Below are 110,390 nucleotides of genomic sequence, written 5' to 3'. Positions count from 1 at the left end.
GATCAGATCAGTTCGAGCGCTCCACGGGAACAGCCTGGCCGTCGGTGCCGGGCGTGCCGGCCGTGGGTTTGGGCTTGGCGTCGATGCCGGCCTCGAGCCGCTGCTGCGCCGTGATCGGGGTCGGCGCCGTGGTCAGCGGGTCGTAACCGCCGCGGGTCTTGGGGAACGCGATGACCTCGCGGATGGACTCGTTGCCGCTGAGCAGCATGCAGGTGCGGTCCCAGCCGAGCGCGATGCCGGCGTGCGGCGGGGGGCCGTACTTGAACGCCTCGAGCAGGAAGCCGAACTTGTCCTGCGCCTCTTCCGGCGTGATGCCGAGCAGGTCGAAGACCCGGCTCTGCACGTCGGCCCGGTGGATACGGACGCTGCCGCCGCCGATCTCGTTGCCGTTGACGACGATGTCGTACGCGTAGGCCAGCGCCTGGTCGGGCGCCTCCTCGAAGCGGTCGAGCCACTCGTCGTTGGGCGAGGTGAACGGGTGGTGGACCGCCGTCCAGCCGCCCTCGTCGGTCTTCTCGAACATCGGGGCGTCGACGACCCAGCAGAACGCCCAGGCCGACTCGTCGATCAGGCCGGACCGCTTGGCGATCTCGATGCGGGCCGCGCCCAGCAGTTCCTGCGCCTCGCGGCGCTCGTTGGCGGCGGCGAAGAAGATCGCGTCGCCCGGCTTGGCCCCGACCGCGTCGGCCAGGCCGGCCAGGTGGGCCTCGGAGAGGTTCTTGGCGACCGGGCCGCGGGCCTCGCCGGTCTCGGCGTCGAGCACCACGTAGGCGAGACCGCGCGCGCCGCGGGCCTTGGCCCAGTCCTGCCAGCCGTCGAGCTCCTTGCGGGTCTGCGCCGCGCCGCCGGGCATGACGACCGCGCCGACGTAGCCGCCGGCCGCGATGGCGCCCGCGAAGACGCGGAACTCGGTGCCCTGGAGGTACGAGGTGAGCTCGGTCAGCTCGACGCCGTAGCGCAGGTCGGGCTTGTCGGAGCCGTAGCGGTTCATCGCGTCGGTCCAGGTGATCCGCGGGATCGGCAGCTGCACCTGGTAGCCGGCGAGTTCGCTCCACAGCCGCGAGACGATCTCTTCGCCGAGGGCGATGATGTCGTCCTGGGTGACGAACGACATCTCGATGTCGAGCTGGGTGAACTCGGGCTGCCGGTCGGCGCGGAAGTCCTCGTCGCGGTAGCAGCGGGCGATCTGGTAGTACCGCTCCATGCCGGCCACCATGAGCAGCTGCTTGAACAGCTGGGGCGACTGCGGCAGGGCGTACCAGGTGCCGGGCTGCAGGCGCACGGGCACCAGGAAGTCGCGGGCGCCCTCGGGCGTCGACCGGGTCAGGGTCGGCGTCTCGATCTCGTTGAAGTCGCGGGCGTGCAGCACCTCGCGGGCGATCTGGTTGGCCCGCGAGCGCAGGCGCAGCGCGTTGGCCGGGCCGGAGCGGCGCAGGTCGAGATAGCGGTACTTGAGCCGCAGGTCGTCCGACGCGGTGATCGTGTCGTCGACCGGCAGCGGCAGCGGGGCGGCCTCGGAGAGGACGGTGAGCTGCGACGCCGCCACCTCGATCTCGCCGGTCGCCAGCTCGGGGTTGGCGTTGCCCTCGGGCCGCGCCGACACCTCGCCCACCACGAGCACGCAGAACTCGTTGCGCAGCGCGTGCGCGTCCTCCTCGCGGAAGACGACCTGGACCACGCCCGAGGCGTCACGGAGGTCGACGAAGATGACACCGCCGTGGTCGCGCCGGCGGGCGACCCACCCGGCGAGCGTCACCGTCGTGCCGGCGTCGCTTGCGCGCAGGGTGCCGGCGTCATGGGTACGAATCACGGGAAGGACTCCTCACAAACGGTCTGGGGCGCACCCGACATTCTGTCAGGGGCGCCCGCGGCGACCGCCGTCAGCCCGCGACTTTCCACGAGGTGGCCCGCATCCCGGCCGTACCGGTCGCGCCCACATCCACGATCTCGACCAGCACCATGCGGGCCGGGGTGGCCGCGGTCAGCACACAGAGAACGGTCCCCTTGCGTACGGGAACACTGGCCCCCGGCCCGATCGGGCTGGTCCGGATGGCGCGGGCGCACCCGGCCGCGTCGAGGTCCCGGCTGCGGACCTGACTGCCGCCGGCCGCGCCCGGCCCGAGCACGAGGCTCGGTGGCTGGTCCCCGCAGCGGCTGTCGTACCGCAGGTCGCCGGCCTTCTCGGCGGCGTTGGAGCGCGGCTCGTCCAGGTCGAGGAAGAGCACCGCCGAGCACCCCACCTGCACCCGCAGCGGTTCCTGGGCGTACGAGACATCGAAGCTCTCCGGCCCCGGCGGCGCCTCCGCCACCGGCGCGGGCTGTTCCATCGCGACCCGGGCCAGGTTCGACGCCCGCCACGAGACGAAGATCGCCACCCCGGCCACGTTCAGCGCGAACAGCGCCACCAGCGTGGCCACGAAGGCCGCCCCGCACCGCCGGCCGGACCGCCCGCCGATCCGTTCGGTCGGCCCGTCCGGGATCGGCGCCCCGGGATCGTCCGGGCGCGGTTTGGCCGGGTTCAGCGGGTAGGGGTCGCGGGCCTTGGGCGGCGTGTTGCTGGTGGCGCGAAATGTCGACATCGGCGGCTCCGAACGCTCGGCAAACCGGATGAAGCGACCCTAAGCCGCCTAAACGCCATCCCTCTATCCCCTGGCCAGGCGACTGACCGAGGCCAGCACGGCCACCGCCCGGGGTATGGCGGCGTCGCTGATGTTGCCGTAACCGAGAACCAGCCCCGGCGGGCCGGGCGCCGTGCGGTAGTCGGCCAGCGTCATCACGCCGGCGCCGGCGGAACGGGCCGCGGCGGCCACCTCGGTCTCGTCCAGACCGGGCCACGAGCAGACCACGTGCAGCCCGGCCGAGACGCCCTGCGTCGTCGCACCCGGCAGGTGACCCGACAGCTCGGCGATCAACAGGTCGCGACGGGCGCGGTAGCGCTGACGAGCCCGGTGCAGGTGCCGGTCGTAGCGGCCGGCGGCCACGAACGAGGCGAACGCGGCCTGGTCGATCACCGACGGTCCCGGGCCGGTCTCCACGGCCGTACGCCAGGCCGGCGGAACCACCGCCCAGCCGACACCGACCGCCGGGGCCAGGGTCTTGTGGGCCGAGCCGACCAGCGCCACCCGATCCGGGTCGAGGCCCTGCAGGCAGCCCACCGGCTTACGGTCGTAGCGGAACTCGCTGTCGTACTCGTCCTCCACGATCAGCCCGTCGACGACGCGGGCCCAGTCGATCAGCGCGGCGCGGCGGGCCGGCGACAGCACCGCGCCGGTCGGGAACTGGTGGGCGGGCGAGAGCAACACCGCCCGTACGCCGGAAGGAAGCTCAGCCACCCGCAGGCCGTCGCCGTCCACCGGAACCGGCCGAGGCCGCAGGCCGGCCGCCGTCACCGCCGAGCGCAGCGCGCCCCACCCCGGGTCCTCCACCGCGATCTCGCGATGCCCGGCCGCCGCCAGCCCCCGGCACAGGCGGCCGACGGCATCCCGGATGCCCGCGCAGATCATCACCGCGGAAGCCGTCGTGACCGCGCCCCGCGAGCGAGCCAGATATTCGGCCAGCACGGCCCGCAGCCCGGGCAGACCACCCGGCGGCGGATGGCCGAGGTCGGCGTCGGCGGCCGCCCGGGCCAGCGCGTCCGCCCACTGGCGACGCGGGAAGGCCCGCAGATCGGGCAGCCCCGGGGCGAGGTCGAACCGCGGCCGGACCGCCGTCGCCGCCACCACCGGCGGCGACGGTTCGGGGCCCGCGGACCAGCGCACCCGGGTGGCCGAACCGGTCCGGCCGCTCACGTAGCCCTCGGTCGCCAACTGCGCGTACGCCTGCGTGACGACCCAGCGCGAGCAGCCCAGCGCCGGCGCGAGCAGACGGCTCGGCGGCAGCGCGGCGCCGGTCGGCAGCTGTCCGGCGCGGATCGCCGCCCGCAGCGCCGTGGCCAGCGCGACGTGCCGCGGGCCCTGGGCGGGCAGGTCGAGCAGCGTCTCCCAGGCCGAATTGGTACGGGATTCCGGCATGACAACGGATCGTACGACCGGACCGATACGGCCCTAGGCTCGGCCGCATGCGCTATCGATTTCTGGGACGCACGTCGCTGGCCGTGAGCGAGCTCTGCCTGGGGGCCATGACCTTCGGGCGGGAGAGCGACGAAGAGACCAGCCACCGCATGATGGACCGGTTCGCCGAGGCCGGCGGCACGTTCCTCGACACGGCCGACGCGTACGGGGCCGGCCGCTCCGAGGAGATCGTCGGCCGGTGGCTCAAGCAGCACGACCGCGACGACTGGGTGATCTCGACCAAGGTGCGCTGGGGCCCGGGCGGCAACCGCGAGGGTCTGGGCCGCAAACACGTGATGACCGCCGCCGAGGGCAGCCTGCGCCGCCTGGGCACCGACCACATCGACCTCTACCACGTGCACGGCTGGGACCCCGCCGCACCGGTGGACGAGGTCGTGCGCACCCTCGACCTGCTGGTGACCAGCGGCAAGGTGCGCCACCTGGCGGTCAGCAACTGGGCGGCATGGCAGATCCAGAAGGCGCTGGGCGTCGCCGACAAGCGCGGGTGGGAGCCGTTCGCCGCGATCCAGCCCCGCTACAACCTGCTCGACCGCGAGTTCGAGTGGGAGCAGGGGCCGCTGGCCGCCGACGCGGGCCTGGGCGTGCTGCCGTGGAGCCCGTTGCGCGGAGGCTGGCTGACCGGGCGCTACCAGCGGGGCGGGTCGGCGCCGGCCGGGAGCCGCGTCGGCATGGCCGAGAGCGAGAACTGGGGCGAGCGGTGGGCGGTGTACGACAACGACCGCACGTGGCGGGTGCTCGACGAGTTGGCCGCGGTGGCGCGGGAGGCGGGCCGGGAGCAGGCACAGGTGGCCCTCAACTGGCTGCTCGGCCGCCCGGCTGTCACCGCGCCGATCATCGGGGCGCGCAGCATGCAGCAGCTCGAGTCCAATCTGGGCGCGACCGGCTGGGATCTTGACGCGGCGCTGGTGGAGCGGCTCGACGCGGTGACCACGGTCGACCCGCTGCCGTTCCCGTACGACACGCTGGCCTTCAGCACCCACAGTCCCGCACGCGGGTGACCGTCACGCGGGCACGAACCAGCCGTCGCGCAAAACGGGCACCACCCGGCCCGCGCCGACGGCCGCGGCCACCGTGACGTCGCCCGCGAAGCCGTTGACCCGCAGCTCGCGACCGCTCACCGACTCCGGCAGGGCGGTCGCGAGCCGGTCGGCCACGCCGCGGTAGGCCGCGACCGCGGTCAGCGCCTCGGGCGAGAACCCGGCCCCGCCGTCCGCCTCGGCCAGCGCGGCGAGGAACGCGCCGGCGCCCCACAGGTCCTCGACGGCCGGCCGCAACGACCCGTCGGGCCACCGCTCGCCCGCCGCTACCACGGCCACCGGCCGGCCCGCGGCCCGCTCGGCCACCCACTCGGCCGCGACCGCTGCGTTGCGCAGGCACACCCCGACGACCGTGGCGCCGGCGTCGGCCAGCCGCGCCGAGATCGCCGATCCGTTGGGCGAGGGCAGCACCAGGCGGTCGATCTTCGCGGCCTCCAGGTCGGTGTTGAGGATGCTCTCGGGCGACAGCGTGATCTGCCCCGGCCCGGCCTGCGATCGCAGCACGGCCAGCATCGCCCCGTGCAGCCGGGCCACCGCCACCGCCGAGTCGTCGCGCCAGCGGTACGGCAGGACGCTGATGCCCTGCTCGATCGCCACCGTCAGCGTGGTCGTGAACGACAGCACGTCCACCACGGCTACGTAGGCCGCACCCGGCGCGACCGCGTCCGCGCCGACCGGCCCCCAATCGAACCGGACCCGGAAGACACCCTGCCCATCAGCGACAGCCATCGATCCTCCTTGCTCGCAGTCCGCCGGCGGAGACGAGATCAGAAACAGGTGGCCAGCACGTCCACCACGCGGCGGTCCGCGTCGACCACCGGGATGTGCCGCCACTTGTCGAACGCCGTGCACGGATGCGAGATTCCGAACCGCACCAGGTCGCCCGGTTCGAGCCGGGCGTCCCCGATGGACAGGTACGTGTGGTGGTCGTTGAGCTTGGTCACCTCGAGACCGGTGGCCGGCGCCGACGTGCCGTCCGGCCGCCTGATCTCCATCGGCACCGGCAGTCCCTCGTCGAACGGCGCGTCCCGCTTGCCCATCCCGGCCAGGGCCAGCCCCGGCTCCGGCGTCGAGATCACCTGCGCCCACAGGTCGAGCGCCGCCGCCAGCGGCCCCTCGCCGGGCACCCGCAGGAACGGCGTCCGCTCCCGGTAGAACCCGTCGTCGTGGGTGACCGACGCCCCGCTGCGCAGCAGGAGCAGGGCGTCGACGTCGATGCGGGCGACGACCCGGTCGAACCACGCGCTGCCACCGGCCGACAGGATCGGCCGCTCCGGCAGCAGCCCCGCGTCCCGCAGCCGGACGAACCCGGCGACGACCTGGTCCAGGAAGTCGTCGACCTCGCGCTCGCTGCGCAGCTGACCTTCGTACGCGGTGAGACCGGCCAGTTCGAGGCCGGGCGCCGCCGCCACGGCCCGGGCCACCTCTTCGAGCTCGCCCAGCGTCCGGACCCCCGTACGCCCGTGGTCGTGCCCCAGCTCGACGAGAACCCGCAACCGGCCCCCGGCCCGGGCTGCGGCGGCCACCCCGGCGACCGAGTCGACCTGGAACCAGATCTCGTCCGGCCCGGCCAGCCAGCGCAGGGCCGTCGGGTCGAGCACCTCGTTGGCGATCAGCACCCGCGGCACGCCCAGCTTGCGCAGCACGAGCGCCTGGTTCGGGGTGGCCACGGTCAGGCCCCACGCCCCGGCGTCCAGCTGCCGGGCGAGCAGTCCGGGCGCCATGGTCGTCTTGGCGTGCGGGGCGAACTCCCACCCGTGCCGCCGGGCGTACGCGGCCATGGTCGCGATGTTGGCCTCGGCCGCGTCCCGCCGCAGCACCAGCAGCGGCCAGGTGAACAGCCCGCCGAACAGGCTCGGCTTCGCATCCAGCGGGAACGTGCCCTCGGGCAACCAGAATCCCTTGCTCCGCCAGTCGGGGATCACCTCAGGAACGTCCATCCACAACCTCGATCCCCAGGTCGCCGAGCGGTTCCAGGGCGTTGAGCACGCCGGTCAGCCGCTTCTCCTCACCGATGAAATGCGTCTCCAGCACCGCGCTGAGCCCGTCCAGCTCCTCGTGCGTGGTCGCCGACTCCAGCCGGTGCACCATCCCCCCGATGATCTCGTGGTCGCGTCGCAGGTCACCCAGAAAATCAGCCAGTTCCGGATGCCGCTCGGCCAGCAGCGGGAACACTGTCGCGTCCTCGGCTGTGTGGTGTCTGGTCACTGCCGTGCACAGAGTCAGGCAGTGCAGCCGCAGGTCGCGACCCTCGTCGAGCGCGTCGTAGAGGTCGTCGACCATCTCGCGCAGGCGCAGGTGCGCGCCGATCAGTTGGTTCCCGTAGGCGCGGAACCGAGTCCGCTCATCGTCGTAACCCATGCTGACGCCAGCTCATCAGACCGGTTTTGGTGAGTCAACGCCCTTCGTCATCTCGGCCGGGTCGAGGCGCTTTGTCATCTCGGCCAGCTCGGCCAGGCGGTCGGGCAGCTCGCGGGGGTTGCCCGGCGCGTCCGGGCGCGCGTCCCACGGGCGCGGCCCGCTCGGTGGGCGGTAGTTGACCCCGAGCGCGTCCAGCCGCTCCAGATGCGCGGGCAGCCGGGTCTCGAACGACTCGTACGACCGCCCCGGCGGGTCCCACACCGCCTCGGCGAACGCGCTCAACCGCGGGTACGTCATGTAGTCGACCTGGCGGGCCGTCTCCATGTGCTCGGTCCACACGTTCGCCTGCCCGCCCAGCACCAGTTCCCGTTCGGCCGGCGACAACCCTTCCGGTACGGCCGAGAACGCGTACACGTCGGCCAGGGTCAGCCGGGTGCCGACCGGGGTGGGCTCGCCCGGGTCGTCCGACTGGCGGTAGTCGAGGTACGCCGCGATGTCCGGGCAGGCCACGACCTGGTGCCCACGCCGGGCCGCGACCGTGGTCGGGCTCTTCCCGCGCCAGGCGGCCACCACCGCGCCGGCCGGAGCGCCACCCTCGAGGATCTCGTCCCACCCGTAGATCCGCCGGCCCCGCGCTGCCAGGTGCGCGGCCATCAGCGCGGTGAACGCCGGCTGCCGGTCCTCGCCCGCCCATTCGTCGCGCGGGCACTCGTCGCCGCCGATGCCGATCAGCTCCGACGGGAAGAGCTCGCACAGCTGATCGAGCACGGCCCGGCAGAATTCCAGCGACCGCTCCCCCAGGTTCAGCACGTGCGACGAGATGCCCCAACCGGTCCGCACGCCGCCGGCGAAACCGTTGCCGAGCTCCGGGTACGCCGCCACGGCGGCCTGCATGTGGCCGGGCATGTCCACCTCGGGCACGACCCGGACGTGCCGCTCCCCGGCGTACGCCACGATCTCGCGCAGGTCGTCGGCCGTGTAGAAGCCGCCATGCGGCCGCCCGTCGTAGCGGGCGTGCTGCCGGGCGCCCAGCATCGACTCGGCCCGCCACGCGCCGACGTCGGTCAGCCGTGGCCACCCGGGCACCTCGAGGCGCCAGCCCTGGTCGTCCGTGAGGTGCAGGTGCAGCACGTTGAGCTTGTGGAAGGCGGCCAGATCGACGAAGCGCAGCACGTCCGGCACGGGCATGAAGTGCCGGGCCACGTCGAGCATCACGCCCCGCCAGCCGAACCGCGGCCGGTCGGTGACGGTGCCGGCCGGGACCAGCCAGCCGGTCGGACCGGCCCGGCGCAGCGCCGCCGGTGGCAGCAGCTGACGGAGCGTCTGACCGCCGTAGAAGACGCCGGCCGCTGACCCGCCGGTGATCCTCAGCCTTCCCGAGGCGCAGCTCAGCTCGTACGCCTCGGGAACTAGAGCCCGATCGACCCGCAGGCTCACGCCGCCCCCGCCCGGCGGAAGCGGGCAGCGCAGCGTGGTGCGAAGCCAGGAGGCGACACCGCCCAGTTCCGCCGGAGCGTCCAGCGGCGTCTCCGCCCCCAGGGCGAAAGCACCCTCGGCGGGACGGACCGAGACCGGCTGCGGGATCATGATCAGCAGCCTAGATTCGAGTAGGGTCGGCCGGGGAGGTGGCGTGACCTACGACCTGCTGCTGGCCGGCGCAGAGCCGTTCGACGTGGCGGTCACCGGCGGGGTGATCGCGGCGGTCGGCCCGTCCCTGCCGCGCGACGCCCGGGTCGTGGCCGACGTGACCGGCCGGCTCGTGACACCCGGGCTCATCGACCTGCACACCCACGTCGGCCCCGGCTACTGGGGCATCGACCCCGACCCGATCGCCTGGCGCACCGGCGTCACCACCTGGGTCGACGCCGGCTCCACCGGGGCCTACACGCTCGACCTGCTGCGCCGCACGTTCCGCGAGGTGCGGGTGCCGGCGCTGCTCAACATCTCGGCGATCGGGCTGACCGGGCGCACCGGCGAGAGCCGCGACCTCACCAACTGCGACGTGCCGCTGGCCATCGACACCGTGCAGCAGCACCGGTCGCTCGTCCGCGGCATCAAGGTGCGCGTCGACCGCGAGACCGTCGGCGGCAACGGCGTCGAGCCGCTGCGCCGCGGCCTGGCCGTCGGCGACGCCTGCGGGGTGCCGGTGATGGTCCACATCGGGACGACGCCACCCGCCCTCGACGAGGTGCTCGACCTGCTGCGACCCGGCGACCTCATGACGCACTGCGCCAGCGGCCTGGCCTCCCCGCTCGGCCCGGCCGTGCGCGCCGCCGTCGACCGGGGCGTGCTGCTCGACCTTGGGCACGGCTCGGGCGCGTTCGCTTTCGACGTGCTCGAAAGGCAGTTGGACCTCGGACTGGCGCCGCACACTGTCTCGACCGACCTGCACTGCCGGTCGCTGCCCGGCCCGGTCTTCGACCTGCCGACCACGATGGCCAAGCTGCTCGCCATCGGGATGCCCCTCACCGACGTACTGGAAAAGGTGACCGCGGCCCCGGCCCGCGCGCTCGGTCTGCCGGGCGGCTCCTTGACCGTGGGCGCTCCGGCCGACCTGGCCGTCTTCGACGTCCGCGCCGAGGAACACGAGGTCGTCGACTCCCACTTGCAGGTGCGCCTTTCCCCGGTACGGCTGGTGAACGTCGCCACCTACGTTGGCGGACGCCTGCTGCCCCCGTCCTGGCCGCAGGACCCACCGCCGTGGGTGGCACTCACGCCCACCCAGCACGAGGCTCTCGCCCGGCGCACACGGCAGTTGCGTGAGCTGCTGAACGACCCGCTCGTCGACGCTTCCGGACTGGCCGAACAGTTCCCACGCAAACCTTAGGAGACACCCCATGCCCAAGCGCGCCCTCAAGGCCACCACGGCGGCCCCGGCCGGCGGCCCGTACTCCCACGCCGTCATCGCCGGCGATTTCATCTACCTGGCCGGCGCCGTGCCCGCCCTGGCCGACGGCACCATGGTCACCGGCAGCTTCGCCGAGCAGGCGCACGCCGCGTTCCGCAACCTGGCCGCCGTGGCCGAGGAGGCCGGCTCCAGTCTCGACCAGGCCGTCCGCCTCGGCGTCTACCTGCGCGACTTCGACGACTTCGCCGAGCTGAACGAGATCTACGCCCAGTACATCAAGGGCGACAACCTGCCCGTACGCACCACCCTGCCGGTCCCCCTGGTCGGCTTCGACATCGAGATCGACGCGGTCCTCTACACCGGAGCCTGAGTTTCGCCCCTGGATGGCGCTCCGGCCTGCTTTGATCGACATGGTGCGTCCCGCACCCGATGGGTAACACGTCGGAAACGTCGAGCTGCGAGCATCGCGGAGCGCTACCCAGGGGAGGCCCGGTTGTTCCTCAGTCAGCACGAGCAGGAACGGCTGCTCATCCATGTCGCGGCCGACGTGGCCCGCCGCCGGCAGGAGCGCGGCCTCAAACTCAACCATCCCGAGGCGACCGCCATCATCGTGGCGTTCCTGCTCGAGGGCGCCCGCGACGGCCGCACGGTGGCCGACCTGATGGACGCCGGCCGCCGGGTTCTCTCGCGCGAGGACGTCATGCCCGGCGTCCCCGAGATGCTGCCCGAAGTGCAGGTCGAGGCCACTTTCCCGGACGGCACCAAGCTGGTGACCGTCCACGGCCCGATCTCATGACCACGCTGTTCGATCTTGCGATTCGACCGGTTGCGCTTGCGATTCGACCGGTCGCGCCATCCCTAACCCCCTCCCGCCTCGGGGAATGGGTGGGAACGTTACGCGGTGTCAAGCCGGAACAGCCGAGTTATCCACAGGGGGCGGCATGACAATTCCTGGTGAGATCCTGTTCGGCGACGGCGAGATCGAGATCAACCCCGGGCGCGAGACACTGGCCATGACCGTGCGCAACACCGGCGACCGCCCGGTGCAGGTCGGCTCCCACTTCCACTTCGCCGAGTCCAACGAGGCTCTCGACTTCGACCGCGGCGCCGCCTGGGGCCACCGCCTGGCCGTTCCCGCGGGCACGTCGGTGCGCTTCGAACCCGGAATCCCCCGCGACATCTCGCTGGTGGCGCTCGGGGGCGCCCGCATCGTGCCCGGCCTGCGCGGGCTGGCCGGCGGGCCGCTCGACAACGGCGGCCCCGCTCCCGCCATCGAAAAGGAAGCAGCGCCCGAGAACCCCGAGAACGGGAGCCCGCGATGACCACCCTCGACCGCGGGCGCTATGCCGCTCTGTACGGCCCCACCAAGGGCGACCGCATCCGGCTGGCCGACACCAACCTGCTCATCGAGATCGAGGAGGACCGCAGCGCCGGCCCCCGCCCGGGCGACGAGGTCGTCTTCGGCGGCGGCAAGGTGATCCGGGAGTCGATGGGACAGTCGCGGGCCACCCGCGCCGAGGGCAGCCCGGACACGGTCATCACCGGCGCCGTCGTGCTCGACCACTGGGGGATCGTCAAGGCCGACATCGGCGTCCGGGACGGCCGGATCACCGCGATCGGCAAGGCCGGCAACCCCGACACCATGGACGGCGTCCATCCCGACCTGGTCATCGGGCCCGGGACCGAGATCATCGCGGGCAACGGCAAGATCCTCACGGCGGGCGCGATCGACAGCCACGTGCACCTGATCAGCCCGACGATCCTGGACACGGCGCTGGCCACCGGCATCACGACGATCATCGGGGGCGGCACCGGGCCGGCCGAGGGCACCAAGGCCACCACCGTCACTCCCAACGCCTGGTATCTGGCCCGCATGCTCGAGGCCATCGACGTGTACCCGATCAATGTGCTGCTGCTCGGCAAGGGCAACACCATGTCGGAGGAGTCGATGTGGGAGCAGCTGCGCGGCGGGGCCGGCGGCTTCAAGCTGCACGAGGACTGGGGCACGACCCCGGCCGTGATCGACGCCGCCCTGCGGGTGGCCGACGCCTCCGGGGTGCAGGTGGCGATCCACACCGACACCCTGAACGAGGCCGGCTTCGTCGAGGAGACGCTGCGGGCCATCGCCGGCCGGTCGATCCACGCGTATCACACCGAGGGCGCCGGCGGCGGGCACGCGCCGGACATCATCACGGTGGCCGCCCACCCGAACGTGCTGCCGTCGTCGACCAACCCGACCCGGCCGTACACCCGCAACACCCTCAGCGAGCACCTCGACATGCTGATGGTCTGCCACCACCTGAACTCGGCCGTGCCGGAGGATCTGGCGTTCGCCGAGAGCCGGATCCGCCCGTCCACGATGGCCGCCGAGGACCTGCTGCACGACCTGGGCGCGATCTCGATGATCGGCTCGGACTCGCAGGCCATGGGCCGGGTCGGCGAGGTGGTCCTGCGGACGTGGCAGACCGCCCACGTCATGAAGGCCCGCCGCGGCAGCCTCCCCGGCGACTCCGCCGCCGACAACAACCGGGCCAAGCGGTACATCGCCAAGTACACGATCTGCCCGGCCGTGGCACACGGCATGTCGTCGCACATCGGCTCGGTCGAGCCGGGCAAGCTGGCCGACCTGGTGCTGTGGGATCCGGCGTTCTTCGGTGTGCGCCCGGCCCTGGTCATCAAGGGCGGCATGATCGCGTACGCGCAGATGGGTGACGCGAACGCGTCGATCCCCACCCCGCAGCCGATGTTGCCGCGCCCGATGTTCGGCGCCCACGGCGTCGTGCCGGCCCAGACGTCGCTGGCCTTCGTGGCCGAGGCCGCCATCGACGCGCTGCTGACCGACCGCGTCGGCGTCAAGCGCGCCTTCGCCCCGGTCGAGAACACCCGCCGGGTCACCAAGGCCGACATGCCGCTGAACGACGCGCTGCCCGACATCCGGGTCGACGCGGACACGTTCGAGGTGCGTGTCGACGGCGAGGTCGTCGAGCCCGACCCGGTCACCGAACTGCCCATGGCCCAGCGCTACTTCCTGTTCTGATGAGCCTCGCCACGCTCCTCGTGCTGGCTGACGGGCGGTTGCCCGCGGGCGGTCACGCGCACTCGGGCGGTCTCGAGGCGCAGGTCTCGGCCGGACGCGTGCGCGATGTCGACGACGTCGCCGGGTTCCTGCGCGGCAAACTCGCCACCTCCGGGCTCGTCGCCGCAGCCTTCGCCGCTGCCGCCTGCGACCGGCCGGCCCGCTCCCCGGATCTCGACGCGGGCTTCGATTCCCGTACGCCGTCGCCCGCGCTCCGCAAGGCCTCGCGCGCACAGGGCCGGGCGCTGCTGCGGACCGCGCGAGCCATGTGGAGCCTGCCGCCGGTCGGCCGCGAGCCGCACCAGCCCGTGGCGCTGGGCGTGGTCGCCTCCGCGGCCGGGCTCACGCCGGTCGAAGCGGCCGTTGCGGCGGCCCACGGCATGGTCAGCGGGACGGCCAGCGCCGCCGTACGGCTGCTGGGCCTCGACCCCTATGCGGTGCACGGGCTGCTGGCCCGGCTCGCCCCCGAATGCGACCGGATCGCGGCCACCGTCGCGGCCCGGGCCGGCAACCCGGTCGACGACCTGCCGGCCGCCGGAGCGCCCCTGCTCGACATCGGCGCCGAACTCCACGCCACCTGGGAGGTGCGTCTCTTTGCATCCTGAACCGCAGCATCCTGAACCGCAGCATCCTGAACACTCCGTCGCCGGCGGGGCCCTGCCCCACCCCTCGGACGGTTACCCGCACGAGCACGAGCACGACGAGGTCCCCCACACCCACCCCGACCCCGGCGTGGACCCGCACGCACCGCTGTCCCCCGGGCCACGCGCCCTGCGGGTCGGCATCGGCGGCCCGGTCGGCTCGGGCAAGACCGCCCTGGTCGCGGCGCTGTGCCGGGCCCTCGGCGACGAGTTGCGGCTGGCCGTGGTCACCAACGACATCTACACCACCGAGGACGCCGACTTCCTGCTGCGCAACGGCGTGCTGCCGGCGGAGCGGGTGCGCGCGGTCGAGACCGGCTGCTGCCCGCACACGGCGATCCGCGACGACATCTCGGCCAACCTGGACGCGGTGGAAGACCTGGAGGCGGCGCTCGGCCCGCTCGACCTGGTGCTCGTGGAGAGCGGCGGCGACAACCTGACCGCCACGTTCAGCAAGGGCCTGATCGACCACCAGATCTTCGTGGTCGACGTGGCCGGCGGCGACAAGGTGCCCCGCAAGGGCGGCCCCGGCGTGACCACAGCCGACCTGCTGGTCATCAACAAGACCGACCTGGCCCCCATGGTGGGCGCCGACCTGGCCGTGATGGACCACGACGCCCGGGCCCGCCGCGGCGACCTGCCCACGGTCTTCCTCTCCCTGGTCGAGGACCGCCAGGCGTCCCCGGTCGCGGACTGGATCCGCGGCCTGGTCGCCGCCCGGGTGCCCGCCGCATGACGAGCCGGTCGCCCACGTGAAGGCCTTCTCCCGGGTCGTCGCCGAGCCCGACGGGCTCGGCGGCACCCGGCTGGCCGTCCTGCGCAGCGAGTCCCCGCTCCTGCTGCGCCGCACCGGTCCGGCCACGGTTCACCTGGTCGGCGGCGGCGCCGGCCCACTGCGCGGTGACGACCTGCGGCTCGAGATCGAAGTGGGCCCCGGCGCGACCCTGGAGATCCGCAGCGTCGCCGCCCAGCTGGCCCTGCCCGGCCGCGCCCACCTGCCGCAGTCCCGCCTCGAGATCCACGCGACGGTGGCCGGCGCCCTGCGCTGGCTGCCCGAGCCGCTCATCGCCGCGGCCGGCTGCCACCACCTGACCGTCACCCGCGTCGAGGTGGCGACGGGCGGTTCCCTGCTCTGGCGCGACGACCTGGTCTGCGGCCGCCACGGCGAAAGCGCCGGCGACTTCCGGGCCGACACCACGATCCGGTACGCCGGCAGCACGCTGTACCGCCACGAGCTGTCGATCGGCCCGTCCGCCCCCGGCTGGTCGGGCGCGGCAGTCCTCGGCGGCGGCCGCGCCCTGGGCACAGTCGTCGCCGTCCCCGCCGCGCTGCTGCCCCCGCCGTCGTCCGGCCCCGGCGATGTCGCGATCATGCCGCTGGCCGGCCCCGGCACCCTGGCCACTGCCGTCGGCGCCGACATCCGCCCCGTACGCGCCGCCCTGGACCCGCTCACCGAGCCCGCCCTCATCCACAGCTGAACGCGTCGCCCCCGCACGGCCCTGTGGACAACGCAGCCCGGTCCCCGCGCGAATCGCCTACCGTCCCCGCCATGCCCTTGGGTGGGCGGGGGAGGCGGTGGCTCACCGGATGATCGTTTTGGTCGTGAACGGCACGAGGGCGGCCCGCTCGGGCCGCCCTCGCTCTATTGATCGATCAAGCTGCGAGCGCGATCGGTACGCCGTTGGCATCGGTCAGGGCCAGGCGGGTGTGCAGGTTGCCCTGCTGGGCCACCTGGGCGAAATACTCCGACCGGCGGCGCTGCAGGCACCCCTTGCGCGTACGAGGTCCGCCCGCTGCCACCGTGAGCAGCTCCGGCGCCAGCGAGCTGTTCAGGCCCTCGCGGAGCAGTTGCAGCGCCTCGGTGCGCAGCTGGGAGATGCGCGACTCGGTCACGCCGAGCCGGGCCGCCACGTCGCTGAGGGGCTGCTCCTGCAGGAACGATTCGGTGACGACCAGGCGCAGCCGCTCGGGGAGCGCCTGGATCGCCTGGTGCAGGTAGCCGAGGCGTTCCCGCTTGAGCAGCAGGTCCTCCGGCCCCTCCGAGGTCTCCGGCACCATCTCCTCGGCCGCCCCGGTGGGGAAGCCCTGCAGGCTGAGCAGCGCCGCCTTCTGCACGTCGTCCTCGACCGTGGCCAGTTCGGCGACGCCGATGCCGAGCAGTTCGGCCACCTCGGCGTCGGTCGGCGTGCGGCCGAGGGCAGCGGTGAGCTCCTGGCGGGCGGCCGCGCTCTTGCGAGCCCGGGCGCGCACCGAGCGGCTCGCCCAGTCCTGTCCGCGCAGCTCGTCGAGCAGCGCGCCGCGGATACGGACCGCGGCGAAGCGGTGGAACGGGATTCCGCGGCTCACGTCGAAGGACCTGGCCGCGCCCAGCAGCGCGGCGAACCCGGCCGAGGACAGGTCGTCCGCATGGACGTGGCCCGGTACCCGGTTCAGAAGTTCCCGGACCAGATGGCCAACCATCGGCATGTGTTCGCGGACCAGGTCCTCGATGTCGCGCGCGGAGGGCGCGTCGTGGGTCGTGCCGATGGTGGCGGGGAGTTGGGTCGCGTCGGTCACGTAGGCCTCCTCGCTCATACGACCGGTTGGGTGAAAACCGGCTGACGAGGAAGACTTTTGCCGTCGAAAGGTGCGAAGGCGGCCGAACTCGGTTGCTTTTCAGGTGCTTTTCGTGAAAACGACTCAGGTTTTGCCGTGGGCCCGGCGGGGCCGCTCTCAGTGCAGAACGACGTCCCGGCGAGGCTCGAGAACCTCGGTCAATTCGGCGTGGACCCAGTGCATGCGGCGGACCGCCGTGTCCGGGTGGTCGCCGAACTCCAGGGCCACGCTCGCCGCACAGCCGTCGCTGCCGTACTGCAGGATCATCGTGGTCACCGCGCGCTCCACCGCCTCATGGCTGGGGCACTGCGAGGGCTGCAGGTCGGAGACGAACAGTGCCTCCGCCGCCAGATCCCGGACGATGCTGATCATGTCGAACTCCCCGATGGAAGACCTTCTGTGCGCAGCAGGTAATGCCCGTTTTCGGGGCACTCAGACCGGTGCAAACGCTCAGTTCTGCTATCTCATCTTTGCCCAGGCACCGCCCCCGCCCGGCCGCCACGCCGGGCGACTCGGAGGAAAGTGTCCTGATCATCACCTTCACCTTAACTCCGTGACCGGGGCTCTGACGTCAGGTTTTTCTCCGCGGCTCAGTTCAGATCCCGACACCTCGCCGGACACAGGGAGAAGGACCGGCTCGAGTGAGCCGGTCCTTCCTCGTCAAGGCACTGTCAGCAGTCGTCGCCGGTGCCTTCTTCGCACCCCTCGCCGACGTCGTCGCCGGGGTTGCCCGGCGGGAGTTCGACGTCAGCGATAGCCGTCGTGGGCGGCGGCGTCGGCGGCAGAGTCGTCTCCGGCGGCGGGCTCGTCGTCGGCGGCGGAGTCGGCGGCACCGTTTCGGTCGTCGTCGTCGGCGGCGTGGTGATGATGACGGGGGGCTCAGTGGTCGTCCCCGGATCGGTGCTGGGCGGAGGGCCCTTCACGGGGTCACCGCCACCACCTGGCTTCGTCGTGGTTGGCGGGCCGGTGGTCGGTGTCACCGTGATGATGCCGCCGGGGCCCACCGAGATGCCCGGGATGGGCGACGTCGTCGGGCCCAGCTTGGCCTGACCGTTGGCGAGGTGCTGCACGTAGCGCGAAGGCTCACCCGGCTTGGCCGACACGAACGTCTCGCACTGCGCGCCGTTCAGCGAGAACGCCATGGGCGGGGTGTTGCTGTCTTTGTAGCGGCCACTGATCGGCAGCGACACCGTCTTCAATGGCTCGATCGCCGACTCGGACCCGACCGTGATGCTGCCGCCCTTGGGCGCCGACTGAGTCAGGCTGGTGTCGCCGTCACCCGAGACGATCTGGTCGCCCGGCATGATGAACCAGAGCTGCCAGTCCTTGACCGGCGTCTCGTTGCGGTTGGCCACGGTGACCTGGGCCTTGAAGCGACCCTTGGTGTCGGACCAGACCGCGTAGCTGACCACGCACCGAGCCTCGGGCGGCAGCGTCGCGGGCGCGGGCGTCGCGCCCTTGGCCTCGTCGGTCGGGCCGCCGGTGAGGCTCCACCCGTACGTTCCGATGCCGAGCAGCAGCACCCCGAGCGCCACCACGAGGATGCGGCGGGTCTTGGTGTGCGACCCGCCGGCCCAGGACGGCGCGGACGACTTGGCCGCCTTGTCGGGCGGGGGCGGCGGCTGGTTGCCGACCGCCGGCCGCAGACCGCCGTCGGAGGCGGCCGGAGCGGCGTTGTAGACCGGACCCGACGGCAGCTCACCGAAGCGGCTGTTGCGGGCCGGAGCGGCCTCAGCAGCCTCGGCTGCCGATTCCGGCGCCGCGGGCGAGACCGGCGCGGCCGAAGCGGGCGCGGCCGCGGGCGACACCTGGGCCGCTGCCGCGAGCGCGAGGATCTCGGCGTACGACTGCGGCGACGGCAGGATGGTCGTGTCCTCGCCGGCGCCGGCCCAGTCGGGCACGTAGCCGCGGGCCACCGAGGGTGCCCCGGCCGAGATGGCGGCCAGGATGTGCGCCAGTTCGGCGCTGGACGGCCGGTCGGCCGGGCGCTTCTCGAGGCAGCGGCCGACCAGGGCGTCCACCTCGGGCGGCAGGTCCTCGACCGGCGGCAGCGGCTCGGGCTCGGTGTACTGGTGAGCTCGCAGCAGCGCCGTCGTGGTGCCGACGTCCCACGGCAGCTGACCGATCAGCGTGCGGTAGATGAGCAGGCCGACCGCGTAGACGTCGGTCGCCGGGCTGACCTGGCCGCCCTCGAGCCGCTCGGGCGCCAGGTAGGCCGGCGTGCCGAGCAGGCTGCCGTCGGGGTCGATGTCGTTCTCGCCGATCAGGGCCGAGATGCCGAAGTCGACGACCTTGGCCCCGGTGGCCGTGAGCATGACGTTGGCCGGGGTCACGTCACGGTGGACGATGCCCCGCGAGTGTGCGGCGGCCAGCGCCGCCGCGACCTCGGCGGTTATCCGCACGGCGTGCTGCCAGGGCAGCTTGCGCACGCGGGCGAGCACGGCGGCGAGCGATTCGCCGTCGATCAGCTCCATGACGACGTAGGGAACCGGCTCACCGTCGACGGTGGTCGCTTCGCCGTAGTCGTAGACATTGGTGATGTTCGGGTGGCTGAGCCGGGCTGCCGCCTGAGCTTCCGCGCGCAGCCGGCGCCGGAACGCCGGGTCCGCGCTGGTCGACGGTGGCAGTACCTTGACCGCGACCTGGCGCCCGAGGACCTCGTCGAACCCTCGCCACACCACTGACATCCCGCCGGCGCCGAGCCGCTCGACCAGTCGATAACGACCGGCCAGCAAACTCGAACCGGGCAGGTCCGTCGTGCTCATGTGCCCCCACATGCGCGCCTGGAAAGAAACACCGAGTTGCACCGCCATGCTTCTCGGCGTCGGGGTGCCCGGCGGGGTGCCGGGTTTTCCCCATCGACGGAAGGGATGCTAGCCGATGATCGGCCCCCTCACGATCCTGCGCACATACGGTCTTACCTGCGGATCGTCACAGTCCGTTCCGGGACCGATCGCACCCGCGACGGGTGTCCGTCCAGTACCCGAAAGTCGGATCCCTGACTGTTTCCTGGGAACATCAACCCGAGTTAAAGGCAAATGCCCGCTTCATCGGAAGTTTCTCCCAGCACGACTTTGCCGCCATCCAGGGTGGCGGGTTCAACAAACCGTCGCCGTGCTGTCACCCACAGCAGGCGCCTCGCATAGTCGACAAATATTCGCCCTGGAGCAATTGTTGAAGGATCTACCTGTGCAACCCCGCCTGAACGGTCAGCCGCATCCTCTGATCAACCTATTTGATGTGCCAACCTGCGAAAGTCACTCTCAGCCGCGGTATCCGGGGATGGGAACGCGTCCGTTCCCCATTAAGGATCTTGCCGGCGACACGGTGGACCGCGGAGCGCGGCCCGGGAGCGCCGGCACGGCCGCGCCGGCCGGCACAGCGCCGAGGTCGGCCAGCAACCCGAGCACCGGCGCGAGCTTCTCGTAGAGCACCAGGACCACGTCACCCGGCACGGCCAGACCCAGCGCCTCCGCGATGGCGTCGCGCCCGTCGGGCGCCGGCACGGCGGTGAGCTTCGGCCGTCGGACCCGCATCTCGCGTTCCACCAACGCGGACACCTCCCCCGGCAGACGCCCGCGCGGGTCCTCGTCCTCGTAGAGAACGACCCGGGAGACGCCGTCGGCGATCACCTGCGCGCACGCCGCGAGCAGGTCGTCGCGCCGGTCGCCGGGCAGGGTCACCGCCGCGACACAGCGATCCGGGCCCCAGAGCCGGTGCAGCGTACGCACCGTCGCCGCCAGCGCCGCCGGGTTGTGTGCATAGTCGACGAACACCGACACGTCCCCGAGGCGAAGCAGGGTGCCCCGGCCCGCGTTGTCGACCACCGGGTCGAACTCGGCCAGTCGCCGGCACACCGCCTCCGGCCCCGCACCCAGGGCCCGGGCGGCCGCGATCGCCGCCAGGGCGTTGGCCACCATGTGCGGCGCCGCTCCCCCGTACGCCCCGGGAATCTCCGCCGCCCGCATCAGCGGGGTCCGCCGCGCCCCGGTCTGCTGCACCACCCAGCCGTCGTCCAGCAGATACGCGGTCGCGCCCCGGGCCAGGTGCTCGTGCAGCACGGGCTGGCCCGGGTCGAGCGAGAACCAGACGATCCGCTTGCGGTCGGCGCGCACCCGCGGCCGGTCGACGAGACTGCGCACCCACGGGTCGTCGGCGTTGAGCACCAGCGTGCCGCCGTCGCGCACCCGCTCGGCCACCAGCGCCTTGACGTGGGCCAGGTCCTCGACCGTGTCCAGCCCGTCCTGCCCCAGGTGGTCGGCGGTGATGTTGGTCAGCACCCCCACGTCCGACCAGTCGTAGCCCAGCCCGCGCCGCAGCAGCCCACCCCGGGCCGTCTCGAGCACCGCGGCTTGCACGCCCGGGTCGCCGAGCACCATCTGCGCCGACAACGGCCCGGTGGCGTCGGCGCGGTAGACCACCCGGCCGTCGATCCGGACGTCGTCCGTGGTCGCCAGGCCCACCCGCAGGCCGTCGTCGGCCAGCAGGTGCCCGGCCATCCGGGTCACCGTCGTCTTGCCGTTCGTGCCGGTCACCGCGACCGTCGGGATCCGCCCGTCGGACCCGGCCGGGAACATCGCCCGGACGATGGCGTCGCCCACGTCCCGCGAGCGCCCGCGCACCGGGGCCAGGTGCATCCGCAGGCCCGGTACGGCGTTGACCTCGATCACCCCGGCCGTGACCTCGTCACCGGCGGCCGCCGGGGGCAGTGGCTCGGCGATGCCGGGCAGCCGCAGGTCGATGCCGGCGATGTCGAGACCGAGCAGCGCGGTGACCCGCAGGCACAGCCGGGCCACGTCGGCGTGCATCTGGTCGGTCACGTCGCTGCTGGTGGCGCCGGTCGACAGGTTGGCGGTGGCGGCCAGCCGCACCACGGCGCCCGCGGCCGGAACGCTGTCGCCGGTCAGGCCCTGGCGCTCCAGCGTCCGGGGGTCGGCCGTGATCCGGGTCAGCACGCGCGAGTGCCCCACCCCGCGCCGCGGATCGGCGTTGACCTTCCCGACCAGCGCGTCGACCGTACTGGAGCCGTCGCCCACCACCTGGGCGGCGATGCGTTCGGCGGCGGCCACGACCTCGCCCGCCACCACCAGAACGCGATAGTCGCGGCCGTCCAGCTGCCGCTCGACGATCACGTCCCCGCCGGCCTCGGCGAAGGCCCGCTCGACCTCCGCCGTCGTACGCAGATGGAGCGCGACGTGCTCGCCCTGCCGGCCGCAGCGGGGTTTGACGACGACCGGGCCGCCCAGCCGGTCGAGCCAGCGCAGCGCTTCGCCGGCCGTGCGCGCCGCCCCGCCCGCGGGCATGGGCACGCCGGCCTCGTCGAGCAGCCGGCGCGTCACTTGCTTGTCGCCGGCGATGTCGATGCCCACCCCACTGGTCCGGTCGGTCATCGCCGCCCAGGCCATCCGGCGGCGGGTGCCCCAGCCCAGCCGCAGCAGGCTCAGGTCGTCGTAGCGCTCGACCGGGATGCCCCTGCGGCGGGCCGCGGCGATGATCGACCGGGTGCTCGGTCCGGCCGCCTCCCGTTCGGCCCGCGCCGCGAGGCCGGCCAGATCGGGCGTCCCCGTCCCGCCCTGTTCGACCGCCAGCACCAGCTCGACAGCGGCATCGAGCAGGTCGCGGGGCACGTCGGAGCCGGGTGACTCGTCGACCGGGCACTCGAGGATCAGGTGGTAGCAGCCGGGCTCGCCGGCCGACACTGTGCGGCCGAAGCTGACGTCGCGGCCGATCATCTGGGACAGCTCCAGGCAGACGTGCTCGGTGACGTGCCCGAAGTAGGTGCCGCCGCGCAGCCGGCTGACGAACCCGCCGGGCGCACCGGCCGCGCAGTGGTGCTCGGCCAGTCCGGGCAGGGCGCGCAGCAGCCGCTCCGCGAAGCCGGTGACGTCGGAGGTCTCGACGCCGGTCAGCCGGCCCAGGCGCAGCCGCGCGACCACGGCCGGCCGGGAGAGATAGACGTTCGGTCCGCGCAGGCGGCGCAGGCTCTCGATCTTCATGGGCGGGGCTCCCGGCCGGTGATCTGGATGGCGTGCCCGGCGGCAGCACGGGCGGGTGGCACCCGGCCGGAGCGGCCACCCCTGAGATTAATCGGAACAAAACCGAAACATCCGCCTAATCGTCTTTGTCGGTGGGAAGCAGGTGGGTCACCTCGGCCGGGCCCTCGGCCAGCGCCACGGCCCGCTGCTCCACCTCCTCGTCGCTGCCGGTCAGCCGGCCCTCGTGCTGACGCAGGTGGTCCTCCCAGGTGGGCACCTGATAGACCTCGAAGTAGCGGACCGGGTCCGCACCGTCACGGAACAGACCCCACCGCGTCGCCCCGGTGCGCAACCGGGTGAGCCGCACGGCGTCCATCGCCGCCACGAACTCGGCCGCCCGGTCGTCCCGTACCCGATAGACCGCGGTGACCAGGACGGGGCCCTCCTCGGCGTGGGGCTCGAGCATGATGTGCGGCTCAGCCCAGTAGACGGCCGGGCTGCGGTCGGCGTCGTCATGTTCGTGCACCGGCAGCCACCACACGGTCGCCGTGCCCATCAGCATCAGCACGGCGGCCGCGACGAACGTGACGGGCAGGCCGGCCCGCTCGGCGACCTGACCCCATACGAGCGCGCCCACCGCCTGGGCGCCCGCGAAGACGACCTGGTAAATGCCGAAACCCCGGGCGCGTACCCAGTTCGGCAGCAGCAGTTGCAGGGTCGCGTTCATCCGCGAGACCAGCGTCATCCAGGCCGCGCCGGCCAGCACGAGCACCGCGCCGACCGCGGCTTCGTGCGGCGCCAGCGCGACGACGACCAGAGCGCCGCCGTAGCTCAGGCCGGCCACGACGATCAGACGGTTGGCGCTCATGACGCGGCGGATCCGGGGCATGAGCAGCGCGCCGGCGATCGCCCCGACGCCCAGGGCGGCCAGCAGCACGCCGTAGCCGCTCGCGCCCAGGTGCAACTCCTGGTGCGCGACCACGGGCAGCAGACCCCAGACCACGCTGCCCGGCAGGACGAACAGGATCACCCGGATCAACAGACGGCGTACGGCCGGCGCGTACCGCACGAAGCGGCCGCCCGCCCGCACTGCGGGGCCGAAACGCTCCGGGTGGCTGGGCCCCTTCTTCGGCGGGCGACGCCAGAAGACCAGGGCGAGCGCGAACACGGCGTACGAGATCGCGTTGAGCGCGAAGACGGCAGCCGGCCCGATGTGGGCCACCAGCAGGCCCGCGACCGCCGGACCGGCCGAGCGGGCCAGGTTGGTGTTGACAGCGCCGAGCGCGGACGCGGCCGGCAGTTCGGCGCGGGACACGATCTCGGGGATGACAGCCTGCCAGGTGGGCAGGGTCAGCGCCTGCCCGACGCCGAGCAGGAACGTGAAGAGGAGCAGCAGTGGCGGCGGCATCCGGCCCAGCGCTGTGAGCACGGTCAGCAGCGCCCCGACCAGGAACAACGCGGTCTGTACGGCCATCAGCAACCGCCGCCGGTCGAGCACATCGGCGATCGCGCCGGCCGGCAGGGCGAGCAGCAGCACCGGCAGCATGGTCACGGTCTGCACCAGGCTGGTCCAGGTGGCCGCGTCCGGCTCCTCGACGACCAGCCACTGCGCGCCGACCGTCTGCATCCAGGTGCCGACGTTGCCGGCCAGCACCGCGATCCAGAGCATCCGGAACACGCGCCCCCGCAGCGGCGCCCAGGGTGAATCCACGCCGAGAATCTATCGGCGGCGGGCCCCCGGGCTTGGGCGGCACCTGGCCGAATGAGCGGTCAGCGCTGCAGACGCTGCCGCCGGGCCTCCCGCTTCTCCTCGAACCGGGCGGCCTGGGCCTCCAGCTCGTCCATGTGAGCGGCGAGCTCCTCGCGGGCCTTCTCCCCGTCCCCGTCCAGGTCGGTACGCCCGAAGACGTCCCACTGGCGCAGCACGGGCTGCAGCACCTCGTCGCGGTGCTGGCGCAGGTCGTAGATCCCGGCCAGCGCGATCGACAGCGCCTTGCGGCCGAAGCCCTCGATGTTGGCGCCGGGCATCTCGAAGGCGGCGACCACGTCGGTGACGGCGCGCATCGCGTGGTTGGGGTCGAGGTCGAACGCCGCCGCCAGCAGGTTCCGGTAGAAGACCATGTGCAGGTTCTCGTCGGCGGCCACCCGCGCCAGCAGCTGCTCGGCCATCGGGTCGCCCGTGGCCTTGCCGGTGTTGCGGTGCGAGATGCGGGTCGCGAGCTCCTGGAAGGCGACGTACGCGATCGAGTGCAGGATCTCGTCGGGGTGGCCGTTGGAGTAACCGGCCTCCATGTGCGTCATGCGGGCCCGCTCCAGCTCGACCGGGTCGACGGCCCGGGTCACCGTCAGGTAGTCGCGCAGCGCGATCCCGTGCCGGCCCTCCTCGGCGGTCCAGCGGTGCACCCACGTGCCCCAGGCCCCGTCGCGGCCGAAGAGCGTCGCGATCTCGTGGTGGTACGAGGGCAGGTTGTCCTCGGTGAGCAGGTTGACGATCAGCGCCGTACGCGCGACATCGGGCAGCTGCGAGTCGGTCGGCCGGTAGGGCTCGCCGCCCAGCAGGCCGTCGAACGTGCGGCCCTCGCTCCACGGCACGTACTCGTGGGGGAACCACTCCTTGGCCAGCGACAGATGCCGGTCGAGGTTGGTCGCCACGACGGGCTCCAGTTCGAGGAGCAACGAGGTCTGGTCCAGCGGCATGACGATCACTCCCTACGGCGCCGTAACTTACGGCACCGTAGGTAAGTGTATGCGCTGCCGCCTGCGCGGCGTCCCGGCGTCCCGCAGGATGAGGCGACGGGACGCCGGGCGCCGCGCTAGCCGGCGATGACCGGGTGCAGGTCTTCGGCGGGCGGCTGCCAGGTGGTGGAGTCGGCCTCGACCTGGTCGCCGGAGCGGATGTCCTTCACGGTGTCGGGCTCGCCAGGGAACCACACGTAGGGAATCCCGCGGCGGTCCGCGTACTGGATCTGCTTGCCGAACTTCGCCGCCGAGGGCGCGACCTCGGTCGGGATCCCCCGGCGGCGGAGGGCGGCGGCGATGCGTACGCAGGACGGCCGTTGATCTTCGTTGGGCAGGGCGACCAGCACGCAGGTCGGCACCGACCGCGACACGCTCAGGGCGTTCTGCCCGAAGAGCACGCCGAGCATCCGGGACACGCCGATCGAGTAGCCGACGCCGGGGAACCGCTCGTTGCCGGCCGAGGCCAGGTTGTCGTAGCGGCCGCCCGAGCTGATCGAGCCGAACCGCTCGTAGCCCTGCAACTGCGTCTCGTAGACGGTGCCGGTGTAGTAGTCGAGCCCGCGCGCGATCTTCAGCTCGGCCACGACCAGGCCGGGCGCGTTCTCGCGGGCCGTCTCGACCACCTGCAGCAGCTCGTTCAGGCCCTCGTCGAGCAGCGGGTCGTTCACCCCGAGCTTGCGGACGGCGTCCACGAAGGAACCGTCGTCAGCCGAGATGGCAGCCAGTTCGAGGCACGCCTCGGCCTGGGCCCGGGTCGCGCCGGCGGTCTCGATCAGCGCCTCGGCCACGCGGGCCGGGCCGATCTTGTCGAGCTTGTCGACCGTACGCAGAACCTGCGCCGTGTCCGCGAGGCCGAGCCCCCGATAGAAGCCCTCGCACACCTTGCGGTTGTTGACCTGGATGCGGATGCGCGGGATCGGCAGGCCGCCGAGCGCGTCCCCGATCACCAGCGGCATCTCGGTGTCGTAGTGGAAGGGCAGCTCGCCGCGGTTGACCACGTCGATGTCGGCCTGCAGGAACTCGCGGTAGCGGCCCTCCTGCGGGCGCTCGCCGCGCCACACCTTCTGAATCTGGTAGCGCCGGAACGGGAACTGCAGTTTGCCCGCGTTCTCGACGACGAATCGGGCGAACGGCACGGTCAGGTCGAAGTGCAGGCCGAGCTGGTCGTCGTCCTTGGCGTTCTCGTCGGCCTGCAGGCGGCGCAGCAGGTAGACCTCCTTGGACGTCTCCCCCTTGCTCACCAGGGTCTCGAGCGGCTCGACGGAACGGGTCTCGAGCGGGGAGAAGCCGTACAGCTCGAAGGTGGAGCGGATCCGGTCGAGGACCCGCTGCTCGATCATGCGCTGCGGCGGCATCCATTCGGGAAAGCCGGAAATGGGCATTGCTCTTCAGTCTCCTCAGAAGACGCTCAAAGTCCGCGGCCGGGCGCTGCGACGAGTTCCCGCAGGTACGGGTTCGTCGCGCGCTCGCGGCCGATGGTGGTGGCCGGTCCATGGCCGGGCAGGACGACGGTGTCGTCGGCCAGCGGGAGGATCTTGTCCCGCAGGCTGGTCATCATCGTCGGCGTGCTGCCGCCCGGCAGGTCGGTGCGTCCGATCGAGCCGGCGAAGAGAACATCCCCGGAGAGGCAGACTTGGTCCGCGTCGAAGGAGGAGCCCGCGCCGGGCAGCCGGAACAGCACCGACCCGCCGGTATGGCCGGGCGCATGGTCGACGGTCACCTCGAGGCCGGCCAGCACCATCGTCTCGCCGTCGGTGAGCAGGGCGACGTCGTCGGGCTCCGAATAGGTCAGCCGGCCCCCGAAGAGCTGGTCGAGACCCATGCCGAGACCCTTGGCCGGGTCGGCCAGCATCTCGGTGTCGGCCGGGTGCACGTACGCCGGGATGCCGCGCGCGCCGCAGACCGGGGCGACCGAGAAGCTGTGGTCGAGGTGGCCGTGCGTCAGCAGCACCGCGGCCGGGAAGAGCCGGTGCTCGGCGATCACCTCGTCGAGCCGGTCGAGCACGCCGATGCCGGGGTCGACGATCAGGCACTGCTCGCCCGGAGCGGTGGCCACCACATAGCAATTGGTGCCGAAGGCCTGGGCCTCGAAGCCGGTGACGAGCACGCCGGGCCCTCCTCACGCAGACAGGTACGAATCGTAACGATCCTAGTCGGGCGGGCGCACACCACTTTCTCAGGAGGTACCCGTACACTCTTGCGGGCGTGTGACACGGTCGTTCGAGAGGACAGCGTTCGGTGGCATCCAGCAGGGACCGGCAGCGCAAGCTGGCGCGGGCGAAGCTCGATCGGCAGATGGTGCGACGGGCCGCGAAACAGAATCGCCGACGGCGAATGCTCGCGGGCATCGGTTCCGGGGTGGCGGTCCTGCTCATCGTGGCCGGCGTCGCGTGGATCGGCGGCGCGTTCGACTCCGACGAGACAACCGAGGCGGCCGACCAGGACATCTGTCTCTGGACCCCGCAGAACGCGTCCACGAACTCGAACCTGAAGGACGTGGGCACGCCACCGACCAAGGACATCCCGACGCTCGGCACCCAGACGATGACGATCACCACCAATCAGGGTGAGCCGGTCGTCGTGGGCCTCGACAGCGAGTTCTCGCCGTGCGGCACGGCCGACATCACGTACCTGGCGAGCAAGAAGTTCTACGACAACACCGACTGCCACGAGATCACGGCGTACGGGGCGGTGCGCTGCGGCGACCCGTCCGGCACGGGTCTCGGCGGCCCGACGTACAGCGTCTACAACGAGAACGTGCCGACCACCCCTGAGCCGAGCGCGTCGGCCGCTCCCGGTTCGAGCACGCCGCTCTACCCGAAGGGCACCGTCGCCCTGATCGGCAACCCGCCGGGCACCAACGGCAGTCAGTTCCTGATCTTCACCAAGGACTACTCCCCCGCTACGCCGGAGTTCTCGATCGTCGGCAAGGTGACGGGCGGGCAGGCGACGGTGGACAAGCTGGCCAAGATCCCCACGACGGCCAACGCCACCGGCGACAAGGTCAAGCCGACCAAGAAGATCACCATCAAGACCCTGACCGTCGGCGACGCCCCGGCGTCCGTAGCCCCTTCGGCCAGCACCCAGTCCTGAGCCCCAGGCCGACATATCAGCAGCAGGAGGAACACCGTGTCGTCGATCAAGGACCGGCAACGCGCGGCGGCGAGGGCCCGTCTCGAGAAGGAGATGGCCGAGCGTTCCGCGGCCGCCCGCAAGCGCCGGCAGCGGCAGGCCATCATCGGCTCGGCGATCGCGGTCGTGCTGATCGCGGGCGCCGCCGTGTGGATCGTCACCTCGATCGGCGGTGACGACAACAAGGCCGACTCCCCCACCGCGGCCGGTAACGTCCCGGCCGGCCAGGTCGCCTGCACCTGGACGCCCGACGCGGGCGGCGGCGGCAAGGTCAAGGACGTCGGCACCCCGCCGGCGACCGCGCCCAACACCGGCAGCGACGTGCTGACCATGGACACCAACCTGGGCGTCATCAAGGCGACCGTCGACAAGTCCAAGGTGCCCTGCACCGCGGCCAGCTTCGAGTTCCTCGCGAGCAAGAAGTTCTGGGACAACTCGAAGTGCCACCGTCTGGTCAACGAGGCGACCTTCAAGGTGCTCCAGTGCGGCGACCCGTTCGCCTCGGGCAAGGGCTGGCGCGAGACCGACGGCCAGGGCGGCCCGAGCTACACCATGGCCGAAGAGAACCTGCCGACCGACACCAAGAAGCCGTACCCGGCGGGCTCGATCGCGATGGCCAACACCGGCCAGCCCGGCAGCACCGGCAGCCAGTTCTTCATCTGCTCGGAAGACACTCAGCTCCCGGCGAACTACACACTCCTCGGCACGATCACCGAGGGCCTGGACATCGTCAAGGGCGTGGTCAAGGCCGGCGACGACGGCGCGTTCGCGCAGTCCGCGGGAGGTGGCCACCCGAAGAAAGAGGTGACCATCAAGTCGCTGACGATGGCCGCCGCCTGATCGGTTCATGAGAAAGGGCCCCCGCTTCGGCGGGGGCCCTTTTCTCGTTGCTCGATTCGCTACGCGCCGGACGTGACGCGGTAGGCGTCGAAGACGCCGTCGACCTTGCGCACGGCGGCCACCAGGTGGCCCAGATGCTTCGGGTCGGCCATCTCGAACGTGAACCGGCTGACGGCCACGCGGTCCCGGGTCGTGGTGACCGTCGCCGAGAGGATGTTGACCCGCTCCTCCGAGAGCACCCGGGTGACGTCGGCCAGCAGCTTGTGCCGGTCGAGCGCCTCGACCTGGATGGCCACCAGGAAGGTGGACGCGCTGGTCGGCTTCCAGGTCACCTCGACGACGCGTTCCTGCTGGTCGCGCAGGTCTTCGGCGTTGGCGCAGTCTTCCCGGTGGACGCTGACGCCGCCCGAGCGGGTGACGAAGCCGAACACCGCGTCGCCCGGCACCGGGGTGCAGCAGCGGGCCAGCTTGACCCATACGTCGCTGACACCCTTGACCACGACGCCGGGATCCTGCGCGGTGCTGCGGTTGCGCGGCGGGCGGGTCGCGACGGCGGTCTCGGCGATGTCCTCGACCGCGCCCTCCTCGCCGCCGAAGCCGGCGACCAGCTTCTGCACGACCGACTGGGCCGACACCGTGCTCTCGCCGATCGCCGCGTAGAGCGAGGCGACGTCGGCCAGGTGCAGATCGCGGGCGATCGTCGTGAGGTTCTCGTTCGTCAGCATGCGCTGCAGGGGCAGGCCCTGCTTGCGCATCGCCTTGACGATGGCCTCCTTGCCGTCCTCGATCGCCTCCTCGCGGCGCTCCTTGTTGAAGTACTGCCGGATCTTCGTCCGCGCCCGCGGGCTCTTGACGAAGCCGAGCCAGTCCTGCGTGGGGCCGGCGTTGGCCGACTTCGAGGTGAAGATCTCGATGACGTCGCCGTTGGACAGCGTCGACTCGAGCGGCACCAGCTTGCCGTTGACCCGGGCGCCGATGCACTTGTGCCCGACCTCGGTGTGCACGGCGTAGGCGAAGTCGACCGGGGTCGACCCCGTCGGCAGCGGGATCACGTCGCCCTTGGGCGTGAAGACGTACACCTCTTGACTCGACAGGTCGAAGCGCAACGCGTCGAGGAACTCGGACGGGTCGCTCGCCTCGCGCTGCCAGTCGAGCAGCTGACGCAGCCAGGTCATCTCGTCGATGTGGGCCGGCGGGCCGACGATCGTCGCGCCCTTCTGCTCCTTGTACTTCCAGTGGGCGGCGATGCCGAACTCGGCCGTGCGGTGCATCGCGAACGTGCGGATCTGCATCTCGACCGGCTTGCCGGTCGGGCCGATGACCGTCGTGTGCAACGACTGGTACATGTTGAACTTCGGCATCGCGATGTAGTCCTTGAACCGGCCCGGCACGGGCTGCCAGTTCGCGTGGATGACGCCCAGCGCGGCGTAGCAGTCGCGGACCGTGTCGACCAGGATGCGCACGCCGACCAGGTCGTAGATGTCGTTGAAGTCGCGGCCCCGCACGATCATCTTTTGATAGATCGAGTAGAGGTGCTTGGGGCGGCCGGTGGTCTCGGCCTTGATCTTCGCGGACTTGAGGTCGAGGCTGACCCGGTTGGTCACCTGGCGCAGCAGCGCCTCACGCTGCGGCTGGTGCTCGCCGATGAGCCGGTTGATCTCTTCGAACCGCTTGGGGAACAGGGTGCCGAAGGCGAGATCCTCGAGCTCCCACTTGATCGTGTTCATGCCGAGGCGGTGGGCCAGCGGGGCCAGGATCTCGAGCGTCTCCTTGGCCTTCTGCTCCTGTTTCGGGCGGGGCAGGAAGGTCAGGGTGCGCATGTTGTGCAGCCGGTCGGCCAGCTTGATGACCAGCACCCGCGGGTCCTTCGCCATCGCCACGACCATCTTGCGGATGGTCTCGGCCTTGGCCGCGTCGCCCAGCTTGACCCGGTCGAGCTTGGTGACGCCGTCGACCAGCAGCGCGACCTCGCCGCCGAAGTCGCTGCGCATCTGCTCGAGCGAGTAGTCGGTGTCCTCGATCGTGTCGTGCAGCAGGGCCGCGACCAGGGTGGTCGTGTCCATGCCGAGGTTGGCCAGGATCGTCGCCACGGCCAGCGGGTGGGTGATGTAGGGGTCGCCGGACTTGCGGTACTGGCCCGAGTGCCAGCGGGCGGCCACGTCGAAGGCGCGCTGCAGCATGCGGCCGTCGGCCTTGGGGTGGCTGGCCCGGTGGGTGGCGATCAGGGGTTCGAGAACCTCGCTGACCTGGGTGCTCTGCCAGGGCGCGTTGAAGCGCGCCAGCCGGGCCCGCACGCGGCGGCCGGTGGGCGCGCCGGCCAGGGTGCCGAAGCCCGCGGCCGGCGCCTCGGCCGGAGGCATCGGCTGAGTCGCGTCGGAGTCGGGTACCTCGACCGGCCTCGGCTCGTCAGGGGGCACCGGAGCGCCCGCACCGTTTTGTGAGTCCTCGGTCGGCTGCACCGTGCCCTCCGCCGGAGGGACGACGTCGCTGGACACCGGCCTCCTCACACCATCGCTCGGGACCCGGCCGGTCGTCGCCGGCCGGAGAAGTCCACCAATGCCAGGGTTGGTCACCTGGTTAGGAACGCCATCCTACCCGCACAGTCTTCCCCGATGGCGCGGCCGAACCTCCGAAAGAGCTGTCCGGAGAGCGGCAAAGCTCCATCAAACGGTCAACAGGGCGTGGACAGTGCGCGGTTTCAAGCGCCCGCGGCCCTTCAGGAAGGCCAGCTCCATCAGCACGGTGAAGCCCACGACCGTGCCGCCGGCCCGCTCGACCAGTTCGAGAGCCGCGCCGGCCGTGCCCCCGGTGGCGAGCACGTCGTCGACCACCAGGACGCGCTGTCCGGCGATGAACGCGTCCTCGTGCACCTCGAGGGTGGCCTCGCCGTATTCCAGCTCGTACGAGGCCGCCAGGGCCTGGCGCGGCAGCTTGCCCGCCTTGCGCACCGGCACGACGCCAACCCCCGTCGCGTAAGCGATGGCCGCCGCCACCACGAAGCCGCGCGCCTCGACGCCGGCCACGACGTCGAACGAGTCGGCGCCGTAGTGGGCGATGATCCCGTCGATCACCTCGTGGAAGGCCCGCCCGTCGGCGAACAGCGGCATCAGGTCCTTGAAGGCGATGCCCGGCTTGGGGAAGTCGGGCACGTCGATCGTGCTGCCGGCGACCACTGCGGCCAGATCGGGGCCGCTGTCTCCGGTGGCGCGGGTCTTCTCATCGGTCACGTGCGACAGCCTAACGAACGACGCAGGGGCAGCCGGATCACCGGCTGCCCCTGCGTCGTCGTGGTGCGTCAGCGACGCTTGCTGCCCCCGGCGGGGCGGTTGCCGGCGCCGCCGGGCCGTCCGCCGCGGTTGGTGTTGCGCTTGGCCGTCGGGCGGCTGCCCGGCCGCGGCGCGGCCGAGGCCAGCGCCGGAGCCGTCTCGTCCGAGCCGGCGACGTTGGCGTCGCGGCCGGTGCGCTCGCCGCGCGGGGCGACGTCGCCCGAGCGGGCGCCGGCCCGCCGGGCCAGCACGCGGGCGGTGTGCGCCTTGATCCTCGGCTCGCGCTCCTTCAGCACAGCGAGCATCGGCGCCGCGAAGAGGATCGAGCAGATGACACCGAGGCCCATGCCGACGAACAGCACCAGGCCCAGGTCCTTCAGCGTGCCCGCGCCGAGCAGGCCGGCGCCGATGAAGAGCAGGCCGCCGACCGGCAGCAGCGCCACCAGACTGGTGTTGATCGACCGCATCAGAGTCTGGTTGACGGCCAGGTTGGTCGCCTCGCTGTAGGTGCGCACGCTGCTCGCCGTGATGCCGCGCGTGTTCTCCTGCACCTTGTCGAAGACCACTACGACGTCGTACAACGAGTAGCCGAGGATCGTGAGGAAGCCGATCACCGTGGACGGCGTGACCTCGAATCCGACGACGGAGTAGATGCCCGCGGTCAGAATCAGGTCGAGCACGAGCGAGGAGACCGCCGCGACCGCCATCCGCCACTCGAACCGGACGATCAGATAGATCATCACCAGGACGAGGAAGACGAGGAGGCCCACCAGCGCCTGCCTCGTCACCTGGCCACCCCAGGCCGCTGACACCTGGTCGTCGCTCACGTCCTCAGGCGCGACGCCGAGATCCTGCACCAGGGCCGTCTTGGCCTGCTCGGCCTGCTGAGCGCTGAGCGCCGACGCCCTGACGTTGTAGCTGGCGCCCTCGCCGGTACCGACGCGCTGCGCGGCGCCGACCTCGGCGCCCGGGTCCACCGACTGGATCGCCCGCTCCACCGCGTCGGACACCTCGGCCTGAGAGAGCTCCTTGCCTCCCACACTGGCCGGGACGCTGAACGACGTGCCACCCGCGAACTCGATACCGAGGTGGAACTTGTTGATCGCGAAGCTGCCGATCGACAGCAGGACGAGCACCGCCGCAATCGAGAACCACAGCTTGCGCCGGCCGATGACGTTGATGTTCGCCTCGCCCGTGTAGAGCCGGGTGGCGAAACCCTGACGGGCCATGTCAGGCCTCCTTGACATCGGTCGGAACTTGCCGGAGGACACGACCGAGGCCGCTCACCCGCGGCGACAGGAAGGCCTTGGTCCGTGCGAACATCGTCATGATCGGGTGCCGGAAGAGGAACACGACGACCAGGTCGAGGACGGTTGCCACGCCCAGCGCGAAGGCGAAGCCCTGCACCGCGCCGACCGAGACGATGTACAGCACCACGGCGGCCATGATCGTGATGGTGTTCGCCGAGATGATGGTGCGCCGGGCCCGAACCCAGGCTCGAGGCACCGCGCTCCGCGGACTTCGACCCTCGTGGATCTCGTCTTTGAGACGTTCGAAATAGATCACGAACGAGTCCGCCGCGACACCCAGCGACACGATGAAGCCCGCGATACCCGCCAAGGTCAGGGTGAAGCCCACGGTACGACCGAGGAACACCAGCGCGCCGAACGTCAGCAGACCGGACAGGATGAGGCTCAGGATGATGACGGTACCGAGCAGGCGGTAGTAGAAGAACGAGTAGATCGCCACCAGCACCATGCCGATGCCCGCGGCGAGCAGACCGGCTTTGAGCTGCTGGATGCCCAGGGTCGCCGACACGGTCTGGGCCGGGCCCGAGGTGAAGGTGACCGGCAGCGCGCCGAAGTTGAGCTGGTCGGCCAGCTGACGCGACGAGGCCGAGTTGAACTGGCCGGTGATCTGCGACGTGCCGGTCAGCACGCCCTGGATCTGCGGCGCCGAGATGACGTTCTTGTCGAGCACCACGGCGACGGCACAGTGGTCGACCTGGCCGTACAGCGACTGGGCGGCGACGAAGCAGGGGTCGGTCTGGGTGGCCTCGAACGCCTGCCGGGTCAGCGCGGCCCACTTGGCCGAGCCGGCGCTGGTGAAGTCGAGCGAGACGACCCACTGGCCGGTCTGCTGGTCGAGCTGCGGGCTCGCCTTGGAGATGTCCTCACCGACGACCGGCGCCTTGTCGAGCAGGACCTTGCCGCCCTGGTAGCAGGCGACGGCCTGGGAGTTGACGGCGTCGATGGCGCCGTTCGGCCGGTCCTCGAGCTGCTGGCAGCTGACCGTCGGCACGTTGAACTGCATCTGCGGGGTCAGCACGTTGACCTCTTCGCCGGTCAGCTTGGCGAAGTTCGCGAACGGCAGGCCGGCCTTGGGGTCGGCCTGCAGGTCGACCGGAGCGGTCAGCTTCTCGGCCGCGGACCACGCCGCGGCGCCGACCTTCTTCTCGACAGCTTCGCGCTGCTGCTGCGTGTCGGCGCTCACCGGCGCGTCCCCGGTCGCGCTGGGCGACGGCGCGGGGGCGCTCGGCGTGGCGCTGGGGGCGGGCGCGCCGCCACCCTGGCCACCGGAGGACGGGCTGTCCCCGACCTGCGGCGCGTTGGCGCCGCCGCTCGCGGGCGCGTTGGCCGGGGCACTCGCCGGGGCGCTGCCCGGCGCGGAGGCGGGGGCGCTCGGCTGCGCCGACGGCGGGTTCAGCGCGACCGCGGCGGCGTCACCCGTCGCGCCGATGACCATGCGGAAACGCATCTGCGCGGCCTGCGACAGGTCCTTGAGCTGGTCGTCGGCCTTCCCGGCGAGCGAGACCACGATGTTGCGGTCGCCCTGGATGACCACCTCGGCCTCGGAGACGCCGAGGGCGTTCACCCGCTCCTCGATGATGTCGCGGGCCTGCTCCATGTTCGCCTTCGGCGGCACCTGGCCGCCCTCGACCGACGCAATGTAGGTGGCCTGCGTGCCACCCACCAGGTCGAGGCCGAGCTTGGGCTGCAGACGGTCGGTGAAGGAGCCACTCGCCCCGCCCGCGAAGAAGACGAGCAGGTAAAGGACAACGAAGAGCGCGCCGAGCACGGCAAGCTGCCGTCCGGGATGCATCTGTCCCTGTGGTGGTCGTGCCACGGCTTTCGATCTCCCTGTGTTTACGGCGTCTTGGTGTGGTTGAGGCGGTCGTGGAGTCTAACGTCCGCTTCGCGCTCTCGGCTGCGGCCTCGCGCGGGCCCGACGAACCGGCCCGGCAGCTTGACGCCGCGCGGGCCGGCCCGAGGGGTACTACGTCTGAGTTGTCAGTCTTTCTTACGCGTGTCGGTGACCGGGTTGACGATCGGCTCCTCCACGGCGGGTTCGGCGATCTCTTCCTCGGCCGGAACCTCGGCCGCGGCGGCCGTCTGGCTCACGACGCGGGCGATGGCCGGGCGCGCGAAGTCGACGTGCACGCCCTCGGCGATCTCCAGCGTGACGACGTCGTCGGCAACGGCGACGACGGTGCCGTGCAGGCCACCGATGGTGACGATGCGGTCACCGGGGCCGAGCGCGTTCTGCATCTGCGCGGCCTCGCGACGACGCTTCTGCTGCGGCCGGATCATCAAGAAATACATCACGGCGAAGAGCAGAACGATGAGGAGCAGCGGCGTGAAGCTGCCACCCCCGGATGCCTCGGCTGCGTATGGCACGAAAAAAGCCTTCCGTTGGCCACCGGTGACGCGGAACACCACGCACCGGGGCGATAAACACATCCCGGTTGAACGGCGGCGAGTCTAATCGGTCAACCTGGGAGTTCCGAATGCGGCACACATCACGTTCGCATTACGAGGGATTTCACGCATCGCGCGCGAACAGATCTCCTTGCATCGTGCCCGAGGGCGGCGTCTTTCCCAGATGGGCCCAGCCCGCCTCGGTCGCAACCCGGCCCCTCGGCGTACGGGCCAGCAACCCGGCCCGTACGAGGAAGGGCTCGCACACCTCCTCGACGGTGTCGGACTGCTCCCCCACGGCCACTGCCAGCGTGGACAGACCGACCGGCCCGCCCCGGAACGACTCGATCAGCGCCCGCAGCACGGCCCGGTCGAGCCGGTCGAGCCCCAGGGCGTCCACGTCGTACACCTTGAGGGCGGCCCGCGCCGTAGCCTCGGTCACCACCCCGTCCGCGCGCACCTCGGCGTAGTCGCGAACCCGCCGCAGCAGGCGGTTCGCGATACGCGGCGTCCCCCGCGACCGCCCCGCGATCTCGGCCGCGCCGTCGTCGGTGATCGGCACCCCGAGAATGCGGGCCGACCGGTGCAGCAACGAGTCGAGGTCGGCCGCCGAATAGAAGTCGAGATGGGCCACGAAGCCGAACCGGTCGCGCATCGGCCCCGACAGCAACCCGGCCCGCGTGGTCGCCCCGACCAGCGTGAACGGCTCCACATCGAGCGGAATGGCAGTGGCCCCCGGCCCCTTGCCCACCACGACGTCGACCCGGAAGTCCTCCATCGCGCTGTACAGCAGCTCCTCGGCCGGCTTGGCGATCCGGTGGATCTCGTCGATGAACAGCACGTCCCCCGGCGCGAGCCCGGTCAGGATCGCCGCCAGGTCGCCCGACCGCTCGATGACCGGCCCACTCGTGGTCCGGATCCCCGTCCCCAACTCCGCCGCCACGATGTTGGCCAGCGTCGTCTTCCCGAGGCCAGGAGGCCCCGAGAGCAGGATGTGGTCGGGTGGGGTGCCGCGGCCCATCGCGCCCTTGAGCAGGAGGTCGAGCTGGTCGCGGACGCGGTGCTGGGCGATGAACTCGGCCAGGCGGCGAGGGCGGACGCTCGCCTCGGCGTCGAGCTCGTCGTCGCCGGCGGTGGCGGAGACCAGGTCGTCGCTCATCGGGCCTTGCCCAGCAGGCGGATCGCCTGGCGGAGAAGGACGGGAACCGGGGGGACCTCGCCTTCGATGGATTCGGCGACGGCGACCACAGCCTGGTCGGCCTGGGCGGCGGACCAGCCCAGCGCGAGCACGCCCTGACGTACCTGCTCCTGCCAGGCGCCGTTGAGCACGCCGGCCGAGCCGCCGTCGCCGATCGGCAGCGGGCCGATCCGGTCGCGCAGCTCGAGCACGAGGCGTTCCGCGCCCTTCTTGCCGATGCCGGGCACGCGGGTCAGGGTGGCCAGGTCGCCGCCGGCGATGGCGCGGCGCACCGTCTCGGGCTGGTGCACGGCCAGCACCGCCTGGGCCAGCCGGGGGCCCACGCCGCTGGCCGTCTGAAGCAGCTCGAAGAGGTGCTTCTCTTCGTCGTCGGCGAAGCCGTAGAGGGTCAGCGAGTCTTCCCGGACGACCATGCTGGTGGCCAGCCGAGCCTCGGCCCCCGGCTTCAGCCCCGCGAGAGTGCCCGGCGCGCACTGCACCTGCAGGCCGACGCCGCCGACCTCGATGACGGCGCTGTCCGGCGCGATCGCCGCCACCACCCCGCGCACGCTTGCGATCATCGGCGGACTCTCCCCTGGTGAGCTTTGCGGGCGGCGGCGAGGGCCGCGGCCTGGATCCGGGCGCGGGTGCCGCCGCGCCAGATGTGGCAGATGGCGAGGGCGAGGGCGTCGGCGGCGTCGGCCGGCTTGGGCGGCGCGTCGAGCTGGAGGAGCCGGGTGACCATCGCCGTGACCTGTGCCTTGCCGGCCGTACCGGAACCGGTGACGGCCGCCTTGACCTCGCTCGGCGTGTACGTCTGCACGGGCAGTCCGGCCCGCGCGCCGGCCAGCACGGCGACCGCGCTGGCCTGGGCGGTGCCCATCACCGTACGGACGTTGTGCTGGGCGAACACCCGCTCGACGGCCACGCTCTCGGGCTGGTGCTCGGCGACCAGCGCGGCCAGCGCCCGGTCGAGTTGCAGCAGGCGGTGCGCGATGTCGTCGTCGGACTCGGTGCGTACGACGTGATAGGCGATCATCGTGCCGGGCCGCCCCGGCACGCCCTCGACGACACCGACTCCGCACCGGGTGAGACCCGGGTCGATGCCGAGCACGCGCACCAAGACCTCCCCTGACTCACGTACGTGTGTTCGACACCCTAATACGCTGCCCTCTTGCGCCCGGCAGCGACACGCCTCGACGATGGAGGCCGGGGGTGTGACCCATGTATCTCGTGCCACCCATGGACGACGAGCCGCCACCGGCGTACGTCGACTTCGTCTCGTGCCACCTCGATGACCTGCGCCGTGAGACGAGCCGGCTGGTCGGCGGCGACCCCGAGGCCGAGCACCTCTACATGGACGTGCTGGCCGACGTGGCGTCCCACTGGCGGCGCCTGTCGTGGCGTCGCCGCCTGCTGGGCCGGCCCCACGCCGCGTACGAATATCTGCGCCACCGCCTGGAGGTGCGCACGAAGCAGTGGCGCGACGACCAGATCTACGAGGTCGACGTGCGGGTGCTGCACCGCCCGGCGTACGCCCCCGCCCTGTACCGCCGCGGCGGCAGCATCGCCCTGCTCAAGGCCGCGGTGCTGCCCGACACGCACCGATCCGGCCGGGTGAGCGCCGCCGCCGACGCGGGCATCGCCTGGTGTCAGGCCTACCGGCGCCAGCAGTGGCACGCCGTGGGACGCCGCATAGCCTTCGGCATCCTCCTCATAGCCATCTTGATCCAGACCATGTCCAAGATCGCGGTCGACTACTGAGAATCACTTCATCCATCGACTGTCGACATTGCCTTCTCGGTCGGTGGCCCGTGGCGCAGACGATACTGCTTCAATTCCGGCACGAAGCGGGCGACCGTTTCGAAGTCGCTGTCCTCGTGAAGCACCGTCAGTCTCAGCCGGATCGCGATCGCCACGATCACCAGATCCGCCCCCGACAAACTTTGATGGGCACCGTAGGACGCCAACTCACGCCGGATGACCGCGACCGAGTCCCACCTCCGAGACTGGTAGTCGACCGACCAGTTGTCACGAGTCAGTATCAGGATATTCGCGTTCCAGCTCGGACAGGAGGACATTGCGTTCGCGGCCGTAGATGGGCTCGCCGCCGGCCAGCAGGAGGCGGTGGACGAAGACGAAGGCGTCGTCGTCGGCGCGGTCGGGGGCCTGGTCGACGATCCAGTACTCGGGGATGCCGTGCTCGGCGTACCAGGCCGCCTTATCGGTGTATTCGCCGTTCGCCGCGCCCTCGGAGACGACCTCGACGACGAGGTTGAACGACGACGCCGGCAGATGCGAATAGGTGGCCAGGCCGAGTGGCAGCCGGCTGGCCACGCCCAGGTCGGGCACGCGGCAGTCGCGGGGGCGGTCACCGCGTACGCCGGGATCCTGGAAGACGTTGAGGCCGGCCTTGTGCAACATGACCAGCACCCGGCCCGCCATGACCTTGTGCCAGAAGCTGGAGGGCGCCGCGATGACCAGATTGCCGTCGCGCAGCTCGTAGCGGTAGTGCCGCGGCAGGGCGGCGAGGTCGTCGAGTTCGAGATCCTCGATGGGCGGAAGGAAGAGGCCGGTCATGGGCGGGTCGCACCTCCACGCCGAGATGGCTCTGTCCCGCCACCTTACTGGTCACGCGACCAGTCGTCAGGCCTCAGCTTTCGCGCGGAACTCCGCCTCGAGCTCTGACAACCGCACCGAGCGCTCGCGGACATACGACGGCTCGCCGCCGCCGAGCGTCAAACGATGAAGGTGAACCAGCGCGTCGCCGTGGGAGCGCTGAGGATCCCGGTCGACGATCCAGTATTCCGGGATACCTCGCTCGGCGTACCACCGCGCCTTTTCGGTGTACTCGCCGTTCAGAGAGTTCTCCGAGACGATCTCGATAACCAGACCGAACGCGGACCCGGGCAGGTTCGAGTAGTCAGCCAGCTCGGGCGGCAGACTGATGACCACCCCGAGGTCGGGAAGGCGCAGATCACGCGGCCGGTCGCCACGGATCCCCGCGTCCTGGAGAACCATGTGACCGGCCGCATGCAGCATGATCAACAAGCGTTGCGCCATCACTTTGTGCCAGTAGGTCGATGGCGTCATGATGACGAGGTTTCCCTCGTGCAGTTCGTAACGGTGTTCCTTGGGCAAGGAGGCGAGGTCGTCAACGTCGAGGTCCTCGATCGGCGGCAGATTGATGCCGGTCATAACGGCAAGCACCCCCTCACCCTACTGGTCTTGCGACCAGGTGTCACGCGTCAATAGCGGCCAGCACGTCGTCGCTGATGTCGGCGTTCGTGTAGACCTCTTGGACATCGTCGCAGTCGTCGAGCGCGTCGACCAGCTTGAGGACCTTGCGCGCGGCCTCCTCGTCGACCTCGACGTTCATCGTCGGCAGGAGCGACGAGTCGGCCGAGTCGTACTCGATGTTGGCCTCTTGCAGCGCCGTGCGCACGGCGACCAGGTCGGTCGGCTCGCTGACGATCTCGAACGACTCGCCGAGGTTGTTGATCTCTTCGGCGCCGGCGTCGAGGACGGCCATCATCAGGTCGTCCTCGCTGATGCCCTCGGCCGGGACGATGATGACGCCCTTGCGGTTGAACAGGTACGAAACCGAGCCGGCGTCGGCGAACGTGCCGCCGTTGCGGGTCAGCGCCGTGCGGACCTCGGTGGCGGCGCGGTTGCGGTTGTCGGTGAGGCACTCGATCAGCAGAGCGACGCCGTTCGGGCCGTAGCCCTCATACATGATCGTCTGCCAGTCGGCGCCGCCGGCCTCGAGACCGGAGCCGCGCTTGACCGCGTTGTCGATGTTGTTGTTGGGGACGGAGCTCTTCTTCGCCTTCTGGATGGCGTCGTACAGCGTCGGGTTGCCCGCCGGGTCACCGCCGCCGGTGCGGGCCGCGACCTCGATGTTCTTGATGAGCTTGGCGAACATCTTGCCGCGCTTGGCGTCGATGACGGCCTTCTTGTGCTTGGTCGTCGCCCACTTGGAGTGGCCGGACATGCGAGAACCTCCGTTGTGTCAGGCGGCCTGGCGGACCATCTCGACGAAGTACCGGTGGACGCGGAGGTCGCCGGTGAGCTCCGGGTGGAAAGCCGTGGCGAGCAGGTTCCCCTGCCGAACGGCCACAATCCTACCGGCGGCCTGCCCGTCGCTGACGCGGCCCAACACCCGTACGTCGTCGCCGACCTCTTCGACCCATGGCGCGCGGATGAAGACAGCGTGAAAATCGCCGCCGGCGATGTCGTCGATCGCGACGTCACCCTCGAACGAGTCGACCTGCCGGCCGAACGCGTTGCGCCGCACGGTCATCTCGATGCCCTGGAAGCTCTCCTGATCGGGACGCCCGTCGAGCACCGTGGTGGCCAGCATGATCATGCCCGCGCAGGAGCCGTAAACCGGCATCCCGTCGGCGATCCGCTTGCGGATCGGGTCGAGCAGGCCGAACGAGACGGCCAGCTTGCTGATCGTGGTCGACTCGCCGCCGGGGATGACCAGGGCTTCGACGTCGGCGAGTTCCTCGGGACGGCGGATCGGCCGGGCCAGGACGTCGCTCTCGGCCAGCGCGGCGAGATGTTCGCGCACGTCGCCCTGCAGAGCCAGCACTCCGATGTTCACGGTGTCGAGCTTAGGCTGACCTCGTGTTCGCCTTGCGCAGGGTGCGCGACCACATCGACCGCAACAGCGCGGCGCCCCTCACACTGAGCGGCCTGGCCGCGCTGGGCGGCATGTCGAGGTTCCATCTGGTACGCGCGTTTCGCGCCGCCTACGGCGAGACCCCCATGCGGTACGTCTCCCGGCGGCGCATCGCCCGGGCGCAGGACCTGCTGCGGCACGCGAATCTGACCGTCACCGAGGTGTGCATGGCGGTCGGCTTCTCGTCGCTCGGCTCGTTCTCGTCCCGCTTCACCGAACTGGTCGGCGAGAGCCCCACGGCGTACCAGAAGCGCTGGGCCACCTCGGCGCCGCACATCCCCGGCTGCTGGCTCTTCATGCACGGAGTGATCGCAATTTCGGAGAAGCCCCCGGGCGCCGGGCCTCCTACGGTCGAGACATGATTCTCAACATCTCGCTGATGACCGTGTACTGCCTCGACCAGGACGCCACCCGCGACTTCTACGTCAAGCACCTCGGCTTCGAGCCCCGCGTGGACGCCCGGATGGGCCCGCTGCGCTGGGTGACGATCGTCCACCCCAACCAGCCCGAACTGGAGGTGACGCTGATGACGCCCGGCCCGCCGCTGTCGCCGGAGGCGGCCGCCTTCATCCGCGGGCAGCTGGAGTCGGGCCAGATGGGCGGTTTCGGCCTGCGCGTCGACGACTGCCACCGGACGTACGCCGAGCTGTCGGCGGCCGGCGTCGAGTTTCTGCAGGAGCCGTCCGACCGCCCCTACGGCATCGAGGCCGTCATGCGCGACAACACCGGCAACTGGCTGGTCCTCGTCGAGAAGAACTGATCAACGTCGAGTCGTAGCGCGGCGCTTTCCCGATCAACCGCCAGGAGGCCGATGGTGGATACGGACCGCTGCTCCGGCCAAGGGCATGCTTTCGGCTGTCAACTGCCAGGTCAAAGGCTGGCTGTCGTAGCGGGGTGGGGGTCCGGACCGCTGCTCCCGCCGAGGGCGCGGGCGGGCCGAGCTGGGCGCTGGCGCGCCCAGAGCGCTCGGCCCGCCCGCGCGACGTGAGTGAGCGGTTGCGCTCAAAAGCCATAAACCGCCTGCCGGTGGTCGGCACCCGGTGGCAACTACGTTCTTCGCCACGCACCGCCGTACCGGTGGTCCGCGCACGGTGAGCAACCGCGTCCAAAAGTCAAAGACCGCCCTGCCGACGGTGAGCGGGCACTGAGCGGCGCGCCCAAAAGCGACGAATCACCCCGAGCGGTTGGCGCACCAGGAGTTACACCAGGTTGTTCAGCGCCTTGAGGACGGCGATCGTACCGTCCTCCTGAGAGAGGATCGCGGCGATCTCTGCGGCCCGCTGCCGATATGCGGGCTCCGCTATTGCCTCATGGATCGCCGCGCCCAGGCGCGTGGCGGTCAGGCGGCGGAACGGGACCGCGGCCGGGGCGACTCCCAGCCGCACGAGGCGTTGTGACCAGAAGGGCTGGTCGACCATCACCGGCACCGGAACGGCGGGCACACCGGCGCGCAGGCCGGCGGCGGTGGTCCCGGCGCCCGCGTGATGGACGACGGCGGCCAACCGGGGGAACAGCCACTCGTGCGGCACCTCGGAGATCGTGAGCACGTCGTCGCCGGATGCGTCGAGGCCGGCCCAGCCCGCGCTCAGCACGATTCGGACGCCGGCGGCGCGCGCGGCGTCCCGGACCAGGGACGACAGCGCCCGGGCGTCCCGGGTGGGCATGCTGCCGAAGCCGACGTACACGGGAGGCGGGCCGGCTTCGAGGAAGGCGGCGAGTTCCGGCGGCGCTGTGAAGTCCGGCGAGAGGGCGGGCCACCAGTAGCCGGCTGTGGTGCACGACGATGGCCAGTCCGCAGGTGGCGGGACCACGTGCGGGCTGTAGCCGTAGCAGATGGGCCACCGGGCGGCGTCGAGGTCGCGCAGCCACTGGCGGTGCCCGATGGGCGGCAATCCGAGCTCTGCCCGCAGGGCGCGCACGCCGTTCTTGTAGGGCTGCTGCCCCCATTCGAGCACGGCCCGAGCGGCCGCGCGGTTGCCCCACGCGCCCAGCGAACGCGTTGTGACCGTGGACGGCGGGAATTCGCGCGTCGGCGTCATGGGCTGCAGGTAGGCGCCCAGGCTGGGCAGGCCAAGGCCCTCTGCCACGTGGCCGCCGATCCACCCGGCCGGGGTCAGCAGCAGCGCGTCGGCCCCGCGCGCGGCCTCGGCCATGGCCCGGCCCAGCGGCAACGCCTGCGCGCCCACCGACCGGTTGACCGCGAGGATGCCGGTCAGGGACCCGCTACCGGCCCTGGCCATCAGCTCCTCGCGGGTGTCGAGCGGCAGAGCGGCGAACCCGAGGCCGGCCCCGGCCACCATCGTCTCGAAGAACGCATGCGTGGCGATGGTGACCTGATGTCCCGCCTCCGAGAGCCGCACGCCCAGCCCCACGTAGGGCGCGACATCGCCCCGGCTGCCCACGGCCAGCGTCACGATCCGCATGGACAGATCCTGACGCAGGCCTCCTGTCGAAGCGCTGAGAGGCCACCGGAACAGCCAGCGCCCGACTCCGCAGCCGGCTTTGCCTGGTGGATCGAGGCGAGCGCAACCGCTCACTCACGTCGCGCGGGCGGGCCGAGCGCTCTGGGCGCGCCAGCGCCCAGCTCGGCCCGCCCGCGCCCTCGGCGGGAGCAGCGGTCCGGACCCCCACCCCGCTACGACAGCCGGCCTTTGACCTGGCAGTTGAAAGCCGACAGCATGCCCTCGGCGGCAGCGGTCCGTACCCATCCCGCTACGACAGTCAGCCCTTGACCTGGCAGTTGAAAGCCGGAAGGTGTCACTGATGCCCGTGCGCCGGCCGTACCGGCAAACCAGGCCACCTGGGGTTCGATTGGCCATCGGACGGCGACCTTCCCCTGCCTACGCTGCTCGTATGTCTGAGAACAAAGGCACCGCCCGGGTCAAGCGCGGCATGGCTGAGATGCTCAAGGGTGGCGTGATCATGGATGTCGTCACGCCGGAGCAGGCGAAGATCGCCGAGGACGCGGGGGCCGTGGCGGTCATGGCGCTGGAACGGGTGCCGGCCGACATTCGCGCGCAGGGTGGCGTGTCCCGCATGTCCGACCCCGACATGATCGACGGGATCATCAACGCCGTCTCGATTCCGGTCATGGCCAAGGCCCGCATCGGCCACTTCGTCGAGGCGCAGGTGTTGCAGTCGCTCGGTGTCGACTACATCGACGAGTCCGAGGTGCTGACGCCGGCCGACTACGCCCACCACATCGACAAGTGGAACTTCACGGTGCCGTTCGTCTGCGGCGCCACCAACCTGGGTGAGGCGCTGCGCCGGCTCACCGAGGGCGCCGCCATGATCCGGTCGAAGGGTGAGGCCGGCACGGGTGACGTGTCCAACGCGACGACCCACATGCGCAAGATCCGGGCCGAGATCCGCCGGCTGCAGACGCTGCCCGAGGACGAGCTCTTCGTCGCCGCCAAGGAGCTGCAGGCGCCCTACGAGCTGGTGAAAGAGGTGGCCGAGCTGGGCAAGCTGCCGGTCACGCTGTTCACGGCGGGCGGCATCGCGACCCCGGCCGACGCCGCGATGATGATGCAACTGGGCGCCGAGGGCGTGTTCGTCGGCTCCGGCATCTTCAAGTCGGGCAACCCGGCCCAGCGCGCCGCCGCGATCGTCAAGGCGACCACGTTCCACGACGACCCCGATGTGATCGCCAAGGTCTCCCGCGGCCTGGGTGAGGCCATGGTCGGCATCAACGTCGAAGAGGTGCCGGAGCCGCACCGGCTGGCCGAGCGCGGCTGGTAACAGCTGCTCAGACCGGTTCCAGCGGTGTCGCCGGCACCGCTGGGGCCGGCGCCGGAACGGGCACGGCCGCCGGCATCGGGGGCTCTTCGATGTCGAAATACTGGGGGCGCGGGTATTGCCGCGCCATGCGCAGGGCCCGCACCAGCGGGCGGCGCCGGGCGGTCAGGGCATCGCGGACGAGATCGGTGTGCACCTGGCGGGCGAGCACGACACGGCGGCTGGTGGCCAGGAGCGTACGGGTGGCCGGGTCGGGACCCGAGAAGGCGACGACCTGCAACTGGCGGGTCAGGTCGTTCTCGGCCGATTCCCGCTCGCCGGGGTCGGCGTCGAGGGCGAGCCGCGCCGCCGCGTAGAGCTCGATGATGTCGGACTGCTCGGCCACCACCGCGGCCGCCGCGGCCCGGCGCATCAGATGGGCGTCGAGGGCGCGCTCGGCCGACTGGGCCCGCACGTGCACCCGCTCGACCCGATGCGCCGTCCAGCCCAGGTAGGCCGCGAGCAGCACCACCGCCGCGACGACACCCAGGACCCACCACATGGCGGGAATCGTAGTGCCCCGCCGCCTCGCGGTGTTACGACGAGGAGCGTGGTTCGGACCACTCCTCGTCCATGACCCGCCCGTCGGTGGCCTCGATCGCCGTCGCGTAGACCTCGAGCACACGCAGAGCGACGCTCGGCCAGTCGAACGCGGTCACCGCGGCCGACGCCGCCGACGAGAGCGCCGAGCGCCGAGCGGGGTCGGACAGCAGGCTGTCGAGCAGTCCGCACAGCGCCTGGGGGTCGCCGGTCGGGAACAACGCCCCGGCCTGACCCCCGTCGAGCACCCTTCGGAAGGCGTCGAGGTCGCTGGCCGCGATGGCCGTGCCCGCCGCCATGGCCTCGGTGAGGATCATGCCGAAGCTCTCCCCGCCCGTGTTCGGTGCCACATAGACGTCGACGCTGCGCAACATGCGAGCTTTGTCGGCTTCGGAGACCAAGCCGAGAAATGTCACCCGCTCGCGCAGGTCAACCGGGAAATACTCGTACAGGTCGTCGGGGTCGCCCGGCCCGGCTACCAGCAACCGCAGTCCGGGCCGCTGACGAGCCAGCGGCACGAACGCGTCCCGCAGGATGTCGAAGCCCTTGCGCGGCTCGGTGAAACGTCCGAGGAAACCGATGGCGCCGCCGTCACCGGGCCACCCGTCCAGGGGCGCGGCTGAGGCGAACTTCGCGACCGCCACCCCGTTCGGGATCTCGACCGCTCCCCCGCCCAGATGCTCGACCTGCACCTTCCGGGCCAGCTCACTGACCGCTATGCGCGCGGTGATCTTCTCGACCACCAGCTGGAGCATGCCCTGCGCGGCCGACAGCGCCCGCGACCGGGTCATCGCCGTGTGGAAGGTCGCCACCACCGGTCCCCGGGCCGACAGCACGGCCAGCAGCGACAGGCTCAAGGTCATCGGCTCGTGCACGTGCAGCACGTCGAACTGCCCGGCCTTCAGCCACCGCCGCACCCGGGCCGTCGACATCGGCCCGAACGCGATGCGCGCCACCGACCCGTTGTAGGGCAGCGGCACGGCCCGGCCGGCCGAGACCACGTACGGAGGGAGGGTCGCATCCTCGTCGGCCGGGGCCAGCACGCTGACCTCGTGACCGAGCCCGATCAGGGCCTCGGCCAGGTCCATGATGTGGTTCTGCACGCCGCCGGGCACGTCGAAGGAGTAGGGCGAGACGATCCCGATCCGCATGGCGTCCCCCTAGAGCCACAGTTTCTGCAGCATGTGCCAGTCCTGCGGGTGGTCCGCGATGCCGGCCGCGTAGGCGTCGGCGAGCAGCTGGGTGGTCGCCTTGACCCGCACGTCGAGGGCACCGTCGGTGGGCGGCGTGATCCGGCGCAGCACGGCGTACGTCTGGGTCGGCGTGAACGACAGGTCGACCGCGAACAGCGGCGCGCCGGTGCGGATGGCCAGGATCGCGGGCCCGGCCGGCATCCGGGTGCGCCCGCCGAAGAATTCGACCTCGACCCCGTTGCGGGACAGGTCGCGGTCGCCGAGCAGCGCCACCGCGTACCCCTGCTGCAGCTTCTCGGCCAGCACGTCGAGCGGGGCCCGCCGGCCGCCGGTGAGCGGCAGCACCTCCAGGCCGAGCTTCTCGCGGTACGCCACGAACTGCTCGAAGACCGCCTCGGGCTTGAGCCGCTCGGCTACGGTGATCATGGGCCAATCGTTGGAGACGGCCCACGCGGCGGCCGCGTCCCAGTTGCCGACGTGCGGCAGCGCGAGCACCAGGCCCTTGCCGTCGGCCACCGCAGTCTTGAGCCAGTCGTAGTGCTCGGGCGAGATGCCGAAGCCGTCGAGGAACTGCTGCCGGGTCTGCGAGGGCAGCCGGAACGCCTCGAGCCAGTACCGGGCGTAGGAGCGCAGCCCGTCGCGCACCAGCTCGTCGGACATACCGGGCCGCACCTGCTGCAGGTTGCGCCGCAGCCGCTGGACGCCGGGACCGTTCTTCGCGTACGCCCGGTCGGCCCCCGCCATGAAAAGGCGGCGCGCCACCGGCAACGGCAGCGCTCGGACCACCCGCCACCCGGCGGCGTAGCCGAACTCGATCAACCGGTCCTTCACGCAGGCAGGTCCTTGGCCTCAGGGGTTTCGTCGGGCACGGCGCGTGCCTCCGCCTGGGCCTCGCGGACGTCGGCCGGCAGCGGCTCGGTGCGCCCGGCGTGGATCAGCCGCTGGAAGACGGTGACCAGCGAGAGCGCGGCCAGCACCCACAGCGCGGCCGGCAGGCCCCAGTCGAGCCCGAACCCGCCGAGCAGACCGCCGGCGCCCACGATGAGCAGGCGCTCGAGGCGCTCGGCGATGCCGACGTCGGCGTCCAGCCCGAGGCTCTGCGCCCGGGCCTTGACGTAGGAGACGACCTGGCCGGCGGACAGGCTGATCAGGGCCGCGACCATGCCACCGTACGGGTTGCCCTCGGTCGACATGTAGTAGACGACGGCGCCGAAGACGGCCGCGTCGGCCAGCCTGTCCATCGACGAGTCGAGCAGGGCCCCGAACTTGCTGGAGCCGCCCCGCATCCGGGCCATCGTGCCGTCGAGCGCGTCGGTCAGCGCGAAGGCCGTCACGATGACGGTGCCCCAGATGAGCTCGCCCCTCGCACCGAAGTAGGAGCCGAACAGCACGCCGACGGTGCCGGCGACGGTGACGGCGTTGGGGGTGACGCCGATCCGCAACAGGAAACGGGCGAGCGGGTTCACGCCGTAAGCGATGACGGCGCGCGCGGGTACTTGGACGATCTTTGCCATGGCCGTCCCACCTTATCGGCGTGAGCCTGCTCAGCGCGCCCCGGCCGGGCCGTAACGTGGCCGACTACATAGGGTTGCGGGGTGGACGGCGCCGGGTGTGGGATTTACCAACGGCGTCGTAACAGTCTCGAAACGGCAGGAGCGACCGGTACCCGGGTGGCCTGCCCCAGAAGACCTCGAAATGGCAGGAGCGACCGGCATGGCTCAGAAAGTCTCGGAGAAGGGGCTCAACGGCGCAGCCGCGCCGGTGGTGACTGAGCCCGGCAGAGTACGCAACGTGGTGCTGGTGGGACACTCCGGCGCGGGCAAGACCACGCTGGTGGAAGCCCTGCTGGCAGCCACCGGAACCATTTCCCGGGCCGGTTCGGTGACCGACGGCACCACGGTGTCGGACCATGATCCGGCCGCCGTCCGGCAGCAGCGCTCGGTCGCGCTGGCCTGCGCGCCGCTGGTGCATCAGGACGTCAAGATCAACCTGCTCGACACCCCGGGCTTCGCCGACTTCGTCGGTGAGCTGCGCGCCGGCCTGCGGGCCGCGGACGCCGCGCTCTTCGTCGTCTCGGCCGTCGACGGCGTCGACGACGCCACCGTCGCGCTCTGGGACGAGTGCGCCGCGGTCGGCATGCCCCGGGCGGTGGCGATCACCCGGCTCGACCACCCGCGGGCCGACTACGAGGAGACCCTGGCCACCATCCAGGAGGCCTTCGGCGAGAACGTCATGCCGATCTATCAGCCCATGCTGGGCGACGACGGCCAGTCCGTGGACGGCCTGATCGGCCTGGTCACGCTGCGGGTGCTCGACTACTCCGAGGGGTACCCGCCGCGGGTCGGCGAGGCCGAGCCCGAGCACCTGAACCCGATCGCCGACGACCGGAACGCGCTCATCGAGGGGATCATCGCCGAGAGCGAGGACGAATCCCTGATGGACCGCTACCTGGGCGGCGAGCTGATCAGCACCGACACGCTGCTGCCGGACCTCGAGAAGGCGGTCGCCCGGGGCAACTTCTATCCGGTGATCCCGGTCTGCTCGGGCACCGGCGTCGGGCTCGACGCGCTGCTCGACGGCCTGGTCAGCGGCGCGCCCTCGCCGCTCGAGCACGACCTGCCGGTGGTCACCGGGGTCGACGGCTCACCGCGGCCGCCGCTGCGCTGCGACCCCGAGGGGCCGCTGGTGGCCGAGGTCGTCAAGACCACGATCGACCGGCATGTGGGCCGGGTCTCGCTGGTCCGGGTGTTCAGCGGCACCCTGCGCCCGGAACAGACGCTGCACGTGTCGGGGCACGGCCTGGCCGAGCGCGGGCACCCCGACCACGACGCCGACGAGCGCGTCGCGCACGTCTACTCCCCGCTCGGCGCCCAGCTGCGCGAGGTGTCGTCGTGCATCGCCGGCGACATCTGCGCGATCACCAAGTCGGGCACCGCCGAGACCGGCGACACGCTCAGCAGCAAGGACCAGCCGCTGCTGATGGAGCCGTGGTCGATGCCCGAGCCGCTGCTGCCGATCGCCGTGGTCGCCAAGACCCGCTCGGACGAGGACGCGCTGGCCAAGAACCTGGCCCGGCTCGTGGCCGGCGACCCGACCATGCGGCTGGAACGCAACGCCGACACCCACCAGCTGGTGCTGTGGACGATGGGCGAGTCGCACGCCGACGTCGTGCTCGAGCGGCTGCGCTCGGGCGGGGTCGAGCTCGACACCGAGCCGGTCAAGGTGCCGCTGCGCGAGACGTTCGGCTCGGCCGCCAAGGGTCACGGGCGGCACGTGAAGCAGTCCGGCGGCCACGGCCAGTACGCGGTCTGCGACATCCACGTCGAGCCGCTGCCGCGCGGGTCAGGTTTCGAGTTCGTCGACAAGGTGGTTGGCGGCGCGGTGCCGCACAACTACATCCCCTCGGTCGAGAAGGGGGTGCGGGCCCAGCTCGAGCGCGGGCTGGCCACCGGATATCCGGTGGTCGACGTGCGGGTGACGCTGTTCGACGGCAAGGCCCACAGCGTCGACTCGTCGGACGCCGCGTTCCAGACGGCCGGCGCGCTGGCCCTGCGCGAGGCGGCCGCGGCCGGGCAGGTCACCCTGCTCGAGCCGATCGACGAGATCGTCGTCCGGGTGCCCGAGACGTATGTCGGGGCGGTGATGAGCGACCTCTCGGGGCGCCGGGGCCGGCCGCTCGGCACCGAGAACGAGGACTCCGGCTCATACAGCCTGGTGCGGGCCGAGGTGCCCGCGACCGAGCTGATCCGGTACGCCGTGGAGCTGCGCGCGCTGTCGTCGGGCGCGGGCACCTTCACCCGCACCTACGCCCGCCACGAGCCGATGCCACCCCACCTGGCCGAGAGCGCGAAGAAGGAGTCCACCGCACGGTGAGGCGGGAGCTAGGCCGGCCACGCCTTGAGCAGTAGCCGCCGGGTGTCGTCGAGCAGCTGAGGCAGCACCTTGGTGCGGCTCACCACCGACATGAAGTTCGCGTCGCCGCCCCACCGGGGCACCACGTGCTGGTGCAGGTGGGCGGCGATGCCCGCGCCGGCCACGGCGCCCTGGTTCATGCCCAGGTTGAAGCCGTGCGGGGTACTGACCGTGCGGATCACGCGCATCGCCGTGCGGGTGAAGGCGGCCAGCTCGACGGTCTCGTCGTCGGTGAGGTCGGTGTAGTCGGCGACGTGCCGGTAGGGGCAGACCATGAGGTGCCCCGGGTTGTACGGATAGAGGTTGAGCACGGCGAACACGAGCTCACCACGGGCGACGACAAGCGTGTCGGCGGCCGGCGCCTGACAGAACGGGCAGCCGGACGGCTTCTCGTAGCCGCCGTCGGGTCGCTCCTCGCCGGTGACGTAGCCCAGCCGGTGCGGAGTCCACAGCCGCTCCAGGCCGTCGGGCTCCCCGGTTTCGACGTGCTCGGCTTCGTCACTCACACACCCGAGCTTAGAGGCTTGCGCGGCAGGCGAAAGCGGCTGCGCGGCAGGCGAAAGCGGCTGCGCGGCTCGCTACAACGGCTGCGCGGCGGGCGAAAGCGGCTGCGCGGCGGGCGCTCCGTGCAACAGGAAGCCGCCGCCCCGGCGCTTGGCCTCGTGCATCGCGGCGTCGGCCAGGCGAAGCAGGTCGTCCGGGCCGCTCAGGCCGGCGTGCGACAGCGCCACCCCGACGCTGGCCGGCGTCCGCAGCCGGCGGGCCCCCGCCGGGATTGTCTCGTCGAGCGCCGCCACGATTCGCCCGGCCACGGTGAGCGCGTCCCGAGCCGAGGTCAGATCCTCGGTGATCACCACGAACTCGTCAGCGCCGAGCCGCCCGACAGTGTCCTGTTCGCGCACGGACCCGCGAAGTCGCTCGGCGACCGCCTGCAACAGCCGGTCGCCCACGTTGTGCCCGTGCAGATCGTTGACCTGCTTGAACCCGTTGAGGTCGAGCAGCAGCGCGCCGACCGGGCGGCCGGTGCGCTTCGACCGGGCCAGGGCCTCGCCGATCCGCTCGCGCAGCATCGCCCGGTTGCCGAGCCCGGTCAGCGGGTCGCGCAGGGCCCGATCGGTCAGTTCGGCGGTCAGCGCGATACCGGCCAGAGCGAGGGCCACCAGGCCGCGCAGCGCCTGCAACGACGGCAGAACCTCGGCCGGCAACTCACCCTCGGCGCGCACGGCGAGCACGCCGGAGAACCGGTCACCGCCGGTCAGCGGCAGCAGCGTGAACAGGCAGTCGGCCGCCGGCTCGAGGCCGGCGCAGCCCAGCTCGTCGGGGTTGCGGACGACCACCACCGCACCTGCGAGCAACCGGTCGATCAGCTCCGAGTTCGCTCCGGCGGCCGGCGCCGTGCGCCCGCGCAGAGCGTCGGAGCGCACCCTAGCAGCCGGCAACCTACGCCCGCGCGGAGCGTCGGCGTGCGCCCCGGCGGCCTCGGTCACCGTGAACGCGTCCTCGCCGATCTCAAGGATGGTCGCCCGCGCACCGGGACACTCGGCGAGCAGCGTGCCGGCGGCCCCGACCGCGAGGCGGCGCACCTCGGCCGGGTCGGTGGTGTGGATCAGGGCCGTGCCCAGCTCGCTGAGCACCTGCTCGCGGGCCGCGCTGCGGCGCAGCGCACGCCGGTCCGCGTCCCGCTCCGCGCGCAGGCGCAGCACCGCGAGGAGCAGCGCGAGGATGGTCACGGCCCGGGCGATGTCGATCCAGGTGTGCTCGAACAACAACAACGCCGCGGCGACGACGAGACCGCTGCCGACGACGAGGTTCCTGACCCGGGGCATGAAGGCCGATTCGGCTCGGCGCCGCCCCACCTGAGGAAGGTGCCGGGAGCGAACGGGATTGTTTTCGCCGAGCGGCGACGACGGGTTACTCGCCGGTCGCGGTGGCGGCAGCCAGCCAGGTGGGCAGCGGCTCGCGCGCGGCGCGCCAGCCGGGTGGGATGCCGTCGGGACCGGTGTGGGCGGCCACGATGCCGCCGGCGATCGCGCACGTGGTGTCCACGTCGCCGCCGGCGCGCAGGCAGGCCGCGATCGCCGCCGGATAGTCGTCGAGGAACCGGTCGGCCGCCCACACGGCGAACGGCACGGTGTCGCGCGCCATCGCCCGGGCGCCGTTGCCCAGCTCGTACGCCGCCTCGAGCGGGTCACGGAACCGGCCCGCCGCCAGCAGACCGTCGCGGACGAGTCCGTCGGGCGTGTGCGCGGCCACCGCCCCCAGCAGGCCCGGGCGGTGGCCGTCGAGCCGGCCCGCTGCCGCGACCGCGGCCGCCACGGCGACCGCCACTCCCCCGGCGATGCCCTCGGGGTGGGCGTGGGTGACCTCGGCCGCCCGGGCGCCCTGCGCGGCCGCGTGGGCAAGCGAGTCGGCGTGCCAGGCGCCGAGCGGGGCGGCCCGCATGGCGGCGCCGTTGCCGGCCGAGCCCTGCCCGTCGAAGGCGGCCGCCGCCGCGATCGGCCACGGCAGCCCGTTGCGGATCTCGCGCAGCATCACGACCGCGCCCGGACCGTAACCCCGGCCGGGATCGTGGTGGCGGCCCAGCAGGTCGGCGAACGCGTCGCGGTCGAAGTCGCCCTCGGCGAGCACGGCGACGAGACAGCACGCCTGCTCGGTGTCGTCGGTCCACGGCCAGGGCGCCGCCGGTGGCCGGGCCGGGTCGACCGGGGTGACGAAATGCTGGGCGCCCAGCGCGTCGCCGACGCTCAGGCCGGCCAGGCTCTCGAGCGCCAGCGCGAGGCGCGTACCGGGAAAAAGAGTGAACGACATCGGCACAACAGACGATATCTGGTCACGCTCAGTGATCGAAGGGTGTCCCTGCATCACCGGTTAGGAGCTGGTTGCCCGGGGCAGTACCTTCTTCGCATGGCCACGGTGTTGCTCGTCGAAGACGATCACGTCGTGCGCGGCGCCATGCTCCGGTCGCTCGCCGACCGGGGGCATGCCGTGCACGCCGTCGGCACGGCGCTCGACGCGCTCCGGCGGGTCGCCGCCGAGACGCCCGACCTGGTCGTGCTCGACCTCGGGCTGCCCGACCTCGACGGCTCCGACGCCCTGCGCATGCTCCGCGGCATAACCGACGTGCCGATCATCATCGCTACCGCGCGTGACGACGAGCAGACCGTCGTGCGGCTGCTCCGGGCCGGCGCCGACGACTACATGGTCAAGCCGTTCACCGGCGCCCACCTCGACGCCCGCATCGCCACCGTGCTGCGGCGCGTGGGCCGCGCCAGCCGCACCGCCCAGCCGGCCGTGCACGAGGTCGGCGAGCTGCGGGTCGACGTCGGCGAGCGCAGCGCCACCCTGGCCGAGCAGACGCTCGCGCTGACCCGCAAAGAGTTCGACCTGCTCGCGTATCTCGCCGCCCGGCCGGGCCGGGTGGTGTCGCGACGCGAGCTGTTGGAGGAGGTATGGCGACAGCCATCGGTCGGCGAGGACCAGACGATCGACGTACACCTGTACTGGCTACGCCGGAAACTGGGCGAGTCCGCGGCGAAGCCTCGCTACCTGCGCACCGTGCGGGGGGTCGGATTCCGGTTGGTGGCGCCGGACTGAGAGGCCGCCTGGCCTACATCACCGCCGCCACGACCACCGTCGCCGCCCTCGCCTTTCTCGTCCCGCTCGGCTTCGAGCTGCGCCACAACCACCGTGAGCAGGTGCTCGCGGCGGCCGAGCGGCAGAGCTCCCGGATAGTCGGGGCGCTGTCGGCCGGCGCCGGTCCCAAGGGGCTGGCTGCCGCCCTGGCCGGCGTGAGCGACCAGGTGAAGGTGCACCGGCCGGGTGAGACAGCCGGCGGCCGCGCCCCCGGCGACGAGGTGCGGCACGCCGCGAACAGCGGCTCGACCGTCACCGAGACCGTCGACGGCGGGCTGGTCCGGCTCGAGCCGATCACGGTCGCCGGTCGTACGTCCGTGGTCGAGGTCTTCGTGCCCGACAGCGACCTCGACGGCGGCGAGGGCGCCTGGTGGCTGCTGCTCGGCATCGCGGCCGTGCTGGTCGCGGCGAGCGTCATCGTGGTCGACCGGCTGGCCCGCGGCGCCGTGACCTCGGCCCGCAACCTGGTGCAGGCGGCGATGGCCGTCGGCGGGGGCGACCTCGGCGTCCGCATCCAGCCCTCCGGCCCGCGCGAGCTGGCCGAAGCCGGTTACGCGTTCAACCGGATGGCCGACCGCCTGGTCACCTCGCGCACCAGCGAGCGCGAGATGGTCGCCGACCTGTCGCACCGGCTGCGCACGCCACTGACCGCGCTGCGGCTCGACGCCGAGGCCCTCGACCCCGACGACACCCAGATCATCAGCCTGAGCCCCGACGAGATCGACCGCCGCCGCGGCATCCGGCGCATCCGGCAGGCCATCGTCACGCTCGAGGGCGAGGTCAACGAGCTCATCAACACCACCCGCCAGGCCGTCGCGGCCCAGGTCGCGGCCGCGCCCGAGACCGGCGTGTGCGACGTCAGCGAGGTCGTGCGGGAGCGGATGACCTTCTGGTCGGCGCTGGCCGGCGACCAGAACCGCAACTACCGCGTGGTCGGCGCGCAGCTGCGCATCCCGGTCCCGGTGGCCCGGGCGGAACTGGCCGCCGCTCTCGACGCGATTCTGGGTAATGTGTTCCGCTACACCCCCCAGGGCACGGCGTTCGAGGTGGGCATCTCACGGCGCGACGGCTGGGTCGCTGTCCGTGTTGACGACGCCGGGCCCGGCATCGGAGATCCGGAGAAGGCAATGCAGCGTGGCCAGAGCAATCAGGGTTCCACCGGCCTCGGGCTCGACATTGCCCGCCGGGCGGCCCAGTCCACCGGCGGCTCGGTCAGCCTCGACCGGGCGGCCATGGGCGGCGCCAGCGTCGTGATGCTCTTCGCCGACGCCGAGGCGACCCCGAAGCAGGCCAGCCGTTTCGGCCTCGTGGGGCGCCTGGCCCGCGAACGCGCGAGCCGCCCCGCCCGATCCGAGTGAAGCGGACCGAGTTCTTGCTTAGATCTGTATTAAAGGCGTTCCGCTCCCGCGGCCGGGCTGGCAGGGTTCCCACCGATCCCATCCGGCTTCCCGGTTCCGCGCCCGCAACCCCGAACCGGCGAAGCTCCCGCGCGGTGAGAGGTGGTACCCCCATAACCACCTCCCACCGCGCCCCCGCCAGTCAAGGAGAGGTCGTGTCCGCGCACCGCCGGCTGGTCCCGCGTGGCCACCGCCGGGCCGTCTCCCGGCAGCCGCACCGGCTGCTGCCGGTCGCCCTCGGCCTGGCGCTGCTGGGCGTCGGCGGAGTCGTGGGCCCGAGCGTGGTCGAGACCGTGACCGACAGCTCCGGCTCGCGCAGCCTCTCGCTCACCTCCCTGCCCGCCGACCAGCCCGCCGAGGGCCTGGTCTACGAGGGGCTGAAGCCGGCCAAGGCGGGCTCGCTGTGCGCCGGCTCCTACGAGCTCGACCAGCAGACCTGCACGCACGGCCCCGACGAGGCGCCGGCCGGGCTCGAGGTGCGCCGCGACGTCACCCCGGTGACCGCGAAGGCGCCCGAGCCGAAGCAGCCGGCCCGCGAGAGCGCCGCCGTCACCCCGTCCGACGCCGAGATCGCCCGCGACGAGGGCGGCAGCGCGCTCACCGCCGACGCGCCGGCCCTGGTGCCCGACGCCGCGCCCGGCGAGGCCGACTTCATCATGGGCGCGCACGACGTGGCCTGCGAGGGCGACGGGCGCAGCGGCAAGCGCGTCCAGGTTCTCTACCTGCACGAGTTCGGCACCCCGAGCCGCTACGGCGACTTCCTCGGCTCGATCCGCACCTGGTCGGTCGGCGTCGACCAGATCTTCGACGCGAGCGCGGCCGAGACCGGCGGCTCCCGCCACGTGCGCTTCGTGACCACGCCGCAGTGCCGCGTCGACGTCTCCGAGGTCGAGTTGCCGGCGGGCGGCCTGGCCTCCTTCACCCGCAACATCGACGAGCTGCGCAAGCTCGGCTACAACCGCACCGACCGCAAGTACCTGGTCTTCGCGGACGCCAAGGTCTACTGCGGGATCGCCACCTACATCGCCGACCGGCGGCCCGGGCTGGGCAACCGCAACAACGGCGGTCCCTCCTACAGCCGGGTCGACGCCGGCTGCTGGAGCTCGGCCATGGCCGCCCACGAGCTCACCTACTCGCTGGGCGCGACCCTGATCGGCTCGCCCAACTCGAGCGGCGCCGGCGGCTGCCTGGACGAGTACGACCTGCTGTGCGGGCCCGACCGGTCGGGCAAGAAGGTGCGCACCGTCTGCCCGAAGAAGAACGAGATCCGGCTCGACTGCGGCAACGACGACTACTTCAGCACCAACCCGAAGCCGGACAGCTACCTCGACGAGAACTGGAACGTCGCGCGCAGCGAGTTCCTGCTGCGCAGCGACGGCGGCGACGACATCCCGGACGCCGAGGGCGGCCCGCAGCCGACCACCGCGCCCAGCTCCGCCCCGGCCGAGCCCGCCCCCAGCGTGAGCCCCGAGCCCACACCGAGCCGCACCGAACCCGCGGTCGGCGACGTCTTGCCATCGCCCTCGGTCACCCCCAGCGGGCCGGCGACCACCGGCGAGCCGACCGCGCCGGTCGAGACGCCCAGCGCCGAGGTGCCGGAATTGCCGGTGGCGGCGACCACCACGCCCCCGACCGAGCCCGCCAACGGCGTCGCCGCCGAACCGGTGGAGGCAGTCCTCGAGGTGCGCGACGCGACCAGCGGTTCGGTCCGGCTCACCTGGAGCGCCGCCTCGGCCCGGGCGACCTACCAGGTCTCGGTCGACGGCCAGCCGGTCGCGACGACCAAGGCCACCCGTGCCCGGCTGATCGGCCTCAAGCCCGACGCGAAGTACCGGGTGACCGTCAAGTCCGGAGCCCGGTACACCGCGAAGGCCACGGCCGAGACCGCGCCCGCCGCCCGCCCCGCGCAGAACTCGTGGTTCACGCTGACCAACGCGCTCACCGGCGGTGGAGCCGACCTCTACGGCGCCCGCACGGCGCTGGGCACCCCGCTGACCCTCGGCAGCAACGACGACGACGCCCAGCAGCAGTGGAAGCTGGTGCCGGCCGGCCGGAAGACCTACACGATGGTCTCGCGGGCCACCGGCAGGTGCGTGGGCCCGCTCGGCGGCAACGCGGCCACCGGCGTCCCGCTGGTGCAGTCGGCCTGCGACGACACGGCTGCCCGCTGGGTGCTGCAGGCTTCCGCATACGGCTTCACCCTGCGCACCATCGAGGGCGACCTCGTGGCCGGCGTGGGCGATCAGCGTTTCGGCGCGCACCGCGTGCTGGTCCTGCAGACAGGCAACGGCCAGCGCTATCAGAGTTGGACGGCGGTACCCGACTAGGCGGGAGGTAAGGCTGTGCGCGACACACTGGATCGGCCCCTGACCGAGCCCGAGGAGGACCCGGCCAGGTTCACCAGGCGGCGGCTCGTGCGCTGGGTCGCCGTGCTCACCATCGGCATCGTGGTGGTGCTGGCGATCTGGCAGGAGCCGCTCTACGCGCTCCGCACCGTGTAGGCGTCGATCTCGGCCAGCAGCCGGGCCTGGCCCGACGAGTCGAGGAAGCTCTGCTTCACGGCCGCGCGGGCCAGGTCGGCCACGCCCGCGTCGTCGAGGCCGAGCAGCCGCGAGGCCACGGCGTACTCCTGTTCGAGCGTCGTGCCGAACATCGGCGGGTCGTCCGAGTTGATGCTGACCGGCACGCCCGCGGCGACCAGCCGGGCCAGCGGGTGCTCGTCGAGCGACGGTACGGCCCGGGTGCGCAGGTTCGAGGTCGGGCTGATCTCGAGCGGGATCTGGTGCTCGGCCAGGTACGCCGTGAGCTCCGGGTCCTGCGCGGCCGAGATGCCGTGCCCGATGCGCTCGGCGCCCAGCTCGCGGATCGCGTCCCAGACGGTCTCGGGGCCGGTGGTCTCGCCGGCGTGCGGGACACTGTGCAATCCGGCCGCACGAGCCTGATCGAAGTACGGCTTGAACTGCGGCCGCGGCACGCCGACCTCGGGCCCACCCAGCCCGAAACTGATCAGACCGTCGGGCCGCTCCTCGAGCGCGATGGCCAGCGTCTGCTCGGCGGCGGCCAGGCCGGCCTCGCCCGGGATGTCGAAGCACCAGCGCAGGTCGACGCCGAACTCGGTGGCGGCGCCGCGGCGGGCGTCCTCGATCGCCTCGCAGAACGCCTTGGCCGGGATGCCGCGCTTGACGCTCGAGTACGGCGTGACGGTCAGCTCGGCGTACCGGACCTGCTGGCGCGACAGTTCGCGGGCGATCTCGAACGTCAGCACGCGCACGTCCTCGTCGTCGCGGATCAGGTCGACGACGGTCAGGTACACGTCGATGAAGTGCGCGAAGTCGCGGAACGCGAAGTATTCGGCGAGCGCCTCGGGGTCGGCCGGCACCGGCGAGGCGCCCTCGTGCCGGGCGGCCAGCTCGGCCACGATCCGCGGCGACGCCGAGCCGACGTGGTGCACGTGCAGCTCGGCCTTGGGCAGGCCGGCGATGAACGATGTCACCGTTCGTTCCCTCCTGATGAAGCTGTCCGGGCCACCACGAAGACGCGGCGGAACGGGAATGCGACGTAGCTTCCGGTCGCCGGGTAGGCGCCGGTCAGCTCCCGCGCGAGGTCGGCGCGGAACGACTGCCAAGCATTGTCGTCCAGGGCCGCCTTGACGGGACGCAACGCCGTGCCTTCCATCCAGCGGAGCACCGGGTGCTCGTCCTGAACCGGCAGCAGGTGCAGGTAGGTGGTCTCCCACGCGTCGACCTCGGCGCCGTCGAGCAACGCCGCGTACTCGGCGGGATCGCCGACCGGCGCCTCCCGCAGCACGTCGCTGACGCCGTAACGCTTCCCGACCTCCCGCAGCAGCACGTGGGAGGGCGCGCCGAAGTTGCCCGGCACCTGCATCGCGAGCCAGGCCCCGGCCGGCAGCTCGCGGGCCCAGCGGGCGAGCAGCTCGCGGTGCTCGGGCACCCATTGCAGCGTGGCATTGGTGACGAGCACGTCGGTGTCGGGCCCGGGACGCCAGTCGCGCACGTCGCCGGTGCGGAACTCGGCCGGACCACCGTGGGCCGCCGCCTTGCCGATCATCTCGGGCGAGGAGTCGATGCCGGTGAGCCGCGCGCCCGGCCAGCGCTCGGCCAGGCTCAGCGTGAGCTCACCGGGCCCGCAGCCCAGATCGACGACCGCGCGCGGCTGCCCGGCGCCGATCCGGGCGACCAGGTCGAAGAACGGACGCGAGCGCTCGGCGCCGAAGCGCCGGTAGACGGCCGGATCCCACATCGTCAACCTCCCAAGCCGTACGTACGTCTTGCTGCCACCGTACCGTGCGACGAGTAGGGTCACTACACGTGGAGAAACGCACTTTCGGCAGGATGGAACGGACGGTCGGCGTGGTCGGCCTCGGCGCGTGGCAGCTCGGCGCCGACTGGGGCGACGTGAGCGAGGCCGACGCTCACGAGACCCTGCAGGCCGCGGTCGACGCCGGTGTCACGTTCATCGACACCGCCGACGTCTACGGCGACGGCCGCAGCGAACAGATCATCGGCTCCTTCATCAAGGACAAACCGCAGCTGACCGTGGCCACCAAGATGGGCCGGCGGATGGCGCAGGAGCCCGGCAACTACACCCTCGACAACTTCCGGGCGTGGACCGACCGGTCCCGGGCCAACCTCGGCGTCGAGACGCTCGACCTGGTGCAGCTGCACTGCCCGCCGACGCCGGTGTTCTCGTCCGGCGAGGTCTACGACGCCCTCGACACGCTCGTGGCCGAGAAGCGCGTCAAGGCGTACGGCGTGAGCGTCGAGAAGGTCGACGAGGCGCTGGCCGCGATCGCCCGCCCGGGCACCGCCAGCGTCCAGATCATCCTCAACGCGTTCCGGCTCAAGCCGCTCGAGCGGGTGCTGCCGGCCGCCGCCGAGGCCGGGGTGGGCATCATCGCCCGCGTGCCGCTGGCCAGTGGGCTGCTTTCCGGCCGCTACGACGAGCACACCACGTTCGCCGCCGACGACCACCGGAACTACAACCGGCACGGCGAGGCGTTCGACGTCGGCGAGACGTTCTCCGGCGTCGACTTCGCGACCGGGCTCGAGGCGGTCAAGCGGCTGCGCCCGCTGGTGCCCGAGGGCTTCACCATGGCTCAGTTCGCGCTGCGCTGGGTGCTCGACCAGGCCGGCGTCACCGTGGTCATCCCCGGCGCCCGCAATCCCGGGCAGGCTCAGGGCAACGCGGCTGTGGCCGGGCTGCCGCCGCTGAGCGACGAGGTGAAGGCCGCCGTCCGCGAGGTCTACGACCAGCTGGTCCGCCCGCAGGTGCACGACAAATGGTGAATGAGCCGGCTCTCAAGAAGCTTCACGGGTGGCTCCCGATGGCACTCGGGGTGCTGGCCGTCGTCGTCGGTGCTCTGTGGACGCTGCAAGGGCTCGACATTGTCACCGACAGCCGAATGAGCGGGACCGGAATCTGGGCCGTGATCGGTCCGGCAGTGGCCATCGCAGGACTGATTTTGATCATTCTGGGGGAACGGTCGCGATCGCGCGCGAAACGTGCCGAAGCCCTTGCCATCATTCACCAGTCGCCGCTCGGCGATCCCGGCAAAATGTAAGACAATTGAACAGCCACTAGTGAGCGTGACAAAGCCCCCGCATCCAGCCGGATGCGGGGGCTTTCGCGTCGTAGCCGAACTCCGCCAGGCGATCGGCAGCCGGCCCAGGACCGGCGTGGTCACTCAGAGGGGGCGAACCTGCTCCGCCTGCGGGCCCTTCTGGCCCTGGGCGATCTCGAATTCGACCCGCTGGTTCTCCTCCAGCGTGCGGTAACCGCTCGTCTGGATGGCCGAGAAGTGGACGAACACGTCAGCACCCCCGCCGTCGACGGTGATGAAGCCGAAGCCCTTGTCTGCGTTGAACCACTTCACGGTTCCTTGCGCCATGCTGAACTCTCCTTCTGAAAATGCCGACCCCTGCTACCCCTGGGCCGATGACCGTTTTCGAGCAGCGGCGCCGTGAGGCGGCCTTTCAGAGGACGTCCCATCCGCCTGGTCTCACGACCCCGGCCGGTAGGCCGGTTTCCCTTGATCGGGCGAAGCAGCGAACCACATACGCAAAAACTGGGCACACTGTACCTGAAAAACCGGTCGCAAAGCTGCCCCCGGAGCGAATCGAATAACTGTCCACAGATACGGAAAAGGCCCCCCACTTCGCTCTCGCGAGGTGCGGGACCAGCGACTGTAAACCTAACTTCAGTTAGGCCATTGACCAGTCAGTTTCCGTACGCCAACTGCGCCACCGCGATCGACGGCCGCCTTCACGAGAGAGAAGATAGCGCCTTGCAGAGCGGCCGCCACGAGGATCTCGGTCCAGCCTCGATCCTCGTCGGTCGCGTTGGGTGCGTCGTCGTCGTTGCCGGCCAGCTTCCAGACCTCCTTGAACACGAAGCCCGCCACCGTGCCGGCGCCGATGCCGAGCAGCAACCCGACCGGCTTGTAGGCCAGCTTCGAAACCTTGCCGCTCACCGGCGCCTCCCTCGAATGATCAGAATGATCCCGACCAGTGCCGCCACTCCGGCCACGACCAGAGGAAGCGGAACCGGGCTGTTCCGCACTTTCTCGCGGACGTCGAACTCGTCGGCCTTGGCCACGGTCAGCTCGGCCGCGCCGTGCGCCTTCTCGGACGTCCGGTCGGCCGCCTCGTGCACCTCGCCGCTGACCGCGCCCGCGGCCGCCACGGCCGCGCCGCGTACCCGCTCGGTTGCCTCGACGGCCTGGGCCTTGACCTTCTGCTTGGTCTGCTCGACCTGTTCCTTGGCGCGGGCCTTGACGTCGGCCTTGGCCGCGAGCGCCTGCACCGTCTCGCCGAGCTCGGCCCGCGTCTGCTTGATCTCGGCGCGCAGCTCGTCGATCGACGGCTTCGGCTCCGGCGAACCGTTCTTCTCGCTCATGCCCGTCCTCGTTCCACGGCGTGCTTGACCTCGTCGACGTCGGCCTTGACGCTCTGCATGGCGGCCGAGGGCTCGGGGGGCACGGCCTTCGACACCTGGCTCTTGCCGATCAGGGCAAGAACACCGGCGAGCGCGAAGAGCGCGACCGTGATGATCAGGGCGGCCAGCCAGAGCGGCAGGAACAGATCGAAGACGATGATCAGGGTGGCCACGAGGGCGCCGACGCCGTACATGGCGAGAACCCCGCCGCCACCGAACAGGCCGATGCCGATACCGGCATGCTTGCCCTTCTCGGCCAGCTCGGCCTTGGCCAGCGCGATCTCGTCCCGGACGAGACGACTGATCTGTTCGCTCGCGCGCTGCACCAACTCGGATGTGGACTGATCGGCGCCTGTGCTGGGCTGGCGGCCGTTCAGAACATCGGCCATGGAGTCCTCCTTTCCCCTGTCAACGGTTTATGCCCTGATCACCGGCGCGTCAATCCTGCTGCGGGAAACCCGCCAGAACGAATCAGCGGTTGGCCGGAACGGGCACCGGCTCGTCCGGCCCGGCGAAGGTCGCGTGGCGTTCCTCGCCGTCCTCGCCGCTGTAGAAACGGCTGTCGTCCGAGTCGCTTTGCGGCGCCGTGCGGGGCGGGGTCGCGATCGGCCGCGTGCCGCTGGCCAGGTCGGCCCGGTAGCGCGGCAGAGCGTCGCGCTGGTGGGCCCAGATGAAGGTCACCAGCCGCTCCCGCACCAGGCAGCGCAGGTCCCACAGCGAGGGCGCGTCGCTCGCGCTGACCAGGGCCCGCAGCCGCACCGTGCCGCCGGTCGCCTGGGTCACCTGCAGCACGCAGACCCGACCGTCCCACAGCTCGGAGCCTTCGCAAGTGGCTCGCAACTCGGCGCGCAGCGGTTCGATCTCGGTCGACCAGTCGACGTCGACCTCAGCGGTGCCCAGCACGGCCGAGGACGAGCGGGTCCAGTTCTGGAACGGCTTGGTGGTGAAGTAGGACGTCGGCAGGACCAGCCGCCGGTCGTCCCAGATCTGCACCGCGACGTAGGTGAGCGTGAGCTCCTCGATGCGGCCCCACTCCCCCTCGACGACCACCACGTCGTCGACCCGGACGGCGTCGCTGAACGCCAGTTGCAGGCCGGCGAAGACGTTGCCGAGAGTGCTCTGGGCCGCCAGCGCCGCGATCACGCTGACCACGCCGGCCGAGGCCAGCACGCTCGCGCCCAGCGCCCGGACGCCGGGGAAGGTCATCAGCACGACGCCCAGGGTGAGCACGACGATCGTGGCCACGGTGAGGCGGCGGATCATCACCACCTGGGTCTTGAAGCGGCGGCGCTTGAGGTTGTCGGGCACGTCGGTGCGCCAGCGGGACAGCGCCGCGTCCTCCAGCACGAGCACGAACGCGGCCACCAGCCACGCGAAGGCGGCTATGAAACAGATGACGAGCGAGTGCAGCACGCCGCCGCGACCGGGGAACTCCCCCGCGGCGGCGCGCAGCGCCTGCTGGATCGCGAACAGCGTCATGGTCACCAGGAACGGCTTGTGCGCGGTGCGGGCCAGATCGGCCGCCAGGTCCGATTTGCGGCCGAGGCGCACCAGCACCCAATGCACGACCAGGACCAGCGCGATCGCCAGCCCCGCCGCCACCACCACGGCGAGCAGGGCCTTCACAGTGCTGGGCACGTGTCTCTCCTTCGCACGAAAATGCGGGCACCAGCGACCCAGCTTGCCTTGGTCACCGGCACCCGCAACCCTCCCGCACGAAGGTCAGAGGTTGTTCACACTTTCCGGTACTTGGCCTGTGCGATGCAGTAGACGCCGAAGGCCGCGATACCCAGGGCGATCAACCCGAGCAGCCACACGCCCCACGAGTTGCCGGCGAGCGTCTTCAGCGCCGCGTCGAGACCACGGGCCTTCTCGGGGTCGTAGTTGACCGCGGCCATGATCACCAGGATGCCCGCGATGGCGTACGCCGTGCCCTTGGCCGTGTAGCCGGCCATGCCCAGGCGGATGATCGGCTTACGGGTGCCGGGCGTCATCTCGCCGGTCTTGAGGTGCTTGGTGAACTTCTTCTTGTAGCCGTAGATGAACATCCCGACGCCGACGCCGACCACCACCAGGCCGACCAGGCCGACCAGCCAGCGCCCGCCCGTGTTGTCCATGATGCTCGAGGTCTTGCTCTGCGAGTTGTCGCCCATCGAGGCGTTCGAGCCCTGGATGACCTTGATGGCGATCCAGGCCAGGTAGAGGTAGAGGATGGCGCGCGCGCCGGAGAGGACCCGCTCGGCCATCGCGGTGCGGTCCTGCTTGCCGCTCTCGCCGATGGCAGCCTCGAAGGCCTGCCAGATCGCCATCGCGACCATGCCGATCGCGATCGCGACGAGAAGCGTCTTGCCGACGCCGCTGCCGGCCAGCGACTGCAGCGCACCGGACTGGTCGCTCTCTTGCGACGAGCCTTGGAAGGCCACCTGGAAAGCGATCCAGGCGAAGAGGAGGTGGATGATGCCGTAGCCGATGAAGCCGCCCCGGGCGAGGTATTCGAGCGGCTTGCTGTCGGCGGCCCGCGAGGCGGAGCTCTTGACGTTCGAGGCGGCGGATGTCATGCCGGGGAAATGACCCGTCCCGGGTTTTCTCAAACCCGGGACGCGCCGGAGGGACCTCTGTTATCCGCGCGAGACCTGCAGGCCGATCTTGTCGCTGGTCACGCTGTCCAGGGAAACCTGCAGCCCGGCGACCTCGACCGCCTGCTGGCCCTTGGTCAGGCTGATCTGCTCGCCGGCCACGTCGAGCGTCACGGTGTCGGCGTCGGCACTGACGAACTTGGCCTCCACACCCAGGAAACTCGCGCTCGCGTTGGTTTCGCGGTCGATCGAGACGGTGCACTGGTCGAGGCCGCAGCTCACGTTGTCACTGCTGCAGCCGGCGAGGAGCGTGCCGAGCAGGGTGGCCGAGCTGAGGACGACGGCTAGGCGTTGCGTGGGTTTGAACACCCTTCCAGCGTACGGGGCCCGCGCGACCCTAAGCTGAGCCGATGAGCGACGTCGATGTGCGCGACAACCCCGCCCAGCAGCGCTACGAGCTGAGGATCGGCGACGACGTGGCCGGCTTCGCCGCCTACCGGGTGCGCGACGGCGTCACGGTCGTGACCCACAGCGAGATCAACCGGCGCTTCCGTGGCCAGGGCCTGGGCAACGTGCTGGCCGAGCGCACGCTCGACGCGCTGCGCGCCCAGGGCGCCCGCGTCCATCCCGCGTGCCCGTTCTTCGCCAAGTACGTCGCCGAGCACCCCGGGTACGACGACATCATCGAAGACTAGGGCACATCTGGTGGATCACGCGGGGCTGCGGCGTGGCCCCGCCCGCGCCTGACGACCTGGACCTCGCCTCGCTCCCACGTGATCCATCTGATGTGCCCTGGAACCGATCGCCGGCGGCCGAGCCCCCCGCCCTGACCGCCGGCGACCGGAGTCTCATGCCGCCAGGGGCTGCGGCGCCGGCGCGGGCACCCGGGTGCCCGCGATCAGTTCGGCGGCGGCCTGCCCGCAGGCACGGGTGGCGCCGTAGGTCGCGATGTGCACCGCACCCAGCACCGTCTCGGGCACGCCCATCTCGACCACGATCGCGTCGGGCCGCCGGACCAGCACGGCGCCGAGCACGTCGGCCAGCCAGGCGTGCCGGTGCACGTCCCGCACCACCAGCACCAGCGGGCGCCCGGCGGAGCCGTCGAGCACGGTCGCCACCGGGTCGGCGCCGAGGTCGTCCTCGGTCAGCCGCACCGAGGTGGTTCCGGGCAGCAGGTCGTCGAGCGGCGCGCCCAGGCCCCACGGGGTCTCGGCGCCGATGGCGATGTTGCGCGGCGGGGCGAACTCCACGACATGGGCCGGGCCGTCGACCGGCAGCTGGCCGGCGCCATCGGCGGTGGCAGTGACCCGGACGGCGCGGCGGGCCGCGTCGAAGCCGACACTCGCGGTGTGACCCAGCACGCTGACCTCGGGGGTTGAGTCGGCGACGGCCCGCGCCCCGGTGGCGGTCTGGGTGGCGGTGGTCCACTCGCCGAGGCTGCGCACCCGGGCCGCAGCCGAGCGCAGGCGCTCCTCGGGCAGATCGCCCGACCGCACCGCGGCCACGATGGCGTCGCGCAGCAGCGCGGCGGTCTGCTCGTCGGCGTGGTCGCCGCCCACGCAGATGGCGTCCACTCCGGCCGCGAGGGCCCGGACGGTCGCGCCGGCCAGCCCGTAACGGCGGCGCACGGCCTGCATCTCGATGCCGTCGGTGACGATCAGCCCGTCGAAGCCGAGCTCCTCGCGCAGCAGTCCGGTGAGGATGGGACGGCTCAGCGTGGCCGGCAGCTCCGCGTCGTACGCGGGAACGAGCAGGTGCCCGGTCATCACGACCCGCACGCCGGCCGCGATGGCAGCCCGGAACGGCACCAGCTCGCACTCCTCGAGCTGCGCGCGGTCGCGGTCGATCAGCGGGACGTCGTGGTGCGAGTCGACGCTGGTGTCGCCGTGGCCCGGGAAGTGCTTGGCACAGGCGGCGACGCCGGCCGACTGGAGGCCGCGCACGAACGCGGCGGAGTGGCGCGCCACCAGCTGGGCCTCGGCACCGAAGGCACGGACGCCGATGACCGGGTTGGCGGCGTTGCTGTTGACGTCGGTGTCGGGCGCGTAGTCGAGCGTGATGCCGGCGTTGGCCAGGTCGCAGCCCAGGTCGTGGGCGACCTCCTCGGTCAGCCGGACGTCGTCGATCGCCCCCAGGGCGAGGTTGCCGGGCCGGGAGCTACCCAGCCGCGACTCGAACCGCGTGACGTCGCCGGCCTCCTCGTCGATCGCCACGAGCACGTCCGGCCGCTCGGCCCGCAGCTGCGCGGTCAGCGCCGCGACCTGAGCCGGCGACTCGACATTGCGCGCGAACAGCGCGACGCCGCCGAGACCTTCGCCGAGCCACCGCCGGACCCAGTCGGGCGCCGTGGCGCCGGCGAATCCCGGCTGAAGCACCGTCGCGGCGAGTTCCGGCAATTCGCCATGGTTCGGCATGGGCCCCCGTACCTCCGGTGACGTTTCAGCGCGCTGCTGGAGAGCGCGTCCCCCGTTGTGCGGATCCCATGGTCACACCCCCGGCCTGTTTCAGTCAACAAACCTTTCTATTAGCTCTGGGTTAAGCCTGCTCGATAGCATGCGGGAGTGACCCCCACCGTGCTCGCTGCCGCCGAGGTCGACTGGTCCGAGGTGCACGCCGTCCGCCTGCTCGGCGTCGCCCTGGCGTTTCTGCTGCTCATCTGGGCCATCCGCCGCATGTTCGGGGGTAAGAAATAGGGGTAATTCCCGGCGCATGCATATCGGATACTTCCTGTCCTGCGAGGAATACACCCCGGCCGAGTTGCTCGAGCAGGCCCGCGGCGCCGAGCGCGCCGGCTTCACCGGTCTGTGGATCTCGGACCACTACCACCCGTGGGTCGACGCCCAGGGCCAGAGCGCGTTCGTCTGGTCGATGATCGGCGCGCTCAGCGAGGCGACCAGCCTGCCGATCACCACCGCGGTCACCTGCCCCACCGTCCGCATCCACCCGGCGGTCATCGCGCAGGCCGCGGCCACCAGCGCGGTGCTCACCCAGGGCCGGTTCCGGCTCGGGATCGGCACCGGCGAGGCCCTCAACGAGCACATCTTCGGGGACGCCTGGCCCGAGGCCGACGTACGGCTGGAGATGCTCGAGGAGGCCGTCGAGATCATGCGTGGCCTGTGGCGGGGCGAGAACTACTCGTACCGCGGAAAGCACTACACGGTCGAGAACGCGAACGACCTGCTGCTCCCCTTCCTGACGGATCACTGCGCATCTACACGCTGCCGGACACGCCGCCCGACATCTACGTCTCCGGCTTCGGGCCCAAGGCGGTGGAGGTCGCGGCCCGCATCGGCGACGGCTACGTGAGCACGATGCCCGACGGCGAACTGGTGTCGAAGTTCCGCGCGGGCGGTGGCGGGTCGAAGATCGCGCAGGCCGGCTTCAAGGCCGCGTTCGCGTCCACCGAGGACGAAGGGGCCCGGATCGCGTACGAGAAGTGGCCCAACGCCGGCGTGCCGGGCGAACTCTCGCAGGTGCTGCCCACGCCCAAGCACTTCGAGCAGGCGTCCCAGCTCGTCACCCAGGACATGGTCAAGGAGTCCTTCGTGTGCGGCAACGACCCGCAGAAACACGTCGAGATGCTCGACAAGTACCGGCAGGCCGGCTTCGACGAGGTCTACGTGGCCAACACCGGGCCGAACTACCAGGGCCTCTTCGACCTGTACCAGAACGAGATCCTGCCGAAGCAGTCGTGAGCGTTTGCCCACAGCGGCGGCCGGGGAATTTGGCCGCTCGATGAAGATTCCCGTGTACGGACCACGCCTGCGCAAGGTCGCCCGGCGCCACTTCGGGTGGCCTTCGCTGCGCCCGGGCCAGTTCAAGCCGATGCGCGCCGTGCTGCGGCGCCGCGACGCCCTCGTCGTGCTGCCCACCGGCGCCGGCAAGTCGGCGATCTATCAGATCCCGGCCGTCCTGCTGCCCGGCCCGACCGTGGTGATCTCACCGCTGCTGGCCCTGCAACAGGACCAGATCGCCGCCCTCAACGAGCGCGACGACCCGAAGATCCGCGCGGTGCGGGTCAGTTCGGCCGAGACGCCGGCGCAGCAGCGCGAGGCGATCGAGGAGATCCGCGCCGGTCGCGCCGAGTTCCTGTTCATCACGCCCGAACAGCTCAGCGACCCCGAGCGGATGGCCGAGGTCAAGTCGCTCCGCCCCGGCCTGGTCGCCGTGGACGAGGCGCACTGCATCTCGGCCTGGGGCCACGACTTCCGCCCCGAGTTCCTGGCGCTGGGCGACCTCATCAAGGGCATCGGCCGGCCGCCGGTGCTCGCGCTGACCGCGACCGCCTCGCCACCGGTGCGCGACGACATCATCGAGCGCCTGCACCTGGACAAACCCGAGATCCACGTCTCCGGCCTCGACCGCAGGAACCTCTTCCTCGAGGTGGCGTACTGCCCCGACGAGAACTACCGCTGGCGCAAGCTGACGGCCCTGCTCGACTCGGCGCCGCGCCCCGGCATCATCTACGTCGCCACCCGGCGGGCGGCCGAGGAACTGGCCGAGCGCCTGACCGACGCCGGCTACCCGGCCGACTTCTACCACGGCGGCATGGCCGCGGGCGCCCGCGAACAGAAGCACGAGGCCTTCACCGCCGACAAGGTCGACATCATGGTGGCGACGTCGGCGTTCGGCATGGGCATCGACAAGGCGAACATCCGCTGGGTCGCCCACATGGCCCTGCCCGACTCCCCCGACAGCTACTTCCAGGAGATCGGCCGTTCCGGCCGCGACGACGACCCCGCGCAGGCGCTGCTGCTGTGGCGTTCCGAGGACGAGGCGATCCAGCGCTTCTTCACCGGCGGCTCCCCCGACGAGGTCGAGCTGCGCGAGCTGGCGGCGGCGGTGCGCTCGGGCCCGAAGACCAAGACCGAGTTGAAGGAGGCCACCGGGCTCGGCCCGCGCAAACTCGGCTCGTACCTCAACCTGCTCGAACAGGTCGGCGCGGTGACCACCGGCCGTGGCAGCAAGCTCACGGTGCCGATCTTCGCTCCCCTGCCCGCGGCCGCGGCCACCGCCGCGGTCAAGGAACACGAGCGTCAGCAGGTCGTTTCCCGCTCCCGCACCGACATGATGCGGGGCTTCGCCGAGACCCGGGCCTGCCGTACGCAGACCCTGCTGGCCTACTTCGGCGAAGACCTGTCCCAGCCGTGCGGCCACTGCGACAACTGCGCCGAGGGCACCGCCGCCGAGACGGTCGAGGCCACCACCGACGAGCCGTTCCCCGTACACGCCAAGGTCCGCCACGGCGAATGGGGGCCGGGCACGGTGATGGGCTACGAGGAGGAGCGGATGACCGTCCTGTTCGACAGTGTCGGTTACAAGACTTTGTCCGTACCTGTCGTCGTCCAGCAGGAGCTTCTCGACCGAGCGTAGCCCACTCGAATTTCCCGGCGCCGATGCGGCGCCGCGGATCAACTGTATCGACGGCAACTCACCCCCAGTGTTCCTCCTGGTAGCGGAGAAGGTCGTCGCCGTGGAGCTGTTTGGTGGCGTTGCCGACCCGGACCCAGAAGTCGGTGGCGTCGTTGCCGCCCTTGCTGGGCTGTGCGAACACCGGCTTGCCCGCGGCAGCGACGCTGATCTGGCAGACGATCCGCCCGGCGATCTCCGGGAAGCGGATGCGGACGGTGGTCGCGGTCGGCGCGGACAGGCTGCCGTCGAGTAGTTGGCGCACGAAGAGTTCGTAGCCGTCAACGTTCGCCTGCGATCCCAGAGTGGTGAGGTCGTTCTCAACGCCGAGGATCGTCGCGTCGTCGGCGACGCCGATGAACAGGTTGCCGCCCTCGCCGTTGAGGAAGCCGCAGACGGCCTTGACGATGTTGTGCCGTAGCGACTTGTCGGGCTGCTGGGTGTGCACGTTCCAACGGGCGCTGGCCTTGAATTCGGTGCTCTGGGACTCGCCGGCGGCGATCATGTCGGCCGGGGTGGTCGGCACGTAGGCGGGACGTTCTCCGGTCAATGTCTCGAACGCTTCACGGACGACCCGGGCGATCAGCTGGCGCCGGCGCTCCAGGAAGGTCGGATAGTCCAGCTGTTCCCAGCCGACCGGCAGGGCGTGCCATCGCACCTGCCGTTCGAGCACCCTCGGGTCCATCGCGTTGGTGATTCTCGGCCAGTAGTCGTACGGCGCGTCGGTGTTGGACTTTCCGTGCGCCGGCCACGTCAAGTAGGCCATATTGGCGATGGCGTTGACCTGGCGCCGGTCGGTGATGCCCAGCCCGGCGAGCGTCTTGCGGTGGAACAGGTTGTCACGATCGACGCCCTTGGCGGGCTTTACCGAGGGATCGAGCAGGTCACGGATCCGCTGGTCACCGAAGAGCATCTCGGCGTCGAGGATGTTCAGTGCTGCCTGGTAGGCGAACAGCACCGGGGACCGCGACGACGAGGTGTCCAGCCGGTTCGGCAGGGAGATGTCCCAGTAGTCGCCGGTGAAGTTCGCCGCGATGATCCGGTCCAGCTCCGCGGCGAAGGCGCGTTGAGGCGCTATCGACTGTCGCGGCGGGCCTGGCGACGGGCGCCGGTGGCCCGGGTGGAGGCGCGCTGCTTGGGCAGGCCCGGGTGGTCGGGCTGCCGGTCGGTGCGCTGGGCGGCGCGGGTCTCGTTGCGCGGGCGCGGCGGGCCCGGCGGGTCGACGTTGCCGGGCTGCCGTGCCTCGGCCAGCCGCTCCGCCCGGAGCGCCTCGACGCTGGTCCGGGCGGCCGCCGCGACCGCCTCGCTGACCCGGGCCAGCGCGTCCTCGAAGACCTCGGCCTTGGCCCGGCTGCGTGTGTTCTTCGGGTACGCCCGGCCCCGCGCGCCGACCTCGCCGACCCGGGCGGCGGCCTGCCGGCGGTACACCTTCTGGTGCTTGTCGCGGGCCCGCCGGATGCGGTTGTGCACTTCGAGCAGGCCGTCCTTGTCGAGCCCGGCCAGATTCCCCGGCTCGGCCTCGCGGAAGAGCAGCAGCTCCGTCTCGGTCAGCGAGTTGACCATGCCCGGCAGATCGTCCATGGGCCGAGCATCCCCGCTCGCGACCGCGACCGCCTCACCCGTTTCGGAGGAGGCGGTCGCGGACGGCCCTTTGAAATCACACGGCCGCGAGCCGTGAGTCCCACGTCCGTGAGCCTCCTTGAGTCCCACGTCCGTAAGCCGTGAGTCACCGTCCGTTCGCGAGCCTTGAGTCACACGTCCGTAAGCCGTGAGTCACCGTCCGTTCGCGAGCGTTGAGTCGCACGTTCGCGAGCGTTGGGTCACACGTCCGCGAGCCGCCCGGCGTGACCGGCCTCGGCGGCCCGCCGGTACAGGACGTCCGCCTGCTCGGTGTCGCCGGCCTCGGTGCGCAGCAGGCCGAGCCCGTACCAGCCGAGACCGTGGCCACCCTCGGCGGCACGCTGGAAGGCGGTCTCCGCGTACGCGCTGTCGCCCATGCTGCGCAGGATGAAGCCGAGCTCCGCGTACGCCTCGGCCGAACCGCGCAGGGCGGCCCGCTGATAGAGCCCGGCCGCTCCGGCCAGATCGCCCGCATCTCGTGCGCGGTCGGCGAACCGGAGCAGCTCATCGTCGTTCCGGGAAGTCGCTGCCATGCCTCTCTGTCGGCCGTGCTCCCGCCGAGCTGAGAAGGACTCGGCTGGGCTCTCGCCGAGCTGAGAAGGACTCGGCCTCAGCTCTGGCGGAGCTGAGGCCCGGCTCTGGCGGAGCTGAGAATGATTCGCCCGGAATCCCGCGGAGCTGAGCGGGGATAGGGTCGGGCGATGTTTCCCAGTCCGCGGTGGCGGCAGTTGATCGATGAGCGGACCCGGGAAGCGGTGACTGTGCTCGGGCGGATTCCCGGGGTGCACGGGTTCGTGGTGGGCGGCAGCGTCGGGCGCGGGGAGCCGCGGCCGATGTCGGACATCGATCTGCTGCCGATCTACGACGACCCGGGGGCGGCAGCCGCGACGGCGGCCGGGCAGGCCGCGATGGTGGACTGGTGGGCCGGGTCGGGGCGGGCGCAGACGCTCGATCTCGCGTGGATCGCCTTCACCGTCGACGAGATCCGTGCGGTGATGGCGGCGGGGGCCGAGGCGCTGGCCGGGCGAATCGCGGCGGACCGCCGGTGGTTCCACGGGATCGACAAGGCGTACGGCGGCCGGGCCGGCGATCCGGGCGACGAGCTGACCGGCGGGTTCGTGGCGTGGCTGACCGAGCTGCGGTTTCACCCGGCTGTGGTGACCGCGCGCCTCGCGCAGTGGCGGCAACAGGCGCTGGCGGCGGCGGAGCTCGCGGGCGACCCGGACGAGGCGACCGCGACGAACAACCTCCGGGAGTCGGCGCGCGCGGTGCGCATGCTCGTGTTGGAGGGCTGGGGTGAGCGCCTGGGGTCGATGGGGCGGGAGTGGACCCGGTTCGAGCGGCTGGCCGACCGGCACGGTCAGCGCGGGCTGGCCGATCGGATCGCCGTGCTGGCCGGGGCCGACGTGCCGACGGCGGCCGCGCGGGCCGAGGTCGCGCCGCTGTGGCTGCGGGAGCGGATCGAGCTGTGCTGGGCGGCCCGGCGGGCCGTCGGCGAACAGGTCACCGAGGGTGAGAACGCCCGGGATCAACACTCCGCGTACGCCCTGCACGTGGCCCGGAAGCGGCCCGATCTGGACGGGCCGTGGACCGGCACGCCCGAGCCTCACCTCGACCCGTACCGGTCAGATCTTCGGCGTGTGATCGAGCTGACGGCCGGTGGGGTATAAGACAGCCAGCAAAGACTGCCAACCGAAGGATTCACCGTGAGCGACGAACCGCTGTACTCGATGCTGGGTTTCAACGACTCGGAGTGGGGGCTGCTCGTGGGCCTGCCGCAGTCGGTGCTCACCGCGGCCAGTGCCGCCACCCCCGACAGCACCCGCAAGACCCGCGCCGAGACGGCGGCCGGGATCGACGTGATCTCGGACGCCCGGGCATCGGCCAGTCCGCTGGTCGCGGCGGTGGCCGGGGCCATCGTGTCCCGGTCGGGCGACCCCGAGCTGGGTGAGGAGCCTCCGGTCATCGAGCCCAGCGACCCCATCGCGTACGCCGAGGACGTGCTCGGCCGGGCCGCCGAGGCCAACGCACTGCTGGTCGCCAAGGCCGAGCAGGCCGACGCCGAGACGTACAAGCACTGGCTCGTCGAGATCGCCGAGAGCGTCGTCGGCGCCGCCTCGACCGGCGGTGTCCTCGGACTCGGCGGCGAGACGGTCACCGACAGCGAACGCGCCTTCCGGGACGACCTGGCCAAGGTCTTCTCCGACTGATCCGGCGGCGCACCCGGCGTGCCGTACCCCGGCACGACGGGTGCGCCGCGCCGGGCCGCCCGGACGTAGGGTCGGATGATGGTCGTCGACGAGTACGTGCAGGCCCGGCCGGCCGCTGCGCTGGGGGCCTACGTCGAGTCGTACTCGGGATATCGCCAGCGCGGCGTCGCGCCGATGCGTCACCTCGGGCTGCCCTCGCCGTACCTGACGATGATTCTGACCCTGGACGAGCCGCTGGTCATGGCCGCCCATCCCGACCCGGGGCAGCGGCCGGGAAGTTACGACGCGCTGGTCGGGGGGCTGCATCTGACGCCCGCGGTGATCGTGCACGACGGGCGGCAGTCCGGGGTGCAGGTGGCGTTGCGGCCGCTGGGCTGCCGGGCGCTGCTGGGTGTGCCGGCCGCCGAACTGGCCGGCCTGGACGTGGACGCGGCGGCGGTGCTGGGCGAGGCCGCGGTGGCCGGGATCCGCGAACGACTCTGCTCCGCGCCGGACTGGCCGAGCCGGTTCGCGCTGCTGGACGACGCCTTCCGGGCCAGGCTGGCGGAGAACCCGGTCCGGCCCGAGATCACGTACGCCTACCAGCGCATCGTCCGGGGCACACCGGTGCGGAACGTGGCCGCGGAGGTCGGCTGGAGCGATCGGCACCTGACCAACCGTTTCCGGGCCGAGGTCGGGCTGCGCCCGAAGGAGACAGCCCGGGTGGCCCGCTTCGACCGGGCCCGTCGTGCCCTGCACCCCGGGGCGCTCATCGCCGAGGTCGCGGCCGCACACGGCTACGCCGACCAGTCCCACCTGGTACGCGAGTTCCGCGCGCTGGCCGGCTGCACCCCGTCCGAGTGGATCGCCGACCAGTTCGATTTCATCCAAGCCGTACGGCTCCAGCCCGCGCACGATGGGGCACATGACTGATGCGAAGACACCGCCACCGCAGGTGTGGCCGACCCTGCGGGCCGCCGACGCCCGCGCCCTGATCCGTTTCCTCGTCGACGCGTTCGGCTTCGAAGAGGTGGCCGTGCACGGAAGTGGCGACCGCGTCGAGCACGCCGAGCTGGCCTGGCCGCTCGGCGGCGGCATCATGCTCGGGTCCGATCGCGGCGGACCGGACGACGCGTGGCCGCTCAAGCCGGGCACGTTCGGCTGCTACGTGGTGGCCGACGACATCGACGCCCTGCACGAGCGGGCAGCCAAGGCCGGCGCCGAGATCCTCGAGGCCCCGTACGACACCGACTACGGCTCCCGCGACTTCCGGGCCCGCGACCCGGAGGGCAACCTGTGGTCGTTCGGCACCTACCGGGGTGAGCCCCGCCGCTGAACGGTCGCGGTGCTCTGTTGCGTCGCAGCCCACGTGGCCAGCAGTTCCAAGCCGTCGCCGGACGGGGTTCCCGGCTCGGCGGAGTAGGTCACCACCGTCAGCGCTCGGTCGCCGGTCAGGGCGAGCGCCTCGAAGTCCAGGTCCAGCTCACCGATGGCCGGGTGCCGGAACCGTTTGCTGCCGTGCCGGTGCACGTAGACGTCCTGAGCCGCCCACCAGCCGCGGAACGGCTCGCTGCGCATGGACAGCTCGCCGATCAGGTTCATCAGGTGCTGGTCGTCCGGGTGCTGGGCGGCGGCCATGCGCAGCGCGGCGACGGCGGAGCGGGCGATCTGCGCCCAGTCCGGGTAGAACGCCTGGGCATGCGGGTTGAGAAAGGTGAACCGCATCGAGTTGACCGGCAGCGCCGCCGGGTTCGCGGCGAACACGGGCGCGTACAGAGCCCTCCCGAGCGGGTTCACGGCGAGGATGTCGAAGCGGTGGTTACGCAGGAACGCGGGCGCCGTCATGGAATCGAGCATGCGGCGGACGGACGGCCGGATCTCCGGGGCGCTGTCGCGGCGTACCCGGGCGCGGGCCGGCGTGGGACCGGCTGCGCGCGCCAGGTGGTACAGGTGCTCGGTCTCGGTCTCGTCGAGCCGGAGCGCGCGGGCCACAGCGTTCAGGACGCTGTCGGAGACGCCGGCCAGATTGCCGCGCTCCAGCCGCGTGTAGTACTCGACGCTGACCCCGGCGAGGGCAGCGACCTCACCGCGGCGCAGCCCGGCGACCCGGCGGCTGCCGTACGCGGGGATGCCGGCCTGCTCCGGGGTCACCTTCGCCCGGCGGGAGGTCAGGAACGCCCGTACCTCGCTGTTGTTCATGAATCCAGGCTAGGCACGCATCTCGGCCGGAGGGGGTCCCTGCCGTTACCCCCTCCGGTAGAAACTCCCTGGAGGCGCCGGAGCGGTGTTTGCTGGGGTCAGGCCGGGTACCGCTTGGGGAAGGGCGGGACCTTCGCCGAAGCCGAAAGGAAACGCTCCATGACCATCGTTCCGAACCTGACGTCGAACAACGGCGTCGAGATGCCCGCGATCGGCCTCGGCGTGTTCCAGACGCCGCCGGACGAGACCCGCGACGCCGTCCTGGCCGCGCTGTCGACCGGCTACCGGCACATCGACACCGCGGCCGCCTACGGCAACGAGCGCGAGGTCGCCGCGATCGACGCTCTCGACACCGGCCGGCGCGGCGGCCCGGAGCCCGAGGCCGTCACCCTCGAGACGTTCGGCCGGCCGATCCCCGAAGCGTGAACCACCCGGCCCCCGGCGGGTCCTGACACACGACTACACGGAGGACACATCATGCGTACCGCGAAGCTCGGCGCACTCGAAGTCGGCCGGATCGGCCTGGGTGCGATGGGGATGTCGCACGGCTACAGCGGCGCCGGGAGCGACGACGCCGAATCCATCCGGACCGTTCACCGGGCGATCGACCTCGGCGTCACCCTGATCGACACGGCCGAGGTCTACGGCCCGTACGTCAACGAGGAGCTGGTCGGCAGGGCGCTGCGGGGCCGCCGCGACCGGGTGGTGCTGGCGACCAAGTTCGGCCTGATCTCGCACACCGGACGGGGCGCCGGCGGGGCGGACAGCAGCCCGGACAGCATCCGTACGGCGGTGGAGGGCTCGCTGAAGCGGCTGGGCACCGACCACATCGACCTGTACTACCAGCACCGCGTCGACCCGGACACGCCGATCGAGGACACCATGGGGGCCCTCGCCCAGCTCGTGACCGAAGGCAAGATCCGGTACGTCGGTCTGTCCGAGGCCTGGGCCGGCACCATCCGCCGGGCGCACGCCGTGCACCCGGTCACGGCGCTGCAGTCGGAGTACTCGCTGTGGACCCGCGACCAGGAGGAGATCCTGCCGCTGCTGCGCGAGCTCGGCATCGGCCTGGTCGCCTACTCGCCGCTGAGCCGGGGCTTCCTCACCGGCGCACTGCGCACCCCGGCCGACGTCGAGAAGCTGGACGACAACGACTTCCGCAAGAACCACCCGCGCTTCACCGGCGAGAACTTCCAGCGCAACGTGCGCCTCGCCGACCAGGTGCGGGCGGTGGCCGACCAGGTGGGCGCAACCTCGGCCCAGGTGGCGCTGGCCTGGCTGCTGGCCCAGGGCGGCGACATCGTGCCCATCCCCGGCACCAAGCGGGTCAGCCGGGTGGAGGAGAACGCGTCCGCCGACGCCGTCACGCTGACGCCCGACCAGATCGCGACCCTCACCGCGCTGCCCGTGGCCGAGGGCGGCCACCACACCGAGGAACAGATGCGAATGATCGAGCGCTGAGTCGCACCTCGGCAGCCTGGCTGTAACCATGGTTACATCGAGGCCGTGGCGGGTCCCGGGCAGTGGGTGCTGTTGGTCTACCCTCTGCCGCGCGAGCCGTCGCGGCCTCGGATCGCGGTGTGGCGCAAGCTGGAACGGCTCGGCGTCGTGCGGCCGGCGACGGCACCCTGTTCGTCCTGCCGGGCGCCGTGGCCCTGCTCGGCGTGATCGCCGGTCTGCCGGGCGCGTGACCACCGCCCAGCAGCACAATCGCGATGCGTCAGTGCACGAACGTGCGAGCAGCTCCATGCGCCGCCAGCGTGGCTACCCCGCCGCAGCGCCGGTTACAGCAGGCCGCGTTCAAAGGCGACGGCCACGGCGGCGGCGCGGTCGCGGACGCCGAGTTTCGCGTACGCGTGCAGCAGGTGGGTCTTCACGGTGGCCTCGCTGATGAACAGGCGTGACGCGGCCTCCTTGTTGGAGTTGCCCCGCGCGATCAGGCCCAGCACCTCGAGCTCGCGCTGGCTCAGCGGCTCCTGGGCCGGGGAACGCAGGCTGCCCATCAACCGCCCGGCGACCGCCGGCGAGAGCACCGACTCGCCCCGGTGGGCCGCCTCGACGGCCCGGAAGAGTTCGTCGCGGGACGCGTCCTTGAGCAGGTAGCCGGTGGCGCCCGCCTTGATCGCCGGCAGCACGTCGGCGTCGGTGTCGTACGTCGTCAGCACGAGGACGCGCGCCCGGGACCCGCGCGAGACCAGCGCCTTGATGGCCGTCACGCCGTCCATGCCGGGCATGCGCAGGTCCATGAGCACGACGTCGGGGTCGACGGAGCCGGTCACCGCCAGCGCCTCGCGCCCGTCGCCGGCCTCGCCCAGCACCTCGAAGCGGCTGTCGCCGGTGAACATGCCGCGCAGCCCGTCCCGGACCACGGGATGGTCGTCGACGATGACCAGGCCGATCACGCGGCGGCGCCGATCACGATGGCCGGCACGCAGGCCGAGAGGGCGGTGCCGCTGCCGGGCTCGGACTCGATCTCGAGGCTGCCTGCGATGCGGGCCAGCCGCTCACGCATCGCGGCCAGGCCGTACCCGCCCTGCGCGTTCAGCACCGGCGGCAGGGCGGGGTCGAAGCCGTCGCCGTCGTCGCGCACGTCCAGGGTCACCACGTCCTCCATGTAGGACAGCGTCAGGCCGACCCGGCCCGCCGCTGCGTGCCGGGCCACGTTGGCCAGGGCTTCCTGCGCCGTACGGAGCAGCGCCGCCTCGATCTCGGGCAGCAGCGCCCGGCGGGTGCCGGTGGTGATCAGCTCGGCGTTCACCTCGTGGACCCGGGTCCATTCCCGGACGACCTCGTCGATCGCCTCGGGCAGGCCGGAGCCCTCCAGGTTCTGCGGTCGCAGCGCCTGCACCGACCGCCGCGCCTCGGTGAGGCTGTCACGGGCGAGCCGCTTGGCGTTGTCGAGGTGCCGCCCCTGGTCGTCGGGCCGGGCCGTCGCCGCCTCGGCCGCCTCGAGCTGGGTGACGATGCCGGTGAGACCCTGGGCGAGCACGTCGTGGATCTCGCCGGCCATCCGCTGCCGCTCGTCGAGCACGCCGGCCTCGCGGGCCTGGGCCAGCAGCTGGGCGTGCAGGCCGGCGTTCTCCTTGAGCGCCGACGCGAGTTTGGCGTTCGCCACGCCGAGCTCGTCGATCATGCGGGCCCGTTTCTCGGTCTGTTCCAGGGTCCACATGGTCACCCAGATCATGACGTTGGCGACCCCGATGTTGATCGCCAGCAGGACGAGGAAGACGGGCAGGATGCCCGGTTCGCCGAGGCTGGGGAAGCCGCCGATCTGCGAGACGGCGCCGGCCCCGGCGACCAGCGTGCCGGCCGCCAGCCGCCGCCAGCTCTTCAAGCCGTACGTGGTGAGGATGTAACCGCTCCAGGCGAAGAACCCGAAGAGCGGACTGGTCCAGACGAGCAGATAGATCAGGGCGGCCAGGCCCAGGAAGAAGACGATCATCTTGCGTTCGTCCTGCTCCCACTCGGGGTGCAGGGCGACCCACCAGACCAGCCAGCCGGCGGTGGCGAGGACGGAGAGGCCGACGAACAGCCAGGACTTGTGCGGAACGCCGACCGAGGAGCCGGCCACCACCAGCACGATCGAGGCCGCCAGCGCGACGTACGGCAGCCGGCCCATGATCCGTTCCACCCGGGCTGACGTCGACCCTTCCGTCACTTCACCGCACCTCCGTCACGACGCGGACCGCTCACGACCAGCGGAACGTACGGACCGCGAGAACCCCGAACACGGCCACGTACCCCACCAGAACCGTAGCGGAGAGCAGGTTGGGCCAGCTGCCCGTCATCGCGTCGCCGAGCGCCCGCTGGCCCGCGCCGAGCGGGGTGAAGTCGGCGATCCGCTGCAGCACGCCGGGCATGACCTCGCGCGGCGTCCACAGCCCGGCGAAGAACATCAGCGGGAAGAACAGGATCGTGCCGACCGAGCTGCCCGCCTTGCCGGTGGGCACCACCGCCGCCACGAACAGGCCGATCGCGAGAGTGCCCGCCGTGGTGAGCAGGAACGCCAGCACGAAGCCGCCGAACTGCGAGGCCAGCGCCACGTCGAAGGCCAGGCGCCCGACGGCCAGCACCAGCGCGGTCGACACGATCGCGGTGATCCCGAACATCGCCAGCTGCGCGCCCAGCAGCTTCAGCGGCGACACCGGGGTGGTCGCCAGCCGGCGCAGCACACCCCGTTCCCGATACGTGGCCAGCACCGCCGGGGCGACCTGGATGGCGACCATGGCCAGAGTGAGCACCACGGCGATGCTGACGTAGAGGTCGATGACCCGGCGCCCGCCGATGTCGGCGCTCGGCTCGCGGAACGACGGGATGCTGCCCAGAATCACCACCAGCACCGTCGGGAAGAGCAGGACGAAGAAGGCGGAGACCGGCTCACGCAGGAACAGCTTGAGTTCGGTCAGGGTCAGCTTGGCGAAGACGCGCATCGGGACTACTCCTTCACGGACCGGCCGGTCAGCTGGACGAACGCGTCGTCCAGGCTGGCCTGCTCGATCCGCAGGTCGGCGGCGATGATCTCGTTGACGGCGAGCACGGACGTGACGGCGTGCAGCAGGTTGCCGGCGCCGACGACCTCGATCTGGCTGCCGTGCCGGCGCACCGTGCGCACCTCGGGCCGGGCGAGCAGCAACGCGTCGTCGAACGGGGCGGACGGGCGAAAGCGGATCCGCTGCTCGGTGTCCATCCCGGCGATCAGCCCGGCCGGGGTGTCCAGCGCCACGACCTCGCCGCGGTCGATCACGGCGAGCCGGTCGCAGAGGCGCTCGGCCTCCTCCATGAAGTGGGTGACCAGCACGATCGTGACGCCGGCGGCCCGTACGCCCTCGATCAGATCCCACGTGTCGCGGCGGGCCTGCGGGTCGAGCCCGGTCGTCAGCTCGTCGAGGATCGCGATCTTCGGGTTCCCGATCAGCGCCAGCGCGATCGAGAGGCGCTGCTTCTGACCCCCCGAGAGCTTCGCGTACGACGTCCTCAGCTTCTCACCGAGGCCGAGTTCCCGGGTCAGCGCCCGCCAGTCGCCCGGCTCCGGATAGAAGGAGGCGTACAGCTCGAGCGCCTCCCGGACGGTGAGCTTGTCCGGCAGGGCGCTCTCCTGGAGCTGGACGCCGACATCGTTGCGCAGCGAACGGTCGCCCGGGTCGCGGCCGAGCACCCGGATCGAGCCCCCGTCGGGCTCGCGCAGTCCCGCGATGCTCTCGACGGTGGTGGTCTTGCCGGCGCCGTTGGGACCGAGAATGCCGAAGATCTCGCCGGCTTCCACCGTGAGCGAGACGTCCCGCACCGCAACCGTGTCCCCGTACGCCTTGCGCAGGTTACGGACCTCGATGACTGTCATGCGTCGAGCGTCCCAAGAGGACCGGGGTCACGAATCGACCAGCTCGCTCCACCGCTCATCCACCAGTTGGTGGATGACGGCCTACGCCATGGCTTCCTCGGCGCTGCTCGGGTTGTTGCTCTTGCGCAGGCCGGTGACCGCCGAGTAGACGGAGCCGACCTGGGCCGCGACGCGCTTCCACGAGTACGCCTGCCGGGCCCGGTCGAGCGCGGCCGTGGCGTACGCGAATCGCCGCACCTTGTCGTTGACCAGCCGGCGCAGCGCGCCGCCGAGCGCCCGCGGGTCGCGCGCCGGCACCAGGTCGCCGGTCAGGCCGTCGACCACCGTCTCGGTGAGCCCGCCCACCGCCGTCCCGATCACCGGCACGCCGCAGGCCATCGCCTCGAGCGCGGACGCCTCGAACTGCTCTTCCCACGGCGCCGCGACAAGCACGTCGGCCGAGCGGTACCAGCTCGGCATGTCGCCCGCGGGCACCCCGCCGATGAGCCGGAAACGGTCGGACACCTGGAGCTTCTCGGCCAGCGCGCGCAGCTTGCGGGCGCCCGGGTCGGCGGTCAACTGGTCGGCCGGCGGGCCGCCGACAACCACCACCTCGGCGTTGGGCACGTAGCGCATCGCCTGGAGCACGTCGCCGAAGCCCTTGCGCTCGACGAGCCGGCCCACCGACAGGATGCGGGGACGCTCGGGGTCGCGGTCGGCGGCCGGGCCGTCGGGGGTGAACCGGGCGCTGTCGACGCCGGCCGGCACGACGGTCAGCCGGGCGCGGGGCACGCCGATGCGGACCAGGCCCTGCACCTCGTCCTGGCTCTGGGCGACCACGCGGTCGACCGCCCGGCCCAGGGCGCGCTCGTAGCCCGTACGCGTGGGCTGCCCGTTGCCGGCCTGGATCTGGCCGAGCTCGTGGAACGATTGCACGACGGGGATGCCGAAGTGGCGGGCCGCGGTGACGGCGGCGAGACCGCTGGTCCAGAAGTGGGCGTGCACGACCTCGGGCAGCCACTCGCCGATGCGCCAGCTCTGCTCGAGCGACCGCGCGAACTCGCCCATGTGCGGCAGCAGCAGGTCGGGCGGCAGGAAGTGGGGCGGGCCGGCGGTCACGTGAACGACGCGCAGGCCGCCCGGGGTGGTGACCACCTCGGGCGTCGCCGGGTCGTCGCGCCGGGTGTAGACGCACACCTCGTGACCGAGCTCAGCCAGGGCCGCGGACAGGCCGGCGACATGAGTGTGCTGGCCGCCGTCACCCAGAGGGCTGGCGTGCTCGGAAATCATGGCGATGCGCACGAGGTCCCCTCCGTAGTGCAGTGGTTGCGGGAGGCTGATGCCCGGCTGCCGGATCCGTAAACCTGGGCCCCTCTGTTACGGCGTCGTCCCGCAGGGTATGTCCACGCCGTGGCCATCGTTCAGCGTACTGTTCAAGCTCCGCCGGACCGGGTGTTCGCCGTCCTCGCCGACGGCTGGACCTACAGCGACTGGGTCGTCGGCACCGTGCACATCCGCGACGTCGACCCGAACTGGCCCGAGGTGGGTTCGCGGTTGCACCACAAGGCCGGCCCGTGGCCGCTCTCGCTGCACGACAAGTCCGAGGTGCTGGCGATGGAGCCGGGCCGCCGGCTGCGCCTCAACGCCGGGCTGTGGCCGCTGGGCGAGGCCGTGGTCGACATCCACCTGGAACCCGCCGGCGAGGGCGCGACCAAGGTGATCATGCACGAGGACTTCGAGCGGGGCCCGCTGCTGGCGGTGCGGAACAAGCTCAACGACCTCGTCCTGCACCGCCGCAACATCGAGTCGCTGCGCCGGCTGGCCGACGTCGCCGAGCGCAGCCGCACCGTCCGCAGTCAGTAGAGCTGCTTGAGGTAGTGGCGGCGGTAGCTCTCCAAAATGGGACGGATCTCGCCCGTCGCACTGTGGTCCAGCTCGTCGAAGGCGTGCCGGTAGAGCGTCACGTCCTGCGACCCGCTCGTGATGATCGAGGTGTTCAGGACGTCGATCACCACCCGTCCGTCGTCAATCACCTCGAACCCGTGCAGGTGAAGGATCGACCAGGATCCGGCGGTCGGGATGATCTTCAGCTCGACGTTGGGCCGGTCCGCCAACTGCTGGAGCCTCTTGATCTGCGCCAGCATGAACTCGGGCGCGACGATCGCATTGCTGAGGACCGACTCGGTCATGACAAAGAAGAACCGGCAATCCGGGTTGTTCAGGACCTCCTGCCGTCGCACCCGGGCCGACACAGCTTCGGCCACGACGATCTCGCCGAGATCCGGAAAGGCAGCTCTGCGAGCGTCATGGACCCCCAGGAGCACCGCTCGCGCGTATTCCGCGGTTTGCGCGAGACCGACCACAACTACGGGCTGGAACACTCTGAACTCACGACCGCCGCTCTCGGTGCTGGCGACCGAGCGGCCGGACACGATGATCGATCCAGTCGCCGATCGCATGTCGGTGAGCCGATTCTGGCTCAGTTCTGCTTGCTCGGTAACCCATGCGATCGTCTCTGGCGACGCCCCCAGCGCCCGGGCCAGCCGACCTGCGTCGCGGGGCGAGACCGTCACCGCTCCCGTCTCGATGCGAGAGATCTTGGACTGACTCATTCTGACCATCTGGCCGAGTTGCTGTCCGGTGATACCGGCTTCGGTACGAAGACGATGAAGGACCACGCCGACAGGTGCCGACGTCGAGCCGCCATTGGCGGAGAGCGGTTCGCTGCTCAATCGAAGACTCCTCTGGCGTGGCCCCTCGTGCGGTCACCGGCCGGTCAGCCCTCCGCACGCACCGCCGCGGCAAGGAGATCAGCCGGCACCTCGACGAGCAACTCGCCCGGCGGCAGGTCGATGCCGGCCTGACTGCTCGTGACGGCGTAGCCCTGGACCAGCACGGTGCCCCGGTCGGTGCGATAGACCGTCGGGCAGCTGCCACCCGTACAGGACGCGGCGATCTCCTTCAAGATCATCTTGGTGGCGCCAGCCGCTTCGTTGAGCTCAGTCATCAGGTTCTTCAGTCCGTTCTGATCTTATTTATGCACGGTCCAGAATGCGATGCCTGAACAACGAATGCCAACCAGCTAGGTGGCGCTCAGTTACGTGTCACCCTGCCATGTGGCCATTAAAGGAGGCAATGTCCTTTATTCGCGTCACCTGCATATGCCCTGGCGCGGCAAGCCCTCTGACTTCACCCTGAAGCAAAGGACACGCTGTGTGATCTACCTCATCGATCCACTCAGGACAAGGAGGCAGGCATGAACCTCGCGACACAGATCAGTAACAGTGCCCTCTCGATAACGGGCACGGCCTACCTCCTCATCGCCGCGCTGTGTCTCTTCTTAGCACTCCACCAGGTGAAACAGCTCGTGATTCCGATCGGTCCCCTGATTCGAGCGGTCGCCGCGGTTTGCACGGTGATCCTTTGCCTGAGTGCCGCTCTGGTCCTCCTGACAGCGGCTGCGGTGGGAGCGCACTGACATGGACGTTCCACTCATCGTAATCGTCGCCATCGCTCTCGTGGTGGTTCTATGCGTCACCGCCGAATTGCTGAGCGCCGTGGTTCCCCTGCTGCTGGTCATAGCGTTCGTAGCTCCCGAGGACCGTCCTGCGCTGGCTGCGGTGCTCGCAGCCGCGGACAGCTCGCACCGGTTACGCTTCTGGCCGGCTCTCCAGGCCGCTGTCGCGGCGCGGCGACTCAGGCGTAGACCGCACGGTGGCTGGCGTTGATCACTCCGCGATAGGCGTCGCCCAGCAGGGCCCGGTCGCGGGCCAGGGCGGCGCGTGCCGCGTTGCTGCCGGGAGCGCCGTGCACGCCACCGCCCGGATGGGCCGACGAACTGGCCATGAACAGGCGGTCGACCGGGGTGTCGGCGCGGCCCAGGCCCGGGACGGGGCGCAGGAAAAGCTGCTGGAACGCGGCCGCCGTGCCACCGCCGAGCGCGCCGCCGACCAGCGACGGGTTCTCGTTCTGCATGTCGGCCGGCGAGAAGACGTTGCGGCCCACCACCTCGGCCCGGAAGCCGGGGGCGTGCTCCTCGACCACCGCCTCCATGCGGTCGACGTGGGCGGCGATCTCGTCGGGATCCCAGTGTGCGCGGTGCGGCAGGTGCGTGTACGACCAGAGCGACTCGGTGCCCTCGGGCGAGTGCCCGGGATCGGCCGTGGTCATCTGACCCAGCAACAGGAACGGGCGTTTCGGCACCTCGTCGGTGGCCAGTTCGGCGGCGTACCGGGTCAGGCCGTTGAGGTCGGCGCCCAGATGCACGGTTCCGGCGCCGGCGGCGGCCGGGCTCTTCCAGGGCATCTTCCGGCGTACGGCCCAGTCGACCTTGACCGTCGCGCCGTCCCACCGGAAGTGGGCCAGGTCCTCGACCAGCCGCGGCGGCAGCCAACGCTCCCCCACCAGGTCGAGGTAGAGGGCGGGCGCGGGCACGTCGGCGATCACCGCCCGGTAGGCCCGGTAGGGCTCGCCGGCCGACAGCACGCCCATCGCCCGGCCGCGGGCGATCAGCACCCGCTCGACCGGCGCGTCGTAGACAATCCGGCCGCCGCGCTGCTCGAGCCGGGCCACCAGGGCGTCGGTGATCCGCTGGGCGCCGCCGGCGGGCACCGGCCAGCCGTACTGCTGGCCCAGCATCGCGAGGAGCCAGCCGTACACGCCGCCCCCGGCCTCCTCGGGCGACAGGTCGGTGTGCAGCGCGCACCCGGCCATCAGCAGCGTGCCGCCGTCACCGGCGAACATCTCGGAGCCCATTTCCCGTACGGAGAGGAGCAGACGCCGGGCCATCCGGAGCGAACCGCCCACCCGGAGCCGCCGGACCACGTCGACACCGTGCCGCACCGGCGGGAACGGGGTGAGGATCGTGTTGAGCATCGCGTCGGAGACCGACAGCCACTCGTCGTACGCGTTCTTCCACTTCTGGCCGTCGCCGGGAGCGAAGGTCTCGAGCGACTCCATCGTGCGGGTCAGGTCGCGGTTGATCGTGGCCGCCCGGCCGTCCGGGAAGAGATGGGTCAGCACGTCCGGGGCGTGCGTCCACCGCAGACCGTGGTCGCCCAGATCGAGACCGTTCAGCACCGGCGAGGCGAACCCGAGCGGATAGAACGAGCTGAAAAGATCACTGAGATAGCCCGGTGCGGTCACGTAGCCCGACCGCACCGCGCCGCCCGGATGCGGCGTCGCCTCCAGCACCAGCACCGACCACCCGGCGTCGGCCAGCAGGTTGGCGGCGACCAATCCGTTGTGTCCCGCTCCGACCACGATCGCATCCGCGCTCTGCATGTCCACTCCCTGCGTTTGCCGCCCTCCGTGCCCGGGTAGCTGCCGTCAAAACCTGTCAGGAGCCGGCATGGACACCGAGCCCACCGTCGACCGGGAGTCCGAGGCGGCCGCCGACGACGTTACGCCGCATCCCCTGCCCCTCAAGCTCCGCCAGCTCCGGTGGCGCGGCTGGCGCTCGGTGATGTGGCGGAGCGTGGCCGGCTACATCGAGGACGACTGCTCCGACTACGCCGCGGCGATGACCTATCAGACGGTCACCGCGCTGATCCCGTCGCTGGTCGTGATCGTGGCCCTGATCAATCTGGTCACCGACGGGTCGGCGGCGCTCAACGCCACCGTCGGCATCCTGCGCGACATCGGCATCGGCTCGGTGGTCGACAACGACGGCCTGCTCCCGGTCGTGCAGGCGCTGCTGGTGCAGCAGAGCTCGGCCCGGGTGCTGTTCGGCTTCGGCCTGCTGCTCGCGCTCTGGTCGGCCTCCGGTTACGTCTCCACGTTCTCGCGGGCGTCCAACCGCATCTACGGCGTCCGCGAGGGCCGCTCCTGGTGGAAGCTGCAACTGCTGGAGATCCTGCTGGCCGCCGTGGCGCTGGTGCTGCTGGCCTCGATCGGCGCCGGGCTGATCATCAGCGGTCCGCTGGTGGACGCGGTGGGCGACGCGCTCGGCGCGGGCTCGACGGCCCGGCAGTTCTGGTCGGTCGGGCGCTGGCCGGTGCTGGTCGCCATCGCCACGATCGTGCTGTCGCTGCTGTTCTGGATCGCCCCGAACGTGCGGCAACCGCGGTTCCGCTGGCTCACCGTGGGCGGGGCGGTCTCGCTGCTCGTGTGGAGCGTCGCGTCGTTCGCCTTCGGCCTCTACGTGGCGAACTTCGGCTCGTACAACCGCACCTACGGCAGTCTCGGCGCGATCATGGCCTTCCTCGTCTGGATCTATCTGTCGAACATCGCGGTGCTCCTCGGTGTGCAGGTCAACGCGGAGGTGCAGCGGGCCCGGCTGCGCCAGGCGGGCGACGACGATCCGAAAACCCCGCTCGCCCCTCGTTTAGCCCCGGCCGACCCGGGCACCAGTTAGTGCGTAAGGCGGGGTAACACAACCAGGAGGAGTTCACACCGTGAGCACCGTGACCGAGTCCGTTGACGTCGAAGTTCCTGTGCGCACCGCATACAACCAGTGGACCCAGTTCGAGGAGTTCCCCCGGTTCATGGAGGGCGTGCAGGAGATCCGTCAGCTCGACGCGACCCACACGCACTGGAAGACCGAGATCGCCGGGGTCAAGCGGGAATTCGACGCCGAGATCACCGAGCAGCTGCCCGACGAGCGGGTGGCCTGGAAGTCGACCGAGGGCGAGAAGCAGGCCGGCGTGGTCACCTTCCACCGGCTCGACGACACCCACACCCGGGTGACCGTGCAGATGGACTTCGACCCGCAGGGCTTCGTCGAGAACGCCGGCGACAAGCTCGGCATCGTCGACCGCCGGGTCAAGGGTGACCTCAAGCGTTTCAAGGAGTTCATCGAGCAGCGCGGCGGCGTCGAGACCGGCGCCTGGCGCGGCGACGTAGATCGCCCCGGCCTGTAGAGCAGGGGTTCCTCCCAAGGGAAAAGCGGCCGCCCGGTCACCGGGCGGCCGTTTCCGTGCGCGTCCAGCGGGTACCCGGCCGCCTCGCTCCCACCCCGACTACGAAACAGAACCTAAGCGGGGGCACGACGCAGCGACAACAGGCCGACCGGCGATCGGGCCCGCAGCCAGTAGCGGTCGCGGGCGGTGGGCCAGATCGCCGGGGTCAGGGTCGTCGCCGGGGGCAGCCCCTCGTCGGCGGTCCAGGGCGTCAGCGCCGAGGCTGCGCCACCGGCCAGGTACAGGCGCAGAGGCGTGGCCGGCGGTGTCGAGACGGTCAGCGTGCCTACGCCGCCGGTCAGGGTGAGCGGCACGGTCCCCCAGGGCGCGGGCAGGCGCAGCTCGATCAGGCCGGTGGCGCCGGCGACGAGCCGGGTGATGCGGCCCCGGCTCAGATCCAGCCGCTGCTCGCCCGCCCCGGCCGGAAGGCGCAGATCCCACCGTACGGCCCGGTTGAGCACGATCCGGACCTCGTTCCGCCCGTCCTCACCGGTCGGCAGCAGGGCAACCCGCACCAGCCCCCCGCGGCGCGTCACCCGCGGCCGCAAACCGGACCCGGCCGGCGTGGTGACGCGGTACAGCAACCCCGGAATGTTGGCGAGCATCACCTGCACGCGAGAGGCCGCGTCGGGCACGACCAGCCGAGCCGCGATCGTCCGGCTCTGCAGTGGCCCCGTCACGGTGTGCTCCCGAGCCTCAGGCGCCGCTACCGTCGCAGCCTTCTCACAACCGGTGATCGCCAGCGCCGCGACCAGCAGCAATGCGATTATTGAGCGGTGGCGACGCAAGCCTGAGGGCACTATCGGACAACGGAGAATCGGCCGAACGGGTGACGGCGATCCACCCGATGCGAGCCACACTGTCCGAATGCGTTCTGCCGGTTTCCTCACCGATCGTCAGCGTCGCCTCGCCTGGATGGGCTTTCTGCTCGCCGCTTTCCAGGCCCCGCTGGCCGCCAATCTGATCGACGACGCCTCCTGGCTCTTCGCCGTCGTGGTGGCCATGGTCGTCGCCACCGTCATCCTGGCCGACGACGCCCAGCGCCGCCGGCCCGCGCAGGCCGAGGCGGAATAGGCCGCCTCAGCGCGCCTCGTGCCCCGGCTTGCCGTGGGTGCGCCGCCGCTCCTTGAGCGCACTCTCGTACAGGTGCCGCCGCCCGTCGGCCAGCTCGTCGCGGGCGGCGCTCTCGACCGTACGGAAGAAGCTCCAGTACGTGTCGTCGTACTCCTCGAGGATCTGGAACGTCCAGTGCCCCGGGATGACGTTGCGGCCGATCAGATCCTGCTGGATCCGGTCGGCTGTCGCGTCGTGGCCGGCCTTGCGGAACAGCGCCACCGCCTCGTCCAGCTCGAAGTCGGCCTTGCCGGTGAGCTGATGGAACGAGTGCAGGTGGCCCCGGGCCCGCTCGGTCGTCTCCAGGGCCGAGCTGAGTTTGCCCAGCGCCTCCACGGTCGTGTCGTCCATGCCGCTCTCCTTTCCCCGCCGGAAAAGCTTCAACCGAGCTGCACCTGTGCGAAGAACCGTTGGCTACCCGTGGCTCCTTAACGTCTCTTCTCATGAATGGCCTGTTCAGCGGCGCTGCCGCCCGTGCTGCCCACCGTTCCGCCCACGCCAGCCTGACCGAGCTGCACGACACCGTCGGCGCCGGCCTCGTCCAGGCTGACGCCAACCCCGGCCTGATGGCCCTCGTCGACCAGCACGCCGCGGGCATCCGCGACAGCCTGTCGTCGGACGTCCGCCCGCTCACCGCGGTGCTGCTCGCCGCGTACGCGGAGGGTGTGCGCGACGCCGCCTTCACGCACGGCTGGCGCCCGCCGGCCGGCGAGATCGACTGGATCGCCAACGACTGGGTGCTGCGCCGCCTGCTGGCCGTGTGTGCCCTCGCCCGCGCCCTGCCCCAGCCCGCCTGACCCGGACTCCCACCCGCTGATCGACCCTTCATTGAGGGCCGGTGCCACCCGGCGCCGGCCTTCCTCATTTCCCTTCCTCATTTCCCTTCCTCGCCGAACCATCGGCTGAGCTGCTCCGCCAGCGCGCCGGGATCGTCGCCGGTCCAGGCGATGTGGCCGTCGGGGCGAAGCAGGACGTTGCTCGCCCCGGCCACCCGGTCCACGCGATCGCCCCACCCCGGCGCGTCCACCCGGCCGACGAGCACGCCGCGCCCGCTGCGCATGTGCTCATAGAGGCGGCCCCGCGTCACGGGCACGTCCCGCTGCCGCCGGCCGACCCGGTCGTCCGCCGAACCGAAGTCGTACCGGACGCCGAGCCCGGTGATCTTCTCGATCAGGTGGCGGTTCACGTCCTCGAAGTCCATCAGCTCCGACAGCAACCGCCGCACGGCCTGCGGACCGGGCGCGGTGTTCATCAGCTCCATCTGCGCCCGCGTGTTGGTGAGGACGTCATCGGCCACCGGCCGGCGTTCGGCCTCGTACGTGTCGAGCAGTCCGAGCGGCGCCCAGCCCCTGATCTCGGCGGCGAGCTTCCACCCGAGGTTGAAGGCGTCCTGCAGACCGAGGTTGAGCCCCTGACCGCCGGTGGGCGGATGCACGTGGGCGGCGTCCCCGGCCAGAAACACGCGGCCGGCGCGGTAGCGGTCGGCCAACCGGCTGGCGTCCCCGAACCGGGACAGCCACCGCGGCGAATGCACCCCGAAATCGGTGCCGGCCACCGCCCGCAACTGCTCCCGGAAGTCGTCGATGGTCGGCGGCACGGCCCTGTCCTCGGCCACTCCGGCGGCCGGGACCACCACACGATGGACGCCGTCGCCCATCGGCCCGACACCGAACCGCTTCTCGGTCAGCCGGACCCGCGCCGTTGTGGCAGCCACCTCCTCGGCCGAAGCGGTCACCTCCATCTCGCCGAGCAGCGTCTCGACCCGGGCCGGCTCCCCCGGAAAGCCGACACCAGCCAGCCGGCGAACCGCGCTGCGGCCGCCGTCGCAGCCGACCAGGAAGTGGGCGCGCTCCTCGCCGCCACTCGTCCCGACGGTCACGCCGTAGTCGTCCTGCGTGAGTGCCAGCACTTCACACCCGCGCCGGATCTCGGCCCCGGCCTCGGCGGCGTGCTCGGCCAGCAGCCGGTCGGTGACTGTCTGCGGGATGCCCAGGACGTAGGCGTGCGCGGAGTCGAGCGCCGGGGCGGGCTTCTCGATGCCGGCGAAGAAGCCGCCCACCGGATGCCGTCGCCCGTGCGCGAGGAACCGCTCGAGCAGACCCCGCTGGTCCATGATCTCAATGCTGCGAGCGTGTAGCCCCAAAGACCGCACAAACGGCGGCGGCGCCGCGTCCTTCTCCACCACCAGCACGCGTACGTCGTGCAGCCGCAACTCGGCCGCCAGCATCATCCCCGTGGGCCCGCCGCCGGCAATGATCACGTCAAACATGAGTCCCCTGATCCCCTTCGCTTCGCCGCCGCTCCGGCCCGCAACCGTCCCTTGTCGATCTTCGGTCGGCGAATTTACCCAGCTCACGGCGTTGACCGAGCCATCCTGCGCCCCGCCCCCGGTCTTGCCGCAAGCCCTGTGTCGCGCTATAAGTTGGAGTAGGCAGGGAGCGCGGTCAGTCCGATGTGGGGTCTGTCCTGCGCGAGCGGGCAGCGGATGGGATCACCTGGGTGCTCTCGGTGTCGTCGATGCCGCTGCCGTCCTCGGTTCTGCTGCCGTCCTCGGTTCCGCTGCCGATGAGGATGGTGTCGTTCGGGCCCGGGTTGACGATCGTGGTTCCGACGGCCGTCGTGGTGATGACGGCGACCGTGTCGTCCGCGCCGGGCTCATGGCGCGGCGGCGGAATCACCTGGGTCTCATCGGCGTGGACGCCGGCGGATGCGGTGTGCTGGTTCCCGAAACCCGTGTGGGCGGACTCGGAGGCGGCGTGGATGTCGAGCCGGGTGGCGTCGGTCCCGGTCCAGCCGGCCAGGTGATCGCGCCGCTCGGCAGACTCCGCGTCGGTCCTGGGGCGGGCAGCCAGGTGATCACGCAGCTGGGCGGACTCGGTCGCGGCCAAGGTCAGCCAGGACTCCCAGCGGGACTGCATCGGACGGACCAGGCCGCCGCCCACGCCGACGATCAGCACGCCGGCCACCGTGGCCAGGACGGCGATCAGCACCGGCCTGGTGATCGCGGTGGCGACGCGCACCTGGTCGAGGGCGGCGATCACGCCCAGCGTGACGATGACGAGCGAGGTCGCGCGGGCCACGAACCGGCCGTACGGCAGGCCGCCCAGCGCACCCACGACGAGATCCTCGGCGGCGCGGGCGACGGCGGCCGCCACGACCACCAGCACGATCGCCACCAGCAGCCGCGGCAGCCAGCCGATCAGGTCGGTGAGCAGCGAGCTGACCGGGTTGGGCCCCCACACCCCGAAGGCCAGCTGCGCCGCGAACAGCAGCGCGGCGGCGAAGGCCAACTTGCCGCACAGCTCGCTCGGCGTTGTGCCACCGGGGGCGAAGAGACGCCCGGCCGCTCCCCGGGCCACGGCGCGGTCCAGGCCGGCCCGGTGCAGGCCGCGGCAAACGGCCACCCGCAGCAGGCGGGCCACCAGCCACCCGATCAGCAGGATGGCCGCGAAGGCCAGCACGGCCGGCACGATCAGCACCACCGACCGCCACATGTCGCTGAGGCCCCGGCCCAGCCCGTCCCCGGTCATCGTGCGCTCCCTGCGTCGGATCCGGGCCGGCCAGCTGCCGGCCCGAGTGAGGGAACGACCGGAACCACCTGATTGTCACGATGCCGAGACCCGCGGCCGGAGAACGCGTGCCCGCAGAAGGCACAAAAGGCGGAACTACCGCCCGCTGCGACGCCGTCCGGCACCTGACTCCTGCGGACAGCGCCGGAAGGGGGCTACCGGTCGCCGCGATGGCGGATCGGGTCCGCGGCGGCGGCCGGCACGTCCGGCCGTACGGAAGCCTGCTCGGTTGCCGACGGCGGCGCGGGTGTGGCGGGGCCGGAGGATGGCGCGAAAGACGGCAGAACGGGACGCAACGCGGTGTAGCCGGCCGCACCGGCGAGGAAGACGGCTGCGGCGACGATCGCGAGGCGACCGCGGGTCACCGGCGGCCGGGCGACCGGCCGGGGCGTCACCGACAGATCGATCAATGGACCACGTTGTGCCGGGATGTGCGGGCGGCGTACGGGCGACAGCAGGCGATCCTCGGACACGAACAACACCGTAAGTGACGACAATGCCCTGACGCCAGGTCAAGTCGGGTCACAAACGCTACTGACCGTCATTTCGCGCGGAGTATCCACGAGTGGGATCAGGGGGTCGTACCGTCAAGAATCGGACGGTTGGCCGGTGCGGCATCGTCCGAACGGCCGAGCCGGGCTACTCTTTGGTCATGGCCGGGACGGGTGGGGTGAGCCCCTCAGTGATACCCGCTCTGCCTGCCCAGGCAGCGGCGGGCTCGACCGGCCGGCAGAATTGCGCCGAGCTGGTGCGCGGCCGCGACTGGAGCGACACGGAGTTCGGCCCGCGCGACCATTGGGACCCGGCCGTATCGGCGACCGTCGAGCTGGTGCTCTCGTCGCCGATGCCGATGGCCTACACCCATGGTGACGGCTTCCTGATGATCTACAACGACGCGTACGCGGACCTGATCGGCACTCTGCACCCGGCCGCGCTGGGCCGGCCCGCGGCCGAGGTCTTCGGCGACCTGTGGGACTCGCGCGGCTTCGGCGGCGCGGTCGACGAGGTCTACCGCAGCGGCCGGTCCCGGCTCGAGCCCGAGACCCAGCTGACCGTCGTCCGGAACTCGAACGGCCGGCCGGAACAGGCCTTCTTCACGCGCGCCCATTCGGTGGTGCACGACCGGCGCGACCAGGTGGCCGGGGTGCTGACCGTCGCCGCCGAGACCACCCAGGTGACCCGTCGCCTGCAGAACCTGGGCGACCTCACCTCGCGGCTGGCCGGGGCGCTGACCGTCGACGACGTGGCCCGGGTCGTGCTGGGCTACGCGATGAGCTCGTTCGACGTCGACCACTGCGCGTTCGCCGTCGACGACGGCGGCGCCTACCGCTATGTGCGGCGCATCCGCGGCGAGATGCTCGACGAGGCCGACGAGCGCCTGCCCCCGGTGTGGAAGCGGCTGCCCAACGACCCGCGCGCCCCGATCGTGGCCGCCGCCCAGACCGGCCAGGCATCGTTCGAGGCCGACGGCGAGCCGCTGCGGGCGGTGGCCGCCGACCGGCACGAACGGCGCATCCGGGCCCTGGCCACGATGCCGTTGCGCACGCCGCTGCTGAGCGGCGCGCTGACGATCGGCTACCGCGAGCCGCACCGCTGGCTGCCGGCCGAGCGGGCACTGCTCGACGCGGCCGCCCTGTTGGTGGCGCAGGCGGCCGAGCGGGCCCGCCGGTTCGAGGCCCAGCACGGCACGGCCCAGTTGCTTCAGCGCAGCATGCTGCCCGAACACCTGCCCGAGCTGGAAACGTTCCGTATCGCCGCCCGCTACGACGTGGGGGTCGACGGCAACGCGGCCGGCGGCGACTTCTACGACGCGTTCCGGCTGGTCGACGGCCGGCTGGCGATGGTGCTGGGCGACGTGGCCGGGCACGACGTGCGGGCGGCGGCCGTCATGGGCCAGGTGCGGGCCGCGCTGCGGGCGATGGCGCTGACCGATCCGGCGCCGCCGAGCGTGCTGGCCGGCCTCGACCGGCTGGTCGGTTCGCTGGGCGCCGAGTCGCGCAACGAAGAGATCTTCGTGACGGTCGTCTACGGGGTGCTCGACCCGTCGGACGGCACGATCACCATGGCCAGCGCGGGTCACCCGCCGCCGGTGCTGCGCCGGGCCGGGCAGGGTGGCGGGCCGCCGACGGCCGAGCTGGTGAAGGTGCCGCCGGGGGCCCCGCTGGGGCTGGGCGGGCGCTGGCAGACCGGTCAGGTGCGGCTCGAGCCGGGCGACACGATCCTGATGTTCAGCGACGGCGTGGTCGAACGCCGGGGCCACGCGCTCACCGAGGGGCTGGACGCCCTGGTGGCGGCGGCCGCGGGGGCGGTCAGCGGCGACCCGCGCAACCTGTGCTCGCTGGCCACGTCGGCTGTGGCGGGTTCGACCGACGACGACGTGGCGGTGCTCGCGGTCGAGCACGCGGTGGCGATGAGCCGGTCCGGCACCATGCTGGTGCCGGCCGAGCCGACGGGCCCGAGCCGCGTACGCCAATGGATGACCACGCGCCTGCGCGAGTGGTCGGTGCCCGAGCCGGTGATCGGCGCGGCCATCCTGTGCACGAGCGAGCTCACGACGAACGCGCTGCTGCACGCGGGCACCCCAGCCCGGGTCCACATCGACCTGAACGCCGAGCGGCTGCTGGTCTCGGTGGCCGACGAGGGCACCCGGGGCACCGTGATCCGGGCGCACGCCGACACGATGAGCAGCCGCGGCCGCGGGCTGGGTCTGATCGAGGAACTGAGCGACTCGTGGGGCACCGATCCGACCGTGCGCGGCACCACGGTGTGGTTCGAAATGCTCATCCCGCGCACCCTCACCGATTGACCACGGTGATTGGTCGCGCTCCCACCACCGGCAAATGGTTGAACCGTTAACTCTGGCGTGACACCTGACCTACAGGCAGTCACTTTAGGTAGCGGAAAGCCTCTCCAAAGCGGACATTGAACCCCTGGGTAGTGACGGCGCGTATAGATTGCCGTAGAGTCATCGCCATTCGGGGACGTCCACGTTGGAGTGGTATATGCGGATCAGGGGCTTTGCGCCGTCGACTCCCTGCTGGGTGGAGCTGACGACTTCGGACCGGGACGACACGGCGGGTTTCTACGCCGGGCTCTTCGGCTGGCAGGTCGAGGGTGATCGATTCCTGCTCGACGGACAGGCCGTGGCCGGCATCAGCCGCACGCGACCGGAGACGCCGCCGGGCTGGCTGACCTACCTGGCCGCGCCGGACCTGGCGCGGACCGCCGAGCGGGTCACGCAGGCCGGTGGCCGGCAGCTGACCTGGCCCGAGGAGCGGCACGGCGCCTGCACCGCCATCGTGTCCGACCCGGCCGGCGCGGTCTTCGGCCTCTGGCAGGCGGCCGGGTTCTCCGGCGCCCAGGTGCGGGGCGAGCCGGGCACGATGGAGTGGTCGGACCTGCTGACCGACGACATCGCGGCCGCCACCCGCTTCTACGGCTCGGTCTTCGGCTGGACGCTGACCGACGAGTTCGGCAGCCGCGAGTGGCTGAGCGAGGCGCACGACTCGGTGGCCGGCCTGATCACCGGCCGCTACGACGTCCGCTGGCAGCCGTCGTTCCAGGTGGCCGACACGACCGAGACGATCGACCGCTGCGCCGGGCTGGGTGGCCGGGTCGTCGCCGGGCCGGTCGAGATGGGCCTGGGCAGCTACGTCGAGATGCTCGACCCGCTGGGCGCGCCGTTCGCCGTGACCGCGCCGGTGCATCGCCCGGTCGAGTTGAGTGTCGCTTACAACGACATCATCGGCATGGAGTTGACGTACGGCGGGTAAGGGAACAGGCGTTCGAACGAGAGGATGCCGTGATGACTGACCTGTCGAACGCCGAGAAGGACCCGTCGGACTGGACCACCGGCGACGAGCCGGCGACCGGCGCCCAGGAGAGCTACCTGCACACCCTGGCCGGCGAGGCGCACGAGGACGTGCCGGACGGCCTGACCAAGGCCGAGGCGTCGCAGAAGATCGACGAGTTGCAGGAAAAGACCGGCCGCGGCCGATAAAGAGGGGCCGACCTTCGGGTCGGCCTTCTTTTTGCCCTTCGTGTCAACCGGGGTTGACGTGGCGGTCAACGTCAACGTAAGTTGACACCATGACCGAAGCAACCGACCTCGCCGCGGCGGCCGGCAGCGCCGACCCGCGGGTCGGCCTGCGTGCGGTGGTGGCGCTGCGCCGCCTGCTGGAGGGTCTCGAGCACCTCCAGGTGGCCAACGCCCGCCGCCGGGGCTGGCCCTGGCAAGAGATCGCCGACGCGCTCGAGGTGACCCGCCAGGGCGTCCACAAGAAGCACGCACGCCTGATGCCGGCGCCGGACCCACGGGAGGACTGAAGGATGTTCGAGCGATTCACCACCGAGGCGCGCACCGTCGTGACCACGGCGCAGCAGGAAGCCCGCCGCCTGCACCACGATCACATCGGCACCGAGCACGTGCTGCTCGCGCTGCTGGCCGACCCCGCCGGTCCGGTGGCCCGGTCGACCGGTCTCGAGGCCGAGGCCGTACGGGCCGACGTCCTTCAGCGCATCGGCGGCCACAACCAGGACGGCCCGGTGCTCAGCGACGCCGACGCCGAGGACGCGGCCGCCCTGAAGGCCATCGGGATCGACCTGGCCGCCGTACGGGAAGCAATCGAGGCCAACTTCGGCGAGGGTTCGCTGCGGCTGCCGCGCCCGGCCGAGAAGAAGCGCGGCCTGTTCGGAAAGATCCATGCGGGCAGCGGGCACATCCCGTTCACCAAACGCAACAAGAAGGTGCTCGAGCTGTCGCTGCGCGAGGCCATCCGGCTCCGGCAGAAGTTCATCGCGCCCGAACACATCATGCTCGGCCTGCTGCGCGAGGGGCAGGGCCTGGCCATGCTGATCATGGCCGACCGCGGCATCGACGTCGACCGCGTCCGCACCGACATGGAACGCTCGGTCAGCGCGACTACCGGCTAACCGCGGTAATAGACCCGGAGCTGGTGACCGTCGGCGGTGTGATGCCAGCCGACGTCGCCCAGAACGGTGATGTCCGGTCGTCGCTCGAGCCAGGCGGCGGCCATCGCGAACGCCTCGGCCGGCGTCTGCCCGACGAAGACGACCCGGCGTTCCCACTCCTCCCAGACGGCCGGCGACGGGCCCGAGACCACCGCGGTCGGCCCGATCCGCCGGCCGTTGCGCACGCCGCGCACGTACCAGTCGTTGAGTTCCTCGTCGTGCTCGACCGACCAGCCGTCGATGCGGCCGAGGTCGTTGACGATCGCGTTGCGCGCGCAATCGAGCGCCGCGTCCAGCACCGTGAACTCGACGACTTCGCCCTCGTACTCCACCCGGTACGCCATGCATGTGCCCCCACCGGCCGACCCAGGGGCACGATCTTAGGCGACTTTCCGAGTAAGTTTCAGATCATGCCTGCTCACGTCCTCGTCACCGGGGCGGCCGGCCTCATCGGCGCCGCTGTTCTCGACCTCCTGACCGCCGACGGCGTCACCACCACCGCCCTCGTTCTCGAACCCTCCGACACCCGCGCCGGTCGCACCCTGGTCGGCGACGCCCGCGACGTCGCGCTGGTCGACGACGCCCTCGACGACTGCGACGCGGTGATCCACCTGGCCGCGATCCCGCAGCCCGGCCACCACCCCGACGAGGTGGTCTTCGGTCACAACACGCTGGCCACCTTCACCGTCCTCGACCGGGCCGGGCGGCGCGGCATCCGCAACGCCGTGATCGCCAGCAGCTACGCGATCGGCGGCCTGCCGTTCGCGCGGCGGCCGCTGCACATGCCGTACCTGCCGGTCGACGCGGCGCTGCCGTTGCAGATCACCGACCCGTACGCCCTCTCGAAGCGCACCGACGAGGCGACGGCCGACATGATCCATCGCCAGTACGGCACCACCGTGGTGGCGCTGCGCCTGCCGTTCGTGGGCGCGGCCGACGACCGCCTGGGCCCGATGGCCGAGCTCTTCGCCCAGGACCCCGGCCGGGGCGCGGCCGACGTGTGGAGCTACCTGGACGTCCGCGATGCCGCTCGCGCCCTGGTCATGGCGTCGCAGCCGGCGTTGCCGGGCAACCACGTGCTCTACGTCGCCGCCCCGGACACACTCGCCCCGCAGCCCACCGAGTGGCTGCTCGACAAGTTCCACCCCGGCGTGCCCCGCCCCGCCTTCCCCGGGCGCGCGGTGCCGATCGACCTGCGGCCGGCCCGCGAGCTGCTGGGCTTCACCGCCGCGTACGAGTTCCCGGTCGCATGAGCGCGCCGACGATCACCGGTCTGCGGGTGATCGTGACCGCCCCCGAGGGGGTGAACCTCGTCGTCGTGCGCATCGACACGTCCGAGCCCGGCCTGTACGGGTTGGGCTGCGCGACCTTCCACCAGCGTTTCGCCGCGGTGGTCGCCGCCCTCGAGACCCACATCGCCCCGCTGCTGTCCGGGCGGGACGTCTCGCAGATCTCCGACATCGGCCGGTCGCTGCACTACTCGTCGTACTGGCGGGGCGGACCGGTGCTCAACAGCGCGCTCTCGGGCGTGGACATGGCGTTGTGGGACATCGCCGGCAAGCGGGCCGGGCTGCCCGTCTACGACCTGCTCGGCGGCCCGCTGCGCGGCGCTGTGCCGGTCTACCTGCACGCCTCCGGGGCCACCGTCGAGCAGACGCTGGACGAGGCGGAGGCGCTGGTCGACGCCGGCTACCGGCATGTGCGGCTGCAGACCGGGCAGCCCGGCCTGGGCACGTACGGGGCTCCCGGCGCCCCGAACGGCTACCCCGGCACGCCGTACCCCGACGGCTGGAACGTCCACCACTACCTGGCCCGCACCCCGCGCTTGTTCGAGGCGGCCCGCGACCGCCTCGGCGACGACGTGGAACTGCTGCACGACGTGCACAGCCGGCTCACCCCGAAGCAGGCTGTCGTGCTGGCCCGGGCGCTCGAGCCGTACCGCCTGTTCTTCCTGGAGGACGTGGTGGCGCCCGAGCACTACGACCGCCTGCCCGAGGTGCGCGCGGCCGCACCCGTGCCGCTGGCCGTGGGTGAGCTGACCGCCTCGGTGCCCGACGCCGCCCGCCTGGTCACCGCGGGCGGCGTCGACCTGTTGCGCTGCCACATCTCGGCGATCGGCGGTGTGACGCCCGGCCACAAGCTGTCGGTGTTGTGCGAGCTGCACGGCGTGCAGACGGCCTGGCACGCCCCCGCCGACGTCTCCCCCGTGGGCGCGGCAGCCAACCTGGCGCTCGACCTGACGAGTCCGGCCTTCGGCATCCAGGAGGGCCACGTCTACCCCGAGGTCGTGCACGAGATCTTTCCCGGCATGCCGGTGATCGCAGCCGGCTACGCCCGGCCCTCCACGGCCCCGGGCTGGGGCATCGAGCTGGACGAGGCCGCCGCAGCCAAGCATCCCCCGGTGCTGCACGCCCACGAACGCTGGGCCGCGACGGTCCGCCGCCCGGACGGCTCGATCGAGGCTCCCTGACCGGGCTTCAGCCGCGGCCGCGCAGCAGGTCCAGGGCCTTGGTGGCCGCCGCCGAGTCGGGCAGGCGGATCTCGCGGCCAGCCTCCGCGCTCGCCGAGACCGCGACGGCGACCTCACCGACCTGGCCGGCCGAGATCCAACCGGGAGGGGCGTCGCCCGCCGACCGGGTGTGCACGGGCCCGAGAACCAGGGCGAAGACGCGCTGCCGGTCCTCGACCTCGGCCTCGAGCACGCTGCGCATCATCAGCAGGGCGCTCTGCTGCATGCTGAGCAGGCCGGCCCCCGCCACCGGCCGGAGCCCGGACTCCCCGGCGACGATCTGATAGGCGCCGGTGCGGCTGAGCCGGGGCAGAACCGCTCGCATCACCGCGATGTGCGCTGTCGCCAGGTCGACGAAGGCGCTCTGCCAGTCCGCCGCGTCGATCGCCTGGAGCGGGCGCCCGCCCCAGTACCCGCCGATCGGGGCGACGACGTCGTCGAGCGGCTCGCCCAACCCGGCCACCAGCCACTCGGCTCCCTCCAAAGTCGTGTAGTCGTGCACGACGACCTGAAGCCGGTCGCTCGCGGCATCGCCGAGGACCCGCCGGAACTCCGCCGCCCGTTGCTCGCTCCGGGTGGGCACGACAACCTGGGCGCCGGCGGCCAGATAGGCGCGGACGACGCCCTCACCGACTCCTCCGGTGCCGCCCGGGATCAGAACTCGCCGTCCAGTCGACATGGCACTCCTCCGTCGCATTTCGTTGGTAAACCCAACGTTGGTTATGCCAACGTAGCGCCCACTGTTAGTTTGGCCAACGGCTAGGATGACGGGATGCCCGAGACGGACGACACACCGCAGCCACCGGCCCGGCTGCGCGCGCTGGCCAGCTGGCAGGCGAACAAGGTGTCGACCCTCGGCGCGCGGCTGTTCGCCCGGCGGATGAAGCTGAGCGCCCGCGCCGACTTCGCCGTCCTGGCCGCGCTCGAGGAATGCGGGCCAATGAGCCAGGCCGACATCGGCCGGCGCCTCGGCCTCGACCGCAACGACGTCAACGGCATCCTCAACCGGCTCGAGGAGGGCCGTCGTGTCGGCCGGGAACCCGACCCAGCCGACCGCCGCCGCAACGTCGTCACCCTCACCGACGACGGCCGCCTCTACCTGGACGAACTCCAGAAGCACACCGACGTCGTGCAGGACGAGCTGCTGACCGCCCTCAGCGCCGCCGAGCGCCGCCAGCTCGAGGCCCTGCTGGCCAAGCTGCTCGGCGGCCACCGCCCGGAACCGGCGTGACCAGCGGCACTTGTTGTTTCAGATTTGAAAGAGTTATTGTGCTCCCATGGCCGACCCGCTGACCGAGAGCCAACAGCTCGCCTGGCGCAGCTTCGTCGAAAGCTCATGGGCGCTGCACACCCACCTCGAAGACGACCTCCGCGCGCAGACCGGCCTCAGCATGAACGACTACCACGTGATGGTCACCCTCTCCGAGGCCCCGGAACACCGCCTGCGCATGGGCGAGCTGGCCAGCCGGCTGGTCTTCTCCCCAAGCCGCATCACCTACCAGATCAGCTCGATGGTCAAGCGCGGCCTGGTCCGCAAGCAGCCCTGCCCCGAGGACGGCCGCGGCCAGGAGGCCGTGCTGACCGACGAGGGCATGGCCGCCCTCGAGGCCGCCGCCCCCATGCACCTGATCACCGTCCGGGACAGCTTCATCGACCGCCTCGAGCCCGACGAGCTGGCCGTGATCCACCGAGTCTTCGACAAGATCCGCAAGGCCTGACATCGGCCCGGCGCGGACGAGGTTCGCCTCGCCCTGGTATTTCAGTTTTGAAAGAGTTACGGTGTAACCAGTCCCAGCCTGGAGGCCTGTCATGCCCGCCATTACCGTCGACGACGTTCTGGTCCTGCCGCGGGTTCCGCAGCTCGACCCGAGCACGAGTTTCCGGCCCGTCCGCCGCCTGACCACCGCTCCGAGCGGTTACGAGGGCGAGGGTTTCCCGGTGCGCCGCGCCTTCGCCGGGGTGCCGTTGACCGAGCTCGACCCGTTCATCCACCTCGACCAGATGGGTGAGGTGGACTATGCGCCCGGAGAGCCGAAGGGAACCCCCTGGCACCCGCACCGCGGGTTCGAGACGGTTACGTACATGATCGACGGGATCATGGACCACCAGGACTCGCTGGGTAGCGGGGGCACCATCGCCAACGGGGACACCCAGTGGATGACCGCGGGGCAGGGCATTCTGCACATCGAGGCGCCGCCGGAGCATCTGGTGACCAGCGGTGGGCTGTTCCACGGACTGCAGCTGTGGGTCAACCTGCCCCGGGCGGCCAAGATGATCACGCCGAAGTACCAGGACATCCGTGGGCGCGAGGCGGGGCTGCTCACCACGTCCGACGGCGGCAGCCTGATCCGGGTCATCGCGGGTGAGGTCGGCGGGCACGCCGGGCCGGGCTCCACGTTCACCCCGATCAACCTGGCCCACGTGACGCTGCAGCCGGGCGCCCAGCTCGACCTGCCCTGGCAGCCCGAGTACAACGCGCTGGTGTACGTGCTGGCCGGCCGGGGCACGGTCGGCGCCGAGCAGCGGCCGATCCAGATCGGGCAGCTGGCCGGCCACGGCAAGGGCGACGCCATCCGGGTGACGGCCGACGCCACCCAGGATTCCAGCATCCCGGCCATGGAGCTGTTCATCATGGGCGGCCGCCCGATCCGCGAGCCGGTGGCCCACTACGGCCCGTTCGTGATGAACACGCAGGCCGAGCTCAAGCAGGCCTTCGAGGACTTCCAGAAGGGCCGCCTCGGCGTCATCCCGGCCGAGCGCGTTCCGCACACCGACTGATCAGCCACGCGAAAGGCCCCGCTCGGAATCTCCGGGCGGGGCCTTTTCGGTACGGCGGTCAGGCGCGCGAGCGGGGCAGGCAGTCCTTCTTGTATTTGAGGCCCGAGCCGCACCAGCAGGCGCCGTTGCGCTCCGGGGGCCAGGGGATCTGGTTGGGGGCCGTGGTCAGTTCCCGGGCGTACGCGGTGCGCGTGCCGGCCTCGGCCGGGTCGCCGTGCTTCGACAGTCCGTCGACCGTGGCCGGGAAGACGGCCAGGCCGGTGCGGCCGGCGCCGGTGAGGCGGACCAGCTCCTTCTCGAGGCGGGCGCGGTGCTCGTCCCAGTCGGCGCCGTACTGCTCGGCCAGGGCCGGCCACTGCTTGAGCAGGCTGTCGAACTCGGCCTGGGGCCAGAACACGAGCTCGGTGGTGGTGGCGGCCGCGGGGACGGCGCCGGCGTTGGCCAGCCTGGTCTCGAGGCGCTCGGCCAGGTTGTCGTGGTGGTCGTGCTGCAGGCCGAGCGCGTGGCGCAGGCGGTGCCGCTGCTGCAACAGGAAGAACAACGTGCCGGCGTCGTCGGCGCTGGCCGGCTCGTCGGGCTCGCCGGGCGTCGCGGCCCGCTCGGCCAGGGCGAGCTTGACCGCCTCGGTCAGCCATTCCTCAGCCTGGCGGGAGCGCTTGCCGACGACCAGCGCGGCCGTGATGAACGCGGCCGCGTCGGGCTGCGCGGTCAGCTGGGGGCGCAGGGCGTCGAGCTCGGCCGCGGCCTCGTCGTCACGGCCGGCCCGGAACAGGATGCGGGCGCGGACGGCGCGGGTGTTGGCGACCTGGCTGTCGTCGCGGTCACCGAACGCCTCGATGGCGCGGTCGGCGTAGCGGAGGGCGGCGTCGAGCTTCGAACGGCTCTCGGCGATCTCGGCGGCCAGCGTCAGGGCCTGGCCGGCGTCCTCCGGGTCTTCCAGGCGGCCGGTCTCCACCGCGTCGGCCACGTCGGCTGCTACGCCGAGGGGGTTGGCCGCGCCCAGGGCGGTCTGCCGGATCTCTTCTAGGTCTGCGCTGGTCAGCACCGTTTTAGTCGACACGCCGTCAATGTACTGCGACTTGCGCATCTGTGGCTGTTGATCTGAGTCTCACTTACGACCGCCGAACGCGGGGCTCCGAAAACTGCCCGAAGCATCTAACCTGCTCCGCATGGCGCTGATCGAGCGATTCGCGGAGCTTGTCGTCCGGGGCGGCATCAACGTTCAGCCGGGTCAGGGCGTGGTCCTGCACACCGACACAGCCCATCTCGAGATCGCCCGGGCGGTCACCGAGGCGGCGTACGCGGCCGGCGCGGCCTGGGTCGAGCCGGTGTGGAGCGACGGCCCGATGCGCCGGTCGGCGGTGACCCATGCGAGCGTCGAAGAGCTTTCCGCCGTACGCCCCTGGGCCCTGACCCGCATCGACGAGTGGCAGCGGGCGGACGTCGCGTGGATCCGGCTGCTCGGCGAGGCCGACCCGCATCTGCTCGACGGTCTCGACCCGGCCCGCGTGGCCGCCTCCCCCACCGAGGAGGCGCAGGCCATGCGCCGCGCGGTCTTCGGCGGCATGCGCTGGACGGTGGTGGGCGCCCCCAACCCGGGCTGGGCCCGCGAGGTGTTCGGCGAGCCCGACGTCGACCGGTTGTGGAAGGCCGTCGGCACGGCGATGCGGCTCGACCTCGACGACCCGGTGGCCGCCTGGCAGGAACGGTGTCAGGTGCTCGCCGATCGTGGGCGCCGCCTCGACGCGCTGAGCCTGACCGAGCTGCGCTACCGGGGTGAGGGCACCGACCTGACCGTGGGCCTGCTACCGGACTGCCGGTGGACGGGTGGCGGCCTGGTCGACGCGGCCGGCATCCCGTACCTGCCGAACATCCCGACCGAGGAGGTCTTCACCAGCCCCGACCGCCGCCGGGCCGAGGGCGTCCTGCGGGTGACCCGGCCCGTGGTGATCTCGGGCCAGGTGATCACCGGTTTGCGGGTGACCCTGACCGGCGGGCGCATCACCGAGGTGTCGGCCGACGAGGGGGCCGAGGTCGTGCGGGCCCACCTCGAGACGGACGAGGGCGCCCGGAGCCTGGGTGAGGTGGCGCTGGTCGACCGGGACAGCCGGATAGCCCGTACGGGCGTGGTCTTCCACAACATGTTGTTCGACGAGAACGCGGCGTGTCACGTGGCGTGGGGGCAGAGCTTCCCGTTCGCGGTCGAGGACGCCGCCGCGCTGACCGAGCCGGATCGGGCCGCCCTGGGCCTGAACATGTCGAGCGTGCACACCGACGTGGTGATCGGCGGCGAGGGCATCACGGTCACCGGCCGTGGCCCGCACGGCACGGTGACGATCATCCGGGACGACGAATGGGTGCTGTGAGTACGGCTACACCATGAACAGCATGGCGCCGACGCCCAGCAGCACGAGCAGCAGCACCGCGATGAGCAGGCCCTTCTCGGCGGCGGCGGCGGGGTCGGCGGTGGTCACGACTTCGGTGATCGGTTCGGCGCTCATGGATGGATCTCCTCCGGATGCGGCATGGCGCGACGCTCCTCGGCGTGCGCAAGCGGTGTCGGCGGCTTACATTCGGGGGCGTGCCTCTGCCGGACTGGTTCCTCTCGCAGGAGGAGCGGGGCAACCCGGACTCCTCCATACCCACCTGGTCCACCGGAAACGCGGCCAAGCCACTGATTCACGGCAAAACATATTTTGACCGTTTGGTACCGGAGGTGGAAAGCCTCCGCGAGGGTGACCACCTCTTCTTCACCGACTGGCGTGGCGACCCCGACGAACTCCTGCGCGACGACGGCCCCACCATCGCCGAGCTGTTCTCGGCCGCGGCCAAGCGCGGGGTGGTAGTGAAGGGTCTGCTCTGGCGGTCCCACCTCGACAAACTCGCGTACAGCGAGGAGGAGAACCGCACCCTCAGCGACGACATCCGGGCCGCCGGCGGCGAGGTGCTGCTCGACCAGCGGGTGCGCCGAGGCGGCTCGCATCACCAGAAACTCATCGTGCTGCGCCACCCGGGGCGGCCCGAGCTCGATGTCGCCTTCGCGGGCGGGATCGACCTGTGCCACAGTCGCCGCGACGACGAACGCCACCTCGGCGACCCGCAGGCGGTCGCGATGGCCAAGGCGTACGGCCCGAATCCGCCCTGGCACGACGTGCAGCTCGAACTGCGGGGACCGGTGGTGGGGGTGCTCGACCTCACGTTCCGCGAGCGGTGGAACGAACCCGACGATCTCGACCAGCACGGTCCGATCTCGACGGTGACCGACAAGCTCAAGCACGCCGACATGAGCGCCGACCGCCTGCCGCCGCAGCCGCCCGACCCGCCCGATTGCGGACCGATGGCCGTACAGACGCTGCGGACCTATCCGGCGATGCGCCCCACGTACGACTTCGCGCGCAACGGCGAGCAGACCGTGGCCCGCGGCTACACCAAGGCGGTCAAGCGGGCCCGGCGGCTGATCTATGTCGAGGACCAGTATCTGTGGTCGGCCGAGGTGGCCCGGCTCTTCGCCGACGCGCTGCGGGCCAATCCCGACCTGCACCTGATCGCGGTGGTCCCCCGGTACCCCGACGTCGACGGCGGGTTCGCGCTGCCGCCCAACCTGATCGGCCGAGAGAAGGCGATCTCACTGTGCTCGATGGCCGCGCCCGACCGCGTGCACGTCTTCGACCTCGAGAACGAGGCCGGCACGCCGATCTACGTGCACGCCAAGGTGTGCGTGGTCGACGACACGTGGTGCAGCGTGGGCAGCGACAACTTCAACCGTCGGTCGTGGACCCACGACAGCGAGCTGTCCAACGCGGTCCTCGACGACACGCCCGACGAGCGGGAGCCGCGCGACCCGGCCGGACTGGGCGACGGTGCCCGCCGTTTCCCGCGGGAGCTGCGTCTCGCCCTGATGCGCGAGCATCTCGATCGTGCGGACCTCGACGTGCTCGACGCCGCCGACGCCGTACGGGAGATGACCGCCGCCGCCGACCGGCTGAAAGACTGGCACGACTCGGGACAAAAGGGACCGCGCCCGCCGGGCCGGCTGATGCCGCACTCGACCGAGAAGCTGCCCTGGTTCCAGCGGTGGTGGGCGACCCCGGCCTACCGGCTGGTCTACGACCCGGACGGTCGGTCGTGGCGCGACCGGTGGGCTAAGCGTTGGTGAGCTCCCAGCCGCACGGCAGCAGGATGGGAGCTTCCGGGTCCCCGCCCGCCGCGAGGCTGAGCCGCCACGCCTGCATCGGCGGGCGGCCGGCGTCGAGCCAGCGATCGAGCACAGCGGTCGCGTCGGCGGCGTAGCGACCGGCCTCGTCGCCCCCGGCCACCACGCTGCCGTCGGGCAGGATGGCCGCGCCGCCGGTGCGCTGCTCGTCGAGCAGCATGAGGCAGTTCTGCTCGTGGCCCGGAACGGCGGCCAGGGTGGCGCGCCGGTGCCAGACCCCGGCCGCGTACCAGAGGTCGCGATAGGCGAGGGGCTCCAGCGGCGGGTCGAAACGGCTTTCGGCGTACGGGACGAGGCCCTTGATCGTGCGAGGCGGAGCCGGCGCCGGGAACGGGTGGGTGGCGGTGAGCGGCCCGGCAGCGGTCATGAAGCTGGACGGGCTGACCACGCGCGCCTGCCCGTCCCCGGTGACCCGCAGGACGGGGTGGGTGCCCGCGTGCTCGACCGGGACCACCACCACGCCGTCGGGCGTGCCCGCCAGCTGCTCCAGCCAACGCGGCGAGACACCGGCGACACCGACCGTGACGATCACCCGGTCCACCCGTGCGCCGGGAATGCCCTGGTAGCCGTCGCCGAGCACCACCCGTACGCCCTCGATGCCCGCCCGGGCCAGCGCCGAACGCGCCCGCGAGGCGACGTCCTGCTGAACGTCCACACTGATCACGGACGCGCCCAGCCGGGCCAGCAGGGCCGCGTTGTAACCGGTGCCGGCCCCGATCTCGAGAACCGTCTGCCCCGGCCGGACGTCCAGCGCCTCGATCATCAACGCCATCAGCGACGGCTGACTCGACGAGCTGACCGGGGTGCGGCCGTCCACCTTGGTGACCAGCACGTCGTCGTCGTAGACGAGCTCGAGGAAGTCGGCGGCGGCCGGCTCGGCCCAGCTGCCGTCGCGCCGCTGGAACCCGTCGGGAACGAAGACCTCGCGCGGCACCTCGGCGAAGGCCGCGGCCAGCCGCGGCGAGAGGTCCACTCCCCCTCGCCGGATCCGGTCGAGAAACGCCTCCCGCGGCCCCATCCTCCTCACCATAGATCCGGCAGCAGGGAGGTCCGCGAGATCAGTGGCCGCAGCCCGTCGCTTCCCGGCGACCGCCGGGCCACCCCGGCCAGCAGATCGGCCAGCTGAACCCGCGGGTCGTCACGGGAATCCACCATGATCAAACCGGCCAGCGGCGACACGCCGCCGACGGCCAGCGCCTGCTGCAGGCGGGTCAGCCGGTCGGCGGTGAGGGCGCTCTGCTCATCGTGGGTGACCAGCACCCGCCGCCGCCCCGCACTCCAGAACAGAACCGTCTCGGCCAGCGCGGGCAACAGCGGCTCCAGCGGCGGCGGGATCGTGCGGTCGTCGTCATCGAGCCTGGTCAGCAGGTCGCGGGCGCGCTCCGCGGTGATCCCGTCGAGGCCGGCCGGCGTTTTCTGGGCTTGCTCGCCAACCGGCTTTTGCTGGGCTCGGTCGCCGGGCGGCGCTTGTCGCGCTCGG

Annotated in this window: 118 protein-coding genes and 2 pseudogenes; 51 read left to right on the top strand and 69 right to left on the bottom strand. The window is 71.4% G+C overall.

Annotated elements, in window-relative coordinates; translation table 11 throughout:
* Window positions 1-7: 7 nt before the first annotated feature.
* The 3 genes from aspS to pdxR form a co-directional block, all read right to left on the bottom strand.
* Entirely contained in the window at window positions 8-1,810 is a 1,803-nt protein-coding gene (aspS, locus tag LXN57_RS16115) for an aspartate--tRNA ligase (RefSeq protein WP_251798971.1), read from the bottom strand.
* A gap of 70 nt (window positions 1,811-1,880) precedes the next feature.
* Window positions 1,881-2,579, bottom strand: coding sequence for a hypothetical protein (locus LXN57_RS16110; protein ID WP_251798970.1), 699 nt, complete (start codon window positions 2,577-2,579; stop codon window positions 1,881-1,883).
* A gap of 63 nt (window positions 2,580-2,642) precedes the next feature.
* Window positions 2,643-4,010: a MocR-like pyridoxine biosynthesis transcription factor PdxR gene (gene pdxR, locus LXN57_RS16105; RefSeq protein ID WP_251798969.1), complete on the bottom strand. Its 1,368-nt coding sequence runs from the start codon at window positions 4,008-4,010 to the stop codon at window positions 2,643-2,645.
* A 47-nt stretch (window positions 4,011-4,057) separates the two neighbouring features.
* On the opposite strand from pdxR, the gene LXN57_RS16100 reads away from it, so the two are divergent.
* Complete coding sequence (locus LXN57_RS16100; protein ID WP_251798968.1) at window positions 4,058-5,068, top strand: aldo/keto reductase; 1,011 nt, start codon at window positions 4,058-4,060, stop codon at window positions 5,066-5,068.
* Window positions 5,069-5,071: 3 nt separating this feature from the next.
* On the opposite strand, the gene LXN57_RS16095 is transcribed toward LXN57_RS16100, so the two are convergent.
* Genes LXN57_RS16095 through LXN57_RS16080 form a run of 4 tightly spaced genes read right to left on the bottom strand, consistent with a single transcriptional unit; the run spans window position 5,072 to window position 9,055 of the window.
* On the bottom strand, window positions 5,072-5,836 hold the full coding sequence (locus tag LXN57_RS16095; protein ID WP_251798967.1) for a 2-phosphosulfolactate phosphatase: 765 nt from the start codon (window positions 5,834-5,836) through the stop codon (window positions 5,072-5,074).
* A 38-nt stretch (window positions 5,837-5,874) separates the two neighbouring features.
* Window positions 5,875-7,047, bottom strand: a complete 1,173-nt coding sequence (locus LXN57_RS16090; RefSeq protein WP_251798966.1) for an alanine racemase — start codon at window positions 7,045-7,047, stop codon at window positions 5,875-5,877.
* The gene (locus LXN57_RS16085) at window positions 7,034-7,468 is read right to left on the bottom strand and encodes a hemerythrin domain-containing protein (protein WP_251798965.1); all 435 of its coding nucleotides are present in this window, start codon (window positions 7,466-7,468) and stop codon (window positions 7,034-7,036) included. Before LXN57_RS16085 ends, LXN57_RS16090 begins: the two co-directional genes overlap by 14 nt.
* Before the next feature lie 15 nt (window positions 7,469-7,483).
* Window positions 7,484-9,055 (bottom strand): beta-N-acetylhexosaminidase, encoded by a 1,572-nt coding sequence (locus LXN57_RS16080; RefSeq protein ID WP_251798964.1) that lies wholly within the window; start codon window positions 9,053-9,055, stop codon window positions 7,484-7,486.
* A gap of 43 nt (window positions 9,056-9,098) precedes the next feature.
* Here LXN57_RS16080 and LXN57_RS16075 point away from each other — a divergent pair, with 43 nt between their 5' ends.
* From LXN57_RS16075 to LXN57_RS16040, 8 genes are all read left to right on the top strand, one after another.
* A complete protein-coding gene (locus LXN57_RS16075) occupies window positions 9,099-10,295 on the top strand; it encodes an amidohydrolase family protein (protein ID WP_251798963.1) in 1,197 nt (398 codons plus the stop codon).
* 10 nt (window positions 10,296-10,305) lie between these two features.
* The gene (locus LXN57_RS16070; protein WP_251798962.1) at window positions 10,306-10,686 is read left to right on the top strand and encodes a RidA family protein; all 381 of its coding nucleotides are present in this window, start codon (window positions 10,306-10,308) and stop codon (window positions 10,684-10,686) included.
* Between the two features lie 123 nt (window positions 10,687-10,809).
* A complete protein-coding gene (locus LXN57_RS16065; protein WP_221378006.1) occupies window positions 10,810-11,112 on the top strand; it encodes an urease subunit gamma in 303 nt (100 codons plus the stop codon).
* A 145-nt stretch (window positions 11,113-11,257) separates the two neighbouring features.
* Window positions 11,258-11,638 (top strand): urease subunit beta, encoded by a 381-nt coding sequence (locus LXN57_RS16060; RefSeq protein ID WP_251798961.1) that lies wholly within the window; start codon window positions 11,258-11,260, stop codon window positions 11,636-11,638.
* Window positions 11,635-13,353 (top strand): urease subunit alpha, encoded by a 1,719-nt coding sequence (locus LXN57_RS16055; protein WP_251798960.1) that lies wholly within the window; start codon window positions 11,635-11,637, stop codon window positions 13,351-13,353. Before LXN57_RS16060 ends, LXN57_RS16055 begins: the two co-directional genes overlap by 4 nt.
* Window positions 13,353-13,997: an urease accessory protein UreF gene (locus LXN57_RS16050; RefSeq protein ID WP_251798959.1), complete on the top strand. Its 645-nt coding sequence runs from the start codon at window positions 13,353-13,355 to the stop codon at window positions 13,995-13,997. The genes LXN57_RS16055 and LXN57_RS16050 overlap by 1 nt, the downstream gene beginning before the upstream one ends.
* Window positions 13,987-14,769, top strand: coding sequence for an urease accessory protein UreG (gene ureG / locus LXN57_RS16045; RefSeq protein WP_438872880.1), 783 nt, complete (start codon window positions 13,987-13,989; stop codon window positions 14,767-14,769). The genes LXN57_RS16050 and ureG overlap by 11 nt, the downstream gene beginning before the upstream one ends.
* 16 nt (window positions 14,770-14,785) lie before the next feature.
* Window positions 14,786-15,511 carry an urease accessory protein UreD gene (locus LXN57_RS16040; protein WP_251798958.1) on the top strand — a complete coding sequence of 242 codons (726 nt, stop codon included), beginning with the start codon at window positions 14,786-14,788 and terminating at the stop codon, window positions 15,509-15,511.
* Window positions 15,512-15,686: 175 nt separating this feature from the next.
* Here the strand turns inward: LXN57_RS16040 and LXN57_RS16035 are convergent, their stop codons facing one another.
* From LXN57_RS16035 to LXN57_RS16000, 8 genes are all read right to left on the bottom strand, one after another.
* Complete coding sequence (locus LXN57_RS16035; RefSeq protein WP_251798957.1) at window positions 15,687-16,589, bottom strand: sigma-70 family RNA polymerase sigma factor; 903 nt, start codon at window positions 16,587-16,589, stop codon at window positions 15,687-15,689.
* A 156-nt stretch (window positions 16,590-16,745) separates the two neighbouring features.
* Window positions 16,746-17,000 (bottom strand): hypothetical protein, encoded by a 255-nt coding sequence (locus LXN57_RS16030; RefSeq protein WP_221377999.1) that lies wholly within the window; start codon window positions 16,998-17,000, stop codon window positions 16,746-16,748.
* Between the two features lie 299 nt (window positions 17,001-17,299).
* The gene (locus LXN57_RS16025; RefSeq protein ID WP_251798956.1) at window positions 17,300-19,393 is read right to left on the bottom strand and encodes a serine/threonine-protein kinase; all 2,094 of its coding nucleotides are present in this window, start codon (window positions 19,391-19,393) and stop codon (window positions 17,300-17,302) included.
* 498 nt (window positions 19,394-19,891) lie between these two features.
* A complete protein-coding gene (gene cphA, locus LXN57_RS16020) occupies window positions 19,892-22,624 on the bottom strand; it encodes a cyanophycin synthetase (RefSeq protein WP_251798955.1) in 2,733 nt (910 codons plus the stop codon).
* 115 nt (window positions 22,625-22,739) lie between these two features.
* Complete coding sequence (locus LXN57_RS16015; RefSeq protein WP_285904629.1) at window positions 22,740-24,314, bottom strand: MFS transporter; 1,575 nt, start codon at window positions 24,312-24,314, stop codon at window positions 22,740-22,742.
* 59 nt (window positions 24,315-24,373) lie between these two features.
* Window positions 24,374-25,300, bottom strand: coding sequence for an acyl-ACP desaturase (locus LXN57_RS16010; RefSeq protein ID WP_251798954.1), 927 nt, complete (start codon window positions 25,298-25,300; stop codon window positions 24,374-24,376).
* A 116-nt stretch (window positions 25,301-25,416) separates the two neighbouring features.
* Window positions 25,417-26,724, bottom strand: a complete 1,308-nt coding sequence (gene hisS / locus LXN57_RS16005; protein WP_251798953.1) for a histidine--tRNA ligase — start codon at window positions 26,722-26,724, stop codon at window positions 25,417-25,419.
* A gap of 26 nt (window positions 26,725-26,750) precedes the next feature.
* The gene (locus LXN57_RS16000; RefSeq protein ID WP_251798952.1) at window positions 26,751-27,449 is read right to left on the bottom strand and encodes an MBL fold metallo-hydrolase; all 699 of its coding nucleotides are present in this window, start codon (window positions 27,447-27,449) and stop codon (window positions 26,751-26,753) included.
* A 131-nt stretch (window positions 27,450-27,580) separates the two neighbouring features.
* Here LXN57_RS16000 and LXN57_RS15995 point away from each other — a divergent pair, with 131 nt between their 5' ends.
* The gene (locus LXN57_RS15995) at window positions 27,581-28,435 is read left to right on the top strand and encodes a peptidylprolyl isomerase (protein WP_251798951.1); all 855 of its coding nucleotides are present in this window, start codon (window positions 27,581-27,583) and stop codon (window positions 28,433-28,435) included.
* Between the two features lie 36 nt (window positions 28,436-28,471).
* Entirely contained in the window at window positions 28,472-29,314 is an 843-nt protein-coding gene (locus LXN57_RS15990; RefSeq protein ID WP_251798950.1) for a peptidylprolyl isomerase, read from the top strand.
* A 59-nt stretch (window positions 29,315-29,373) separates the two neighbouring features.
* On the opposite strand, the gene LXN57_RS15985 is transcribed toward LXN57_RS15990, so the two are convergent.
* The 8 genes from LXN57_RS15985 to ruvC form a co-directional block, all read right to left on the bottom strand.
* Window positions 29,374-31,809 carry a RelA/SpoT family protein gene (locus LXN57_RS15985; RefSeq protein ID WP_251798949.1) on the bottom strand — a complete coding sequence of 812 codons (2,436 nt, stop codon included), beginning with the start codon at window positions 31,807-31,809 and terminating at the stop codon, window positions 29,374-29,376.
* Between the two features lie 168 nt (window positions 31,810-31,977).
* On the bottom strand, window positions 31,978-32,541 hold the full coding sequence (locus LXN57_RS15980) for an adenine phosphoribosyltransferase (RefSeq protein ID WP_438872879.1): 564 nt from the start codon (window positions 32,539-32,541) through the stop codon (window positions 31,978-31,980).
* Window positions 32,542-32,609: 68 nt separating this feature from the next.
* Complete coding sequence (secF, locus tag LXN57_RS15975) at window positions 32,610-33,809, bottom strand: protein translocase subunit SecF (RefSeq protein WP_251798948.1); 1,200 nt, start codon at window positions 33,807-33,809, stop codon at window positions 32,610-32,612.
* A 1-nt stretch (window position 33,810) separates the two neighbouring features.
* Window positions 33,811-35,682 carry a protein translocase subunit SecD gene (gene secD / locus LXN57_RS15970; RefSeq protein WP_251799009.1) on the bottom strand — a complete coding sequence of 624 codons (1,872 nt, stop codon included), beginning with the start codon at window positions 35,680-35,682 and terminating at the stop codon, window positions 33,811-33,813.
* Window positions 35,683-35,870: 188 nt separating this feature from the next.
* Window positions 35,871-36,299 (bottom strand): preprotein translocase subunit YajC, encoded by a 429-nt coding sequence (gene yajC / locus LXN57_RS15965; protein WP_438872878.1) that lies wholly within the window; start codon window positions 36,297-36,299, stop codon window positions 35,871-35,873.
* Between the two features lie 103 nt (window positions 36,300-36,402).
* Complete coding sequence (ruvB, locus tag LXN57_RS15960; RefSeq protein ID WP_251798947.1) at window positions 36,403-37,437, bottom strand: Holliday junction branch migration DNA helicase RuvB; 1,035 nt, start codon at window positions 37,435-37,437, stop codon at window positions 36,403-36,405.
* Window positions 37,434-38,036: a Holliday junction branch migration protein RuvA gene (gene ruvA, locus LXN57_RS15955; RefSeq protein ID WP_251798946.1), complete on the bottom strand. Its 603-nt coding sequence runs from the start codon at window positions 38,034-38,036 to the stop codon at window positions 37,434-37,436. Before ruvA ends, ruvB begins: the two co-directional genes overlap by 4 nt.
* The gene (gene ruvC, locus LXN57_RS15950) at window positions 38,033-38,575 is read right to left on the bottom strand and encodes a crossover junction endodeoxyribonuclease RuvC (protein ID WP_251798945.1); all 543 of its coding nucleotides are present in this window, start codon (window positions 38,573-38,575) and stop codon (window positions 38,033-38,035) included. The genes ruvA and ruvC overlap by 4 nt, the downstream gene beginning before the upstream one ends.
* A 104-nt stretch (window positions 38,576-38,679) precedes the next feature.
* Here ruvC and LXN57_RS15945 point away from each other — a divergent pair, with 104 nt between their 5' ends.
* On the top strand, window positions 38,680-39,219 hold the full coding sequence (locus tag LXN57_RS15945) for a hypothetical protein (RefSeq protein WP_251798944.1): 540 nt from the start codon (window positions 38,680-38,682) through the stop codon (window positions 39,217-39,219).
* 8 nt (window positions 39,220-39,227) lie between these two features.
* On the opposite strand, the gene LXN57_RS15940 is transcribed toward LXN57_RS15945, so the two are convergent.
* The 5 genes from LXN57_RS15940 to pdxT form a co-directional block, all read right to left on the bottom strand.
* On the bottom strand, window positions 39,228-39,380 hold the full coding sequence (locus LXN57_RS15940) for a PIN domain-containing protein (RefSeq protein WP_251798943.1): 153 nt from the start codon (window positions 39,378-39,380) through the stop codon (window positions 39,228-39,230).
* A 106-nt stretch (window positions 39,381-39,486) separates the two neighbouring features.
* Window positions 39,487-40,035, bottom strand: coding sequence for a Uma2 family endonuclease (locus tag LXN57_RS15935; protein WP_251798942.1), 549 nt, complete (start codon window positions 40,033-40,035; stop codon window positions 39,487-39,489).
* Window positions 40,036-40,101: 66 nt separating this feature from the next.
* A complete protein-coding gene (locus LXN57_RS15930) occupies window positions 40,102-40,653 on the bottom strand; it encodes a Uma2 family endonuclease (RefSeq protein ID WP_251798941.1) in 552 nt (183 codons plus the stop codon).
* Window positions 40,654-40,696: 43 nt separating this feature from the next.
* Window positions 40,697-41,449 (bottom strand): YebC/PmpR family DNA-binding transcriptional regulator, encoded by a 753-nt coding sequence (locus tag LXN57_RS15925; RefSeq protein ID WP_221377979.1) that lies wholly within the window; start codon window positions 41,447-41,449, stop codon window positions 40,697-40,699.
* An 18-nt stretch (window positions 41,450-41,467) separates the two neighbouring features.
* Window positions 41,468-42,064, bottom strand: coding sequence for a pyridoxal 5'-phosphate synthase glutaminase subunit PdxT (gene pdxT, locus LXN57_RS15920; protein WP_251798940.1), 597 nt, complete (start codon window positions 42,062-42,064; stop codon window positions 41,468-41,470).
* 23 nt (window positions 42,065-42,087) lie between these two features.
* Between pdxT and LXN57_RS15915 the strand changes: the two genes are divergently transcribed.
* Together LXN57_RS15915 and LXN57_RS15910 are read left to right on the top strand one after the other, a co-directional pair.
* Window positions 42,088-42,504: a helix-turn-helix transcriptional regulator gene (locus LXN57_RS15915; RefSeq protein ID WP_251798939.1), complete on the top strand. Its 417-nt coding sequence runs from the start codon at window positions 42,088-42,090 to the stop codon at window positions 42,502-42,504.
* A complete protein-coding gene (locus LXN57_RS15910; RefSeq protein WP_251798938.1) occupies window positions 42,501-42,902 on the top strand; it encodes a VOC family protein in 402 nt (133 codons plus the stop codon). The genes LXN57_RS15915 and LXN57_RS15910 overlap by 4 nt, the downstream gene beginning before the upstream one ends.
* Before the next feature lie 439 nt (window positions 42,903-43,341).
* On the opposite strand, the gene LXN57_RS15905 is transcribed toward LXN57_RS15910, so the two are convergent.
* A complete protein-coding gene (locus tag LXN57_RS15905; RefSeq protein ID WP_251798937.1) occupies window positions 43,342-44,565 on the bottom strand; it encodes a glycosyltransferase in 1,224 nt (407 codons plus the stop codon).
* Window positions 44,566-44,995: 430 nt separating this feature from the next.
* On the opposite strand from LXN57_RS15905, the gene pdxS reads away from it, so the two are divergent.
* Window positions 44,996-45,883 carry a pyridoxal 5'-phosphate synthase lyase subunit PdxS gene (gene pdxS / locus LXN57_RS15900; protein ID WP_251798936.1) on the top strand — a complete coding sequence of 296 codons (888 nt, stop codon included), beginning with the start codon at window positions 44,996-44,998 and terminating at the stop codon, window positions 45,881-45,883.
* Between the two features lie 7 nt (window positions 45,884-45,890).
* On the opposite strand, the gene LXN57_RS15895 is transcribed toward pdxS, so the two are convergent.
* Genes LXN57_RS15895 through pgsA form a run of 4 tightly spaced genes read right to left on the bottom strand, consistent with a single transcriptional unit; the run spans window position 45,891 to window position 49,166 of the window.
* Complete coding sequence (locus LXN57_RS15895; protein WP_251799007.1) at window positions 45,891-46,430, bottom strand: hypothetical protein; 540 nt, start codon at window positions 46,428-46,430, stop codon at window positions 45,891-45,893.
* Window positions 46,431-46,455: 25 nt separating this feature from the next.
* Entirely contained in the window at window positions 46,456-47,610 is a 1,155-nt protein-coding gene (locus LXN57_RS15890; protein ID WP_251798935.1) for a glycosyltransferase family 4 protein, read from the bottom strand.
* Between the two features lie 9 nt (window positions 47,611-47,619).
* Window positions 47,620-48,483 carry a phosphatidylinositol mannoside acyltransferase gene (locus LXN57_RS15885; protein ID WP_251798934.1) on the bottom strand — a complete coding sequence of 288 codons (864 nt, stop codon included), beginning with the start codon at window positions 48,481-48,483 and terminating at the stop codon, window positions 47,620-47,622.
* Complete coding sequence (gene pgsA / locus LXN57_RS15880; RefSeq protein WP_251798933.1) at window positions 48,480-49,166, bottom strand: phosphatidylinositol phosphate synthase; 687 nt, start codon at window positions 49,164-49,166, stop codon at window positions 48,480-48,482. The genes LXN57_RS15885 and pgsA overlap by 4 nt, the downstream gene beginning before the upstream one ends.
* Window positions 49,167-49,365: 199 nt before the next feature.
* Here pgsA and LXN57_RS15875 point away from each other — a divergent pair, with 199 nt between their 5' ends.
* Window positions 49,366-51,525: an elongation factor G-like protein EF-G2 gene (locus LXN57_RS15875; RefSeq protein ID WP_251798932.1), complete on the top strand. Its 2,160-nt coding sequence runs from the start codon at window positions 49,366-49,368 to the stop codon at window positions 51,523-51,525.
* An 8-nt stretch (window positions 51,526-51,533) separates the two neighbouring features.
* Here the strand turns inward: LXN57_RS15875 and LXN57_RS15870 are convergent, their stop codons facing one another.
* From LXN57_RS15870 to LXN57_RS15860, 3 genes are all read right to left on the bottom strand, one after another.
* Complete coding sequence (locus tag LXN57_RS15870; protein ID WP_221377959.1) at window positions 51,534-52,070, bottom strand: HIT family protein; 537 nt, start codon at window positions 52,068-52,070, stop codon at window positions 51,534-51,536.
* Window positions 52,071-52,142: 72 nt separating this feature from the next.
* Window positions 52,143-53,420 carry a GGDEF domain-containing protein gene (locus tag LXN57_RS15865; protein WP_251798931.1) on the bottom strand — a complete coding sequence of 426 codons (1,278 nt, stop codon included), beginning with the start codon at window positions 53,418-53,420 and terminating at the stop codon, window positions 52,143-52,145.
* A gap of 55 nt (window positions 53,421-53,475) precedes the next feature.
* Complete coding sequence (locus tag LXN57_RS15860) at window positions 53,476-54,372, bottom strand: ADP-ribosylglycohydrolase family protein (protein WP_251798930.1); 897 nt, start codon at window positions 54,370-54,372, stop codon at window positions 53,476-53,478.
* A gap of 96 nt (window positions 54,373-54,468) precedes the next feature.
* On the opposite strand from LXN57_RS15860, the gene LXN57_RS15855 reads away from it, so the two are divergent.
* The 4 genes from LXN57_RS15855 to LXN57_RS15840 all read left to right on the top strand — a co-directional run bounded on the left by LXN57_RS15855 (window position 54,469) and on the right by LXN57_RS15840 (window position 59,095).
* Window positions 54,469-55,158, top strand: coding sequence for a response regulator transcription factor (locus LXN57_RS15855; RefSeq protein WP_221377956.1), 690 nt, complete (start codon window positions 54,469-54,471; stop codon window positions 55,156-55,158).
* Between the two features lie 17 nt (window positions 55,159-55,175).
* Window positions 55,176-56,555 carry a HAMP domain-containing sensor histidine kinase gene (locus LXN57_RS15850; protein ID WP_251799006.1) on the top strand — a complete coding sequence of 460 codons (1,380 nt, stop codon included), beginning with the start codon at window positions 55,176-55,178 and terminating at the stop codon, window positions 56,553-56,555.
* 194 nt (window positions 56,556-56,749) lie between these two features.
* Complete coding sequence (locus LXN57_RS15845; protein ID WP_251798929.1) at window positions 56,750-58,921, top strand: RICIN domain-containing protein; 2,172 nt, start codon at window positions 56,750-56,752, stop codon at window positions 58,919-58,921.
* A 15-nt stretch (window positions 58,922-58,936) separates the two neighbouring features.
* Window positions 58,937-59,095, top strand: coding sequence for a hypothetical protein (locus LXN57_RS15840; protein ID WP_221377970.1), 159 nt, complete (start codon window positions 58,937-58,939; stop codon window positions 59,093-59,095).
* On the opposite strand, the gene LXN57_RS15835 is transcribed toward LXN57_RS15840, so the two are convergent.
* Together LXN57_RS15835 and LXN57_RS15830 are read right to left on the bottom strand one after the other, a co-directional pair.
* Window positions 59,074-60,087 carry an adenosine deaminase gene (locus LXN57_RS15835; protein ID WP_251798928.1) on the bottom strand — a complete coding sequence of 338 codons (1,014 nt, stop codon included), beginning with the start codon at window positions 60,085-60,087 and terminating at the stop codon, window positions 59,074-59,076. The two genes, LXN57_RS15840 and LXN57_RS15835, sit on opposite strands and share 22 nt — an antisense overlap.
* Window positions 60,084-60,854, bottom strand: a complete 771-nt coding sequence (locus LXN57_RS15830; RefSeq protein ID WP_251798927.1) for a trans-aconitate 2-methyltransferase — start codon at window positions 60,852-60,854, stop codon at window positions 60,084-60,086. The genes LXN57_RS15835 and LXN57_RS15830 overlap by 4 nt, the downstream gene beginning before the upstream one ends.
* A 68-nt stretch (window positions 60,855-60,922) precedes the next feature.
* Here LXN57_RS15830 and LXN57_RS15825 point away from each other — a divergent pair, with 68 nt between their 5' ends.
* Window positions 60,923-61,900 (top strand): aldo/keto reductase, encoded by a 978-nt coding sequence (locus LXN57_RS15825; RefSeq protein ID WP_251798926.1) that lies wholly within the window; start codon window positions 60,923-60,925, stop codon window positions 61,898-61,900.
* 38 nt (window positions 61,901-61,938) lie between these two features.
* The gene (locus tag LXN57_RS15820; protein ID WP_251798925.1) at window positions 61,939-62,175 is read left to right on the top strand and encodes a hypothetical protein; all 237 of its coding nucleotides are present in this window, start codon (window positions 61,939-61,941) and stop codon (window positions 62,173-62,175) included.
* 123 nt (window positions 62,176-62,298) lie between these two features.
* Here the strand turns inward: LXN57_RS15820 and LXN57_RS15815 are convergent, their stop codons facing one another.
* The 7 genes from LXN57_RS15815 to LXN57_RS15785 form a co-directional block, all read right to left on the bottom strand.
* Entirely contained in the window at window positions 62,299-62,502 is a 204-nt protein-coding gene (locus tag LXN57_RS15815) for a cold-shock protein (protein ID WP_011905669.1), read from the bottom strand.
* Window positions 62,503-62,811: 309 nt separating this feature from the next.
* The gene (locus LXN57_RS15810) at window positions 62,812-63,084 is read right to left on the bottom strand and encodes a DUF4235 domain-containing protein (protein WP_251798924.1); all 273 of its coding nucleotides are present in this window, start codon (window positions 63,082-63,084) and stop codon (window positions 62,812-62,814) included.
* Window positions 63,081-63,509 (bottom strand): DUF3618 domain-containing protein, encoded by a 429-nt coding sequence (locus tag LXN57_RS15805; RefSeq protein WP_251798923.1) that lies wholly within the window; start codon window positions 63,507-63,509, stop codon window positions 63,081-63,083. Before LXN57_RS15805 ends, LXN57_RS15810 begins: the two co-directional genes overlap by 4 nt.
* Window positions 63,506-63,937, bottom strand: coding sequence for a phage holin family protein (locus LXN57_RS15800; RefSeq protein WP_251798922.1), 432 nt, complete (start codon window positions 63,935-63,937; stop codon window positions 63,506-63,508). The genes LXN57_RS15805 and LXN57_RS15800 overlap by 4 nt, the downstream gene beginning before the upstream one ends.
* Window positions 63,938-64,019: 82 nt before the next feature.
* A complete protein-coding gene (locus LXN57_RS15795) occupies window positions 64,020-65,186 on the bottom strand; it encodes a mechanosensitive ion channel family protein (protein WP_251798921.1) in 1,167 nt (388 codons plus the stop codon).
* Window positions 65,187-65,281: 95 nt separating this feature from the next.
* On the bottom strand, window positions 65,282-66,106 hold the full coding sequence (locus LXN57_RS15790) for a DUF1206 domain-containing protein (RefSeq protein ID WP_251798920.1): 825 nt from the start codon (window positions 66,104-66,106) through the stop codon (window positions 65,282-65,284).
* Window positions 66,107-66,166: 60 nt separating this feature from the next.
* Window positions 66,167-66,493, bottom strand: a complete 327-nt coding sequence (locus tag LXN57_RS15785; RefSeq protein ID WP_251798919.1) for a hypothetical protein — start codon at window positions 66,491-66,493, stop codon at window positions 66,167-66,169.
* Window positions 66,494-66,534: 41 nt separating this feature from the next.
* Here LXN57_RS15785 and LXN57_RS15780 point away from each other — a divergent pair, with 41 nt between their 5' ends.
* Complete coding sequence (locus tag LXN57_RS15780; RefSeq protein ID WP_251798918.1) at window positions 66,535-66,819, top strand: GNAT family N-acetyltransferase; 285 nt, start codon at window positions 66,535-66,537, stop codon at window positions 66,817-66,819.
* Between the two features lie 153 nt (window positions 66,820-66,972).
* Here LXN57_RS15780 and LXN57_RS15775 read toward each other — a convergent pair whose 3' ends face one another.
* Entirely contained in the window at window positions 66,973-68,538 is a 1,566-nt protein-coding gene (locus LXN57_RS15775; protein WP_251798917.1) for a glycoside hydrolase family 3 protein, read from the bottom strand.
* Between the two features lie 147 nt (window positions 68,539-68,685).
* On the opposite strand from LXN57_RS15775, the gene LXN57_RS47905 reads away from it, so the two are divergent.
* The 4 genes from LXN57_RS47905 to LXN57_RS15760 are packed head-to-tail and all read left to right on the top strand — an operon-like array spanning window position 68,686 to window position 71,497.
* Window positions 68,686-68,817, top strand: coding sequence for a hypothetical protein (locus tag LXN57_RS47905; RefSeq protein WP_255644522.1), 132 nt, complete (start codon window positions 68,686-68,688; stop codon window positions 68,815-68,817).
* A 16-nt stretch (window positions 68,818-68,833) separates the two neighbouring features.
* Complete coding sequence (locus LXN57_RS15770; protein ID WP_251798916.1) at window positions 68,834-69,430, top strand: TIGR03557 family F420-dependent LLM class oxidoreductase; 597 nt, start codon at window positions 68,834-68,836, stop codon at window positions 69,428-69,430.
* On the top strand, window positions 69,394-69,819 hold the full coding sequence (locus LXN57_RS15765) for an LLM class oxidoreductase (RefSeq protein ID WP_251798915.1): 426 nt from the start codon (window positions 69,394-69,396) through the stop codon (window positions 69,817-69,819). The genes LXN57_RS15770 and LXN57_RS15765 overlap by 37 nt, the downstream gene beginning before the upstream one ends.
* 40 nt (window positions 69,820-69,859) lie before the next feature.
* Window positions 69,860-71,497 carry a RecQ family ATP-dependent DNA helicase gene (locus tag LXN57_RS15760; protein ID WP_251798914.1) on the top strand — a complete coding sequence of 546 codons (1,638 nt, stop codon included), beginning with the start codon at window positions 69,860-69,862 and terminating at the stop codon, window positions 71,495-71,497.
* A gap of 58 nt (window positions 71,498-71,555) precedes the next feature.
* Here the strand turns inward: LXN57_RS15760 and LXN57_RS15755 are convergent, their stop codons facing one another.
* The 3 genes from LXN57_RS15755 to LXN57_RS15745 form a co-directional block, all read right to left on the bottom strand.
* Window positions 71,556-72,491, bottom strand: a complete 936-nt coding sequence (locus LXN57_RS15755; RefSeq protein ID WP_251798913.1) for an RNA-binding domain-containing protein — start codon at window positions 72,489-72,491, stop codon at window positions 71,556-71,558.
* A gap of 116 nt (window positions 72,492-72,607) precedes the next feature.
* Window positions 72,608-73,114, bottom strand: coding sequence for a hypothetical protein (locus LXN57_RS15750; protein ID WP_251798912.1), 507 nt, complete (start codon window positions 73,112-73,114; stop codon window positions 72,608-72,610).
* A gap of 239 nt (window positions 73,115-73,353) precedes the next feature.
* Window positions 73,354-73,686: a hypothetical protein gene (locus LXN57_RS15745; protein WP_251798911.1), complete on the bottom strand. Its 333-nt coding sequence runs from the start codon at window positions 73,684-73,686 to the stop codon at window positions 73,354-73,356.
* 168 nt (window positions 73,687-73,854) lie between these two features.
* Here LXN57_RS15745 and LXN57_RS15740 point away from each other — a divergent pair, with 168 nt between their 5' ends.
* The 4 genes from LXN57_RS15740 to LXN57_RS15725 all read left to right on the top strand — a co-directional run bounded on the left by LXN57_RS15740 (window position 73,855) and on the right by LXN57_RS15725 (window position 76,678).
* Window positions 73,855-74,823, top strand: a complete 969-nt coding sequence (locus LXN57_RS15740; RefSeq protein WP_251798910.1) for a nucleotidyltransferase domain-containing protein — start codon at window positions 73,855-73,857, stop codon at window positions 74,821-74,823.
* A 36-nt stretch (window positions 74,824-74,859) separates the two neighbouring features.
* Window positions 74,860-75,363 carry a hypothetical protein gene (locus LXN57_RS15735; protein ID WP_251798909.1) on the top strand — a complete coding sequence of 168 codons (504 nt, stop codon included), beginning with the start codon at window positions 74,860-74,862 and terminating at the stop codon, window positions 75,361-75,363.
* A 78-nt stretch (window positions 75,364-75,441) separates the two neighbouring features.
* The gene (locus LXN57_RS15730) at window positions 75,442-76,275 is read left to right on the top strand and encodes a helix-turn-helix transcriptional regulator (RefSeq protein WP_251798908.1); all 834 of its coding nucleotides are present in this window, start codon (window positions 75,442-75,444) and stop codon (window positions 76,273-76,275) included.
* Window positions 76,268-76,678 carry a VOC family protein gene (locus LXN57_RS15725; protein WP_251798907.1) on the top strand — a complete coding sequence of 137 codons (411 nt, stop codon included), beginning with the start codon at window positions 76,268-76,270 and terminating at the stop codon, window positions 76,676-76,678. The genes LXN57_RS15730 and LXN57_RS15725 overlap by 8 nt, the downstream gene beginning before the upstream one ends.
* Here the strand turns inward: LXN57_RS15725 and LXN57_RS15720 are convergent.
* Entirely contained in the window at window positions 76,654-77,541 is an 888-nt protein-coding gene (locus tag LXN57_RS15720) for a helix-turn-helix transcriptional regulator (protein ID WP_251798906.1), read from the bottom strand. The genes LXN57_RS15725 and LXN57_RS15720 overlap by 25 nt on opposite strands.
* Before the next feature lie 159 nt (window positions 77,542-77,700).
* Between LXN57_RS15720 and LXN57_RS47900 the strand changes: the two genes are divergently transcribed.
* A complete protein-coding gene (locus tag LXN57_RS47900) occupies window positions 77,701-77,967 on the top strand; it encodes an aldo/keto reductase (protein ID WP_285904628.1) in 267 nt (88 codons plus the stop codon).
* A gap of 51 nt (window positions 77,968-78,018) precedes the next feature.
* Window positions 78,019-79,002, top strand: coding sequence for an aldo/keto reductase (locus tag LXN57_RS15710; RefSeq protein WP_251798905.1), 984 nt, complete (start codon window positions 78,019-78,021; stop codon window positions 79,000-79,002).
* A 323-nt stretch (window positions 79,003-79,325) separates the two neighbouring features.
* Here LXN57_RS15710 and LXN57_RS15705 read toward each other — a convergent pair whose 3' ends face one another.
* The 5 genes from LXN57_RS15705 to LXN57_RS15685 all read right to left on the bottom strand — a co-directional run bounded on the left by LXN57_RS15705 (window position 79,326) and on the right by LXN57_RS15685 (window position 84,160).
* A complete protein-coding gene (locus LXN57_RS15705; RefSeq protein ID WP_251798904.1) occupies window positions 79,326-79,943 on the bottom strand; it encodes a response regulator in 618 nt (205 codons plus the stop codon).
* Window positions 79,940-81,199 carry a sensor histidine kinase gene (locus tag LXN57_RS15700; protein WP_251798903.1) on the bottom strand — a complete coding sequence of 420 codons (1,260 nt, stop codon included), beginning with the start codon at window positions 81,197-81,199 and terminating at the stop codon, window positions 79,940-79,942. Before LXN57_RS15700 ends, LXN57_RS15705 begins: the two co-directional genes overlap by 4 nt.
* A gap of 31 nt (window positions 81,200-81,230) precedes the next feature.
* A complete protein-coding gene (locus LXN57_RS15695) occupies window positions 81,231-81,971 on the bottom strand; it encodes an ABC transporter permease (RefSeq protein WP_251798902.1) in 741 nt (246 codons plus the stop codon).
* Between the two features lie 5 nt (window positions 81,972-81,976).
* Window positions 81,977-82,879, bottom strand: coding sequence for an ABC transporter ATP-binding protein (locus LXN57_RS15690; RefSeq protein WP_251798901.1), 903 nt, complete (start codon window positions 82,877-82,879; stop codon window positions 81,977-81,979).
* Between the two features lie 81 nt (window positions 82,880-82,960).
* The gene (locus LXN57_RS15685; RefSeq protein ID WP_251798900.1) at window positions 82,961-84,160 is read right to left on the bottom strand and encodes a glycosyltransferase; all 1,200 of its coding nucleotides are present in this window, start codon (window positions 84,158-84,160) and stop codon (window positions 82,961-82,963) included.
* 108 nt (window positions 84,161-84,268) lie between these two features.
* Here LXN57_RS15685 and LXN57_RS15680 point away from each other — a divergent pair, with 108 nt between their 5' ends.
* Window positions 84,269-84,721 carry an SRPBCC family protein gene (locus LXN57_RS15680; protein WP_251798899.1) on the top strand — a complete coding sequence of 151 codons (453 nt, stop codon included), beginning with the start codon at window positions 84,269-84,271 and terminating at the stop codon, window positions 84,719-84,721.
* On the opposite strand, the gene LXN57_RS15675 is transcribed toward LXN57_RS15680, so the two are convergent.
* Both LXN57_RS15675 and LXN57_RS15670 read right to left on the bottom strand, forming a co-directional pair.
* A complete protein-coding gene (locus LXN57_RS15675; RefSeq protein WP_251798898.1) occupies window positions 84,715-85,590 on the bottom strand; it encodes a helix-turn-helix domain-containing protein in 876 nt (291 codons plus the stop codon). The two genes, LXN57_RS15680 and LXN57_RS15675, sit on opposite strands and share 7 nt — an antisense overlap.
* A 44-nt stretch (window positions 85,591-85,634) precedes the next feature.
* Window positions 85,635-85,865: a hypothetical protein gene (locus LXN57_RS15670; protein ID WP_251798897.1), complete on the bottom strand. Its 231-nt coding sequence runs from the start codon at window positions 85,863-85,865 to the stop codon at window positions 85,635-85,637.
* Between the two features lie 249 nt (window positions 85,866-86,114).
* Here LXN57_RS15670 and LXN57_RS15665 point away from each other — a divergent pair, with 249 nt between their 5' ends.
* A complete protein-coding gene (locus LXN57_RS15665) occupies window positions 86,115-86,336 on the top strand; it encodes a hypothetical protein (protein WP_251798896.1) in 222 nt (73 codons plus the stop codon).
* A 218-nt stretch (window positions 86,337-86,554) separates the two neighbouring features.
* Here LXN57_RS15665 and LXN57_RS15660 read toward each other — a convergent pair whose 3' ends face one another.
* Window positions 86,555-88,141: a phytoene desaturase family protein gene (locus LXN57_RS15660; protein WP_251798895.1), complete on the bottom strand. Its 1,587-nt coding sequence runs from the start codon at window positions 88,139-88,141 to the stop codon at window positions 86,555-86,557.
* A gap of 67 nt (window positions 88,142-88,208) precedes the next feature.
* Between LXN57_RS15660 and LXN57_RS15655 the strand changes: the two genes are divergently transcribed.
* Complete coding sequence (locus LXN57_RS15655; RefSeq protein ID WP_251798894.1) at window positions 88,209-89,213, top strand: YihY/virulence factor BrkB family protein; 1,005 nt, start codon at window positions 88,209-88,211, stop codon at window positions 89,211-89,213.
* Between the two features lie 40 nt (window positions 89,214-89,253).
* On the top strand, window positions 89,254-89,718 hold the full coding sequence (locus tag LXN57_RS15650; protein ID WP_251798893.1) for an SRPBCC family protein: 465 nt from the start codon (window positions 89,254-89,256) through the stop codon (window positions 89,716-89,718).
* A 113-nt stretch (window positions 89,719-89,831) separates the two neighbouring features.
* Here the strand turns inward: LXN57_RS15650 and LXN57_RS15645 are convergent, their stop codons facing one another.
* The gene (locus tag LXN57_RS15645) at window positions 89,832-90,437 is read right to left on the bottom strand and encodes a toast rack family protein (protein ID WP_251798892.1); all 606 of its coding nucleotides are present in this window, start codon (window positions 90,435-90,437) and stop codon (window positions 89,832-89,834) included.
* A 187-nt stretch (window positions 90,438-90,624) separates the two neighbouring features.
* On the opposite strand from LXN57_RS15645, the gene LXN57_RS15640 reads away from it, so the two are divergent.
* Window positions 90,625-90,831 (top strand): hypothetical protein, encoded by a 207-nt coding sequence (locus LXN57_RS15640; RefSeq protein ID WP_251798891.1) that lies wholly within the window; start codon window positions 90,625-90,627, stop codon window positions 90,829-90,831.
* 6 nt (window positions 90,832-90,837) lie between these two features.
* On the opposite strand, the gene LXN57_RS15635 is transcribed toward LXN57_RS15640, so the two are convergent.
* Window positions 90,838-91,221 carry a hypothetical protein gene (locus LXN57_RS15635; RefSeq protein WP_251798890.1) on the bottom strand — a complete coding sequence of 128 codons (384 nt, stop codon included), beginning with the start codon at window positions 91,219-91,221 and terminating at the stop codon, window positions 90,838-90,840.
* A 92-nt stretch (window positions 91,222-91,313) separates the two neighbouring features.
* Here LXN57_RS15635 and LXN57_RS15630 point away from each other — a divergent pair, with 92 nt between their 5' ends.
* The gene (locus LXN57_RS15630) at window positions 91,314-91,667 is read left to right on the top strand and encodes a DUF6401 family natural product biosynthesis protein (RefSeq protein WP_251798889.1); all 354 of its coding nucleotides are present in this window, start codon (window positions 91,314-91,316) and stop codon (window positions 91,665-91,667) included.
* A gap of 77 nt (window positions 91,668-91,744) precedes the next feature.
* Here LXN57_RS15630 and LXN57_RS15625 read toward each other — a convergent pair whose 3' ends face one another.
* From LXN57_RS15625 to LXN57_RS15615, 3 genes and pseudogenes are all read right to left on the bottom strand, one after another.
* Window positions 91,745-93,139, bottom strand: coding sequence for an FAD-dependent monooxygenase (locus LXN57_RS15625; protein WP_251798888.1), 1,395 nt, complete (start codon window positions 93,137-93,139; stop codon window positions 91,745-91,747).
* 409 nt (window positions 93,140-93,548) lie between these two features.
* Window positions 93,549-94,400: pseudogene (locus tag LXN57_RS15620) on the bottom strand (mechanosensitive ion channel family protein); the annotation flags it as partial.
* A gap of 194 nt (window positions 94,401-94,594) precedes the next feature.
* Window positions 94,595-94,912, bottom strand: a complete 318-nt coding sequence (locus tag LXN57_RS15615) for a hypothetical protein (RefSeq protein WP_251798886.1) — start codon at window positions 94,910-94,912, stop codon at window positions 94,595-94,597.
* A 179-nt stretch (window positions 94,913-95,091) separates the two neighbouring features.
* On the opposite strand from LXN57_RS15615, the gene LXN57_RS15610 reads away from it, so the two are divergent.
* The 5 genes from LXN57_RS15610 to LXN57_RS48590 all read left to right on the top strand — a co-directional run bounded on the left by LXN57_RS15610 (window position 95,092) and on the right by LXN57_RS48590 (window position 99,371).
* Window positions 95,092-97,245 (top strand): SpoIIE family protein phosphatase, encoded by a 2,154-nt coding sequence (locus LXN57_RS15610; protein ID WP_251798885.1) that lies wholly within the window; start codon window positions 95,092-95,094, stop codon window positions 97,243-97,245.
* A gap of 235 nt (window positions 97,246-97,480) precedes the next feature.
* Window positions 97,481-98,212, top strand: a complete 732-nt coding sequence (locus LXN57_RS15605) for a VOC family protein (protein WP_251798884.1) — start codon at window positions 97,481-97,483, stop codon at window positions 98,210-98,212.
* 32 nt (window positions 98,213-98,244) lie between these two features.
* A complete protein-coding gene (locus LXN57_RS15600; protein WP_221377917.1) occupies window positions 98,245-98,439 on the top strand; it encodes a DUF3072 domain-containing protein in 195 nt (64 codons plus the stop codon).
* A gap of 89 nt (window positions 98,440-98,528) precedes the next feature.
* Complete coding sequence (locus tag LXN57_RS15595; RefSeq protein WP_251798883.1) at window positions 98,529-98,765, top strand: helix-turn-helix domain-containing protein; 237 nt, start codon at window positions 98,529-98,531, stop codon at window positions 98,763-98,765.
* Between the two features lie 3 nt (window positions 98,766-98,768).
* Complete coding sequence (locus LXN57_RS48590) at window positions 98,769-99,371, top strand: Clp protease N-terminal domain-containing protein (RefSeq protein WP_438872877.1); 603 nt, start codon at window positions 98,769-98,771, stop codon at window positions 99,369-99,371.
* On the opposite strand, the gene LXN57_RS15580 is transcribed toward LXN57_RS48590, so the two are convergent.
* Entirely contained in the window at window positions 99,368-99,754 is a 387-nt protein-coding gene (locus LXN57_RS15580; protein WP_221377914.1) for a hypothetical protein, read from the bottom strand. The genes LXN57_RS48590 and LXN57_RS15580 overlap by 4 nt on opposite strands.
* A 66-nt stretch (window positions 99,755-99,820) precedes the next feature.
* Here LXN57_RS15580 and LXN57_RS15575 point away from each other — a divergent pair, with 66 nt between their 5' ends.
* Together LXN57_RS15575 and LXN57_RS15570 are read left to right on the top strand one after the other, a co-directional pair.
* Window positions 99,821-100,663: an NAD-dependent epimerase/dehydratase family protein gene (locus LXN57_RS15575; RefSeq protein WP_251798882.1), complete on the top strand. Its 843-nt coding sequence runs from the start codon at window positions 99,821-99,823 to the stop codon at window positions 100,661-100,663.
* Window positions 100,660-101,880, top strand: coding sequence for an enolase C-terminal domain-like protein (locus LXN57_RS15570; protein WP_251798881.1), 1,221 nt, complete (start codon window positions 100,660-100,662; stop codon window positions 101,878-101,880). The genes LXN57_RS15575 and LXN57_RS15570 overlap by 4 nt, the downstream gene beginning before the upstream one ends.
* A gap of 7 nt (window positions 101,881-101,887) precedes the next feature.
* On the opposite strand, the gene LXN57_RS15565 is transcribed toward LXN57_RS15570, so the two are convergent.
* Window positions 101,888-102,598: an SDR family NAD(P)-dependent oxidoreductase gene (locus tag LXN57_RS15565; RefSeq protein WP_251798880.1), complete on the bottom strand. Its 711-nt coding sequence runs from the start codon at window positions 102,596-102,598 to the stop codon at window positions 101,888-101,890.
* Window positions 102,599-102,691: 93 nt separating this feature from the next.
* Between LXN57_RS15565 and LXN57_RS15560 the strand changes: the two genes are divergently transcribed.
* The 3 genes from LXN57_RS15560 (at window position 102,692) to LXN57_RS15550 (ending at window position 104,697) form a co-directional block, all read left to right on the top strand.
* Window positions 102,692-103,150: a MarR family winged helix-turn-helix transcriptional regulator gene (locus LXN57_RS15560; protein ID WP_251798879.1), complete on the top strand. Its 459-nt coding sequence runs from the start codon at window positions 102,692-102,694 to the stop codon at window positions 103,148-103,150.
* A 46-nt stretch (window positions 103,151-103,196) separates the two neighbouring features.
* The gene (locus LXN57_RS15555; RefSeq protein WP_251798878.1) at window positions 103,197-103,637 is read left to right on the top strand and encodes a MarR family winged helix-turn-helix transcriptional regulator; all 441 of its coding nucleotides are present in this window, start codon (window positions 103,197-103,199) and stop codon (window positions 103,635-103,637) included.
* 91 nt (window positions 103,638-103,728) lie between these two features.
* The gene (locus LXN57_RS15550) at window positions 103,729-104,697 is read left to right on the top strand and encodes a pirin family protein (protein WP_251798877.1); all 969 of its coding nucleotides are present in this window, start codon (window positions 103,729-103,731) and stop codon (window positions 104,695-104,697) included.
* 58 nt (window positions 104,698-104,755) lie between these two features.
* Here the strand turns inward: LXN57_RS15550 and LXN57_RS15545 are convergent, their stop codons facing one another.
* Window positions 104,756-105,757 carry an SEC-C domain-containing protein gene (locus tag LXN57_RS15545; protein WP_251798876.1) on the bottom strand — a complete coding sequence of 334 codons (1,002 nt, stop codon included), beginning with the start codon at window positions 105,755-105,757 and terminating at the stop codon, window positions 104,756-104,758.
* A 109-nt stretch (window positions 105,758-105,866) separates the two neighbouring features.
* Between LXN57_RS15545 and LXN57_RS15540 the strand changes: the two genes are divergently transcribed.
* Window positions 105,867-107,063, top strand: a complete 1,197-nt coding sequence (locus LXN57_RS15540) for an aminopeptidase (RefSeq protein WP_251798875.1) — start codon at window positions 105,867-105,869, stop codon at window positions 107,061-107,063.
* Window positions 107,064-107,069: 6 nt separating this feature from the next.
* Here the strand turns inward: LXN57_RS15540 and LXN57_RS47890 are convergent, their stop codons facing one another.
* Window positions 107,070-107,198, bottom strand: a complete 129-nt coding sequence (locus tag LXN57_RS47890; RefSeq protein WP_255644516.1) for a hypothetical protein — start codon at window positions 107,196-107,198, stop codon at window positions 107,070-107,072.
* Window positions 107,199-107,278: 80 nt separating this feature from the next.
* Here LXN57_RS47890 and LXN57_RS15535 point away from each other — a divergent pair, with 80 nt between their 5' ends.
* Window positions 107,279-108,853, top strand: a complete 1,575-nt coding sequence (locus LXN57_RS15535; RefSeq protein ID WP_251798874.1) for a phospholipase D family protein — start codon at window positions 107,279-107,281, stop codon at window positions 108,851-108,853.
* Here the strand turns inward: LXN57_RS15535 and LXN57_RS15530 are convergent.
* Together LXN57_RS15530 and LXN57_RS15525 are read right to left on the bottom strand one after the other, a co-directional pair.
* Entirely contained in the window at window positions 108,840-109,928 is a 1,089-nt protein-coding gene (locus LXN57_RS15530) for a protein-L-isoaspartate O-methyltransferase family protein (RefSeq protein WP_251798873.1), read from the bottom strand. The genes LXN57_RS15535 and LXN57_RS15530 overlap by 14 nt on opposite strands.
* A 5-nt stretch (window positions 109,929-109,933) precedes the next feature.
* Window positions 109,934-110,390, bottom strand: a pseudogene (locus LXN57_RS15525) (hypothetical protein); the annotation flags it as partial.

The organism is Paractinoplanes hotanensis (assembly GCF_023717965.1).
Classification (GTDB): Bacteria; Actinomycetota; Actinomycetes; order Mycobacteriales; family Micromonosporaceae; genus Actinoplanes; species Actinoplanes polyasparticus.
Note: the sequence above shows the minus strand (reverse complement) of the source record. Positions and strands in the feature narration are given on the sequence as shown.

Coding starts and splice junctions, on each gene's coding strand:
- LXN57_RS16110 (WP_251798970.1), bottom strand. CDS start 2,579: ATGTCGACATTTCGCGCCACCAGCAACACGCCGCCCAAGGCCCGCGAC.
- pdxR (WP_251798969.1), bottom strand. CDS start 4,010: ATGCCGGAATCCCGTACCAATTCGGCCTGGGAGACGCTGCTCGACCTG.
- LXN57_RS16100 (WP_251798968.1), top strand. CDS start 4,058: ATGCGCTATCGATTTCTGGGACGCACGTCGCTGGCCGTGAGCGAGCTC.
- LXN57_RS16095 (WP_251798967.1), bottom strand. CDS start 5,836: ATGGCTGTCGCTGATGGGCAGGGTGTCTTCCGGGTCCGGTTCGATTGG.
- LXN57_RS16090 (WP_251798966.1), bottom strand. CDS start 7,047: ATGGACGTTCCTGAGGTGATCCCCGACTGGCGGAGCAAGGGATTCTGG.
- LXN57_RS16085 (WP_251798965.1), bottom strand. CDS start 7,468: ATGGGTTACGACGATGAGCGGACTCGGTTCCGCGCCTACGGGAACCAA.
- LXN57_RS16080 (WP_251798964.1), bottom strand. CDS start 9,055: ATGATCCCGCAGCCGGTCTCGGTCCGTCCCGCCGAGGGTGCTTTCGCC.
- LXN57_RS16070 (WP_251798962.1), top strand. CDS start 10,306: ATGCCCAAGCGCGCCCTCAAGGCCACCACGGCGGCCCCGGCCGGCGGC.
- LXN57_RS16060 (WP_251798961.1), top strand. CDS start 11,258: ATGACAATTCCTGGTGAGATCCTGTTCGGCGACGGCGAGATCGAGATC.
- LXN57_RS16055 (WP_251798960.1), top strand. CDS start 11,635: ATGACCACCCTCGACCGCGGGCGCTATGCCGCTCTGTACGGCCCCACC.
- LXN57_RS16050 (WP_251798959.1), top strand. CDS start 13,353: ATGAGCCTCGCCACGCTCCTCGTGCTGGCTGACGGGCGGTTGCCCGCG.
- LXN57_RS16030 (WP_221377999.1), bottom strand. CDS start 17,000: ATGATCAGCATCGTCCGGGATCTGGCGGCGGAGGCACTGTTCGTCTCC.
- LXN57_RS16025 (WP_251798956.1), bottom strand. CDS start 19,393: ATGAGCACGACGGACCTGCCCGGTTCGAGTTTGCTGGCCGGTCGTTAT.
- cphA (WP_251798955.1), bottom strand. CDS start 22,624: ATGAAGATCGAGAGCCTGCGCCGCCTGCGCGGACCGAACGTCTATCTC.
- LXN57_RS16010 (WP_251798954.1), bottom strand. CDS start 25,300: ATGCCGCTGGACCAGACCTCGTTGCTCCTCGAACTGGAGCCCGTCGTG.
- hisS (WP_251798953.1), bottom strand. CDS start 26,724: ATGCCCATTTCCGGCTTTCCCGAATGGATGCCGCCGCAGCGCATGATC.
- secF (WP_251798948.1), bottom strand. CDS start 33,809: ATGGCCCGTCAGGGTTTCGCCACCCGGCTCTACACGGGCGAGGCGAAC.
- secD (WP_251799009.1), bottom strand. CDS start 35,682: ATGCATCCCGGACGGCAGCTTGCCGTGCTCGGCGCGCTCTTCGTTGTC.
- ruvB (WP_251798947.1), bottom strand. CDS start 37,437: ATGAGCGACGACCTGGTCTCCGCCACCGCCGGCGACGACGAGCTCGAC.
- ruvA (WP_251798946.1), bottom strand. CDS start 38,036: ATGATCGCAAGCGTGCGCGGGGTGGTGGCGGCGATCGCGCCGGACAGC.
- LXN57_RS15945 (WP_251798944.1), top strand. CDS start 38,680: ATGTATCTCGTGCCACCCATGGACGACGAGCCGCCACCGGCGTACGTC.
- LXN57_RS15935 (WP_251798942.1), bottom strand. CDS start 40,035: ATGACCGGCCTCTTCCTTCCGCCCATCGAGGATCTCGAACTCGACGAC.
- LXN57_RS15930 (WP_251798941.1), bottom strand. CDS start 40,653: ATGACCGGCATCAATCTGCCGCCGATCGAGGACCTCGACGTTGACGAC.
- LXN57_RS15925 (WP_221377979.1), bottom strand. CDS start 41,449: ATGTCCGGCCACTCCAAGTGGGCGACGACCAAGCACAAGAAGGCCGTC.
- LXN57_RS15910 (WP_251798938.1), top strand. CDS start 42,501: ATGATTCTCAACATCTCGCTGATGACCGTGTACTGCCTCGACCAGGAC.
- LXN57_RS15905 (WP_251798937.1), bottom strand. CDS start 44,565: ATGCGGATCGTGACGCTGGCCGTGGGCAGCCGGGGCGATGTCGCGCCC.
- pdxS (WP_251798936.1), top strand. CDS start 44,996: ATGTCTGAGAACAAAGGCACCGCCCGGGTCAAGCGCGGCATGGCTGAG.
- LXN57_RS15890 (WP_251798935.1), bottom strand. CDS start 47,610: ATGCGGATCGGGATCGTCTCGCCCTACTCCTTCGACGTGCCCGGCGGC.
- pgsA (WP_251798933.1), bottom strand. CDS start 49,166: ATGGCAAAGATCGTCCAAGTACCCGCGCGCGCCGTCATCGCTTACGGC.
- LXN57_RS15875 (WP_251798932.1), top strand. CDS start 49,366: ATGGCTCAGAAAGTCTCGGAGAAGGGGCTCAACGGCGCAGCCGCGCCG.
- LXN57_RS15860 (WP_251798930.1), bottom strand. CDS start 54,372: ATGTCGTTCACTCTTTTTCCCGGTACGCGCCTCGCGCTGGCGCTCGAG.
- LXN57_RS15855 (WP_221377956.1), top strand. CDS start 54,469: ATGGCCACGGTGTTGCTCGTCGAAGACGATCACGTCGTGCGCGGCGCC.
- LXN57_RS15830 (WP_251798927.1), bottom strand. CDS start 60,854: ATGTGGGATCCGGCCGTCTACCGGCGCTTCGGCGCCGAGCGCTCGCGT.
- LXN57_RS15820 (WP_251798925.1), top strand. CDS start 61,939: ATGGCACTCGGGGTGCTGGCCGTCGTCGTCGGTGCTCTGTGGACGCTG.
- LXN57_RS15815 (WP_011905669.1), bottom strand. CDS start 62,502: ATGGCGCAAGGAACCGTGAAGTGGTTCAACGCAGACAAGGGCTTCGGC.
- LXN57_RS15805 (WP_251798923.1), bottom strand. CDS start 63,509: ATGAGCGAGAAGAACGGTTCGCCGGAGCCGAAGCCGTCGATCGACGAG.
- LXN57_RS15800 (WP_251798922.1), bottom strand. CDS start 63,937: ATGGCCGATGTTCTGAACGGCCGCCAGCCCAGCACAGGCGCCGATCAG.
- LXN57_RS15790 (WP_251798920.1), bottom strand. CDS start 66,106: ATGACATCCGCCGCCTCGAACGTCAAGAGCTCCGCCTCGCGGGCCGCC.
- LXN57_RS15780 (WP_251798918.1), top strand. CDS start 66,535: ATGAGCGACGTCGATGTGCGCGACAACCCCGCCCAGCAGCGCTACGAG.
- LXN57_RS15775 (WP_251798917.1), bottom strand. CDS start 68,538: ATGCCGAACCATGGCGAATTGCCGGAACTCGCCGCGACGGTGCTTCAG.
- LXN57_RS15770 (WP_251798916.1), top strand. CDS start 68,834: ATGCATATCGGATACTTCCTGTCCTGCGAGGAATACACCCCGGCCGAG.
- LXN57_RS15760 (WP_251798914.1), top strand. CDS start 69,860: ATGAAGATTCCCGTGTACGGACCACGCCTGCGCAAGGTCGCCCGGCGC.
- LXN57_RS15750 (WP_251798912.1), bottom strand. CDS start 73,114: ATGGACGATCTGCCGGGCATGGTCAACTCGCTGACCGAGACGGAGCTG.
- LXN57_RS15745 (WP_251798911.1), bottom strand. CDS start 73,686: ATGGCAGCGACTTCCCGGAACGACGATGAGCTGCTCCGGTTCGCCGAC.
- LXN57_RS15740 (WP_251798910.1), top strand. CDS start 73,855: ATGTTTCCCAGTCCGCGGTGGCGGCAGTTGATCGATGAGCGGACCCGG.
- LXN57_RS15730 (WP_251798908.1), top strand. CDS start 75,442: ATGGTCGTCGACGAGTACGTGCAGGCCCGGCCGGCCGCTGCGCTGGGG.
- LXN57_RS15725 (WP_251798907.1), top strand. CDS start 76,268: ATGACTGATGCGAAGACACCGCCACCGCAGGTGTGGCCGACCCTGCGG.
- LXN57_RS15720 (WP_251798906.1), bottom strand. CDS start 77,541: ATGAACAACAGCGAGGTACGGGCGTTCCTGACCTCCCGCCGGGCGAAG.
- LXN57_RS47900 (WP_285904628.1), top strand. CDS start 77,701: ATGACCATCGTTCCGAACCTGACGTCGAACAACGGCGTCGAGATGCCC.
- LXN57_RS15710 (WP_251798905.1), top strand. CDS start 78,019: ATGCGTACCGCGAAGCTCGGCGCACTCGAAGTCGGCCGGATCGGCCTG.
- LXN57_RS15695 (WP_251798902.1), bottom strand. CDS start 81,971: ATGCGCGTCTTCGCCAAGCTGACCCTGACCGAACTCAAGCTGTTCCTG.
- LXN57_RS15690 (WP_251798901.1), bottom strand. CDS start 82,879: ATGACAGTCATCGAGGTCCGTAACCTGCGCAAGGCGTACGGGGACACG.
- LXN57_RS15670 (WP_251798897.1), bottom strand. CDS start 85,865: ATGACTGAGCTCAACGAAGCGGCTGGCGCCACCAAGATGATCTTGAAG.
- LXN57_RS15665 (WP_251798896.1), top strand. CDS start 86,115: ATGAACCTCGCGACACAGATCAGTAACAGTGCCCTCTCGATAACGGGC.
- LXN57_RS15660 (WP_251798895.1), bottom strand. CDS start 88,141: ATGCAGAGCGCGGATGCGATCGTGGTCGGAGCGGGACACAACGGATTG.
- LXN57_RS15655 (WP_251798894.1), top strand. CDS start 88,209: ATGGACACCGAGCCCACCGTCGACCGGGAGTCCGAGGCGGCCGCCGAC.
- LXN57_RS15640 (WP_251798891.1), top strand. CDS start 90,625: ATGCGTTCTGCCGGTTTCCTCACCGATCGTCAGCGTCGCCTCGCCTGG.
- LXN57_RS15635 (WP_251798890.1), bottom strand. CDS start 91,221: ATGGACGACACGACCGTGGAGGCGCTGGGCAAACTCAGCTCGGCCCTG.
- LXN57_RS15630 (WP_251798889.1), top strand. CDS start 91,314: ATGAATGGCCTGTTCAGCGGCGCTGCCGCCCGTGCTGCCCACCGTTCC.
- LXN57_RS15625 (WP_251798888.1), bottom strand. CDS start 93,139: ATGTTTGACGTGATCATTGCCGGCGGCGGGCCCACGGGGATGATGCTG.
- LXN57_RS15610 (WP_251798885.1), top strand. CDS start 95,092: ATGGCCGGGACGGGTGGGGTGAGCCCCTCAGTGATACCCGCTCTGCCT.
- LXN57_RS15600 (WP_221377917.1), top strand. CDS start 98,245: ATGACTGACCTGTCGAACGCCGAGAAGGACCCGTCGGACTGGACCACC.
- LXN57_RS15595 (WP_251798883.1), top strand. CDS start 98,529: ATGACCGAAGCAACCGACCTCGCCGCGGCGGCCGGCAGCGCCGACCCG.
- LXN57_RS48590 (WP_438872877.1), top strand. CDS start 98,769: ATGTTCGAGCGATTCACCACCGAGGCGCGCACCGTCGTGACCACGGCG.
- LXN57_RS15580 (WP_221377914.1), bottom strand. CDS start 99,754: ATGGCGTACCGGGTGGAGTACGAGGGCGAAGTCGTCGAGTTCACGGTG.
- LXN57_RS15575 (WP_251798882.1), top strand. CDS start 99,821: ATGCCTGCTCACGTCCTCGTCACCGGGGCGGCCGGCCTCATCGGCGCC.
- LXN57_RS15570 (WP_251798881.1), top strand. CDS start 100,660: ATGAGCGCGCCGACGATCACCGGTCTGCGGGTGATCGTGACCGCCCCC.
- LXN57_RS15565 (WP_251798880.1), bottom strand. CDS start 102,598: ATGTCGACTGGACGGCGAGTTCTGATCCCGGGCGGCACCGGAGGAGTC.
- LXN57_RS15560 (WP_251798879.1), top strand. CDS start 102,692: ATGCCCGAGACGGACGACACACCGCAGCCACCGGCCCGGCTGCGCGCG.
- LXN57_RS15555 (WP_251798878.1), top strand. CDS start 103,197: ATGGCCGACCCGCTGACCGAGAGCCAACAGCTCGCCTGGCGCAGCTTC.
- LXN57_RS15550 (WP_251798877.1), top strand. CDS start 103,729: ATGCCCGCCATTACCGTCGACGACGTTCTGGTCCTGCCGCGGGTTCCG.
- LXN57_RS15540 (WP_251798875.1), top strand. CDS start 105,867: ATGGCGCTGATCGAGCGATTCGCGGAGCTTGTCGTCCGGGGCGGCATC.
- LXN57_RS47890 (WP_255644516.1), bottom strand. CDS start 107,198: ATGAGCGCCGAACCGATCACCGAAGTCGTGACCACCGCCGACCCCGCC.
- LXN57_RS15530 (WP_251798873.1), bottom strand. CDS start 109,928: ATGGGGCCGCGGGAGGCGTTTCTCGACCGGATCCGGCGAGGGGGAGTG.